The sequence below is a fragment of the Citrobacter sp. BDA59-3 genome (assembly GCF_015167655.1).
Taxonomy (GTDB): domain Bacteria; phylum Pseudomonadota; class Gammaproteobacteria; order Enterobacterales; family Enterobacteriaceae; genus Phytobacter; species Phytobacter diazotrophicus.
In genome coordinates this window covers 3,334,906-3,446,131 of record NZ_CP063427.1, presented here as the reverse complement: position 1 = coordinate 3,446,131, position 111,226 = coordinate 3,334,906, and the positions used below count along the sequence as shown (strand labels likewise).

Annotated in this window: 121 protein-coding genes, 8 tRNA genes and 1 pseudogene (2 of these 130 running past the window's edge); 61 read left to right on the top strand and 69 right to left on the bottom strand. The window is 51.4% G+C overall.

Features of this window, described 5'->3' with window-relative positions:
- Together IP582_RS16320 and IP582_RS16315 are read left to right on the top strand one after the other, a co-directional pair.
- A protein-coding gene (locus IP582_RS16320) for an HAD family phosphatase (protein WP_107224101.1) crosses the window boundary here: on the top strand, nt 1–430 show its 3' portion. The gene continues 194 nt to the left of window position 1, outside the view; 430 of the gene's 624 nt are visible here — the last part of the coding sequence; its start codon lies off the left edge, out of view; its stop codon occupies nt 428–430.
- A 147-nt stretch (nt 431–577) separates the two neighbouring features.
- A complete protein-coding gene (locus IP582_RS16315; RefSeq protein WP_193793819.1) occupies nt 578–1,390 on the top strand; it encodes a DeoR/GlpR family DNA-binding transcription regulator in 813 nt (270 codons plus the stop codon).
- Between the two features lie 3 nt (nt 1,391–1,393).
- Here IP582_RS16315 and IP582_RS16310 read toward each other — a convergent pair whose 3' ends face one another.
- The 6 genes and pseudogenes from IP582_RS16310 to IP582_RS16285 all read right to left on the bottom strand — a co-directional run bounded on the left by IP582_RS16310 (nt 1,394) and on the right by IP582_RS16285 (nt 8,306).
- The gene (locus tag IP582_RS16310; RefSeq protein WP_193793818.1) at nt 1,394–2,173 is read right to left on the bottom strand and encodes an EAL domain-containing protein; all 780 of its coding nucleotides are present in this window, start codon (nt 2,171–2,173) and stop codon (nt 1,394–1,396) included.
- Nucleotides 2,174–2,193: 20 nt separating this feature from the next.
- The gene (locus IP582_RS16305; protein ID WP_169039143.1) at nt 2,194–2,817 is read right to left on the bottom strand and encodes a LuxR C-terminal-related transcriptional regulator; all 624 of its coding nucleotides are present in this window, start codon (nt 2,815–2,817) and stop codon (nt 2,194–2,196) included.
- Between the two features lie 364 nt (nt 2,818–3,181).
- Complete coding sequence (locus IP582_RS16300; RefSeq protein WP_193793817.1) at nt 3,182–4,960, bottom strand: aminopeptidase P family protein; 1,779 nt, start codon at nt 4,958–4,960, stop codon at nt 3,182–3,184.
- Nucleotides 4,961–4,978: 18 nt separating this feature from the next.
- Entirely contained in the window at nt 4,979–6,433 is a 1,455-nt protein-coding gene (locus IP582_RS16295) for an AMP nucleosidase (RefSeq protein WP_193796295.1), read from the bottom strand.
- Between the two features lie 193 nt (nt 6,434–6,626).
- On the bottom strand, nt 6,627–7,604 hold the full coding sequence (locus IP582_RS16290; RefSeq protein ID WP_041851858.1) for an MDR family oxidoreductase: 978 nt from the start codon (nt 7,602–7,604) through the stop codon (nt 6,627–6,629).
- A pseudogene (locus IP582_RS16285) lies at nt 7,601–8,306 on the bottom strand (TetR family transcriptional regulator C-terminal domain-containing protein). The gene IP582_RS16290 and the pseudogene IP582_RS16285 overlap by 4 nt, the downstream one beginning before the upstream one ends.
- Nucleotides 8,307–8,608: 302 nt before the next feature.
- Between IP582_RS16285 and IP582_RS16280 the strand changes: the two are divergent.
- The gene (locus tag IP582_RS16280; protein WP_193793816.1) at nt 8,609–8,911 is read left to right on the top strand and encodes a helix-turn-helix domain-containing protein; all 303 of its coding nucleotides are present in this window, start codon (nt 8,609–8,611) and stop codon (nt 8,909–8,911) included.
- 76 nt (nt 8,912–8,987) lie between these two features.
- Entirely contained in the window at nt 8,988–9,938 is a 951-nt protein-coding gene (gene ldtA, locus IP582_RS16275; protein WP_041851855.1) for a L,D-transpeptidase, read from the top strand.
- A 92-nt stretch (nt 9,939–10,030) separates the two neighbouring features.
- Here the strand turns inward: ldtA and IP582_RS16270 are convergent, their stop codons facing one another.
- Together IP582_RS16270 and IP582_RS16265 are read right to left on the bottom strand one after the other, a co-directional pair.
- Nucleotides 10,031–10,219, bottom strand: coding sequence for a YjfB family protein (locus IP582_RS16270; RefSeq protein WP_041851854.1), 189 nt, complete (start codon nt 10,217–10,219; stop codon nt 10,031–10,033).
- 189 nt (nt 10,220–10,408) lie between these two features.
- A tRNA-Asn gene (locus IP582_RS16265) sits at nt 10,409–10,484 on the bottom strand.
- Between the two features lie 332 nt (nt 10,485–10,816).
- Here IP582_RS16265 and nac point away from each other — a divergent pair.
- Together nac and cbl are read left to right on the top strand one after the other, a co-directional pair.
- Nucleotides 10,817–11,734, top strand: coding sequence for a nitrogen assimilation transcriptional regulator NAC (gene nac, locus IP582_RS16260; protein WP_041851853.1), 918 nt, complete (start codon nt 10,817–10,819; stop codon nt 11,732–11,734).
- Between the two features lie 101 nt (nt 11,735–11,835).
- Nucleotides 11,836–12,786, top strand: coding sequence for an HTH-type transcriptional regulator Cbl (gene cbl / locus IP582_RS16255; protein ID WP_041851852.1), 951 nt, complete (start codon nt 11,836–11,838; stop codon nt 12,784–12,786).
- A gap of 51 nt (nt 12,787–12,837) precedes the next feature.
- Here the strand turns inward: cbl and IP582_RS16250 are convergent, their stop codons facing one another.
- Nucleotides 12,838–13,314 carry a GNAT family N-acetyltransferase gene (locus IP582_RS16250; RefSeq protein WP_071196365.1) on the bottom strand — a complete coding sequence of 159 codons (477 nt, stop codon included), beginning with the start codon at nt 13,312–13,314 and terminating at the stop codon, nt 12,838–12,840.
- 91 nt (nt 13,315–13,405) lie between these two features.
- Here IP582_RS16250 and IP582_RS16245 point away from each other — a divergent pair, with 91 nt between their 5' ends.
- Nucleotides 13,406–14,329 carry a LysR family transcriptional regulator gene (locus IP582_RS16245; RefSeq protein WP_193793815.1) on the top strand — a complete coding sequence of 308 codons (924 nt, stop codon included), beginning with the start codon at nt 13,406–13,408 and terminating at the stop codon, nt 14,327–14,329.
- Nucleotides 14,330–14,381: 52 nt separating this feature from the next.
- Here IP582_RS16245 and IP582_RS16240 read toward each other — a convergent pair.
- Together IP582_RS16240 and mtfA are read right to left on the bottom strand one after the other, a co-directional pair.
- Nucleotides 14,382–14,457: transfer RNA gene (locus IP582_RS16240), tRNA-Asn, on the bottom strand.
- A 100-nt stretch (nt 14,458–14,557) separates the two neighbouring features.
- Nucleotides 14,558–15,355: a DgsA anti-repressor MtfA gene (gene mtfA, locus IP582_RS16235; protein ID WP_041851849.1), complete on the bottom strand. Its 798-nt coding sequence runs from the start codon at nt 15,353–15,355 to the stop codon at nt 14,558–14,560.
- A gap of 93 nt (nt 15,356–15,448) precedes the next feature.
- On the opposite strand from mtfA, the gene IP582_RS16230 reads away from it, so the two are divergent.
- A tRNA-Ser gene (locus IP582_RS16230) sits at nt 15,449–15,538 on the top strand.
- A gap of 160 nt (nt 15,539–15,698) precedes the next feature.
- Here IP582_RS16230 and IP582_RS16225 read toward each other — a convergent pair.
- Nucleotides 15,699–16,775 (bottom strand): porin, encoded by a 1,077-nt coding sequence (locus IP582_RS16225; RefSeq protein ID WP_193793814.1) that lies wholly within the window; start codon nt 16,773–16,775, stop codon nt 15,699–15,701.
- A gap of 771 nt (nt 16,776–17,546) precedes the next feature.
- Here IP582_RS16225 and IP582_RS16220 point away from each other — a divergent pair.
- Together IP582_RS16220 and IP582_RS16215 are read left to right on the top strand one after the other, a co-directional pair.
- Nucleotides 17,547–18,248, top strand: a complete 702-nt coding sequence (locus IP582_RS16220; RefSeq protein ID WP_193793813.1) for a phosphohydrolase — start codon at nt 17,547–17,549, stop codon at nt 18,246–18,248.
- Nucleotides 18,249–18,266: 18 nt separating this feature from the next.
- Nucleotides 18,267–18,731, top strand: coding sequence for a very short patch repair endonuclease (locus tag IP582_RS16215; protein WP_193793812.1), 465 nt, complete (start codon nt 18,267–18,269; stop codon nt 18,729–18,731).
- A 3-nt stretch (nt 18,732–18,734) separates the two neighbouring features.
- On the opposite strand, the gene yedA is transcribed toward IP582_RS16215, so the two are convergent.
- On the bottom strand, nt 18,735–19,646 hold the full coding sequence (gene yedA, locus IP582_RS16210) for a drug/metabolite exporter YedA (RefSeq protein ID WP_193793811.1): 912 nt from the start codon (nt 19,644–19,646) through the stop codon (nt 18,735–18,737).
- A gap of 192 nt (nt 19,647–19,838) precedes the next feature.
- Between yedA and IP582_RS16205 the strand changes: the two genes are divergently transcribed.
- The 3 genes from IP582_RS16205 (at nt 19,839) to dgcQ (ending at nt 22,829) form a co-directional block, all read left to right on the top strand.
- Complete coding sequence (locus IP582_RS16205; RefSeq protein ID WP_193793810.1) at nt 19,839–20,750, top strand: DUF808 domain-containing protein; 912 nt, start codon at nt 19,839–19,841, stop codon at nt 20,748–20,750.
- Between the two features lie 79 nt (nt 20,751–20,829).
- Nucleotides 20,830–21,012 (top strand): YodC family protein, encoded by a 183-nt coding sequence (locus tag IP582_RS16200; RefSeq protein WP_193793809.1) that lies wholly within the window; start codon nt 20,830–20,832, stop codon nt 21,010–21,012.
- Nucleotides 21,013–21,116: 104 nt separating this feature from the next.
- Nucleotides 21,117–22,829, top strand: a complete 1,713-nt coding sequence (dgcQ, locus tag IP582_RS16195; RefSeq protein WP_193793808.1) for a cellulose biosynthesis regulator diguanylate cyclase DgcQ — start codon at nt 21,117–21,119, stop codon at nt 22,827–22,829.
- Here dgcQ and IP582_RS16190 read toward each other — a convergent pair.
- A complete protein-coding gene (locus IP582_RS16190) occupies nt 22,784–23,623 on the bottom strand; it encodes a mannosyl-3-phosphoglycerate phosphatase-related protein (RefSeq protein WP_193793807.1) in 840 nt (279 codons plus the stop codon). The two genes, dgcQ and IP582_RS16190, sit on opposite strands and share 46 nt — an antisense overlap.
- 288 nt (nt 23,624–23,911) lie before the next feature.
- The gene (gene yodD, locus IP582_RS16185; protein ID WP_041851840.1) at nt 23,912–24,142 is read right to left on the bottom strand and encodes a YodD family peroxide/acid resistance protein; all 231 of its coding nucleotides are present in this window, start codon (nt 24,140–24,142) and stop codon (nt 23,912–23,914) included.
- Between the two features lie 128 nt (nt 24,143–24,270).
- Here yodD and dsrB point away from each other — a divergent pair, with 128 nt between their 5' ends.
- Complete coding sequence (dsrB, locus tag IP582_RS16180) at nt 24,271–24,459, top strand: protein DsrB (RefSeq protein WP_041851839.1); 189 nt, start codon at nt 24,271–24,273, stop codon at nt 24,457–24,459.
- Between the two features lie 39 nt (nt 24,460–24,498).
- Here dsrB and rcsA read toward each other — a convergent pair whose 3' ends face one another.
- From rcsA to fliF, 14 genes are all read right to left on the bottom strand, one after another.
- Nucleotides 24,499–25,122 carry a transcriptional regulator RcsA gene (gene rcsA / locus IP582_RS16175; protein ID WP_041851838.1) on the bottom strand — a complete coding sequence of 208 codons (624 nt, stop codon included), beginning with the start codon at nt 25,120–25,122 and terminating at the stop codon, nt 24,499–24,501.
- Between the two features lie 281 nt (nt 25,123–25,403).
- Nucleotides 25,404–26,189, bottom strand: a complete 786-nt coding sequence (fliR, locus tag IP582_RS16170) for a flagellar biosynthetic protein FliR (RefSeq protein ID WP_041851837.1) — start codon at nt 26,187–26,189, stop codon at nt 25,404–25,406.
- Nucleotides 26,190–26,196: 7 nt separating this feature from the next.
- Entirely contained in the window at nt 26,197–26,466 is a 270-nt protein-coding gene (gene fliQ, locus IP582_RS16165) for a flagellar biosynthesis protein FliQ (RefSeq protein ID WP_041851836.1), read from the bottom strand.
- Between the two features lie 9 nt (nt 26,467–26,475).
- Entirely contained in the window at nt 26,476–27,213 is a 738-nt protein-coding gene (fliP, locus tag IP582_RS16160) for a flagellar type III secretion system pore protein FliP (RefSeq protein ID WP_041851835.1), read from the bottom strand.
- On the bottom strand, nt 27,213–27,587 hold the full coding sequence (fliO, locus tag IP582_RS16155; protein WP_041851834.1) for a flagellar biosynthetic protein FliO: 375 nt from the start codon (nt 27,585–27,587) through the stop codon (nt 27,213–27,215). The genes fliP and fliO overlap by 1 nt, the downstream gene beginning before the upstream one ends.
- A 9-nt stretch (nt 27,588–27,596) precedes the next feature.
- Nucleotides 27,597–28,010, bottom strand: a complete 414-nt coding sequence (gene fliN, locus IP582_RS16150; RefSeq protein WP_041851833.1) for a flagellar motor switch protein FliN — start codon at nt 28,008–28,010, stop codon at nt 27,597–27,599.
- Nucleotides 28,007–29,011: a flagellar motor switch protein FliM gene (fliM, locus tag IP582_RS16145; RefSeq protein WP_041851832.1), complete on the bottom strand. Its 1,005-nt coding sequence runs from the start codon at nt 29,009–29,011 to the stop codon at nt 28,007–28,009. Before fliM ends, fliN begins: the two co-directional genes overlap by 4 nt.
- 4 nt (nt 29,012–29,015) lie before the next feature.
- Nucleotides 29,016–29,495, bottom strand: coding sequence for a flagellar basal body-associated protein FliL (gene fliL / locus IP582_RS16140; RefSeq protein WP_041851831.1), 480 nt, complete (start codon nt 29,493–29,495; stop codon nt 29,016–29,018).
- 104 nt (nt 29,496–29,599) lie between these two features.
- The gene (gene fliK / locus IP582_RS16135; RefSeq protein WP_193793806.1) at nt 29,600–30,889 is read right to left on the bottom strand and encodes a flagellar hook length control protein FliK; all 1,290 of its coding nucleotides are present in this window, start codon (nt 30,887–30,889) and stop codon (nt 29,600–29,602) included.
- Nucleotides 30,886–31,329, bottom strand: coding sequence for a flagellar export protein FliJ (gene fliJ, locus IP582_RS16130; protein ID WP_041851829.1), 444 nt, complete (start codon nt 31,327–31,329; stop codon nt 30,886–30,888). The genes fliK and fliJ overlap by 4 nt, the downstream gene beginning before the upstream one ends.
- A gap of 21 nt (nt 31,330–31,350) precedes the next feature.
- A complete protein-coding gene (fliI, locus tag IP582_RS16125; protein ID WP_041851828.1) occupies nt 31,351–32,721 on the bottom strand; it encodes a flagellar protein export ATPase FliI in 1,371 nt (456 codons plus the stop codon).
- Nucleotides 32,721–33,425 (bottom strand): flagellar assembly protein FliH, encoded by a 705-nt coding sequence (gene fliH / locus IP582_RS16120; RefSeq protein WP_193793805.1) that lies wholly within the window; start codon nt 33,423–33,425, stop codon nt 32,721–32,723. Before fliH ends, fliI begins: the two co-directional genes overlap by 1 nt.
- On the bottom strand, nt 33,418–34,425 hold the full coding sequence (fliG, locus tag IP582_RS16115; protein ID WP_193793804.1) for a flagellar motor switch protein FliG: 1,008 nt from the start codon (nt 34,423–34,425) through the stop codon (nt 33,418–33,420). Before fliG ends, fliH begins: the two co-directional genes overlap by 8 nt.
- On the bottom strand, nt 34,415–36,106 hold the full coding sequence (fliF, locus tag IP582_RS16110; protein ID WP_193793803.1) for a flagellar basal-body MS-ring/collar protein FliF: 1,692 nt from the start codon (nt 36,104–36,106) through the stop codon (nt 34,415–34,417). The genes fliG and fliF overlap by 11 nt, the downstream gene beginning before the upstream one ends.
- Before the next feature lie 227 nt (nt 36,107–36,333).
- On the opposite strand from fliF, the gene fliE reads away from it, so the two are divergent.
- Entirely contained in the window at nt 36,334–36,654 is a 321-nt protein-coding gene (gene fliE, locus IP582_RS16105) for a flagellar hook-basal body complex protein FliE (RefSeq protein WP_193793802.1), read from the top strand.
- Nucleotides 36,655–36,736: 82 nt separating this feature from the next.
- Here fliE and yedF read toward each other — a convergent pair whose 3' ends face one another.
- Entirely contained in the window at nt 36,737–36,967 is a 231-nt protein-coding gene (yedF, locus tag IP582_RS16100; RefSeq protein WP_041851823.1) for a sulfurtransferase-like selenium metabolism protein YedF, read from the bottom strand.
- On the bottom strand, nt 36,964–38,169 hold the full coding sequence (yedE, locus tag IP582_RS16095) for a selenium metabolism membrane protein YedE/FdhT (RefSeq protein ID WP_193793801.1): 1,206 nt from the start codon (nt 38,167–38,169) through the stop codon (nt 36,964–36,966). The genes yedF and yedE overlap by 4 nt, the downstream gene beginning before the upstream one ends.
- 189 nt (nt 38,170–38,358) lie before the next feature.
- Between yedE and yedD the strand changes: the two genes are divergently transcribed.
- Nucleotides 38,359–38,772 carry a lipoprotein YedD gene (gene yedD / locus IP582_RS16090; RefSeq protein WP_193796294.1) on the top strand — a complete coding sequence of 138 codons (414 nt, stop codon included), beginning with the start codon at nt 38,359–38,361 and terminating at the stop codon, nt 38,770–38,772.
- A gap of 39 nt (nt 38,773–38,811) precedes the next feature.
- Here yedD and amyA read toward each other — a convergent pair whose 3' ends face one another.
- The 4 genes from amyA to fliD form a co-directional block, all read right to left on the bottom strand.
- Nucleotides 38,812–40,299, bottom strand: a complete 1,488-nt coding sequence (amyA, locus tag IP582_RS16085; RefSeq protein ID WP_193793800.1) for an alpha-amylase — start codon at nt 40,297–40,299, stop codon at nt 38,812–38,814.
- A gap of 66 nt (nt 40,300–40,365) precedes the next feature.
- The gene (fliT, locus tag IP582_RS16080; RefSeq protein ID WP_041851819.1) at nt 40,366–40,728 is read right to left on the bottom strand and encodes a flagella biosynthesis regulatory protein FliT; all 363 of its coding nucleotides are present in this window, start codon (nt 40,726–40,728) and stop codon (nt 40,366–40,368) included.
- Nucleotides 40,728–41,138, bottom strand: a complete 411-nt coding sequence (gene fliS, locus IP582_RS16075) for a flagellar export chaperone FliS (RefSeq protein ID WP_193793799.1) — start codon at nt 41,136–41,138, stop codon at nt 40,728–40,730. Before fliS ends, fliT begins: the two co-directional genes overlap by 1 nt.
- 9 nt (nt 41,139–41,147) lie before the next feature.
- Entirely contained in the window at nt 41,148–42,581 is a 1,434-nt protein-coding gene (gene fliD, locus IP582_RS16070) for a flagellar filament capping protein FliD (protein ID WP_193793798.1), read from the bottom strand.
- A gap of 334 nt (nt 42,582–42,915) precedes the next feature.
- Here fliD and IP582_RS16065 point away from each other — a divergent pair, with 334 nt between their 5' ends.
- The 3 genes from IP582_RS16065 (at nt 42,916) to IP582_RS16055 (ending at nt 48,631) form a co-directional block, all read left to right on the top strand.
- Complete coding sequence (locus IP582_RS16065; protein WP_304489329.1) at nt 42,916–43,776, top strand: flagellin; 861 nt, start codon at nt 42,916–42,918, stop codon at nt 43,774–43,776.
- Between the two features lie 285 nt (nt 43,777–44,061).
- Nucleotides 44,062–47,415, top strand: a complete 3,354-nt coding sequence (locus IP582_RS16060) for a methyltransferase domain-containing protein (RefSeq protein ID WP_228007995.1) — start codon at nt 44,062–44,064, stop codon at nt 47,413–47,415.
- Between the two features lie 70 nt (nt 47,416–47,485).
- Nucleotides 47,486–48,631 (top strand): DegT/DnrJ/EryC1/StrS aminotransferase family protein, encoded by a 1,146-nt coding sequence (locus tag IP582_RS16055; protein WP_193793796.1) that lies wholly within the window; start codon nt 47,486–47,488, stop codon nt 48,629–48,631.
- Nucleotides 48,632–48,873: 242 nt separating this feature from the next.
- On the opposite strand, the gene IP582_RS16050 is transcribed toward IP582_RS16055, so the two are convergent.
- The 10 genes from IP582_RS16050 to IP582_RS16005 all read right to left on the bottom strand — a co-directional run bounded on the left by IP582_RS16050 (nt 48,874) and on the right by IP582_RS16005 (nt 56,434).
- Nucleotides 48,874–49,470, bottom strand: a complete 597-nt coding sequence (locus tag IP582_RS16050) for an FkbM family methyltransferase (protein ID WP_193793795.1) — start codon at nt 49,468–49,470, stop codon at nt 48,874–48,876.
- Nucleotides 49,422–49,814 (bottom strand): hypothetical protein, encoded by a 393-nt coding sequence (locus IP582_RS16045; protein ID WP_193793794.1) that lies wholly within the window; start codon nt 49,812–49,814, stop codon nt 49,422–49,424. Before IP582_RS16045 ends, IP582_RS16050 begins: the two co-directional genes overlap by 49 nt.
- A 39-nt stretch (nt 49,815–49,853) precedes the next feature.
- Entirely contained in the window at nt 49,854–51,053 is a 1,200-nt protein-coding gene (locus IP582_RS16040; protein WP_193793793.1) for an acyl-CoA reductase, read from the bottom strand.
- The gene (locus IP582_RS16035) at nt 51,037–52,122 is read right to left on the bottom strand and encodes an acyl-protein synthetase (RefSeq protein ID WP_193793792.1); all 1,086 of its coding nucleotides are present in this window, start codon (nt 52,120–52,122) and stop codon (nt 51,037–51,039) included. The genes IP582_RS16040 and IP582_RS16035 overlap by 17 nt, the downstream gene beginning before the upstream one ends.
- On the bottom strand, nt 52,106–53,485 hold the full coding sequence (locus IP582_RS16030) for an AMP-binding protein (RefSeq protein WP_193793791.1): 1,380 nt from the start codon (nt 53,483–53,485) through the stop codon (nt 52,106–52,108). Before IP582_RS16030 ends, IP582_RS16035 begins: the two co-directional genes overlap by 17 nt.
- The gene (locus IP582_RS16025; RefSeq protein ID WP_193793790.1) at nt 53,485–53,958 is read right to left on the bottom strand and encodes a transketolase C-terminal domain-containing protein; all 474 of its coding nucleotides are present in this window, start codon (nt 53,956–53,958) and stop codon (nt 53,485–53,487) included. The genes IP582_RS16030 and IP582_RS16025 overlap by 1 nt, the downstream gene beginning before the upstream one ends.
- The gene (locus IP582_RS16020; RefSeq protein ID WP_193793789.1) at nt 53,955–54,698 is read right to left on the bottom strand and encodes an SDR family NAD(P)-dependent oxidoreductase; all 744 of its coding nucleotides are present in this window, start codon (nt 54,696–54,698) and stop codon (nt 53,955–53,957) included. The genes IP582_RS16025 and IP582_RS16020 overlap by 4 nt, the downstream gene beginning before the upstream one ends.
- Before the next feature lie 10 nt (nt 54,699–54,708).
- Nucleotides 54,709–55,452: an SDR family NAD(P)-dependent oxidoreductase gene (locus tag IP582_RS16015; RefSeq protein ID WP_193793788.1), complete on the bottom strand. Its 744-nt coding sequence runs from the start codon at nt 55,450–55,452 to the stop codon at nt 54,709–54,711.
- A 3-nt stretch (nt 55,453–55,455) separates the two neighbouring features.
- Nucleotides 55,456–55,698, bottom strand: a complete 243-nt coding sequence (locus IP582_RS16010; RefSeq protein WP_193793787.1) for an acyl carrier protein — start codon at nt 55,696–55,698, stop codon at nt 55,456–55,458.
- A gap of 91 nt (nt 55,699–55,789) precedes the next feature.
- Entirely contained in the window at nt 55,790–56,434 is a 645-nt protein-coding gene (locus tag IP582_RS16005; protein ID WP_193793786.1) for an acetyltransferase, read from the bottom strand.
- Nucleotides 56,435–56,916: 482 nt separating this feature from the next.
- Here IP582_RS16005 and IP582_RS16000 point away from each other — a divergent pair, with 482 nt between their 5' ends.
- From IP582_RS16000 to sdiA, 7 genes are all read left to right on the top strand, one after another.
- Nucleotides 56,917–57,636, top strand: coding sequence for an RNA polymerase sigma factor FliA (locus tag IP582_RS16000; RefSeq protein WP_041852034.1), 720 nt, complete (start codon nt 56,917–56,919; stop codon nt 57,634–57,636).
- A gap of 71 nt (nt 57,637–57,707) precedes the next feature.
- Complete coding sequence (gene fliZ / locus IP582_RS15995; RefSeq protein WP_041851809.1) at nt 57,708–58,259, top strand: flagella biosynthesis regulatory protein FliZ; 552 nt, start codon at nt 57,708–57,710, stop codon at nt 58,257–58,259.
- Nucleotides 58,260–58,343: 84 nt separating this feature from the next.
- Nucleotides 58,344–59,144: a cystine ABC transporter substrate-binding protein gene (gene tcyJ / locus IP582_RS15990; RefSeq protein ID WP_041851808.1), complete on the top strand. Its 801-nt coding sequence runs from the start codon at nt 58,344–58,346 to the stop codon at nt 59,142–59,144.
- Between the two features lie 101 nt (nt 59,145–59,245).
- The gene (gene dcyD / locus IP582_RS15985; RefSeq protein WP_193793785.1) at nt 59,246–60,232 is read left to right on the top strand and encodes a D-cysteine desulfhydrase; all 987 of its coding nucleotides are present in this window, start codon (nt 59,246–59,248) and stop codon (nt 60,230–60,232) included.
- A 21-nt stretch (nt 60,233–60,253) separates the two neighbouring features.
- A complete protein-coding gene (gene tcyL, locus IP582_RS15980; protein WP_193793784.1) occupies nt 60,254–60,922 on the top strand; it encodes a cystine ABC transporter permease in 669 nt (222 codons plus the stop codon).
- Complete coding sequence (gene tcyN, locus IP582_RS15975) at nt 60,919–61,671, top strand: L-cystine ABC transporter ATP-binding protein TcyN (RefSeq protein ID WP_041851805.1); 753 nt, start codon at nt 60,919–60,921, stop codon at nt 61,669–61,671. The genes tcyL and tcyN overlap by 4 nt, the downstream gene beginning before the upstream one ends.
- A 297-nt stretch (nt 61,672–61,968) precedes the next feature.
- Entirely contained in the window at nt 61,969–62,691 is a 723-nt protein-coding gene (gene sdiA / locus IP582_RS15970; protein WP_193796292.1) for a transcriptional regulator SdiA, read from the top strand.
- Nucleotides 62,692–62,761: 70 nt separating this feature from the next.
- On the opposite strand, the gene IP582_RS15965 is transcribed toward sdiA, so the two are convergent.
- Nucleotides 62,762–62,986, bottom strand: a complete 225-nt coding sequence (locus tag IP582_RS15965) for a DUF2594 family protein (RefSeq protein ID WP_071196383.1) — start codon at nt 62,984–62,986, stop codon at nt 62,762–62,764.
- A gap of 463 nt (nt 62,987–63,449) precedes the next feature.
- Here IP582_RS15965 and uvrY point away from each other — a divergent pair, with 463 nt between their 5' ends.
- The 6 genes from uvrY to IP582_RS15935 all read left to right on the top strand — a co-directional run bounded on the left by uvrY (nt 63,450) and on the right by IP582_RS15935 (nt 66,990).
- Nucleotides 63,450–64,106, top strand: a complete 657-nt coding sequence (gene uvrY, locus IP582_RS15960) for a UvrY/SirA/GacA family response regulator transcription factor (protein ID WP_041851802.1) — start codon at nt 63,450–63,452, stop codon at nt 64,104–64,106.
- Entirely contained in the window at nt 64,103–65,935 is a 1,833-nt protein-coding gene (gene uvrC / locus IP582_RS15955) for an excinuclease ABC subunit UvrC (RefSeq protein ID WP_193793783.1), read from the top strand. The genes uvrY and uvrC overlap by 4 nt, the downstream gene beginning before the upstream one ends.
- A 56-nt stretch (nt 65,936–65,991) precedes the next feature.
- Complete coding sequence (gene pgsA, locus IP582_RS15950; protein ID WP_041851800.1) at nt 65,992–66,540, top strand: CDP-diacylglycerol--glycerol-3-phosphate 3-phosphatidyltransferase; 549 nt, start codon at nt 65,992–65,994, stop codon at nt 66,538–66,540.
- 149 nt (nt 66,541–66,689) lie between these two features.
- Nucleotides 66,690–66,765, top strand: a tRNA-Gly gene (locus IP582_RS15945).
- A 52-nt stretch (nt 66,766–66,817) separates the two neighbouring features.
- Nucleotides 66,818–66,891 (top strand) — tRNA-Cys (locus IP582_RS15940).
- 12 nt (nt 66,892–66,903) lie between these two features.
- Nucleotides 66,904–66,990: transfer RNA gene (locus IP582_RS15935), tRNA-Leu, on the top strand.
- Nucleotides 66,991–67,515: 525 nt separating this feature from the next.
- Here the strand turns inward: IP582_RS15935 and IP582_RS15930 are convergent.
- Nucleotides 67,516–67,603 (bottom strand) — tRNA-Ser (locus IP582_RS15930).
- Between the two features lie 724 nt (nt 67,604–68,327).
- Nucleotides 68,328–68,415 (bottom strand) — tRNA-Ser (locus IP582_RS15925).
- Between the two features lie 271 nt (nt 68,416–68,686).
- Between IP582_RS15925 and ghrA the strand changes: the two genes are divergently transcribed.
- The 4 genes from ghrA (at nt 68,687) to IP582_RS15905 (ending at nt 71,608) form a co-directional block, all read left to right on the top strand.
- Entirely contained in the window at nt 68,687–69,625 is a 939-nt protein-coding gene (ghrA, locus tag IP582_RS15920) for a glyoxylate/hydroxypyruvate reductase GhrA (protein ID WP_193793782.1), read from the top strand.
- 85 nt (nt 69,626–69,710) lie between these two features.
- On the top strand, nt 69,711–70,448 hold the full coding sequence (locus IP582_RS15915) for a phosphatase (protein WP_193793781.1): 738 nt from the start codon (nt 69,711–69,713) through the stop codon (nt 70,446–70,448).
- A gap of 20 nt (nt 70,449–70,468) precedes the next feature.
- Entirely contained in the window at nt 70,469–71,023 is a 555-nt protein-coding gene (locus tag IP582_RS15910; RefSeq protein WP_193793780.1) for a molecular chaperone, read from the top strand.
- Between the two features lie 102 nt (nt 71,024–71,125).
- Nucleotides 71,126–71,608 carry a DUF1097 domain-containing protein gene (locus IP582_RS15905; RefSeq protein WP_193793779.1) on the top strand — a complete coding sequence of 161 codons (483 nt, stop codon included), beginning with the start codon at nt 71,126–71,128 and terminating at the stop codon, nt 71,606–71,608.
- Nucleotides 71,609–71,643: 35 nt separating this feature from the next.
- Here the strand turns inward: IP582_RS15905 and csgG are convergent, their stop codons facing one another.
- The 4 genes from csgG to csgD are packed head-to-tail and all read right to left on the bottom strand — an operon-like array spanning nt 71,644 to nt 73,991.
- Complete coding sequence (csgG, locus tag IP582_RS15900; RefSeq protein ID WP_193793778.1) at nt 71,644–72,480, bottom strand: curli production assembly/transport protein CsgG; 837 nt, start codon at nt 72,478–72,480, stop codon at nt 71,644–71,646.
- A gap of 26 nt (nt 72,481–72,506) precedes the next feature.
- Nucleotides 72,507–72,920, bottom strand: a complete 414-nt coding sequence (gene csgF, locus IP582_RS15895; protein ID WP_193793777.1) for a curli production assembly/transport protein CsgF — start codon at nt 72,918–72,920, stop codon at nt 72,507–72,509.
- A 26-nt stretch (nt 72,921–72,946) separates the two neighbouring features.
- The gene (gene csgE / locus IP582_RS15890; protein WP_193793776.1) at nt 72,947–73,336 is read right to left on the bottom strand and encodes a curli production assembly/transport protein CsgE; all 390 of its coding nucleotides are present in this window, start codon (nt 73,334–73,336) and stop codon (nt 72,947–72,949) included.
- 4 nt (nt 73,337–73,340) lie between these two features.
- The gene (gene csgD, locus IP582_RS15885) at nt 73,341–73,991 is read right to left on the bottom strand and encodes a biofilm master transcriptional regulator CsgD (RefSeq protein ID WP_041851775.1); all 651 of its coding nucleotides are present in this window, start codon (nt 73,989–73,991) and stop codon (nt 73,341–73,343) included.
- 765 nt (nt 73,992–74,756) lie between these two features.
- Between csgD and csgB the strand changes: the two genes are divergently transcribed.
- From csgB to IP582_RS15855, 6 genes are all read left to right on the top strand, one after another.
- Entirely contained in the window at nt 74,757–75,212 is a 456-nt protein-coding gene (gene csgB / locus IP582_RS15880; RefSeq protein WP_193793775.1) for a curli minor subunit CsgB, read from the top strand.
- A gap of 40 nt (nt 75,213–75,252) precedes the next feature.
- Nucleotides 75,253–75,696, top strand: coding sequence for a curli major subunit CsgA (gene csgA / locus IP582_RS15875; RefSeq protein WP_041851773.1), 444 nt, complete (start codon nt 75,253–75,255; stop codon nt 75,694–75,696).
- Nucleotides 75,697–75,752: 56 nt separating this feature from the next.
- Nucleotides 75,753–76,082, top strand: coding sequence for a curli assembly chaperone CsgC (csgC, locus tag IP582_RS15870; protein WP_193793774.1), 330 nt, complete (start codon nt 75,753–75,755; stop codon nt 76,080–76,082).
- A 158-nt stretch (nt 76,083–76,240) separates the two neighbouring features.
- Complete coding sequence (locus IP582_RS15865; protein ID WP_193793773.1) at nt 76,241–76,552, top strand: type 1 fimbrial protein; 312 nt, start codon at nt 76,241–76,243, stop codon at nt 76,550–76,552.
- Between the two features lie 104 nt (nt 76,553–76,656).
- Nucleotides 76,657–77,205, top strand: a complete 549-nt coding sequence (gene ymdB, locus IP582_RS15860; protein WP_193793772.1) for an O-acetyl-ADP-ribose deacetylase — start codon at nt 76,657–76,659, stop codon at nt 77,203–77,205.
- A gap of 231 nt (nt 77,206–77,436) precedes the next feature.
- Complete coding sequence (locus IP582_RS15855) at nt 77,437–78,921, top strand: phospholipase D family protein (RefSeq protein WP_193793771.1); 1,485 nt, start codon at nt 77,437–77,439, stop codon at nt 78,919–78,921.
- A gap of 22 nt (nt 78,922–78,943) precedes the next feature.
- On the opposite strand, the gene mdoC is transcribed toward IP582_RS15855, so the two are convergent.
- Nucleotides 78,944–80,092: a glucans biosynthesis protein MdoC gene (gene mdoC, locus IP582_RS15850; protein WP_193793770.1), complete on the bottom strand. Its 1,149-nt coding sequence runs from the start codon at nt 80,090–80,092 to the stop codon at nt 78,944–78,946.
- Nucleotides 80,093–80,347: 255 nt separating this feature from the next.
- Here mdoC and mdoG point away from each other — a divergent pair, with 255 nt between their 5' ends.
- The 3 genes from mdoG (at nt 80,348) to IP582_RS15835 (ending at nt 84,721) form a co-directional block, all read left to right on the top strand.
- Nucleotides 80,348–81,901, top strand: coding sequence for a glucans biosynthesis protein MdoG (gene mdoG, locus IP582_RS15845; RefSeq protein ID WP_228007905.1), 1,554 nt, complete (start codon nt 80,348–80,350; stop codon nt 81,899–81,901).
- Nucleotides 81,894–84,422 carry a glucans biosynthesis glucosyltransferase MdoH gene (gene mdoH, locus IP582_RS15840; RefSeq protein WP_193793769.1) on the top strand — a complete coding sequence of 843 codons (2,529 nt, stop codon included), beginning with the start codon at nt 81,894–81,896 and terminating at the stop codon, nt 84,420–84,422. Before mdoG ends, mdoH begins: the two co-directional genes overlap by 8 nt.
- A 71-nt stretch (nt 84,423–84,493) precedes the next feature.
- Nucleotides 84,494–84,721: a YceK/YidQ family lipoprotein gene (locus tag IP582_RS15835; RefSeq protein WP_041851767.1), complete on the top strand. Its 228-nt coding sequence runs from the start codon at nt 84,494–84,496 to the stop codon at nt 84,719–84,721.
- On the opposite strand, the gene IP582_RS15830 is transcribed toward IP582_RS15835, so the two are convergent.
- The 3 genes from IP582_RS15830 to IP582_RS15820 all read right to left on the bottom strand — a co-directional run bounded on the left by IP582_RS15830 (nt 84,722) and on the right by IP582_RS15820 (nt 87,491).
- Nucleotides 84,722–85,096: a MysB family protein gene (locus IP582_RS15830; protein ID WP_041851766.1), complete on the bottom strand. Its 375-nt coding sequence runs from the start codon at nt 85,094–85,096 to the stop codon at nt 84,722–84,724.
- Nucleotides 85,097–85,190: 94 nt separating this feature from the next.
- A complete protein-coding gene (gene mdtG, locus IP582_RS15825) occupies nt 85,191–86,423 on the bottom strand; it encodes a multidrug efflux MFS transporter MdtG (RefSeq protein WP_193793768.1) in 1,233 nt (410 codons plus the stop codon).
- 147 nt (nt 86,424–86,570) lie between these two features.
- Nucleotides 86,571–87,491, bottom strand: coding sequence for a Kdo(2)-lipid IV(A) acyltransferase (locus tag IP582_RS15820; RefSeq protein WP_041851764.1), 921 nt, complete (start codon nt 87,489–87,491; stop codon nt 86,571–86,573).
- A gap of 217 nt (nt 87,492–87,708) precedes the next feature.
- Between IP582_RS15820 and IP582_RS15815 the strand changes: the two genes are divergently transcribed.
- Nucleotides 87,709–88,758, top strand: coding sequence for a rhodanese-related sulfurtransferase (locus tag IP582_RS15815; RefSeq protein ID WP_193793767.1), 1,050 nt, complete (start codon nt 87,709–87,711; stop codon nt 88,756–88,758).
- A gap of 90 nt (nt 88,759–88,848) precedes the next feature.
- On the opposite strand, the gene IP582_RS15810 is transcribed toward IP582_RS15815, so the two are convergent.
- The 10 genes from IP582_RS15810 to mdtH form a co-directional block, all read right to left on the bottom strand.
- Entirely contained in the window at nt 88,849–89,424 is a 576-nt protein-coding gene (locus tag IP582_RS15810) for a YceI family protein (RefSeq protein ID WP_193793766.1), read from the bottom strand.
- Between the two features lies 1 nt (nt 89,425).
- Nucleotides 89,426–89,992 carry a cytochrome b gene (locus tag IP582_RS15805; RefSeq protein WP_193793765.1) on the bottom strand — a complete coding sequence of 189 codons (567 nt, stop codon included), beginning with the start codon at nt 89,990–89,992 and terminating at the stop codon, nt 89,426–89,428.
- Between the two features lie 269 nt (nt 89,993–90,261).
- The gene (locus tag IP582_RS15800) at nt 90,262–90,378 is read right to left on the bottom strand and encodes a YceO family protein (RefSeq protein ID WP_064572418.1); all 117 of its coding nucleotides are present in this window, start codon (nt 90,376–90,378) and stop codon (nt 90,262–90,264) included.
- A 64-nt stretch (nt 90,379–90,442) separates the two neighbouring features.
- Entirely contained in the window at nt 90,443–91,561 is a 1,119-nt protein-coding gene (gene solA, locus IP582_RS15795) for an N-methyl-L-tryptophan oxidase (RefSeq protein ID WP_193793764.1), read from the bottom strand.
- Nucleotides 91,562–91,676: 115 nt separating this feature from the next.
- Nucleotides 91,677–91,931, bottom strand: a complete 255-nt coding sequence (gene bssS, locus IP582_RS15790) for a biofilm formation regulator BssS (RefSeq protein ID WP_041851759.1) — start codon at nt 91,929–91,931, stop codon at nt 91,677–91,679.
- A 270-nt stretch (nt 91,932–92,201) separates the two neighbouring features.
- Complete coding sequence (dinI, locus tag IP582_RS15785; RefSeq protein WP_041851758.1) at nt 92,202–92,447, bottom strand: DNA damage-inducible protein I; 246 nt, start codon at nt 92,445–92,447, stop codon at nt 92,202–92,204.
- A gap of 74 nt (nt 92,448–92,521) precedes the next feature.
- The gene (gene pyrC, locus IP582_RS15780) at nt 92,522–93,568 is read right to left on the bottom strand and encodes a dihydroorotase (RefSeq protein ID WP_193793763.1); all 1,047 of its coding nucleotides are present in this window, start codon (nt 93,566–93,568) and stop codon (nt 92,522–92,524) included.
- Between the two features lie 237 nt (nt 93,569–93,805).
- A complete protein-coding gene (locus IP582_RS15775; RefSeq protein ID WP_193793762.1) occupies nt 93,806–94,366 on the bottom strand; it encodes a lipoprotein in 561 nt (186 codons plus the stop codon).
- Nucleotides 94,367–94,481: 115 nt separating this feature from the next.
- On the bottom strand, nt 94,482–95,129 hold the full coding sequence (grxB, locus tag IP582_RS15770; protein WP_193793761.1) for a glutaredoxin 2: 648 nt from the start codon (nt 95,127–95,129) through the stop codon (nt 94,482–94,484).
- A 64-nt stretch (nt 95,130–95,193) separates the two neighbouring features.
- Complete coding sequence (gene mdtH, locus IP582_RS15765; RefSeq protein WP_193793760.1) at nt 95,194–96,402, bottom strand: multidrug efflux MFS transporter MdtH; 1,209 nt, start codon at nt 96,400–96,402, stop codon at nt 95,194–95,196.
- 232 nt (nt 96,403–96,634) lie between these two features.
- Here mdtH and rimJ point away from each other — a divergent pair, with 232 nt between their 5' ends.
- The 4 genes from rimJ (at nt 96,635) to murJ (ending at nt 100,450) form a co-directional block, all read left to right on the top strand.
- The gene (gene rimJ, locus IP582_RS15760; protein WP_193793759.1) at nt 96,635–97,219 is read left to right on the top strand and encodes a ribosomal protein S5-alanine N-acetyltransferase; all 585 of its coding nucleotides are present in this window, start codon (nt 96,635–96,637) and stop codon (nt 97,217–97,219) included.
- A 9-nt stretch (nt 97,220–97,228) separates the two neighbouring features.
- Nucleotides 97,229–97,882, top strand: a complete 654-nt coding sequence (locus IP582_RS15755; protein WP_193793758.1) for a YceH family protein — start codon at nt 97,229–97,231, stop codon at nt 97,880–97,882.
- A 2-nt stretch (nt 97,883–97,884) separates the two neighbouring features.
- Entirely contained in the window at nt 97,885–98,808 is a 924-nt protein-coding gene (locus IP582_RS15750; RefSeq protein ID WP_193793757.1) for a Gfo/Idh/MocA family protein, read from the top strand.
- Between the two features lie 106 nt (nt 98,809–98,914).
- Nucleotides 98,915–100,450 (top strand): murein biosynthesis integral membrane protein MurJ, encoded by a 1,536-nt coding sequence (gene murJ / locus IP582_RS15745; RefSeq protein ID WP_193793756.1) that lies wholly within the window; start codon nt 98,915–98,917, stop codon nt 100,448–100,450.
- 60 nt (nt 100,451–100,510) lie between these two features.
- Here murJ and flgN read toward each other — a convergent pair whose 3' ends face one another.
- From flgN to flgA, 3 genes are all read right to left on the bottom strand, one after another.
- Entirely contained in the window at nt 100,511–100,933 is a 423-nt protein-coding gene (gene flgN / locus IP582_RS15740) for a flagella biosynthesis chaperone FlgN (RefSeq protein ID WP_193793755.1), read from the bottom strand.
- 3 nt (nt 100,934–100,936) lie between these two features.
- Nucleotides 100,937–101,227: a flagellar biosynthesis anti-sigma factor FlgM gene (gene flgM, locus IP582_RS15735; RefSeq protein WP_041851748.1), complete on the bottom strand. Its 291-nt coding sequence runs from the start codon at nt 101,225–101,227 to the stop codon at nt 100,937–100,939.
- Between the two features lie 96 nt (nt 101,228–101,323).
- Nucleotides 101,324–101,989 carry a flagellar basal body P-ring formation chaperone FlgA gene (gene flgA / locus IP582_RS15730; protein WP_193793754.1) on the bottom strand — a complete coding sequence of 222 codons (666 nt, stop codon included), beginning with the start codon at nt 101,987–101,989 and terminating at the stop codon, nt 101,324–101,326.
- 165 nt (nt 101,990–102,154) lie between these two features.
- On the opposite strand from flgA, the gene flgB reads away from it, so the two are divergent.
- The 11 genes from flgB to flgL all read left to right on the top strand — a co-directional run.
- The gene (gene flgB, locus IP582_RS15725; RefSeq protein ID WP_041851746.1) at nt 102,155–102,571 is read left to right on the top strand and encodes a flagellar basal body rod protein FlgB; all 417 of its coding nucleotides are present in this window, start codon (nt 102,155–102,157) and stop codon (nt 102,569–102,571) included.
- 2 nt (nt 102,572–102,573) lie between these two features.
- Nucleotides 102,574–102,978, top strand: coding sequence for a flagellar basal body rod protein FlgC (gene flgC, locus IP582_RS15720; RefSeq protein WP_041851745.1), 405 nt, complete (start codon nt 102,574–102,576; stop codon nt 102,976–102,978).
- A gap of 12 nt (nt 102,979–102,990) precedes the next feature.
- Nucleotides 102,991–103,677 (top strand): flagellar hook assembly protein FlgD, encoded by a 687-nt coding sequence (gene flgD / locus IP582_RS15715; RefSeq protein ID WP_193793753.1) that lies wholly within the window; start codon nt 102,991–102,993, stop codon nt 103,675–103,677.
- A gap of 26 nt (nt 103,678–103,703) precedes the next feature.
- The gene (flgE, locus tag IP582_RS15710) at nt 103,704–104,975 is read left to right on the top strand and encodes a flagellar hook protein FlgE (protein WP_193793752.1); all 1,272 of its coding nucleotides are present in this window, start codon (nt 103,704–103,706) and stop codon (nt 104,973–104,975) included.
- A 20-nt stretch (nt 104,976–104,995) separates the two neighbouring features.
- Nucleotides 104,996–105,751 carry a flagellar basal body rod protein FlgF gene (locus tag IP582_RS15705; protein WP_193793751.1) on the top strand — a complete coding sequence of 252 codons (756 nt, stop codon included), beginning with the start codon at nt 104,996–104,998 and terminating at the stop codon, nt 105,749–105,751.
- A 15-nt stretch (nt 105,752–105,766) separates the two neighbouring features.
- Nucleotides 105,767–106,549, top strand: coding sequence for a flagellar basal-body rod protein FlgG (gene flgG / locus IP582_RS15700; RefSeq protein WP_041851741.1), 783 nt, complete (start codon nt 105,767–105,769; stop codon nt 106,547–106,549).
- Nucleotides 106,550–106,606: 57 nt separating this feature from the next.
- Complete coding sequence (locus IP582_RS15695; protein WP_193793750.1) at nt 106,607–107,305, top strand: flagellar basal body L-ring protein FlgH; 699 nt, start codon at nt 106,607–106,609, stop codon at nt 107,303–107,305.
- Nucleotides 107,306–107,317: 12 nt separating this feature from the next.
- Entirely contained in the window at nt 107,318–108,412 is a 1,095-nt protein-coding gene (locus IP582_RS15690) for a flagellar basal body P-ring protein FlgI (RefSeq protein WP_041851739.1), read from the top strand.
- Entirely contained in the window at nt 108,412–109,368 is a 957-nt protein-coding gene (gene flgJ / locus IP582_RS15685; protein WP_193793749.1) for a flagellar assembly peptidoglycan hydrolase FlgJ, read from the top strand. Before IP582_RS15690 ends, flgJ begins: the two co-directional genes overlap by 1 nt.
- A gap of 75 nt (nt 109,369–109,443) precedes the next feature.
- The gene (gene flgK, locus IP582_RS15680) at nt 109,444–111,084 is read left to right on the top strand and encodes a flagellar hook-associated protein FlgK (RefSeq protein WP_193793748.1); all 1,641 of its coding nucleotides are present in this window, start codon (nt 109,444–109,446) and stop codon (nt 111,082–111,084) included.
- A 14-nt stretch (nt 111,085–111,098) separates the two neighbouring features.
- A protein-coding gene (gene flgL, locus IP582_RS15675) for a flagellar hook-associated protein FlgL (RefSeq protein WP_110296055.1) crosses the window boundary here: on the top strand, nt 111,099–111,226 show its start. The gene runs 823 nt beyond the window's last position; only the first 128 of its 951 coding nucleotides appear in the window; it begins with the start codon at nt 111,099–111,101; its stop codon lies beyond the right edge, outside the window.

The following is a 111,226-nucleotide window of genomic DNA, read 5'->3' as shown; positions in this document are numbered from 1 at the left end:
CCAGACCGTGTGGCTGGCGGCGATTGAAGACTACTATCATGACCACCGCCACGAACTGGTTGCTATTCCCGGCAGCCGCGAAACCATTCGCAAGCTGGCGGCGAAAGGTATCAAACAGGCCTGCGTGTCGAATTCATGCCGACGGATCGTCGAAGCGAATCTTGAGGCGCTGGGTGTGCGTGAGTTTATTGATGTGGTGGTGACGCTGGATGATGTACACCATGGCAAACCGGCGCCCGAACCTTATCAACATGCGCTGGGGGCGTTTGGATTGCCTGCGGCGGCGGTACTGGCGGTTGAAGACAGCACGACCGGGATGCGTTCGGCGCAGGCCGCCGGAATGCACGTCGCGTTTTATGGCGCGTCACCCGCCTCTGAGCAGGGGGTAACAGAAATCACCTCGCTGACGCGGATCCTCGACTGGTTTTGATTCGCACAGTTTCGCGCGGGAAAGGGATGTTCCGCGCAAAGAAATGAACACATTCGAACAAATTGGGTTTTAAATCACACCACTTCCCCTTAATATTGTGAGCTATATCGTTTAAGCCCCTCCACCCGAAACAGAGTATTTATCGTTATGTCAGCTAAACCCGAGATTCAGGCCCGTTATCTTCCTCAGGAACGCAAAAAGCGGATCCTTAACATGCTGGTCGAGCAGGGGCGCGTGACAGTGGTAGATATCTCAGCGGAGCTGGCGGTCTCGGAGATGACAGTACGCCGCGATCTCGCCGAACTGGAAACCGAGGGTAAACTCAGCCGGGTACACGGTGGTGCGGTACTGACCGAAACGGTCAGCCAGCCGATTATGGACCCGCTTCCGGCGCATTTTGACGCACGTCTTTCCCTTCATCGGGAGAGCAAAATGCGCATTGCCCGCATGGCTGCTGAGGTGGCCGGGCGTTACCAGAGCGTGGCGCTTGATATCGGCACCACAACCCTGTTTATGGTCGACGAGTTGGTGAAGCATGAGCGTCTGAAAATCTTCACCAACAGTGTGCGCATTGCCCATGCGCTGGGCCGGTATGCGCAGGCACCGGAAGTCTATCTGGCAGGGGGGATGATGCGTGATGACGAGATGGCGATTGTCGGGCCGTCTGCCATTGAGCAGTTCCAGCAGTTCTGGTTTGATATTGCGTTTATTGGCGCATCGGGCATTACCAGCCAGGGCATTTACGATAGCGCACTGGATGAGACGGAAATGAAACGGGTATTGATTCGCCGTTCCGGCTTTAAAGTGCTGCTCTGCGACTCTGCAAAATTCCAGCATATGTCGCTGGTGCAGGTGGCGCAGTGGCAGGATATCGATCTGCTAATAACAGATAGCGCACCGCCTGCGGTACTGGCGACCGCCTTTGAACTGGCGAATGTGCAGGTGATGATTGCACCCTGACTGTCAGGCCAGGCGTTGTATGACGGCCTCGGGTGAGGCTTCGTTCAGTAACGCCCGCACGCCCTCTATGGGCAGCGCTTTTGAGAAATACCAGCCCTGCGCACGGGCGCCGGGAAACTCTCGGGTGATACAGGCCAGTTGTTCCGCGAACTCAATCCCTTCAAAGATTAACCGGTAAGGTCGTTCATACAGCGCCCTGCACATACGTAGGGTTTTTTCTCCGTGTAGAGTCTTAGCGCACAGTGCCTGAGTCAGGGATTTATCTATTTTGACATCCGTTACGGGAAGGCTGAGCAGCCTTTCATGATTCGAACAACCTTTACCAAAATCATCCAGCGCCAGGTGGAAGCCGTGCTGTCTGAACTGTGTCGCGTTAGTCATGAGCGCCTGGGTATCGTTGCAACTGACCTCGGTTATCTCCAGCACGATGGACGAGGCATTGAGCTGATGACGCGCAAGTTCATTAAGCAGCGTGTTCTTAAATGAGATTGAATTCAGATCGCCAGGTGTGATGTTCAGGTTTAATAACAGTCCGTGCCGGGCTAATAATGTCGCCATTTCGGCAATGGCTTTTTTAATTACGTAGAGCGAAACGGTACTCATCAGGCCATTTTCAACGGCGAGCCCGATCAACGTTTCCGGGCAGACTCGTCCGAATCGCGAATCACGCCATCGCAATAACGCTTCAAACCCGACAATCTTTTTTGTGCAGGCTGAGTAAATAGGTTGGTAGTAAAGGTTGATATTATTGGCAAGTAAGGCATGCTTTAATCGGCAAAGCATCGTTAGCTCCATATTAAGCACTAATGCTTCTTTTTGTGATAACAGGCAATAAATTCATACAGTTCCAGTTTACTGTTCAGGTCGAATTTATTCATAATATTCTTTTTGTGACTAATGGCCGTTTTGTAGGTAATACCAATACGATCCGCGATATCGTTCATGCCCATGCAGGCATGTAAGCCATAGGCAATTTTCTCCTGGGTAAAAGAGAGGGCTCTATAGTTACAGTTAATACAGGAATAGGCGCATTTCCCCGCACTTTTGGCGCGTTCTTTTGCCGCAGGGTTGCCATGAATCGCTTTGACGATGGCGTCGTAAACCACAGCCGAACGCTCTTTGCGGAGAAAGAATTGTGCGTCTTTAATGCAGTCAGGCAGGATATGTCTCGCTGGAATCGTATCGCCGGCGACAAAGATAAAAATCTTCCCTGACTTTTTCCTGTTAATTAAGTCTCTAAAACATAAGTAATATTCTCCCGCACATACGGTCATGAAAATAAAATCTGCTTTATGAATATTCTCAACGCTAAAATCCCAGGAAAGAGAAGGCGAAGAGACATTGCATTCTTTAATAGCGTCACGAATTAAACCGACGATGCCAGTAGAGAATAATGTGTCATTATCAATATTTATTAAAAATTTCATTCCCTTGCAACCTCTGGGCATCCTGGTATTGGCTGGTTTATTCTATATACCTGAATAAAACAAAAGCAATAACTCTCTCATAATCTTAAGGAAAATGAGAATTTGTCAATTTGACTTAGGAAAAATCCTAATGAATATTTAAATATCAGTCGAGGTGTTAATGCGGAAACACAATACCATGCTATTAGTAAGGCTATGTCAAGAAAGGTATGTGATTGATGTATTTTATCCGCAGTATTAAATGGTGGCGGTAAAGGAGACGTGCAAATAACCTTTGAATAAAAATAAGGATAATTCTTAAAACGGTTAAACCTGGCCATTACCTTAAAGCCTGCATATTAAACATATGCAGGCTTTATATTGTTTAACCCATATATGTGCACACGGGGGCCGTCGCTGCATCCAGCCATGCTCGCGCATCACTGTCGACCAGCGGTGAAAGCGTGTCGCGAACCTGCTGATGGTAGGTATCAAGCCACTGTTTTTCTTGCTCCGAGAGTAGCGACCACTCCACCTGGTTAAGATCCACAGGCACCAGCGTCAGCGATGAGAAGCGGCAGAATCCGGGCTGGCTTTCTACGACCTCCACCTGGTTTTCAATGCGAATGCCGTAGCGATCGGCCAGGTAATAGCCCGGTTCGATGGTCATGATATTCCCGGCGACCAGCGGCCATGGGTTGACCTTTTTGGCAATGCGATGTGGCTGTTCGTGAATCAACAATTGGTGTCCCACACCATGCCCGGTACCGTGGTCGAAATCGAGGCCTAATTCCCAGAGGGCGCGGCGGGCAAAGGCATCGATCTGGTGCCCCTGCGTGCCGCTTGGGAACTGCAGCGTCAGCATCGACAAAAAGCCTTTCAGTACGGCGGTATAGTGCAAACGCTGTTCATCAGACAGGGGGCCAAACGACAGTGTGCGCGTGGTATCGGTTGTGCCATTGCGATACTGGCCGCCTGAGTCATTCAGGTAGAAATTACTGCGGGTAATGGCGGCGTTGGTGGCTTCGCTGGCGTGATAGTGGCACATGGCGGCGTTGCTGGCAGAAGCGGAAATGGTACTAAAGCTCTGCTCAATGAAACCGGCCTGTTGCTGGCGGAAAGTGAGCTGTTTTGCCTGCGCTTCCAGTTCGGTCAGTGGGTTGCCTGCGGCTTCACGTGCCGGAACTTCACGCGCCAGCCATGCCAGGAAGTTAACCCACGCCGCGCCATCCTGACGGTGGCTGTCGCGATAACCTTCCAGCTCAACGGGGTTTTTGTGCGCTTTGATAAGCGTAATAGGGTCCGCGTGCCAGACCACGTCGCCGCCATTGCGCTCGATAGCAAAACGCAGGGCGACCGGGGCGTAATCGGCGTCCAGCATCACTTTCTTGCCAGCGGCCGCCTGTTGGCAGTGGGGCAGAAAATCGGTCCATGCGGAGATCCGCAGGGAAGATTTCAGGTCATCCGATAAGGCATGCGTTTTCGCCGCATCGATAAACCACTCCATCTCTCCGTCACGGCTGAGCAGGGCGAATGAGTGAGCAACCGGGTTCATCGCCACATCCGAACCCCGAATATTTAAAAGCCAGGCGATGTTATCCGGCTGGGTGATAGCCAGCAGATCGACACCTTCTTTAGCCAGCACCTGAGCAATGCGTGCACGTTTCGCCTCGCTGCTTTCACCGCTGATTTCCGGTGGCATTTCGCGGATTGCTCCGCAGGGGGCCGGCGGGCGGTCGTGCCAGATGGCGTCAAAGGGATCATTATTCAGCGCCACCAGTTCACAGTGGGTCGCCTCCAGTGCGGTAAATTGGCTGTTGACCATCAGCAACGGTTCAAAGGCGATACGACTGCCAGCGGGCAGCGAGTCGTTAAGCCACTGCGACAGCGGCTCATTGTGCAGATGGTGGATCTCAAATGCGTTGAGATCGACCTCCTGGCGAACCTGCACCTGGTAGCGTCCGTCGACAAACATCAGCGCCCGGTCACGGAGGATCAGCGCCAGGCCCGCCGAGCCGCTAAAGCCGGTCAGCCAGGCCAGTTTATTATCGTGCGGCGCGCAGTCTTCACTCTGGTAGGCATCAGCGCGTGGCACAATCATGCCGTCGACATCCATGGCCGCCAGCTGTGTACGCAGCGCTGCCAGCGGTGTTGGGGTTTGCATAAGAATCCTTCCTTATTGTTAGCGGAACGGGGGTTCGTTAAAGGTGCGCAGTTTACGTGAATGTAACCGATCACCTTCTGCCCGCAGCAGGTCAATGGCGCGAATACCAATCTGCAGATGTTCGGAAATCGCCCCTTCATAAAAACGGTTGGCCTGGCCCGGCAGCTTGATTTCGCCGTGCAGCGGTTTATCAGAGACACACAGCAGTGTGCCGTACGGCACGCGAAAGCGGTAGCCCTGGGCGGCAATGGTGGCGCTTTCCATGTCGATAGCCACCGCGCGACTCAGGTTAAAACGCAGCGCCGACGCGGAATAACGCAGCTCCCAGTTACGGTCATCAGTAGTGACCACGGTGCCGGTACGCAGGCGCTGTTTGACTTCTTCGCCGGGCATGCCGCTCACCTCTTTGGTGGCATCGTACAGCGCGCGCTGCACCTCGGCGATACTCGGAATGGGGATATCCGGGGGCAGTACGGCATCCAGTACGTGATCATCTCGCAGATAAGCATGCGCCAGCACATAGTCGCCAATCGACTGGCTTTCACGCAGGCCGCCGCAGTGGCCAATCATCATCCATACATCCGGGCGCAACACCGCAAGGTGGTCACAAATGGTTTTCGCGTTTGACGGACCGACGCCGATGTTAATCAGGGTGATGCCCTGACCGTCGGCGGTGATGAGATGCCAGGCCGGCATCTGGTGTTTTTTCCACGCCAGATCGGAGATGGCCTCTTCCGGGGCATCGGTATCAGCGGTGACCCAGTGGCCACCCGCACAGGAGAGGGCAACATAGGGGCTTTCCGGGTCCAGAATCTGGCTGCATCCCCAACGGACAAACTCGTCTACGTAGCGGGTGTAGTTGGTGAACAGCACGAACGGCTGGAAGTGCTCCACCGGAGTACCGGTGTAGTGGCGCAGACGGGCCAGTGAGAAATCCACGCGGCGGGCATCGAAATGCGACAGCGGATAGAACTCGGTAGGATGGAACAGACCGTCGGCGGTTTCATCGCCAATTTGCGCCAGTTCGGTGGTGGGGAAATGGCGGGTCAACCCGGCGCTCATTGAACGGTCCAGCGTCAGTTCCGAGCCGTCAATAACATACGGATACGGGATCTCATGTGCTGATAGCCCTACTTCAATATGTGCGCCATAGTCCTGGCACAGCAGCGTGAGTTGTTCGTGTAAATAGCTGCGAAACAGGGCGGGGCGGGTGACGGTGGTGGTGTAACAGCCAGAGTGGGTGAAACGGGCGTAAGCGCGGGTTTTCGGTGGGTTGGTGGCGCTGCCATCCCAACTTACCGACAGCTCAGGGTAGACGAAAAGGCCGTTGGCGCGTGCTTCATGCGTGGGTAGCGTGCCATCCTCGATATAACGGCTGATGGCTGCACGCAGGTTCGACACTGACTGCTCATACAGGGCTTCCAGTTGATCCAGTGCCTGTTCCGGGGTCAGATGTGCACCCTTTTTATTCATCATTAACTCCTTGTTTCACAGGTGTACGGCTGTAGACGATAGTATGTCACAGCTTTATGAAACAATAACTCCGGATGATGGGTTTCGGAGGATGCCTGCCTGCAACACCCTTGCCGCGCATTGAGTGCGCAAATCTAATGATAATGGGGCGTATGGCGAGAAGCCGGCGCGACAGGGCGCGCCGGGGTAACAGTTAGCCGTTGATTTTCACCAGCGTACGGCCCTGAATCTTGTTACTCAGGAAATCGGCGGCAAACGCCGGAGCCTGCTCCAGACCGATTTCAGTGGACGCCTGCTGGTAGTAGCTCTCCGGCAACAGACTGGCCAGACGCGCCCAGACCGCAGCGCGTTCAGCGGTCGGTACCATCACGGAGTCCACACCCTGCAGGCGGACGTTACGCAGAATAAACGGCATCACGGTGGTGGGCAGATCGAAGCCACCCGCCAGGCCGCAGGCGGCAACGCAGCCACGGTAGTTTGTCTGTGCCAGTACTTTTGCCAGCACTTTACTGCCGACGGTATCGACGGCACCGGCCCATAGCTGTTTTTCCAGCGGACGGGTCTCTTCGAAATCGCTGCGCGGCAGAATTTCATCGGCACCTAACTGGCGCAGGAAGTTGTGGGTGGATTCACGGCCAGAGACCGCGACAACGGTGTAACCCAGCGCTTTCAATAGCACAACGGCGGTACTGCCAACGCCGCCGCTGGCCCCGGTGACCAGCACTTTACCGCTTTCCGGTTTCACGCCAGCTTCAACCAGCGCATCCACGCAGAGCATGGCGGTAAAACCTGCGGTACCGATAATCATTGCGTTGCGGGCGCTGAGCGCGTCTGGCAGAGAAACCAGCCAGTCGCCTTTTACACACGCCTGTGCGGCCAGACCGCCCCAGTGGTTTTCACCCACGCCCCAGCCGGTGAGGATCACCGACTGGCCGGGAACAAAGCGCGGATCGCGGCTTTCGCTGACGCGACCGGAGAAATCGATACCTGGTACCATCGGGAACTGACGAACGATCTTCCCTTTGCCGGTGATCGCCAGCGCGTCTTTGTAATTAAGGCTGGACCAGTCGATGTCGACCAGCACATCGCCATCGGCGAGGGCGGGCAGAGCGATATCTTTCACGGCTGCCAGGGTTTTGTTTTCAATCTGTTCCAGAACTAAAGCTTTCATGACTGAGTTTTCCTCGTCTGACTGTGGTTTTCGGCGCAGGGCCGTCCTGTGCAGGTGTTATTTTTGAGTAATGCTGTACAAAAAGAATTCCCAGTACTGATTGAGCGGGTCGGCAGACTGGAACAGTTTGGCGCGCATCACGGCGCCTTCCCAGCCGGACCAGAACACCCGCGCCAGTTTTTCCGGCGAAGCATCCTGCGGGATAACGCCTTGCGCTTGCGCCTCGGTAAAGCAACGGGCGACGCGCGTTTCCCACTCTTCGAGGATCGCTTTTAATCGTTGGGGGAACGCTTCGGGTAAGAGGGGGGACTCCTGTAGCAGGTTGCCAACAAGACAACCGCGGCGAAACTGATATTTCGCCATCCCCTGACCCGCATGAAGCACAAACGCGGCCATCCGCTCAAGCGGCGGCAGGGTGCCATCAAGCAGGAATTTGTCTAATTTATGGGCAAAAAAGGAACCGTAGGCTGCAAGCACCGCCATGCCAAATTCCTGTTTGCTCTTAAAGCAGTGGTAAAACGATCCCTTCGGTACGGCGATATTTTTAATGACCGCATCGATACCCGCCGACAAATATCCCGTCTCCGTCAGCACCGCCAGACCAGAACGAATCAATTCCTGGCGGGTGTCAGTAAAGGCGCGTTCGACCTTTGGAGGCCTGCCACGCCGGGGTTTTTGCGCAACGACCGTTTCGTTACTCATAATTTAGACCGATTGGTTTTAATTGTCGCAAGCCTACGCGCAATCGGAATGCTTAGCAAGCGAAGCGAGGGGAAGGGCTTTACGGTACATGAAGAAAGTCTGGAACCTTGCTTCCGGTTTTGGCTGCGATTAAGTGCGCTTCTCCTGATTTTCTTTCACATTGCAGATTATCACTTTGCGACTATTGTGCTGTGTGCAGGAAGTAAAGCTGGAAATGAAAAATGTTTCTACGCCGAGATGATTCCGCGAGCTGAGCAGGAATATGCAAACTATCTGAAAAAAACAGAGAAAGGGGAGTAAATATGGGCAGAACACTGGAACAACTGCTTGCGGATGAAAAACCAGAGGTTGTGGCGCAGGCTGAGTCGATGGCGACTGAGACTCTCCTGAACATTCACCTGGCCGAACTGCGTGAGAAAGTGCAAAAAACGCAGGTGGAAATGGCGCATGCACTGGGGATACGGCAGCCTACGGTGGCGGGAATGGAAAAGCCCGGTCGCGATGTAAAACTGTCGACGCTTAAACGCTACGTTGAAGCCACTGGCAGTAAGCTCCGTCTTGATATCGAACTGCCTGATGGGTCATATTACGCGTTTGTTGTATAACCCGTGAGCATTAGCGAGACAGGGACAAAAAAGACTATGATTAGGCTACGCCTGTCGCGTCTGAGGAAAGGAAATCATGCGTCGTATTAAATTGTTTTATGGCCTTTTTATTTTACTCGCCAGTCAGAGCGTGCTGGCGGTGAGTTACCCATTGCCGCCGGAGGGAAGCCGCCTGGTCGGCAGCGTGCAGGTCGTCACCGTGCCGCAGGGTAATACGCTGCCGCTGGAGGCCTTTGCCGCGCAGTACGGCCAGGGGTTGAGCAATATGCTGGAGGCCAATCCCGGTGTTGATCCTTTCCTGCCAAAAGCGGGTTCCGAACTGATTGTGCCGCAGCAGATCATTTTGCCCGACACGGTGCGTCAGGGCATCGTAGTGAATGTCGCTGAAATGCGCCTTTACTACTATCCCAAAGACAGCAATACCGTTGAGATCCTGCCTATTGGCATTGGTCAGGCCGGACGCGAAACGCCACGTAACTGGGTTACTGCTGTTGAACGTAAGCAGGAAGGCCCCACCTGGTCTCCTACGCCGAACACCCGTCGCGAATATGCCAAAGAGGGGAAAACCCTGCCGGCGATGGTGCCTGCCGGGCCGGATAATCCGATGGGGCTGTATGCTATTTATATCGGCAAGCTGTATGCCATCCACGGGACCAACGCCAATTTCGGTATCGGGCTGCGCGTCAGCCAGGGCTGCATTCGCCTGCGGAATGATGACATCAAATATCTCTTCGATAATGTGCCGGTGGGCACCCGTGTGCAGTTGATTGACCAGCCGGTGAAAGCGACCGTAGAGCCGGATGGCAGCCGCTGGGTTGAAGTCCACGAACCGCTATCGCGCAATCGCGCCGAGTTTGAATCCACCAATAAAGTGCCGTTGCCTCTGACGCCAGCGTTACATGCCGTCATTAAAGGCGAGGGCGTGGATGCGTTGAGGGCGGCTGAGGTGCTTGAACGCCGCTCCGGGATGCCAGTGAACATCAGCGAGTCCGCGCACAGCGCTGGTTTGAGTAAAGAACGGTTGTAAATCGCAGATAAAAAAGCCCGCATCTGGGCGGGCCTGGCAGCATAGGTACTCAGGAATGCCCAATAAACGCAAGCGTAATTGGGCAAACTTGCTTATGCGGTGGTATTCACGTGACGACCAATTGACGGATTTGCCGGCACCTGAGGTATCTGATTAATGATACCGGTTGCCGTTGCCTCCTGGTTATCCAGCGCTTTTCTCAGGACAATGGTGCTGACCTGGTTCTGGAGGTTATAAGCACTGAGACTGGTCGATAATGATGCGATTTGCAATGTATCCATTTCGATCATCCTATTGTTAACAAACAAAAAATCTAACAGTGCGAGGACAAAGCCTCACAGTATCATCGGCATGTTCCGGTAAAACCTTAGAAAAGAATAAGTGCCCACTGCGGATTTGTCGAATGAACGGCGTGCGCTGCGCTGGAAAGCAAAAACCCGCTTAAGTTGCCTTAAGCGGGTTTTCAAATTTGGCTCCTCTGACTGGACTCGAACCAGTGACATACGGATTAACAGTCCGCCGTTCTACCGACTGAACTACAGAGGAATCGTGTGAACGGGGCGCATATTAACGATGCCTGATCGCCTTGTCAAAGGCTGCAATACCTTTCTCGTTCTGTTTGTCGACTATTTCGACAATGCGCCTGTAAGATAGTCAGTCTGCTGCTTGTTTGCACCATCATGAGGCAGAGGAGTCTCTTATGGGGCATCGGGCAAACCACTGTTTCAGTAATCATATCCCCCCTGGTTATCAGAATCTCTTATTATCCAGCCTGTTAGCGATGGTCAGATGACTTATCTAAAACTGGCAAGCATATTGCAACTCCTCCGACAACATGACTGCCGGCGTTGGCACTGGTATTCCGAACAGGAGGCAAAATGAACTTAAGACGCCTGAAATACTTCGTAAAAATCGTCGATATCGGCAGCCTGACTCAGGCCGCTGAGGTACTTCATATCGCGCAGCCCGCGCTGAGCCAGCAGGTGGCTACGCTGGAGGGCGAACTGGATCAGCAGTTGCTGATTCGCACTAAGCGCGGCGTGACGCCGACCGAAGCGGGCAAGATCCTCTATGCCCATGCGCGGACTATCCTGCGTCAGTGCGAACAGGCACAACTGGCGGTGAACAACGTGGGGCAATGCCTGCGTGGACAGGTCTCCATCGGTCTTGCGCCGGGCACGGCAGCCTCTTCTGTAACGATGCCGCTGTTGCAGGCGGTGCGCTCAGAGTTACCGGAAGTGACCGTATATTTGCATGAAAATAGCGGTACGGTACTGAACGACAAGCTCCTGAGTGGTCAACTCGATATGGCCGTGCTGTATGAGCGCGCACCCGGTTCCGGCATCAACAGCTTACCGCTGCTGAAAGAAGATCTGTATCTGGTCGGTACGCGCGATTGCCCAGGACAAAGCGTTGATTTGACAGCCGTTGCAGAGATGAACCTGTTCCTGCCACGTGACTACAGCGCGGTGCGTTTGCGGGTTGACGAAGCGTTCTCATTGCGTCGCCTGACGGCAAAAATCATCGGCGAAATCGAATCGATCGCCACCCTCACGGCGGCGATTGCCAGTGGTATGGGCGTAACGGTGCTGCCGGAATCCGCCGCGCGCTCGTTGAGCAGTGCGGCGAATGGCTGGATGGCACGTATTACCACGCCGTCGATGAATTTACCGCTCTCTCTGAACGTTTCTGCCCGCGGTACGCTCTCGCCGCAGGCACAGGCGGTAAAAGATATTCTTATGTCTCTGGTAAGCCGCCCGGCGATGGACAGCCAGGAGTTGCAGTTGGTAAGTTAAGCGTTATTCCATTACGGAATAACATGCTGGTTTTTATTATTTGTTCTGCCAGGCCTCAGACTTTAACAATAGCGTCATGTCTGATGGCCCTGGAGGGAAGGGTGAATTTCCAGCAACTGAAAATTATCCGGGAAGCGGCGCGCCGGGATTATAATCTGACCGAAGTCGCCAACATGCTCTATACATCGCAATCCGGGGTGAGTCGTCATATCCGCGAGCTTGAAGAAGAGCTGGGGATTGAGATTTTCATCCGTCGGGGCAAACGGCTGCTGGGGATGACCGAGCCGGGTAAAGCGCTGTTGGTGATAGCCGAACGTATTCTCAATGAGGCGAGCAATGTGCGCCGCCTCGCTGACCTTTTCACGAATGACACATCCGGCGTGCTGACGATTGCGACAACGCATACACAGGCCCGCTACAGCCTGCCTACGGTGATTAAATCGTTCCGCGCGCTGTTCCCCGAAGTTCGTCTTGAGCTGATTCAGGGGACGCCGCAGGAGATTGAGACGCTGTTGCACAATGGCGGCGCGGATATTGGCATCGCCAGTGAGCGACTCAGCAACGACAGCACTCTCGCTGCTTTCCCCTGGTTCCGCTGGCACCACAGCCTGCTGGTTCCTAAAGATCATCCCTTATTGCAAACCTCTCCTCTTACGCTTGAAGAGATCAGCCGTTGGCCGCTTATCACCTATCGGCAGGGGATCACCGGACGTTCGCGTATTGATGAGGCGTTTGGTCGCAAGGGGCTGCTGCCGGATATTGTGCTCAGCGCGCAGGATTCGGATGTCATCAAAACCTACGTTGAATTGGGGCTGGGGGTTGGGCTGGTGGCCGAGCAGTCGAGCGGGGAGAACGAAGAGGGCAAGCTGGTGCGGCTGGATACGCGTCATCTGTTCGATGCCAATACCGTCTGGCTTGGGCTTAAACGCGGTCAACTGCAGCGCAATTATGTCTGGCGCTTTATCGAACTCTGTAATGCAGGGCTATCGGTTGAGGATATCAAACGTCAGGTGATGGAGCCGGACGAAGAGGTGATTGATTACCAGATTTGAAAACAGCGTCCCCCGCATACGGATGCCGTCGGGGGATACGCGTGTTGCAGGTTACTCCGCAAATTTCAGCAGCGCATCGCCATCAAGACGATAGCGTACCCACTCGCTTTGTGGCAGTGCGCCGATGCTCAGGTAGAAATCAATTGCGGGTTTGTTCCAGTCGAGCACGCTCCATTCCAGACGACCACATTTACGCTGTACCGCGCACTGCGCAATGTATTTCAGTAAGGCTTTGCCTGCCCCTGCGCCGCGATAGTCCGGGGAAATGTACAAATCTTCCATATAGATACCGTTGCGTCCGAGCCAGGTAGAGTAGCTGGTGAAGAAGACCGCATAACCCGCCACGTTACCGTCGATCTCACAGATTAACGCTTCAGTTTTACTGTCGGCACCAAAGAGAGTGGCCTTAATTTCGTCCGGGGTGGTCACCACTTCTTCCGGGGCTTTTTCGTACACCGCCAGTTCATAAATCATGTCATAAATTGCATTTGCGTCTGTTGGGCGTGCCTGGCGAATCGTGATGCTCATTTCTCTTCCTGTCTGTTATGCGTGGGTTCAAATTGCTGGCGTTAAGCATAAGGGGTATTGTTAAAAGAATTAAGTGCAATGAAATCACTGGTTGATGAATATTATGCATCATGCTTTGCGACGTCTTGATCTAAACCTTTTGCCCGTTTTTGACGCTATCTACCGGCATCGTTCCGTCAGAGCGGCCGCCGAGGAGCTGGCGATGAGTACGTCTGCCCTCAGTCATGCGCTGTCGCGGCTGCGCGTCACATTGAACGATCCACTTTTCTACCGCGAAGGTCACCGGATGTGCCCCAGCGTGTATGCGACCCAGCTCGCACCCGCGATCGCCCCGGCGTTGAAGTCCCTTAATCAGGAATTGACGCCACAACCTGCGTTTGACGCGGTCAGTAGTACCGATTGTTTTCAGATTGCTATTACGGATTTCACCGCATTTTGTATCTTTCCGGCCTTAATGAATCGGTTACAGGAGACTGCGCCAGGAGTACGTTTTGAGTTGCGTTATTTACCGCATAGCCCGGCGTTGACGGAATTGCTTGCAGGTGAGATTGATCTGGCGCTGGGGTTCAGTGCGCCGGATGACGTGGCGCATCCAGAACTGGATGAGATTGTCTGGTTTGAAGATGAGTATGTCGTCATCAGTAACAGCCAGCGCACGCGGCTCACGCTCGAAGATTATCTTGCGGCCAGGCATCTGGTTGTCACCCCCTGGAACGAGAAGCAGGGTATTTTGGATCTGCAACTGGAACGGATGGGGTATACGCGGCAGGTGACGATAAAAACACCCTCGATGCTCAGCGCGCCGTTCATTATTGAGCAGAGCGACCTGCTGCTCGCTATTCCGCGTTTTGCCGCCGGGAAGATGAAGCTGGCGGCGCAATTAGCGCTTTTTGATCTCCCCTTTGCCGTGCCGCCGTTTGAGGTAAAAATTTATTCGCATAAGCGCAGTGGTAAGCGTGCGGCAACGGACTGGCTGAAAGGCGAATTGCAGGCGCTGGCAGAGAAGGGGATGTGAGGCCAGAAAAGCAAAAAACCGCGTAAGTTGCCTTAAGCGGGTTTTCTAAATTTGGCTCCTCTGACTGGACTCGAACCAGTGACATACGGATTAACAGTCCGCCGTTCTACCGACTGAACTACAGAGGAATCGTGTGAACGGGGCGCATACTACTTGCCACGTTCATATGTGTCAATACCTAATTTAACCTGCTGATTCAATTGCTGAATTAAAGTGCAAATCGCCTTTTTAGTGCACACGGCTTACGGGATCATTTGCTGAATAAGGCCGATCGCGCAGACGCGATAACGGATCCTGACCATAGAAATGACAGAAACGTTGCCATAGCGCCGGGAAACGTGGGGCGAACAGTTCAGGTGCGCTGAAAAAATACTCCGACAGCACGGCAAAACACTCAGCAGGATCGGTTGCCGCATAGGCATCGATACTTGCAGCGCTTTCCCCTACCAGGTCGATTTCATCCTGAATATTGTCCATCGCAGCGTGCAGATCGTGCTCCCAGCCAGCCACTTCACGCATAGGGATAAGTGGAATACCGCTTGCCCTGTCGCCATTGCGGGCGTCCAGTTTGTGTGCGACTTCGTGGATGATCAGATTGAATCCTGACGCATCGAACGAATCCTGGATGTCGAGCCAGTTCAGGACAATGGGACCCTGCTGCCAGCTTTGCCCCGACTGAACGAGACGCTGGCTATGCACAAGGCCAATACCGTCTTCCCATTCATCGTCAACGACAAACGGGGCAGGGTAGATGAGCACTTCATGGAAACCATCCAGCCATTCAAGGCCGAGTTCCAGCACCGGCAGGCAAAAGAGCAGGCCGATACGCGCGCTCTTTAGCGCGTCCAGCTCGAAACCTTGCAAGGCAACCAACCGCTTTTGTTGCAAAAAACGGTCTGCAAGGTGAACCAGTTTCTCTTGTTCATCTAAAGAAAGGCTCGCTAATACGGGGATGCTTAACGCTTCTTCCCATGGGAATTCCGCACCGTGAGAAGCTTCCTTTGTTTTCCAGGGCCACTTAATCATCGCTTTGCTCGCAAACTCGCCACTTGAACCAAATTAACGGGACAGGGTCTGTTAAAATGCCAAATTACCTGGCATCATGGCAACCATTGAAACGGAGAGATGCCGGAGCGGCTGAACGGACCGGTCTCGAAAACCGGAGTAGGGGCAACTCTACCGGGGGTTCAAATCCCCCTCTCTCCGCCACTATTCAAACAGTTACGCGCTTTGCTTTCAACGACTCTTGTCACAGATGTTTTTCTCATTACTCCCGTAAATTTTATCACTGCATGCGATATCATGCGGTCGGCCTGTGCTTTTGCCACAAAAAAGCCCGCTCGCGGCGGGCTTTGAAAGAAAAGTATGCTTAGAACTGGTAAACAATACCCAGTGCGAACTGGTCGTTTTTATTGGTGCCTGTTTCACGAACGTAGCGCGTGTCATCCAGCAAGTTGAACTGGTATGCCGCGTAAACGTTCATGTTTTTGTTGAAGTAGTACCAGGTACCGAGTTCGATGTAGTTTACGCGCGCAGCGTCGCCGCCTTTAAAGCTACCGCGACGGCTCAGGTCATCGCCTTTAGAGTAGACATAACCGAGAGAAGGGCGCAAACCGAAATCAAACTGGTACTGGATAACGGCTTCGAAGTTCTGCGTTTTATTAGCAAACTGGCCGTCTTTTTCGACGGTCATGTTACGGGTTTCGCCGTACATCATTGCAGCGTAAACATTGTTTGCATCGTATTTTGCCGCGATGGACCAGACCTCAGCATTATCGCCTTTACGGTCAGCAGCCTGCTCGTCAGTACGGTCTGCTTTACCGTAGGTTGCGGCAAAACCAAACCCATCGAACTGATAAGAGGCTGACATGCTGTAGCCGTCGCCGTTTTGTTTTCTTACGATACGGTTGTCGTTTTTGCCCTGATATTGCAGCGCCAGATTCAGGCCTTCAACTTCACCGAAGAAATCAGTGACACGGTAAGTGGCAACGCCATTGGTACGGCCATTCATAAAGTTGTCGGCGGAAGCCCAGGAATCACCACCCCATTCAACCAGCATATCGGTGTATGCCGCTACATCGTAAGCGACGCCATAATTACGGCCATAATCGAAAGAACCAAAGTTGCCAAATTTCAGGCCAGCGAAGGCGAGACGTGTACTCTCATCCTGGCCGCCTTCAGGATGGCTCGCATCCATATTGTATTCCCACTGACCAAAGCCGGTGAGTTCGCTGTTGATCTGGGTTTCGCCCTTAATACCGATACGGGCGTAAGAGGTATCTTGGTTTTCGCTGTTGTGTTTATCGGTGTCAGACCAGATGCGTTCGCCGACCATTTTCCCGTAGAAATCGACTTTATTACCGTTCTTGTTATAAATTTCCGCCGCATTTGCTGCGCCTGCAAATAATAACGCAGGCACTAAAATCGCCAGTACTTTTCTTTTCATAATCTATTCCCTTGAGATCATAATTTATATGAATATTTGCAATTTCATCCGAAATTACAAACTGAATACTATTCTATTAAGTTCATTAATTTTTACGTCAAATATGTAAGCGAATTATTTAAAATATTGCAAAATGTTTCTTTGGGTGGCGGTATTTTTTCTGTGAATTGAAAGTGGTTTGATATATTCATTTGATTGATTTTATTGCATTTACCATTTTTATTAATGGGGTAAAAATATAATTGAAGTGTATTTCATTTTGCGTTTTTATGTTTAAGTGGATTGTATTTTATCGGTGAATATAAAAGCCAAAAAAAAGCCCGGGGTATTCCCCCGGGCACATCCCTGAAAACAAGGATGATAGATAAAATTGAGCAACTCAATGCTGATAGCCGTTAAATACTATCATAGAAGTGAGATTAATATACTGGCCTTTTAAATGAATTTTATTGCGTACGTTGTATAAGAGTGTGATTAATTATTTTTAAAATGAATCGAAGTGAACAAAAAAAGTGCAAAAAACAATTTTTCAATATAAACATAGGCTGTGGTTGGTATTTGATACGGCATAAAGTCTTTTGAAACGGTTGCTCAGCCAGTGTAATACGATGGTTTCGCATTTTTGGTGAAATGATATGTGTTATTGCAGTGGTGATGATCGTGCAACGGTGCTGATATTGGCGCATTGCAGGGTCTGCTCTCCCATTAAAGGAAGGACGCCTAAGAAATGAAATAGTGCTATGGTTACGGCTTTCCCTGGAAGGAGTGACGATGACCTTAACTGAATGGCAACAACGCTTTGACGCGTGGGTCGCGCAACATTATACCCAGGCGGACGCCGCTCATGATGTCGCCCATTTTCGCCGGGTCTGGCGTACCGCACAGCACCTTATGGCGAGCCAGGAGGTGGATGGGCTGGTGATTCTGACGGCCTGCTACTTTCACGATATTGTGAGCCTGGCAAAAAATGATCCGCAGCGGTCTTTAGCCTCACGCATGGCGGCGGAAAAAACGACAGCGATCCTGCGCACGGATTTTCCACTCTTCCCGGAAGATCGCTACCCTGCGGTACGCCACGCTATTGAGGCGCACAGCTATAGCGCCGGGATCGTGCCACAAACGCCGGAAGCGAAAATTGTCCAGGATGCCGACAGACTTGAAGCCCTCGGTGCGATTGGGCTGGCGCGCGTTTTTGCGGTGGCCGGTTCCCTGGGGGTGGCGCTATTTGATAGCAACGATCCCTTCGCTGACGGGCGCGAACTCAATGATAAACGTTATGCGCTTGACCATTTTCAGACCAAGCTGCTGACGTTGCCTGCCACCATGCAGACGGAAAAGGGGAGAGCGCTGGCGCAGCATAATGCCGATTATCTGGTGCAGTTTATGGCGAAAATCAGCGCCGAATTGCAGGGTGATTATCATGGGCTGGACAGAGATGTATTACATCGTTTTGGTCATCACCAACCAGATTGATAGCGTGAGGGGGAGCGAATGGCAGATGTCCACGATAAAGCGACGCGCAGCAAAAACATGCGTGCCATTGCCACCCGTGACACAGCAATTGAAAAACGTCTTGCTTCGCTGCTGGAAACACTAGGCCTGACGTATCGTGTCCAGGATGCCGCGTTACCGGGGCGCCCTGATTTTGTGCTGGATGAGTATCGCGCCGTCATTTTTACCCATGGCTGTTTCTGGCATCACCACGACTGCCATTTATTTAAAGTTCCCGCGACGCGAACTGAATTCTGGCTGGAAAAAATCGGCAAAAATGTCGTGCGTGACAAGCGCGATAGCGCACTATTGCATGAACAGGGGTGGCGGGTCTTAATTGTCTGGGAGTGTGCGTTACGCGGGCGGCTTAAATTAACGGACGATGCGCTAGGCGAGCGGCTTGAAGAGTGGATCTGCGGGGGCGGCGACACCGCGCAGATCGACACACGTGGCATTCATCAATGAACGCTACTTTTCCGCTTCACAAGGGGTCACGACAGTGCGGGCAGGGAAGAGGTATTTCCCCAGCGTCACCAGTACGACAGCCATAATAATAATCCCGAGCGCGAGCCACTCGATGCTGGAGAGATGCTCGCCGCCAAAACCGGTACCCAGCAAAACGGCCACAACCGGGTTAACGTAGGCATAGCTGGTTGCGATAGCGGGGCTGACATTGCGTATCAGATACATATAGGCATTGATGGCAATCACTGAACCGAAAATCGCCAGATAACCGACAGCCATAAAGCCCTGCACCGTTGGCAATGTGGTCATCCGCTCACCGCTGAGCGCCGAGGTGACTAACAGTACGATGCCTGCCGCCAGCATTTCGATTGCGCCAGCCATCATACCGGTGGGTAATTCAATGCGTGAACCGTATACGGAGCCGAATGCCCAGCTTAACGAGCCGATGAGGATCATCAGCGCGCCCCATGGATTTCCGCTCAGGTTGCCGCCGCTATTCAGCAGGATGATACCTGCGAGACCAATAGCAATACCCATCCATTCTAATTTGCGGGTCTGGATACCAAAAAAGTGGCTAAAGCAGAGTGTAAAGAGCGGAACAGTTGCGACAACGACGGCAGCGATGCCGGAAGGGACGTTCTGATGTTCCGCAACGGTAACAAAACCGTTACCAACGGCCAGCAGTAACACGCCAATCAGTGCCGCATTAAGCAGGGGACGTAAAGCGGGAAGTTTATGACCGGTAATGAGCAGGAACGCCATTAACAAAATGCCGGCAGACAGGAAGCGTACGCCAGCCATCATAAACGGTGGCCAGCTTTCAACCCCGATGCGAATAACAAAGTATGTGGAACCCCAAATAATATACAGCGCGAAAAGTGCACTAATAAGCGGTAAAAGCTGCCTGAAACGCATACTCCCTCACAGCGAAATAAAAAGGAAGCATATAGTAAACGTCAAAACTATCGCCCTGGCGAGCGGTTAATTGTATTTTATCTGTTAAATTTTTGTTGTATTGCTCTGGAGGATTTTCGCTGCCGCCTTTTTACATCATACTAAGAGAATGAATCGGTAAAAAATCACAGACAATCAATAAGGAAGACCATTTTGGCAGGCAGTAGCTTATTAACTTTACTTGATGACATAGCCACATTGCTGGATGACATTTCGGTGATGGGGAAACTGGCGGCGAAAAAGACCGCAGGCGTATTGGGAGACGATCTCTCCCTCAATGCCCAGCAGGTTACGGGCGTACGCGCAAACCGCGAATTACCTGTCGTCTGGAGCGTGGCGAAAGGGTCACTGCTCAATAAAGTAATTCTGGTGCCGCTGGCGCTGTTGATAAGCGCCTTTATACCCTGGGCTGTTACGCCGTTATTAATGATTGGCGGGGCATTTCTGTGCTTTGAAGGTGTCGAAAAAGTCTTGCACACCTTTGAGGCCCGTAAGCATAAAGAAACGCCGGAAGCGCGCGAGCAGCGATTGAACGCGATGGCCGCACAAGATCCGCGCGAATTTGAACGCAATAAAGTGAAAGGCGCAATCCGCACCGATTTTATTCTGTCGGCGGAAATTGTCGCCATCACCCTGGGCATTGTGGCCGAAGCGCCGCTGTTAAATCAGGTGCTGATTCTGTCCGGAATTGCGGTACTGGTCACGATTGGGGTGTATGGCCTGGTGGGCATTATCGTCAAGCTGGATGATATGGGTTACTGGCTGGCAGAAAAACGGGCAGCACTGGCGCAGGCGTTGGGTAAAAGCTTGTTATTTATTGCGCCCTGGCTGATGAAAATATTGTCAGTCGTCGGGACGCTGGCCATGTTCCTGGTCGGCGGTGGCATTGTGGTTCATGGTATCGCGCCGTTACACCACGCCATTGAACATATGGCGCAAGGCAGTAATACCGTCGTTGCGGCGTTGCTCCCTGTGCTGGCTAATCTGGTCCTGGGTTTTATCATCGGTGCGATAGTACTGTCGGCGGTGAAACTTATTGCACGGCTGCGTGGTACCCATGCCTGAATTCTCGATTTTGCCACTACGCAAAAGGTTGAAACTTCGTCTAAGGTGAAATCGTTTCACCCTGATACAGGAGGCAAAGATGGTCTTTTTGGTCAGTGATGAAGTAAAAGCAAAAAATGGTGGGCCGCGCATGATTGTCACCGGTTATTCCAGTGGAATGGTCGAGTGCCGCTGGTATGACGGTCACGTCGTGAAACGTGAAGCCTTTCGGGAAGATGAATTGATTCCTGGTGAAGGACAAAAGCTTTGCGAAGAGGCATAGCCATCTAAAACGCCCGGCATGTCCGGGCGTTTTTCTTCTTACAGATTTTTTTGCCATTGGCGATCGCATAACGCATCAGCGTTGCGTTTATTCAGGGAGTCTTTGTGGGGCAGGAAAAAGTCGTTAAAAGTCCTCCGCGACTTGCGTTTGTCAGAACCTGGTTTGTTCCCAGCCGGGTCGTGAATCTCTGTTTTGTTATTGTGCTGGTCTGTTCTACGGTTCTTACGTGGCGTGAAGTCATTGTGATGAGAGGCGCCTATGTCGTTAGTCAGCGAAACGCGCTGGATAACGTTGCCAACGTGCTGGACAGGCAGATGCAGGTAGGTATCGATCGTCTGCTCTTTTTCCGCAATGGTATGCAGTCTGCGGTACAAACTCCTCTGGCTTTCGATGTTTTGCGTAACATCCAGGCGGAGTTCGAAAAGGAGCGGATACTTCCTTACTGGCAAATAGGCCTGGATAACCGCCGGACGCTGCCGTTATATGGCGTGTCGGACTATTTTGTTGACCAAAGCGCCTTGCTAAGCCGTGACAACCCGTTGTTGCACAATGAGCTGACCGCAGCGATGGAGCTCGGTTATCTGTTCCGTTTTTCTTCCAGTGCCTCGATGTTTCCGCGCCGCGCGCTTTATGTCTCCCGGGCCGGTTTTTTTATCTCCACTCTGCCTGTCGGGAACAACAATGAAATCGTACAGCAGTACTACCAGCATCTGACCAGCCCCTGGTTTAGTGGGCAAAGTGAACGCGAAAACAAACTGCGCGGGGTACGCTGGTTTAGCGACGAAGCACACACACCGAATATTGCCGATTCGCTGGTGACCGCCAGTGTACCGTTGGATTTTCAAAACTACTGGTATGGCGTGCTATCCATGAGTTTTCCCGTGTCGTCAATGAAGGCATTGCTGACCGAAGCACGACAGAGTCAGGATAAAGGAGAATACCAGCTCTATGATGCGCAGTTTACGTTGCTAACCACTACCGCAGACGCCGGAACGACGAGCCAGCAATTTTCCCCTGATGAACATGCGCAACTGCAACGGGAGATGGCGAGAGACACAGCGGGCGGTCTTCGTTTGGGGACGCGGTTTGTAAGCTGGGAAAGAATGAAACATTTCGAAGGCAGCGTGCTGCGTATCCAGACCTTGAATGAGGGGTTGCGCAGTGATTTTGGAAGTATCAGTATCGCCCTGGCTTTATTGTGGCTGCTGTTTACCACCATGCTGCTGCTCTCCTGGGGGGTGATCCGCCGGATGGTCAGCAATATGTTCCAGCTCCAGCATACCTTGCAATGGCAGGCCTGGTATGACCCATTGACGCGGCTGAATAATCGCGGCGCGTTGTTTGAACGCGCCCAGGTGCTGACAACTGAGTGTGCGGCGCAAAATCTCCCGCTCTCGGTGATTCAAATCGACCTCGACCATTTCAAGCGGGTTAACGATCGGTTCGGTCATCAGGCGGGAGATTTGGTCTTGTCGTATGCCGCGGGCTTGATTGGTAAATCGATTCGCGAGCAGGATGTGGCCGGGCGCGTCGGGGGCGAAGAGTTTTGCGTCTTGCTCCCGGGGGCGACGCTTGCGGATGCAACCGCCGTTGCTGAAAAAATCCGCCAGCGTATCAGTAGCAAAGAAATTTTTGTGCAAAAGAGCAAAACCATTCGCGTTACCGCTTCACTCGGCGTGAGTAGCGCGCTGGAAAGCGGCAACTATGATTTCGAGTATCTCCAGTCTGTTGCCGACAGCCGGTTGTATCACGCAAAAAATAACGGCCGTAATCAGGTTTGTGCCGAAGACGGCGTGACACCGTTACCCAACACATAATCCATGCCTTCACGCCACCCCGCTGCGCCTTCAAGGGCGCAGTGGTATACCCGCTCTGGCGTATCATGTTGTAAATGGATCCCCTGACGGTTCAGCCCTTTTACCACAATCGCGAAATTGACGGTGTCCAACAGAGGGGCATCGTTAGGACCATCGCCCAAACCTATAGTGACGTGACTGCCCCCATCGTAATGGCGATACTGGCGCAGTAACCAGTTAACGGCCTGATCTTTCCCGCTACGCTCATCAAGGACATGCCAGAACCGCGCCCCCTGCACAAAACGTAAGCCGAGCTGGGCCAGTTCGGCGTCGAAAGTCTGCATGTGTTTATCGCTATCCCGCCAGATTAAGGTCTCAGACGCTTCCTGTAAGCGGGCCAGCGAGGCTTGTGCCGGGGTAAGACCGGTGACATCGGCCAGGACATGTTCATCCATTTCGCTAAAGATCGTGAACTTATAGCCATCACGGCTGCGCAATTCGATGAGCACTCTAGCAATCTCGTCGTGGGAGGAGCCGGTAATAATACGCGGATAGTTTTCGTGATCCTGCCAGCGTTCATCAAGATGAATGACAGCACCGTTTTCGGCGATAAAGGGCAGCCCTTCCAGGCCCACCATGCGTTGCACGGCAAGCATTTCGGCGGCAGTTTTACTGCTACAGAGGATCAGGGGGATACGATGTTCACGCAGGCGGGCAAGCCACTCAGCAGCGGGCTGCCAGTCGCCGGTGTGGCTATCCTGGAGTGTGCCGTCAACATCGGAAAACACCAGCAGAGGGTCGTCAAGTGTTGGCATGGTCTGCTCCTTGCAGTCAGGTAAGACAAATCTCATTTATTCGTAAGGCCACTTAGCGAAAAGTTCGCAACAAAAGCAGGTAAGCGGCATGGTGCGGGGGTTAGGGATGTGCCCGCGATGAAAATGTTACGCACCTAAATTATTCAGCAAAGAAATATTACCTTGTCATGCAATAAGTTTGAGGATATGGTGCCAGTTACATCAGATTCCCTGGTGTAACGAATTTTCAAGTGCTTCTTGCGAGAGCAAGCTTTATCCCGGCCACCCCATGACCGGGATTTTTTCTTTCTAGCGATTCACTTCTGTCACGCTAAAGTCGTGAATATCAAGCTCGAACGCCTCCGCCAGTTCACGCCAGGTATGGTAATCCCGTCCATCGACGCTAACGCGCTGACCCTCGCCGTCATCAACACGATGGATTTCACTCTCACAAATCTCGTTTATTGCAGCCAGCAGGGCATCAACGTCGACATTGACGTCCCGCTTTGCGGTGTCGCTGTACTCTTTAACTGTACTCATCCGTTTCACCTCATCGTCAGGCCCACGGATAAGTATAGTCGGTAGAAAAAATAGCCAGCCAAACGCCCGGGCGCTGCTAGTTATTGAGAATTGTTCTACACTGGCACAAATGAAACAGGAGGATGAATATGAAGGTAAACGATCGGGTTACGGTCAAGACGGACGGTGGTCCGCGCCGTCCGGGTGTTGTGCTGGCTATTGAAGAATTCAATGAAGGTACGATGTACCTGGTGTCACTTGATGATTACCCGCTCGGTATCTGGTTCTTTAATGAAAAAGGTCATCCGGACGGGGTTTTTGTTGAATTGCTTGATTAGTTTTTTCGCCCTCCGTTCCGGAGGGTGATCCCTCAATTTTTATCGCATATTCACAAAGATACCGCTGGTCACATTGTCGGTCAGACGCACGACATGATAGATCACTTGCTTATTATGCGTTTTGATTTTCCTTTTTATATTACCTTTATGTGATGATACCGTTTTCGCTTTAATATTCATCTGATCGGATATTTGGATCGTATCCTGCCCCGACATCCACATTTTAAGCATGCTGGATTCCGTCCGGCTCAGTGATAGCGTGGGTAAATTAATATGCCCAATACTTTTTTTCTCTTTACTAAGATAGTCGGCCAAAATATCGTCCAGGGACTCAGGCTTTATTGACTTGGAACTGATCAATAAATTCTTGCGAACTAACAAATATTCATCGAAGTGAATATTGGCTATTGCCATAAATACAATAAATAACGTCCGGGGATGTTGAGTAATGATTTCTTTTATATGCTGACTGCTGACAGGATCGTGAATGAAGCAGTCCTCATTAATAAACACCACCGTTGGTTGTAACGCCACACATGCCGATTCGAGTTCATCAACCGTTGTTACGTCGTTGATTTCTCGTTTCTTTACCCCCCGGCTTGCCAGATACCCCGTTAGTCCCAACCGGGTATAACTGCATAAATCCATAATAATCGTTGACATGGCATACCCTCACTCAATGCGTAACGATAATTCACCCTCGCCAGAGGTCCCCGAACCACCAGGCAAAAAAGTAATAAACAATGAGCAGGACGACCTCAGGCGAAACCACTATCCCGTAAAGTTACGTATAATTTGCCAGGAATCATCTCAAAGTAAAGTAAATGTTGTGTTCTGTGAGAACCTTAAAAACAATTAACCCGCGCCAGGTATATCGTAGGGGGTGATTTCCTGAATTGATTTTAGGAATTTCCTTAGGAAGGTCATATAAAAAGTGTGGGTTGTTATTTCTTCGGTAGTTCACCGACTATATCGGCTAATAGATTGAAAACTTCACCAAATACTCGTTCGGTATAGGGCGCGATTAACGGCATCATGGCGACCATCAGCAAAATACCCACTGTCAATGTTATTGGGAAACCAATAACAAAAAGGGAGAATTGTGGAGACATGCGGTTCAATAACCCCATCGCCAGGTTAATGGTCAGCAGCAGGGTAATGATGGGTAATGCCAGCATAACACCATTGACGAAAATCATGCTCGCGGAGCGGGTAATGGCCATAAACGCGTCGCTGTTTACCGGGTCTGCGCCTATTGGCAGCGTATGAAAGGTGTCTACCAGCATTGAAATCAGCCATAGATGGCCATTGAGCACTAAAAACAGCAGCATCGCCAGCATGTCCATAAATCGGGCAAGGACAGGCATGTTGAGGTGGCTTGTAGGATCGACAAAGGTCGCGAACGACAGGCCCATCTGTAAGCCAATCAGCTCTCCGGCATAACGAATCGTCGCGAAGGCAAACTGCATCGTAAAACCAAGCGCAATGCCTATCAGAAGCTGTTGTATCGCCAGCCATAAGCCATTAGAGGAAAACATCGACGCGTCGACTGGCGGTAGAGTTGGGGCGACGATAAAGGTAATCACCAGACCCAGCCCCATTTTTACGCGCCGGGGGATTGAGCGCTCACTCAGGATAGGGGCCGTCATGATCAGCGCCATAATGCGCAACAAGGGCCAGAAATACATGCTGAGCCATTGAAGCCATTGATCGCTGGTGACATGAAACATGTGGGGCTTATCCAATCATATAAGGCAGGTTACTGTATAACGTGCGCATATAATCCAGTAGCAGATTGAGCATCCACGGCCCGGCAATGATGATAGTCACAAATACCGCAATGATTTTGGGAATGAACGAGAGCGTCATTTCGTTAATCTGCGTGGCGGCCTGCAGAATGCTGATAATCAGACCCGTCACCAGGGCTACCAGGAGCAACGGAGCGGCAAGCGCGAGGGCAACTTTCATCGCCTCGGTGCCAATCATCATGACCGATTCAGGTGTCATCTTTCACTCCTAACTGTAGAAACTCTGTGCCAGCGAACCGACCAGTAACTGCCAGCCATCCACCAGCACGAACAGCATTAGCTTGAACGGCAGGGCAATAGTGGCAGGTGGCACCATCATCATCCCCAGCGCCATCAGGACGCTGGCGATCACCAGATCGATAATCAAAAACGGAATGAATATCGTAAAACCAATCTGGAAGGCGGTTTTGAGTTCGCTGGTCACATAAGCTGGCAGCAGGATGCGCATGGAGACGGCTTCCGGCCCCTGAATTGGCGGGCTATTGGCCAGGCGGGCGAAGAGGGCGAGGTCGGCTTCGCGCGTCTGGCGCAGCATAAACTCACGCAGCGGTTGCGCACCGCGCTCCAGCGCCACATCGACGGAAATCTTGTTTTCGCTAAAAGGCTGATAGGCGTCGGCGTAAATCTTATCGATGACCGGCGACATAATAAAAAAGGTTAAAAACAACGCCAGTCCCAGCATAACCTGGTTCGGCGGCGCGGAAGGCGTACCCAGGGCATTACGCAGCAGGCCAAACACGATGATGATACGGGTGAAGCTGGTCATCATCAGCAGCACCGCAGGCAGGAAGGTCAGCGACGTGATAAAGACCAGCGTCTGTACCGGCAGAGACCAGCTTTGCCCGCCGTTGGCCAGCGGTTGACTCACCAGGCCCGGGAGTTGAGCAAATGCGGCAGGGGCAGCCAGCCATAATCCGGCCAGCGCGAAAGGTAACAAACGGCGCATCAGGTTCTCCCGGAACGCTTAAGCAAATTCTTCATCACGGACTGAAAGTCCGGGGTCTTCTCTTTCATTTCTTCATTTTCGGCGGGCGCCGGAGGAAGCGTGTGCAGTAAATTAATCTGCGAAGGGGTAACGCCCAGCACCAGACGTGCATCTTCCACGTCCACAATGACCACGCGTTCGCGTGGCCCTACAGAGGTGCTGGCGCTGACTTTTAGACCGCGGCTACCCGCAGATTTCCCGGCGAATCCCAGACGCTTCGCCAGCCAGGCGACAATAAAAATTATCGCCAGAATCAACACCAGTGCGCCACTGACTTGTAGCAGTGGCGAACCCGGTACATTTGACGGCTGGCTAACCGTGGCCTGGGTTTTCATTCATTGGCCTCAGCGGCTCAGGCGACGCATGCGCTCAGATGGGGTAATGATATCGGTAATACGGACGCCGTATTTATCCGCAACGACCACAACTTCGCCTTGCGCAATAAGGTAACCGTTGATCAGGATATCCAGCGGCTCACCGGCCAGGCCATCAAGGGCAACCACGGAACCCTGCGTCAGACGCAGCAGCTCTTTAATGGTCATACGCGTACGGCCCAGCTCTACGGTCAGTTTAACCGGGATATCCATAATCAGATCGATATCCTGCAGGCTACCACTGACATCACCGCCGCCCAGCTGTTGGAAGACAGCGTCAGCTGCACTTTTGCTGGTCGTGGTTTTTTGTTCGTTCAACGCGTCAGCCCACAGATCGTCCATTGCGCTACTGTTTTCATCGGACGGATTGTTCATATCACTCATTTGGGCTGTTCCTCATTCAGCGAATTCAAAATCGGGTTAATCAGATGCTCGACACGCAGGGCGTACTGACCATTTAGCGTGCCATACTGGCTGGTGAGTACAGGCACTCCGTCAACATGCGCAATGATGCGATCGGGTTTATCGATCGGCAGAACATCGCCGGGCTTAAGTTTAAGTATCTGCGACAGCCGCAGCGAAATATCAGCAAAGTTAGCAATCAGTTCCAGCTCGGAGTGCTGAACCTGGCGCACCAGGTTATCTCGCCAGTTCTGATCTTCCGAGCGGGAGTTCTCCAGCGGCGGGTTGACCAGCACTTCACGCAGCGGCTCTATCATGCTGAACGGCAAACAAATATTAAACTCACCCGTCAGGTTGCCAATTTCCACATGGAATGGCGTATTCACCACGATATCGTTAGGTGAGGTCGTAATATTGGTGAACTTAACCTGCATCTCCGAACGGACATACTCAACGTCCAGCGGATGGATAGCTTTCCATGCATCGCTGTAGCCCTCAAGCGCCAGCTTCAGCATGCGGTTAATGACACGCTGTTCAGTGTGCGTAAATTCGCGGCCTTCTACCTTCGTCGGGAAACGTCCATCACCACCAAATAAGTTATCTACGGCAATAAACACCAGGCTTGGGGAGAAGACAAATAATCCCGTGCCGCGCAGTGGCTTAAGGTGGATAAGGTTAAGGTTGGTCGGAACCGGTAAGTTGCGCGCAAACTCGTGATAGGGCTGAATGCGGATCGCGCCGACGGTAATATCCGGGCTACGACGCAACAGGTTAAACAACCCCATACGGAACTGGCGCGCGAAACGTTCATTAATAATCTCCAGCGCCTGCAGACGTTCACGTACAACGCGGCGCTGGGTATTCGGGTCATAGGGACGAATATCGCTATCGCCACTTGCACCTGGCTTCGGAGCATCGCTCGTATCGCTGTCTCCGTTGAGCAGCGCGTCGATTTCGGCCTGAGAAAGAATGCTATCGCCCATGTCTTTACCGCAGAATGAAAGCTGTATAAAGAACGTCAGTGACTTCTTGTTTCGGTTGCCCTGCCACTAACGGTGTTGCGATTGCTTCTTTAATCGCTGTAGCCAGTTGCTGCTTACCGTCGTCAGTGGCGAGCTTTGTGGCATCCTGACGTGAGAACAGCAACAGCAAACGGCTACGCACTTCTGGTAAATATTCGCTCAGTCTGGCACGCGTGGCGTCATCTTTCAGACGCAGCGTGATGCCGATATACAGCACACGATCCGCATCGCCCAGGTTTACCGTAAAGGTATCGAGTGCGAAAAATACAGGCGCCGGCGGCGGTGGCGGGGCTTCTGCCTCCGCTTTCGCTTCCGTAGACGGATGCTGTTGCATACGCCAGTAACTATAGCCAGCAGTCGCGCATGCAGCGAGGGTGATTAACACCAATAGCGGGATCCAGATTTTACGCTTACGTTTTTTTTTGTTGATAGCGGTGTCAGTCATCTGATACGTGCTTCCTGTTAGGTACTGCTCATAGTCTGATTATCCCGTGTCCTGTCCGCGTCAAAGCGCGGAAAAGACGGAGATAATCATGCTACCTCTGGCGTTTAGGCAAAGATATCGACCGCACTATTACCACGCGCCGCCGATTGCAGGCTTGCAGGCACGATCAGCGACTCATCCTCTTCAGCCGCCAGATTGCTGCCGCCACCGGTACGTGAAGACTGCTGTTGCTGAGAAAAAGACTGTTGCTGCCCGGCAAAACTTTCGCTACTGATGCTGCTTTGCCCCAACTGGATGCCGTTTTCAGCCAGCGATGTCCTGAGCGTAGGCAGCGCCGCTTCCAGCGCCTGACGGACGTGGCTGTGCGGTGACACCATCTGAATTTGCGCCAGATTGTCATCGAGTTTCAGGGAGATCTGTACCTGGCCAAGATCTTCCGGGTGCAGATGCAACTCAGCGCTTTGCTGACCCTGGCGGGTAAACATGGTGACATGCTGGCTGAGCGTCTGTTGCCATTCGCTGCTGCCTAGCGGCGCGCTCAGAACCGCAGAAGAGATCGGCGCGCTGGCTTGTGCTGATGACGCATTACTGATAACCGGTGCGATACTGGCCGTTGTGTTGATGGTCATAGTGGCGTTATCCGCATCTTGCTTCGCGGCGGGCGCCAGTGCGCTGCCAAAAATGCCTGCCTGCTGCTGCGCGGTATCATCGCTGGCAGAAGGGGTGGTCACATGCAGCGCGGTATTGGCGTTATCGCCTTTTTGTGCACCGGCTGTGAGGCTCGCCAGATCGACACCGCTACGTTTTGTCGCACCCAGTGCGCTGTTGGCTGCGGTAGAAACATCGGCGGTGGATTTCGTCGGCGCCAGTTGTGCGGTTTGCTGATGCGGCAGCATAGCCATCAGAGCGCTAAGCCCCGCCAGCTCTTCTTCGTTTAAATCACTGCTGTCATCGTCAGTGGCCGATTTAATAGTGGTGTCAGTGGTGGTGTTCGTTTTTCCGAGCGCAGCAAGAACACTGCTTTTGGTTTCCGGCGTCAGGCCAGATAACAGCGTTTGTACCTGGGTTTTACTGTCGGAGGTCAGTGTATCGGTATCGGTTTTCGCCGTCTGAGGGGCCAGTAAATCTGCCAGTTTCTGGGCAGGGCTCTGCGCATCGTCAGAAGACAATGCGCGAAGATTTTTCAGCGACTTACCGCTGGCAGCTTGCAGGTCAGCAAGGGTTATGGTTGTCTTACCCTCAGCGTCAGTACCGGTTAGCGTTTTTCCGCCAAGGGCGCCTGCCAGCAGGGCCAGAAAATCTTGCGCCGTATCGCCGCTGGTTTTACCGACACCCGTTTGCACACCGGAGGTTGCATCCACATCTATCGAAAGCAATTTCTGCAAGTTGATCATTCATGTTTCCTCTGGGATGCGCGTTGTGCAAATTCATCCATTTTCTTTTGATCGAGGCGGTTTTCCGCCTGTAGTGCGGCCGCGTTTTGTCTTTCCTGCAAAGTTTGCCATGCCTGCAGTCGTTGCTTTTTCTCTCGCCAGCAATTCAGTGCGGTATCAACCTTTTCATTCCACTGCATCAGTTGCTGTCGATGCTGCTCGATGGCTTTTTCCAGCGTTTGAATAAACTGCTGATAGTTTTGCCAGCGCTGGGCTCCAATGCCCTGGCTCATATCGTTATTCAGGTTGTTGCGGTATTCGTGCTGATAATCCATCAGCATCTTTAGTTGCTCTTCCGCTTGCTGGCAACCGCGGCGCATTTCACCCAATCTCAGGGCGGCGTCGTCAACTTCTTTCTCTGCCAAATCCTTTAGCGTCGTTAATGCGCTATTTTGCGTCATAGTCGTCGCTCTCCCACTGCGTTATGCGTTCGGGAAAATGAGTTCAAGGGCTTGTATTGAATCTTCCCACCCGGCACGTTCGAAAATGCCTTGTTGTAAAAAAGCCTCAAGCTGCGGCCACAATGCGATAGCTTTATCCAGCATCGGGTCGCTGCCTCGCGCATAGGCGCCAACGCTCACCAAATCGCGGTTACGCTGGAAGCTCGACAACAACTGTTTGAAATTTCTTACTCTGGCGTAATGCTTTTCCGTAATCAGGGCCGTCATCGCACGACTGATAGATGCTTCGATGTCGATGGCAGGGTAGTGCCCCGCCTCTGCCAGTCGGCGAGACAGTACGATGTGTCCATCCAGGATGGCGCGCGCGGAGTCGGCAATAGGATCCTGCTGGTCATCCCCTTCGGTCAGGACGGTATAAAATGCGGTAATAGAACCACCGCCGCTAATACCGTTGCCTGCGCGCTCCACCAGTGCCGGTAATTTGGCAAAGACGGAAGGCGGATAACCTTTGGTGGCTGGCGGCTCGCCGATAGCCAGCGCGATTTCACGCTGGGCCATCGCATAACGCGTCAGGGAATCCATAATCAGCAACACGTGCTGACCGCGATCGCGGAAATCTTCCGCAATGCGGGTGGCGTAGGCAGCACCCTGCATACGTAATAACGGCGAGACATCCGCAGGCGCGGCGATCACAACCGAACGTGCGCGGCCATCGGCGCCGAGGATATTTTCGATAAAATCTTTAACTTCACGACCACGCTCACCGATAAGCCCGACCACGATAACGTCAGCCTGGGTATAGCGGGCCATCATGCCTAACAAGACGCTTTTACCCACGCCGGAACCGGCAAACAGCCCCATACGCTGGCCGCGGCCAACCGTTAGCAGGGCGTTGATGGCACGCACGCCGGTATCCAGCACATGCTCGATAGCGGTACGTTGCAGCGGGTTAAACGGTTGGGTGATCAGCGCGCCGGTTTCACCGGTATCCGGTGCGGGCATGCCATCAAGTGGTTTGCCGCCGCCGTCCAGCACACGGCCGAGGAGGGCTGGGCCCAGTGGCAACTGTTTGCTGCTTTGCAAACCATCGCCAAGAATACTTTTCGCATACACGCGTGCGCCAGGCAGGATGCCTTCCACTTCTTCGAGCGGCATCAGGAACAGGCGCTGTCCGTTAAAACCGACAACTTCGCTTTCAACTTCACGGGTTTCGCCGTTTTCCTGACGTTCAATAACGCAGGTCGCACCCAGCGGCAGTTGCAGACCCGTCGCTTCCAGCACCAGACCGGTAGCGCGCGTCAAACGACCATAACGACGCACGGAGGGCAGTTGTGCCATTCGGGCTTCGAAATTGTCGAGCGAAGTCAGCCATCGGGTCAGACGTGCAGTCATCAGACGACTCCCGGTGCCGCAAGACGGCACAGTTCCTGCCAGCGCGTTGCCACGCTGGCGTCGAGATCGCCCTCATCCGCAGAGACTTTACAGCCACCGGGGTGCAGGGTCGGGTCACCGCGCAGCCGCCAGCCGTGCAGGCTGAGCGTTGCGCCAAGCATCTCTTCTACGCGCTGCAAATCATCCGGATGCACGCGCAGCTGCGGTTTACCGCTGAACAGGGGTTCCTGTTGCAACAGCATCTGAATCTGTTTAATCAAGGCGCCATTATCCACGCAGGCGGCCTGGCCAATCACCTGACGCGCGGCTTCAAGCGCCATCTGCATCAGACGGGAGGCAATCACGCTGTCCAGCGCATCCAGGGTGTACTGAAATTCGCTAACCAGTTGCTGCATACGGGCATGGATAGGTGCCTGCTGCTGGCGCGCCTGGTTCATACCATTTTCGTAGCCCTGAGAGAGACCTTCCTGGTAGCCTTGCTCGTGGCCTTTTTGTCTGCCTTCCGCCAGTCCTGCATTATAGCCTGCTTCATGCGCCTGCATTTGTATCTGCGCCAACTGCTGTTGACGCTTTTGCTCAGCAGATTGCTCGTCTTCGACCTCTACGCCTGGCTCATCGCTTGTGGACAGTGCCGCGATAAACTCAGGTACCGGCAAAGCAAGATCTTCTGGCGTCCAGATCTTCCACGGCAATTCATTAGACATAGGTATCCTCGCCGCTGCCAATTACCATCTCGCCGGTTTCGGCCAGACGACGAACAATAAGCAGGATGGCTTTCTGCTCGTTTTCCACCTGAGACAGACGGACCGGGCCACGGTTGGCAAGGTCGTCGCGCAGGATATCCGCCGCACGCTGGGACATGTTGCGCAGGAACTTGTCGCGCAACGGCGCTTCGGAGCCTTTGAGCGCGATAAGCAGGGATTCGGAATCCACTTCCTGCAGCAGGCGCTGGATACTGCGGTCGTCCACATCCACGAGGTTTTCGAACAGGAACATCTCGTCGATGATTTTCTGTGCCAGCTCGCCGTCGAATTCGCGAACCGCAGTAATAACCGCTTCTTCCTGCTGCGTTTTCATCAGGTTGATGATCTCTGCCGCCGTTCTCACGCCGCCCATTTTGCTGCGTTTGAGGTTCTGGCCGTCGAGCAGGTTGTTGAGTACCTCGGTCAGTTCCGCCAGTGCGGCTGGCTGTACGCCGCCGAACGTGGCGATACGCAGCATCACGTCATGGCGCAGACGCTCATCAAACAGGGCAAGAATATCGGCAGCCTGACCACGTTTGAGGTGGACGAGGATGGTGGCGATAATCTGCGGGTGCTCGTCGCGAATAAGGTCGGCGGCACTCTGCGGCTCCATAAAGTTGAGCGTTTCGATACCGCTGGTGGTATCGCGGGTTTCGAGAATATCCTCCAGCAGGCTGGCAGCGCGCTCTTCGCCGAGCGCTTTCACCAGTACCGTTCGCAGGTAGTCGTTGGCGTTGATGTTCAGCGCCGCGAATTGCTCTGCTTCGCTTTCAAATTCCTGCAGTACTTCCACTAGTTGCTTATTGGAAAACTGACGCATGCTGGCCATGGCGGTACTGAGATGCTGCACTTCCCGCTGGGACAGATGCTTGAACACTTCCGCTGCGCGGTCTTCTCCAATGGTCATCAGCAGAATGACGCTTTTATCGGTACCGGTAAGGCCGGTTGCATTATTGCTCATTTTCAGTACTCATCCACTGGCGAATGACCAGCGCCACAACGCGCGGATCGTTGTCTGACATTTCACGAATGCGTTGGCTCATCACCTCTGCACTCAGACGCTGATTATTACGACGCTGCTGGAGTTGCTCGTCTTTGCTCAGACGAACTTCCACGGATTCTTCAATTTCAGCACGGGCACGCTGCGCTTCCTGTATCGCCTTCGCTTCCTCCTGACGGCGAACCAGTTGCGGGCGAACCGCTTTACGCCACAGCAGCCAGGCGACAATAAGCACCAGTAGCCAGCGACCTGCATTCAACATCTGATCGATGAAGCTCTGCTGTTGCCAGAACGGAAGCTGACCACCCACATCGTCGGTTGCGTTGAACGGTGAGTTCACCACGTTCAGGGTATCGCCACGTTTTTCGGTGTAGCCCATGGCTTCGCGAGTCAGGTCTTCAATTTGCTTAAGCTGGTCTGCGCTCAGCGCTTCGGTCTTGCCATCCGGCAGGGTGCGATAGTTCACCACGACGGCAACAGAGAGACGCTCAATATCGCCGACATTCATCTTGGTATGACGAATGGTGCGATCGACTTCGTAGTTTGCCGTTTCGTTACGGGTGGTGTTGCGCGGCACCGCGTTGCTTGTGGCAGAAGAGGCCGTCTGCTGACCATTCTGATTTTGCTGGCCATTCTGTTGGTTCGCAGGCGGTGTGGTGATCGGTGCAGCATTAGCCGGGGCAGGCTGGTTAGACAGCGCACCCGGTACGCCGCCCGGATAGTTTCCACCAATCTGCTCGCTTTCGTTAGTCTGGCGAGAGCGCAGTACTGCCTGAGAAGCGTCGCCGTTTGGCTGGTATTGCTCTTCGGTTTGTTCTTTGTTCGCAAAATCAATCTGCGCGGTAACCTGAGCGTGGACGTTACCGTTACCCACGATTGGCGCGAGGATGGACTCAATACGACGCTGTACCCGGCCCTCAACATCTGCTGAGTATTTCAACTGCGCGTCGTTCAGGTCACGACCGGCGGTATTAGACTGGGTTAACAGACGACCGCTCTGATCAACAACGGTCACGTTACCCGGCGGCAGGCCGGCGACGGCGCTGGAAACCAGGTGAACAATCGCCGTGATTTGACCATCGTCCATGGCGCGACCCGGCGCCAGGTTGACTGTGATCGAGGCGGACGGTGATTTTTGTTCACGTACGAACAAAGACGGTTTCGGCATCGCGAGATGGACGCGTGCGGTTTTTACCGGACCGAGTGTTTCAATGGTACGAGCCAGTTCGCCTTCCAGCGCACGCTGATAGTTAACCTGCTCACTGAACTGGCTGATGCCGAATTTTTCCTGGTCCAGCAATTCGAAACCGACGGCGCCGCCTTTTGGCAGCCCCTGTTGTGCGAGGCGCAGACGCAGTTCATGAACTTTATCTGCCGGAACTTCAATAGCCCCACCGTTATCAGAAAAACGATAAGGGACGTTCATTTGGGTTAACTGGGTAACGATAGCCCCGCCGTCCTGGTCGGAGAGGTTGCTGTAAAGGGTGCGGTAGTCCGGGCTTTTTGCCCACAGTACCATGGCGACGACGATAGCAACGGCCGCTGCCGCCGCCACCATTAATGGGATTTTGGGGTTCGCGCGTAAGCGGTTGAGCCACTCCAGAGATTTATTCTGTGGTGCAGAAGTTGCAGTCGCACTCATTGCGCACCTCGTAACTCAGGGTGGATGTTGTTATTTGAGTAGTGAAACAAAACAGACTCCCGGATCGGCAAACTCGACATTTGTCCATTAATATGGCTATGCCATTATTTGATGATTCAGAATTTTCTATGCCTCAAATAACCTGGTTTTTTATCGTTATTTACCGCCATTATCTTATTGACGAACTGGTAACCTTGTCCGTGTATCAAACCATCCGGGGATAATCCATGGCAATTCAGGGTATAGAAAGCGTTATCAGCCAACTGCAGGCAACGGCAGGTCTGGCGAAAAATCAAAGCATTGATAACGCTGACAGCGTTCAGACGGTGAGTTTTGCCGGGCAGTTACATGCCGCGCTGGACCGAATCAGCGATACGCAGAATGCAGCGCGTACACAGGCTGAAAAATTCACCCTTGGCGAACCGGGCGTGGCGTTGAATGACGTAATGACCGACCTACAGAAATCATCCATTTCCCTGCAGATGGGTGTCCAGGTGCGTAACAAACTTGTGACGGCCTATCAGGACATCATGAATATGCAGGTTTAGTGTGTTTGATGACTGCCCCGTCCGGGGCAGTCACTTTTTTTATCAAACCTCTCCGCTGAGCCACTCCCAGGCCGCGTTTCCCTTATTTCTGAATCATATAGCGAATCGTTGGTCCATCCTGCTGGATATCCAGCACCGTATAGCCATGGTTTCGCGCATCGACGGGAATGTTATTGATTGACTGGGGGCAGTCACTGACGACTTCCAGAATCTCGCCTTTTTTTAGCTGAGGCAGTGCTTCCAGCGTCGCTACCGCCGGGTAAGGGCAGGGTTCACCGGTCATATCCAGACGGTAATCGGGTACGATATTCATGCGGTCTCCTTAATTGCCGCCCGCGATGCGCGGCGGAAAAACTGTTTTTCCCAACCAATAACAAAGAGCAGGGCGAGAAGCAGTAAGGCATACGTCACCAGCAGGCCACCGAGCGGACCAAAAGTTTTCAGCAGGTTCACTTTATCCCAGCTTGTGGCGAGTGCAGGGGAGATATCATCCCAGAAGTAAGCCAGCAGGGTTGAACCTATAACATTACCCAGACCGACCCACCAGTAGTGTACCTGACCTTCAACGGCACGGTACATCCAGCCAGTTTCACAGCCACCCGCCAGCACAATGCCAAAACCAAACAGCAAGCCACCGAGCACGGCGTTCGGGCCTGCCCACATGATTTTGGCTTCCACACCCAGTTGTATGTAACTGAAAATACCAATCGCGCTGGCCGCCATGCCGAAAATAATGGCTTTCGCCATCAGCGTACGGCCCGTTATCCACATATCGCGGAAGGCAGAGGTGAAGCAAATTTGCGCCCGTTCAATGAGCAAACCAAAACCGACGCCGAACAGCATGGCCAGCCCCAGCTTCGGCTGGTTCATGGCGGTCAGAAGAGCCCAGCCAATCATCCCGGCGAATATCAGCATACCCAGACGGAAGCGACGCCGCGCCTGGTCCGCGTTTTGGGTGAGTGGCGATGCCGCTGAGACTTTCTGCATTTTTACCGGAATGCGGAACATGGGAAGTAGTGTAAAGCGGGCGCCCATCCACGAACCGATGGCTGTGGCGACGGCAAAAAACCAGGCGTGCAGCGAGAACTGTGGGATGCCGGTAAAGAAGGCTGCCAGATTACAGCCCATTGCCAGACGCGCGCCAAACCCGGCGATAATCCCGCCGACGATAGCCTGGGCAATACGGATACGATGTTGCGGCAGGCGTAGCTTTACGTTGTTTGCCCATAAGGCTGCGGCGAAGCAACCGCCAAACATGCCGATAATCATCATGCCGTCTATTCGGGTCAGCGGCGTGCCATCAAGATGAATGAGTTTGAAGTAACCCCACTCCTCCGTATGCACGCCCGCCAGCTGCAGGAGCTGCCCGCCCCAGCGGGTAAATTCTCCCGTAACGGCCCAGAAGGTCCCGGTAATGCCGAAATAGTAGGTGGAAAGGATCCCGGCTGCGATAACCGCCGGAACAGGCGACCAGAATTTAATCAGGAAGGTCGTTTTAATGTGTTGCCATGACATGGTATTAGCCTCTGAACTCAGAAGGAGCCAACAAAACAGGAACCGGACGGTGCCCGGGACGCGCATATTACCTGTGTTTAATGAATGGAAACCTGTACTCAGTCAAAAATCGGGTCTGGTATGATGAAACCCTGGTGGCCGAGGACGTTTAGTGCCACACTCATTCTGTCGCGAAAAGCAGGAAAGATGATGAAAAAACAACTGATTATTGGCGCAATGCTGGCACTGAGTGGTTGCGTTCAGGTGGATGATTTTACCTCTGTGGTCAAGCACCCGGCCCCGGAAGGGCTGGCGGGTAACTGGGAGACGGTGGGACCGCAAAGCAGTCTGGTCAGTCCTGAGGCCATTGCCTCGCTGATCATTACGCCAGAAGGGGATACGCTGGATTGCCGCCAGTGGCAACGTGTGATTGCGGTACCGGGCAAGCTGATGCCCAGAGGAGATGACTGGTATAACGTGACGCAACAGCGCGATATCTATCGCCTTGAGCGCGACGCTAGTCAACTGGAGTATGACGGCATGACCTTGCGTCGGGTCGATAAGCCGACCGTTGAGTGCACGCAGGCGTTGGCAAAGAAAACGGTTATTGGCGTTAAACCCTGAACGAAGGCGCTGAGGGAGTCCTTTCGCTCAGCGCACTCATTACAGCACCTCTTCCAGTACCCAGACGCTGACACTCCCGCCATCACAGCAAAATGTGCCTTCACCGTTTTCATCGGTGGTGACACTCTCCTGGCGGTATCCCAGATAATCACGCCACACTTTATTGCCGTAGTTCGCACCGAGATTCAGCGTTTTCTCGCCATCGTCACCGTTTGACATAACGACCACACAGCCGGGATTGTCTTGCGTCCCGCTACGGCTAAAGGCGATACAGTTTGGGTGATCGAACCAGAGCGTCTGCATGCCATGGGCAAAGCGCTGGCGGGCGAGGATGAGCTGGTCCAGCTTTTCGATAACCGGCATATCGACATGGTGTTTTTCACCATCACCGCCGGTATCTTCGTAGCTTGCGCCGAACAGATCCGGGTAAAACACGGACGGCACGCCGTTTTCCCGTAGCAGGATAAGGGCATAGGCCAGGGGCTTAAACCAGGCTTCTACCGGCGCTTCCAGCGCCTGAAGTGGCTGGGTGTCATGATTGGCGACCAGCGTCACGGCATGAAACGGGTCGGCTTCTACCAGAGTACCGTTAAAAATCTGGCTCATATTGTAGTCGCGCCCCTGTTTTGAGGCCTCATGAAAATTCATCTGCAGCGGCGCGTCAAATAACAGGGTTTTGCCATCGACCTGGTCGATATACTGCTGCAGTTTGTCGACGTCGTGTGACCAGTATTCGGCGACGATAAATAACGGCTCAGGCGCCACATCCTGGACATGTTCTATCCATTCTTTGTAGAACCAGGCGGGAATATGTTTCACGGCATCAAGGCGGAAACCGTCACAGTGGGTCTGGTCCATCACCCAGCGCGCCCAGTATTTGATCTCTTCGGTCACAGCATGGTTACGAAAATCGATATTCGCCCCCATCAGATAATCGAAGTTACCCATCTCGTCATCCACCTGATCGTTCCAGCCTTCGCCGGTATAATCATTGATGATTTTAAATACACCGTCTTCTGCCGGATTTTCGATATGGTCGATGCCGCTAAAGCATTTGAAATCCCATATAAATTTCGAGTATTTGCCCTGGCGGGCAGGGAAGGTGTAGCGCGTCCAGGCTTCGCACTCCAGCACGGTGTCATCGATTTGTGTCCGGTCTTGCTCGTTCACACGATTGACGCGAATGGCCTCTTTTTCATCGGCGCCCATTTTATGGTTCACCACCACATCCAGAAGAACAGCAATGCCGTGGCTGTGCAGCGCGTCGATAGCGGCATGAAGCTGAGCCTTGTCGCCATATTTTGTGGCCACGGATCCTTTTTGATCAAATTCACCTAAATCAAAGAGATCATAGGTGTCATATCCCACAGAATAACCACCGGAAGCGCCTTTATACGCGGGCGGTAACCAGACCATGTTGATGCCAAGATCATTGAAGCTGGCAGCACGGGCCGCAATTTCGGGCCACAGTTTTCCCCCATCGGGGTAATACCAGTGAAAGGTCTGCAATAAAGTAGGGTTTTTCATCTTCCTTGCTCCAGAAGTCGCGTCATTGGACTTCTGGAGTATGGAAGAAAACCATAGGATTGGTGGTTACTGATTTAAATTATTTGGGAACAAGATTTTACCGGACAAATTGCCATAGGCTGAGGTCAGGGACTGTTGCTTACCCGTTTTATCAATCAGGTGGCGCAGCTCTTCCATGCGGTTATGCAACAGCACCTTGAGTTCAGCTTCGTTTGACAGCACCATACCCAGCAGCTCTTTAGCCTGCTGAGTTTGTACTTTATTGCCGGGTGAAATCGGGTTGCGGGCAATACTCTCTACAAGCTGTACGTAGTTGACTTCCTGTTCAATCAATTCATCCCATTTACCTGAATGGGCGAGATTTAGCATGGTGATGCTTAGAGCATGCAACGCATGCCAGTCGGTAAGAGATGGGATGAAGTTAGTCATCAACGCATGTCCTGATGAGTAGAAGCCGATGTGTTAATTTGTTTCCACGCATCGGCGATATTGTTCAGCAGTCCCTCTACCTCGATGATGCCTTCTACGTCGTTATGCAGGTTTGACTGTAACAAACGGCGCACCATATAGTCGTAAAGCGATGCCATATTTTGAGGGAGATCTCCCTCAACTTCCATGTCCAGCCCTGCCTTGAGACCATTATCTATAATACTGATAGCATGTGAAAGCGCCTGGCCTTTAGACACCAAATCCCCTTGTTCGAGGAACAGTCGTGCCCTGACAAGGGCACTGTGTGCCCCGTCAAAAAGCATGACAATAAGTTGATGTGGGCTTGCGCTCATTACCGCGCTTTCCAGCCCAACTTTTTGGTAAGAACTAGCACCACTTTGACTATACATATCAAATCCTTAACTGCGGGAACTAAACTGCTGCGTTAAGTAAGTTGCGGTACTGTTTAACTTACTGACCATTGTGTCAAGCGCAGTAAACTGCGCCTTGTAGCGCGCCATGGTTGCTTCGATGGTTGCTTCCATTTCGGTATAACGCTGATCAAGAGTCTTAATGGTCTTGTTAATACCGTCCTGCGCGTTTTGGATAACGCCCGTACTACCTGTCGCGGTGCTCAGCATCGTTGTCAGGGTATTGTTCATCTTGGTCGCTAAACCGGTCTTGGTACCGTCACCAATAAAATAGGCCTGAACGGCTTCCGGGTTATCCGTTAACGCTTTCGATAACTTCGTCGAGTCGACGGTTAATGTACCGGTTGAACCATCGGAACCGGTTATCGGGTTTTGGGTAATCCCAAGCTGAGCCAGTATCTTGTAATTTCCGCTTTGGCTTTGTACATCAGTCAGCAGCGAACGCAGTTGAGACTGAATCGATCGCACGTTCGAATCGCCCAATAGCGCGCCATTACTGGAGGACTGACTATCAGCGCCTTTATCCACTGTCACATATTTCGTTACGCTGGCGATGGTGGATTGCAGTGAGTTATAGGCGGTAACCCAGTTATTAATAGCCGTTGTGTTCGCATCTGTTGCACGGCCAACACTTAGCGTTTCATCTGCCGTACTTTTTGACTTAAGCGTCAGCGTCACGCCTGGCAATGCGTCAGTAATGGTGTTACTTGCACGTTCAATGGCAACATTGTTAATAGATACCTTCGCATTTTGCGAAGCAGTCTGCACGCCGAGAGCTGTCGTCGTGCTGTCATGACCAATCTTCTGCTGCAGGGTATCATCGCCTGTAACAGTGACCGTCATATCATAATCGGTACCGGTCGATTTTGAGGTCAGCATCAGACGATAGTCGCCATCCGTTGCTTTCATTACGGTCGCGCTGACGTTACCGCCCGCTTTGTTGATTGCATTCGCGATACCGGTCAATGAAGTGTCAGAATCTGCCAGTTTTACCGTCAGCGGCGTTTTTGTCCCTGCCTGGGTAATGGTAATGGTACGCGTATTACCAGCCGTCGTCCCACCAAGCTGCGCGGTATTACTGGCAATACTGGATGACATCAGTACTTGCGCTGTCGCCACCTGGCTTACGTTAACAGTATAATTCCCGACGGTTGCATCACTGGTCGTGGCCGCAGAGAATGAGGTGTTCGTACTATTAACGGTTGTTGAGTTCCATGTAGCTGCTTTACCCAGCGCCGCTGTCGCGGTTTGAAGGCTGGTTAAGGCACTTTGCAACTTACCATACGCACTTAATTGAGCGGTATATGTGGTCTTCTGGTTGGTAATCGTTGTCAGCTTGGTGTTTTCAGCTGTTTCCAGGTTGTTGTACAACGTGGTTAGATCCAGACCGGAACCTACACCAAGGTTACTAATAGAAGCCATGTCTGTTTTCCTTTGCGTCTTGTGTGTAACTTGACTCTCTATCGGCAACCCGAGAAAAAAGTTTACACATCGTATGAAAAAATAATCGCCAGAAAAGCGGGAGCAGTTAGTGGTAAATAAGAGGATTGTAGAAGACAAAACCCGCTATGAATAGGTGGTTTTTTAAGCAAAAAAGACGCTTTAAGAAATTTAAATCATTTAAAAACAATAAGATAAAAGTTTTTATCGATTATTTCTAAAGTCCTTCGAAGATGCGCCGATACCCTTGATGACGGTGAGAGACGCCGTAAGTGTTAGGCACCGACCCTAAATCAATTTTTGAAGGAAAGTAATTATGGCAGTTATCAATACTAACCTGTTGTCACTGACTACTCAGAACAACCTGAACAAATCTCAGTCTGCGCTGGGCACTGCTATTGAGCGTCTGTCCTCCGGTCTGCGTATCAACAGCGCCAAAGATGATGCCGCTGGTCAGGCAATTTCCAACCGTTTCACTGCAAACATCAAAGGCCTGACTCAGGCTGCTCGTAACGCGAACGACGGTATCTCTATTGCTCAGACTGCCGAAGGTTCTCTGAACGAAATCAACAACAACTTGCAGCGTATCCGTGAGCTGGCAGTTCAGGCCCAGAACGGTACTAACTCAGCTTCTGATATCGACTCTATTCAGTCTGAAGTTAACCAACGTCTGCAAGAGATCAACCGTGTTGCTGGTCAGACTCAGTTCAACGGCATCAACATCCTGGCTGGCACTACTGCAACTACTATTTCTATCCAGGTTGGTGCTAACGATGGTCAGACTATCGGTATCTCCATCAACGCCAACACCGGTTGGAACAAATTAACAACCGCTTCTGCTGGTGCAACTAACAGCACTGTTACCTCTCGTGGCGTTAGCACTTACGGCTTCGACGTTATGTCGAGCAGTGTCCTGGGTGATGTTGATGCCGCGCTGAAAGCAGTTGATAACCAACGTTCTGACCTGGGTGCGATTCAAAACCGCTTCCAGTCCACTATCTCTAACCTGAACAATACCGTGACTAACCTGTCCGCAGCGCAGTCCCGTATTCAGGATGCTGATTATGCGACAGAGGTTTCTAACATGTCTCGTGCGCAGATCCTGCAACAGGCTGGTACTTCTGTACTGGCTCAGGCGAACCAGGTTCCACAGACTGTTCTGTCTCTGCTGCGTTAATATTGAGCATCATTGATATACAAACTATCGCCTCCGGGCGATAGTTTTTTTATTTGTCAACCCGTCTTTCCATTCTCTTCAATCACACAAATAAGATACCAATCCACAGGGTTTTCACCTCATTAAGACGCCCGGGGACTGCTACGATGGCTAAAATCGTAATGTTCTCTTTTGAAAATGCAGTGATGTCATGCCCATGTGTACAGCCGCATTCGCATCGGTGATTTAGCGCAGTGACAGATTGTGCTCTGACCTCCCAATAATGGATCTTTTACAGTGAATGACATGTATATTTCTTCACGCCGGATAACGTCTCACATTGGTGCTATGTCGGCTGTTTATGGTGTTACGGGTGTTTTACCTGCAAATGCGCGAATTCTTGAACTGGGATGCGGGAACGCTCAACTGCTGCTGACTCATGCATTGGCATGGCCTGAAAGTGAATGTGTTGGTATTGATTTGGACGCGCAGACCATTGCCAATGCAGAAGAAAAACGTCAGCAACTGGGTATGAAAAACGTGTCCCTCTACGCATTGGGGCTTGATTCCCTTGTTAACATCGAGGCGGGAACGTTTGATTACATCATTATCAATGGCATTTTCAGTTTGCTTCCTGAAACGGAACGCGCTGTATTGCTGGCGTTTGCTTCTCGTAGTCTGACGCCAAACGGTATTGTCGCCATGCGCTGGAACAGTTTACCTGGCAGCCGTGACGCAAAATCTATACAGGATGCTATCGCACTGCATACAGCGGATGCTACCGATGATGAGATGACGCTGAATTCAGCGCGCGCCATGATCATCTACCTGGAAATGGCACAGCAGCCAGGGCGAATAAATAGTGTACTGAGTTCAGCTGCGGCCAGTAGCGATAACGAATTTTTGTTGCGTTATCTGCACAATTTTAATGATGCTGTCTACCTGGCTGATTTTAACCAGATGTTGGTTGAGTGCGAGTTTCATTATGTCGGGGATATTTTTCCGCAAAGTGAATGTGCCTCGTACTACGGTGAAAATGTTAACAAGGTTCACGAAACCATTGTGCCAGGTAAAGGGAAGGTACTGGCACAGCAATATCTTGATTTTGCTGTAAATCGCGCCGAGCGCTTTAGTATCATCATTCCAGCCAGCCGCAATCTTGCTGTGCGAGATGAACCCAATATTATCAATGTTGAGTCATTACACTGGGCTGGCTGCTTTAAGCGTTTTGTTTCAGAAGACGGCATCGTTGGTAATGCACACCTGAATCGCGGCGGGCATTGCGTCTCTTCCGAAGATACATTGCAGTTGAGTATCATGGACTTGCTGGGCGATGCCTGGCCTCTCAGCGTCTCTTTCGAGCAACTGGTAACGCAAACACTTTTACCCGAAACGCCTGAAAACCATCGTGAGAAGGTTGCTGAGGCGTTGAAATTACTTTTTGTACAAGGCCGCGATGGTCTTTTGTTCAGCTTCGGTCCTTCTGCTTATAACGTAAGCACTTCACCGGTGTTGCAACCTATCCCTGGATTGCCTCTTTGCGAAAATGGCGAGGAAGAAGTGAGTGTGTTTAACCTCTGGGGCGAAGCGATTACGCTTTCTGCTGATGAGTGCGAATTCCTTAACGGCGAAAGATCTATCAATGACGCTGACAGTGTCGATATGTTCCTGACTTTACGTGAGAAAGGAGTTCTATACGGAGCCCCTCGCGCGTGGAAGTACGCTTTTCAGTCCTGTTTACTACATGGTGATTCCGACATCCTTCGCCAGCTTTGCATGACCATAATACTGTTCTCAAGTCGTGCGGATATTGGTGGCTTTCTCAATGACAATGTGCTCGAAAAGCGCGAAGACGATCCAACCAGAGAAGAACTGGAAAAGATCCGCGTTTTTTTGAAGAAAGCTGACGGGATGCTGCGCGAAGGGCGCAATGAGGATGTTCGGGTTTTTATGAAGGAACTCATTGAAACTGAGGGCGACAATGTCCAGTTGCTCAATGGAATTTCCCGTTCATTTTTACTCACGGGCGCGTATTACGAAGCGCTGACTTATCTGTCGCGATTGCTGGCTAACCATGCTTCCAATTGGGAATTTTATTACGACCTCGCAAATGCTTTTTCTAAAACACGAGCCCCGTTCTACGCTGGGCGCATTATTCGTGCTTTGCTACGTAATGATCGGGAAAATGCTAGGGGTTGGGATTTATTGGGCTGCTTATACCGCGATCATAATAACGTTAACGATGCGCTAATTTGTGCACGCAAAGCCGTCAAACTCGAACCCAGGAATGCCCATTATCTGACCAACCTCGGTACATTATTAAGTGAAAAGCAGCTTATGGGGGAATCGCTCAAGTACCTGAAAAAAGCTGTCGACATCTCGGGTAACCATCTTGGCTATTACAGCAACTATCTGTTTGTTTTGACGCATGACCCTAAAACTTCGCCACAGGCAATGTACCACGCACACTTGAAATATGGTGAGGAAGTGGATGCATGGGCGAAGAGTGTCGGCATTAAAACCAGTTATAACGGTAGCCGTGATCCAGATAGAAAACTGCGGGTTGGTTTTGTCTCCGGGGATTTTGTGCGCCATCCGGTGAGTCACTTCTTTATTCCATTCTGGGATGCAATGGATCGTGATCGGTTCGATCTTATAGGCTACAACGCCTCACCTGTTCGTGATGATATAACTGATTATCTGGAATCGGGATCATCACTGTGGCGGGATATTTACGACATCAGTGATACCGAATTAGCCGATCAGATTTATAACGACAATATCGATATTCTGATTGACCTGTCCGGCCATACAACCTATTGCCGGCTGCCAATGTTTGGTCTGCGCCCGGCTCCGGTGCAGATGACCTGGATTGGGTATCCTGCCACAACGGGGATGAAAGCTATTGATTATCGAATTGTGCCTGGCACTTTTCTCAATGTGCCCAAAATGCAGGATCAATTCAGTGAGCACCTTCTGTATGTCCGGATGGAAAAAACTTTTGAGCCCAATGAGCAAAGTCCGGATGTCAGTGAATTGCCAGCAATTAAAAATGGTTATATCACCTTCTGCAGTTTTAACCGCCCTAAAAAAATCAATAATGACGTGCTAAATGTCTGGGCATCGATATTGCTGCGTTTACCCAACGCCAAACTTATGATTGGTTTTATGGACGATCTGGATGTTATCAACTCTATTTCCCAGTTTATGGAGAAGAAAGGCGTCAGTAATTCACAGCTTATTTTCAAAGGGAAAATGACTATGCTGGATTACCTGTCAGCGCATGGCCAGGTCGATATAATGCTTGATGCCTTCCCTTACACTGGGGGTACAACGACCAACAACGCGGCGTGGATGGGTGTGCCAACCTTGACTTTGCGCGGAGAGACTTTAGCTGGTTGTCAGGGACTGGATATAATGTATACCTATGGGCTTGAGAATTTTGTTGCATTTAGCAAAGACGATTATGTCAGTAAAGCAATTCACTGGGCTGCACATATTGATGAATTGAGCAAAATTCGTCGTGATATGCGCAGTAAAATACCCACCAAACAAGGTTCTGGCTTCAATATTGCGGCGACTTTTGAACATGCTTTACGTACAGCGTGGGAAATGTATTGCCGTGGTGAAAAACCACGTTCATTTGTTGTAGATAAATAAATACGCCATGCGCTGCGAATAATATATTCGTAGCGTTTACCCGGCGAATGGTGTACAGAAGAGGTGCGTCATGAAAGATATTTTTGTTACCAGTCCGTTGCTTCCGCCCCTTGAAGAGTTTGTCCCTTACCTGGAAAAAATATGGGACAATAAATACCTGACAAACGGCGGGCAGTTTCACCAGCAGCTGGAAAAAGCGCTGGCGGAATATCTGGGTGTGAAGCACCTTTGTCTGTTTGCCAATGGTACCCTGGCATTGTTGACTGCAATGCAGGCGCTGCGTATTACCGGAGAGGTGATTACCACTCCGTATTCCTTCGTTGCCACATCGCATACATTGCTTTGGAACGGACTGACCCCGGTTTTTGCCGACATTGATCCAGTGACTTGCAACATCGACCCGACAAAAATAGAGGCGCTGATTACACCAGCCACTACCGCTATTTTACCAGTACATTGCTACGGCATTCCATGCGACGTGGATAAGATTCAGTCTATTGCCGATGGTTGGGGACTGAAAGTTATTTATGATGCGGCACATGCTTTTGGTGTAAAAAAAGACGGTAAGAGTGTGCTCGGCTTTGGCGATCTCTCTATTCTGAGTTTTCATGCGACCAAAGTATTCAATACCTTCGAAGGCGGTGCAATTATTTGCCATGATTCGAAAATGAAGCAGCGCATTGATAATCTGAAAAACTTCGGGTTTATTGATGAAACAACGGTAGTTGCACCGGGTATTAACGCAAAAATGAATGAAGTGCAGGCGGCGTTTGGCCTGTTACAAATGAAGTATATTGATGATGCGTTGGCGAAGCGTGCAGCGATTTATGAACGTTACTGCGAAGCACTAAAAGATATACCCGGCATCAGCGTATTTACGGCACCGGAAAATGTTGACTGGAACTATTCTTATTACCCGGTAATGGTTGATGAAAACTACCCGGTCAGTCGTGACGATCTTTATAATCTTTTTAAAACAGAGAATATTTACACGCGTCGATATTTCTATCCATTAATCAGCTCTTTCTCAATGTATCGCCATCTTGCTTCTGCAAAAGTTGAGAATTTATCAACGGCAGATGTGGTTTCGAAAAAGATTCTCTGCCTACCTATTTTTCCGGATTTAACTGAGGAAGAGCAGCAACGGGTGATCGATGTTATTCATAAACATGCGCAGCAACCGATGCAAGGTAAGAACGAACGTCACGTTGCCTGATATTTAATTATTGAAAAAGACCAGCAAAGTGTCTCTTGGCTGGCCTTTTAATTTTAGATTGTTATTGTGCAATCACTTTTTCAGGCGAGATGGCATACAAAACCATATCGCATGAAAGCCGTGGGTGATATGCGCGTAACCAGAATTTGTAATCGGGATGTATAGATTTTAAAAAACGTGGGATGTTAATTATATCTTCCGGCTTGTGATAAATGCTCAAAGCCAATGTGGGTTTATTCATTCTAATATTTTTTTTCCGCCCCATGTAGAGCAGCCATTTCAGCACCTTCAATGTCCATTTTTAGGAAAGTCACTTTTTCATTTGCAGTAACTTCATCTATTGTCAGCAGGCTTACAGCATCACCATTACATGTAAGGGATGAAGTTTGCTCATTCGAGGAATTGAAATATAATTTGGTCGCTTCATGCCAGACTCCTGCTTGTAAACACACGCATTGCTTTAAATTTGAGGTCGATGCCACTAAATGAGCAAAATTTTTAACATCAGGTTCAAATGCAATAATTTTAGATGGCTCTCCGTCTTGGCTGCTTTTAAGCGCATTGACGAAAGCATCTATGCTGTCACCTGTATATTCACCACAGTCGACGAATACTTCATTTTTGCCAAACTTGATTATCTCTTGTGGGAAATATTGTTGGGGATGATATTCCTGATGAAAACATCCTTCCTGAGCACTGAATCGTTGATTCGAAAAAGCTGTAAGTGTTCTACGTGATTTGTCATCACCCAAATTTTGGTAAGAATCATCTAGTATTGGTTCATGCGCATTTAGCCATTCAGGAGTGTAAATTTCATCTGCATTAATGCCGATAAACATGCAATCATAAAAAAGCATTTCATTTGCGGTAAAGCGTAACCGGCAATAAATACTACAGTATAGAACTGTATTGCTACAATGTAATTGTAGCGTTTCCCTTGCGCTTCAAGCTTTTCTAGTGAAGTAACAGGATGGCAGTTAATTTCGCTTCCTGGAAGTAGATGTTCACTGTTGACGGCCACATAGTCGATTGGCATGTTCTGACGTTGCATGAACTCTGCTGTTATACGTGCAATAAAACCAGCGCCAAAAAGCATAATTTCGTCGCCATTTTTAATCATATTCTCGATAGTGTCGATGAAATGATTTTTACTGACTTGTATTGAGTTAAATAATGTTTTCATTTTGCGCTCTGTTTCTGAGTAGAAATATTATCTGCTCGCTTAGAAAATAACTGATATTTTTCGCGTCAGCATGGCAATAAGATCATAGCCATCCCATTGCAGACTGAAATCAAGCGTACGGCCGATCGGTACAATACGATCGATCCCTTTAGGTCGTGCTCTGCTAAGCCAGGCAGAGAAGGCATCACTGGAAATACCAAAGCTCGCCAGCGTTTGGCAACGTTCCCCACAAACTGCATTTATCTCATCAAGGTTGTTTGCAACATATTCCATGAAAAAGCCGCAGTTGCCGCGCAATGCCAGAACAGAGGCGTCCAGAGTGGGTAACTCGACGCGCACAAGCATATTGCTTTCACCTGAAACTTTCTTCACTCCTGGATATTGTGTACTTATGACACAGAGACGGGCGCGTTTTTCAACTGCCATGACAGGCTCCAGCGGATAGCGTTTTTCTGCCAGTATCTGAAAATGCTGCCAGAAAAGTGAGCGTGCCGTATCGGTATCCCGCCCGGTCCATACCACCAGCGAAGGCGATGAGCAGGCATTTTGATCGTTGAGCAGGGTATCGTTATAGAAGGCCTGGGCTAACTGCTTTTTTTCTGGATGAATCAGATAGCTATCTGCATCGATAACAGCAATGGAATAACGATCGGAAAATGCAATATCTAATGCGCGGGCGTGTAGCGGGGAGCGGCGAATCTGCGCAATTGTCTCATCCCCTCCCCAGATTATACGGGTGTCACAACATGCGGAGAGTGTATCGTTAATCGCCTGCTGGCGATCGTAGCGTACCAGACAAATATAAGAGGCCAGCGAAGGTTCAAGGTGGAGAGTTTCATCAAGTAAGCGGGTAATCACTGACACCTGAGGGTGATCGCGACCCGGCAGGCGCACGATATTGGCATTACCACTCAGTAAGCCTGTAAAAAGTGAGTAAGCGAAGTTGGCCGCGACGTTTCCCGGAGCAATGTGGAATGCCACCCCACGCCCGATGCGGTTAGAGAGGTCACCATTGTTTGCACGCATTTTTTCAATCGATGCCCGGCGGCACCAGAAACCAAGGCTGATGACGTCAGGCCAGCTTTTGGCTTCGCCATCATGCATGACCCGTCGTGAGAACGCGTCCAAAAATGCAATCACTGGATCGGAGAAAGGGGGCAGTGGTGGAAGTTCTTTCATCAATGTCAGGGCAGACAATTCGCCCAGCACCATATTCAATCCATCAAAATTGTACGGCATAGGTATCGCTACATCCCCGTAGTTCAGCTTTCTTTAGGCGGCCTAAGATCTTGAAATATTTACCTTTACGTCCACATGGACAATCATCTTCACCAAGGAGTACACCCTCATCTTCGGTAAGAAGTGAATGACCGGGGTAAGATTCGGGCAGGAGTGAAAGCACCTGGATAATTCCGCTGATGCCCACCGGCGCACTGGAGAAATCATGTGGCTGGCGAATAATCACATCGGAGAAAATACTCGTATGCAGATGTCCTTGTTCGCACTGCATATAAATGCATCCTGTCTGTTCCACCATGCCATAATAATCGTGCACGGCTGGTAGCCCACAGACGCTTTTCAGACGGGCAGCAAAATCCTCAGGTGAAACTGCTTCGCTTTGTAATTTTTTCCAGCCACCACCATGGATGAGCAACGCATTGGTGAGATCCAGGGTTTTGCCGCTGGCTGCCAGCGCTTTATAGAAATGCTGCCAGACCATAAAAGTAAAGCCGAACAGTAAAATACGTTTACCCGCATGCCTGGACAAAAATGCCTCAATGGCATCGAAATCAAGATTCATCGCCTCGTCCAATGCCCATGCCCTGTCTGAACCAAACAGTGAAAACCCCAGAATGCCAGCCCCTCGGGCGGAAAACTGCAGCCTGTCTTTCAGCACGCCAGGGGTATCCAGAATCAGTAATGGGAGTCGCCCTGCGCCGGTAAATTGACTGACGATTTTAACCAGCGTTTTTTGCTGATATGCCGCGGTTGTTTTATCGAGAAAAATGCGTGATACCTGTTGGCCGGTGGTACCGGATGAGGTCATGGTCTTTACCACAGCCTCGTCTGTTATGCTTTTTAGCGTCAACGTCTTAAAAAGTGAAACAGGCAGAAAGGGAAAGTCTTCAATATTATTAATTGAATCGGGAATAATCGATTGCGCATCAAGCATGCGGTGATAAGGCCCACACTGGGCGTAGTGTAACGCCGTCAGTGCGCGTAAACGATCAAGTAAGAGCGCCCTTTTTTCTTCACGCGCCAGTGAGTAAGGCTCTATCGAGAGGATATCCTCAAACGGAAGGGACATAATTTTTTAGCCTGTGATAGAGCGTTTTTCCTGCGGCGTTGACAGGAATGGCATCCAATACAATGATACGAAATGCGGATGCGTGAAGCTTACTTAAGCTGGCCGCGTAGTGTTTCACTGTATCGGCGAGTGAGGCATCCGTAATGAAGATACACAAAAGATCATCGCGGCCATCGCAAGCGCATGTGATACCTGGGAACGCATTTTTTAGCAGCGATTCCATCTCATCCATGCCCACGCGGTTACCAAAAATCTTGAGAAAGCGTTTTTTACGTCCGATGATGCTGTAAAAACCATCGGCATCACAGGTTGCAATATCGCCTGTGTGTAATGTTCCGGCAAACTGATCGCCAAGCGTTAAATCTTCCCCTTTCTCAGCGTAACCTAGCGCAACATTTGCACCGCGATACACCAGCTCTCCGGCAACACCTGGTGTTGTTATAGGTTTGTCGTCACTGTCGAGCAGCATAAATTCACCGCCCGGGATCGGTTTGCCAATGGAGCCATAACGGGTAGATGCATCCTGTGGCGCAAGCCATGCCATACGCGAGGTCGCTTCTGCTGCTCCGTACATCACGATGAACTGCTTACCAGACTGCTCTGCATATTCGGTAAATTCTTGCTGTAATGCCGCCGACAATTTGCCTCCAGCCTGGGTCAGTGTGCGTAAGTCTGGTAAATCCATACGCATAAACCGCAGTTTTTTCAATATTTCATAGGTGTAAGGCACGCCTGCAAAGGAACTGGCGCGTTCTTCACGTACAAAATTCCACAGCTCACGTTGCATGACACTTTTTCCTGTAAGAAGAAGGGTTGCACCGACGCTGAGATGACTGTTAATAATCGACAGCCCGTAAACATAGTTTATCGGCAGACTGACCAGCCCGCGTTCTTCCGCAGTCAGCTCCAGGTACTGCGCAATGCTCGCTGCGTTGCTTTCGAGATTCTGTTTACTTAAACGCACCAGTTTCGGACTACCAGTGGATCCGGATGTCGTCATTAGAAGCGCCAGAGAATCATGTAAAGGCCACTGTGGTAATCCAGTGTTCAGCAATTGGTAACAGTCGTCTATTGGGCGCCAGAGCCATGAAGGTTTATAGGTCTGGATGAGGTGTTCAATTAGCGTGGCGTCCAGATTATCATCAAGTAAAAGTGCAACGGCATCCTTTTGCAGGCAGGCCAGGTAACCAACAACTGTTTCGACCTGGTTACGACAAAATATAAAAACCAACGTCCGTGAAGGGAGCGTTTCTGCGAGGGATTGCACCTGTTGCGCCAGTTCACCATAGCTTAGCGTCATGCCACGATCGTCGATAAGCGCCGTTTGTGATGCAGGTTGGGATAAATCATAAAATTTGGACATCACAGTGTACTCATGATGCGCGCGGTAACCTGCTTAGCAGTCAAACCGCTTTGTTCAAGCATCCAGGCGTAATCACCCGAGTGCGGATAGCCCTGCGGAATGCCCAGACGCAGTTGGCGAGGACTGTTTTCCGTTCCTGCCAGATATTCAGCGATGGCGCTGCCAAGCCCGCCAATAACGCTGTGCTCTTCGAGCGTAACCAGCAGCTTTTTATCAAGATGTTGTCCGAGTGTGGCTTCATCCAGCGGTTTAATGGTATGCATATCAATCACGGCAGCATTAATACCGTGATCGCTGAGCAAGTCAGCGGTTACCAGTGCCGTATGCACCATACTTCTGGTCGCGACAATAGCGATAATCGACTCAATAGAGGAGAGTTGAACACCATCGTTCTCTTTATGATGAGCCTCGGTCAGGGTAAGCCTGCGAATAGTGTTCGCCGAAACACTCATGCCCTGTGAGTTTTGCTTCATTTTAAACCACCATCCACACGGATTGTCTGACCAGTTATATAGCTGGAAAGGTCGCTGGCGAGGAATATTGCCGCCTGAGCGATTTCCGGCGGTTCACCGGTACGACGGAGATCTGTGGCTTTTTGGGTCTCTTCAATAATCTGCGCTGGCATGGTTAATAACATTTCCGTGTCGACAATACCTGGCGCGATGCAATTGGCGCGAATGCCTTTTTCACCAAGCTCTGCTGCAATGGATTTGGTCATCGCAATAAGCGCAGCTTTTGAGGCACCATAAGCAGATTTCCCGAGGGTTCCATCTTCACCAACGATAGATGAAATATTGATGATGCTGCCGCCTTGGTGACGAACCATCAGTTTGACGACATATTGTGTAAACAAATAAACAGAGAAAAAATTTACTTCAAATTGCTGACGAAGTTGGGCTTCGCTTGTCATCTGAAAAAGGTTATTAAGGATAATACCTGCGTTGTTTACCACAGCATCAAGTGGACGTTTGTCACCCATTACGCGTTTTATGGCCAACTTCATGGCATCGTAATCTGTTATGTCGAAACAGAGGGGCCAGATTTGAATATTGTAGTGTCTGGCAACCTCTGCCATATCATTGACAAAAGCGTCACTCGCTTCACGTGCATGCGCATAAATATTGGCACCGTTCGCAGCAAAGATCTCAACCATGGCTCTGCCCATCCCACGCCGGCAGCCAGTTATCAGAACGTTTTTTCCTTGCATCAACATAGTCTTTACCTTAACCCATACCGCCATCAATGCGGATAACTTGTCCTGTGACGTAGCTTGAGGCATCAGATGCGAGCCACATCAGCGCGTTAGCAACTTCTTCTGGTTGACCCGGACGTTTCAGTTCACAGCGTAACATTTGACGTGTCATCACCTCTTCCGGAAGAGAGGCTGTCATTGCGGTACTGATGACGCCCGGTGCGATGGCATTGACGCGTACACCCTGAGGTCCAAGCTCGGCGGACATTGTTTTCGTTGCTGCTATCCATGCCGCTTTTGCACTGGCATAGGCGAGCTGTCCCGGGTTGCCATCCAGGGCCGAGATGCTGGAGATATTGATGATGCTGCCTTTTTTCTGGCGTAACATTAACCGTGCAATATATTGCGTAAAGGCAATCTGCGAAAAGAAATTGATAGTGAAGGTCTTTTGCAACTGTTCAAGGGTCACCATCTGGAAATTGGCATCAAAATTGGCCCCTGCGATGTTCACAAGAATATCAACGGGTCTTTTGCTTTTCTGGATGAACATTGCCGCCTGTTTAATGGCATCGCTATCCGTCAGATCAAAATAAACCGGGATAATATCAACCTGGTATTTCGCGCTCAGTTGCCCAACGAATGCCGTAAATTCGGGATCTTCCGCCTGGCAACAAGCAAACACATTGGCGCCTGCTTTGGCGAAGGTTTCCAGCGTCGCTTTACCAATGCCTTGCAGACAACCGGTGATGACAGCCGTTTTCGCTTTCAGCAACATAAGTTAGTCCTGGAATTCCACGTCGTATTTTTTCAAGATCTCTTTACCTTTTTCCCAGGAGGCAAATTCGATGATGTCATCAGTGTCCATCATTATGTCGAATGCATCTTCCAGAGAGGTGATCATGGTCATATGGCCAACGGAATCCCAAGATGGTGTGTCCTGATATTTGTAGCCAGGGAGAGTTTCCTCAGGAACTTCAAAGGTTTCAACGAAAATACGGTTATAGGTTTCCAGGTTTGACATCTTTTTCTCCAGAGTAGCTTGGAAATTAGGTTAAATTCATTCAGTCCACATGCGGGCGGCGTAGTGCATGAGGTTTCGTGAGCACATCGGCTTAACGAAATACTTTCTTTTCATCATTTTTGCGGATGGCGCGTGCAGGATTGCCCATCGCGATCACACCGGAAGCGATATCATTAAAGACTGCAGAGCCCATGCTGATGATGGTTTCAGCGCCAATAGTGCTGGTTTCACGCACAACGGCATTCATACCAATAAACGTCAGATCGCCAACAATGCAATGGCCTGCAAGATTGGCATATGAGGAAATTACGCAATGATTACCGATATAACAATCGTGGCCAAGACTCGCATTGGGCTGTAAATGGACATTGTCTCCGATTACTGTATCGCAGGAAATGAAAGCGCCATAACATATGACCGAACCCACACCGATTGTTGTATCACTGCTAATATAGGCGTCGGGGTGGATCAGCGTAGCAAGGTTAAAGCCTGCGTCTTTAGCTTTCTCCGCGAGGTATTTGCGTAAACTGGGTTCACCCACCGCAACCACAACTTCGTACTCTTGTGGTGAGATAAGCGCAAGCGATAAAACGTCGTGACTTTTTAATTGCCTGTTAGCGTTGATGTCATCAATAAAACAAAGACTTGACCAGCGCGATTGCAACTTATTGATTTGCATCGCAAGCTCGAGAACCTCTCTGCCGAGCCCACCAGCCCCGTAGATTGCTAGTTTCATCGTATCCTCTAATTTAGCCGCAGTCTCTCAGTATTGGTATCTATGCGCAGAAGTTATCATCGCATTCTCGCTTGACGTTCGAGAAAAGAGGAGAGAATTGTCATTAATGCTCTAATCTAAACGACAGACATGTATTTCCAGTTAGTAAATAACCATCATTTTATCTCGCTAATTAGCGGATAGAATAAATTCACTGTTAATGCTTTGTAAAATCAAAGGATAACAAGCTGTTTATGTAATGAAATCGGTGACATCAGACAAAACCTTTTATCATAATGCATTAAAAATGAGCACAATTTCAGATGTCACAGCTTCGTCGTTATAGAGATCGTCATGAATTCTTTACAAAATTCATTTTCGACGATGTGTATTTTTTTATTAATGCAAATAACCCCCCATTTCACCCACTATTCATCCGATTAAAAGTGCTACAGAATCGGATAATCATGCCGATAACTCAAACTAACGCAGGGCTGTTTATCGTGAATTCACTCTATACCGCTGAAGGTGTAATGGATAAACACTCGCTGTGGCAGCGTTATGTACCTCTGGTGCGTCACGAAGCATTGCGCCTGCAGGTGCGTTTGCCGGCGAGTGTGGAACTGGACGATCTGCTACAGGCGGGCGGGATCGGGTTACTGAATGCAGTGGACCGATACGACGCTCTGCAAGGAACGGCATTTACCACTTACGCAGTGCAGCGCATTCGTGGGGCTATGCTGGATGAATTGCGCAGCCGTGATTGGGTACCGCGCAGTGTCCGGCGTAACGCTCGCGAAGTAGCACAGGCTATGGGGCAACTTGAGCAAGAGCTGGGACGTAATGCGACCGAAACAGAAGTTGCACAACGCCTCGGTGTTCCGGTTGAAGAATACCGTCAGATGCTGCTTGATACCAATAATAGCCAGCTTTTCTCCTATGACGAATGGCGAGAAGAGCATGGTGACAGTATCGAAGTGGTGACTGACGATCATCAACAGGAAAACCCGTTATTCCAGTTAATGGAAAGTAATTTGCGTCACCGTGTAATGGAAGCCATTGAATCCTTACCGGAGCGCGAACAACTGGTTCTGACGCTTTATTATCAGGAAGAGCTTAATCTCAAAGAGATTGGCGCTGTTCTTGACGTCGGAGAGTCTCGGGTTAGCCAATTGCATAGTCAGGCTATTAAGCGCTTACGTACAAAGCTGGGTAAGTTATAGGTTGGTGAGACTGTCTGTACTGGATCGCCCCTGAAAAATGCCGCACAACGCATTGACAACCAGGAGTTATCATGACGGTGCAGCAACCTAAAAGACGGCCACTAAGCCGCTATTTAAAAGACTTTAAACACAGCCAAACGCATTGCGCACATTGTCACAAATTACTCGACCGCATCACCCTGGTGCGTCGAGGCGAAATTGTGAACAAAATTGCAATCTCACGCCTGGATATGCTTCTGGATGAGGCAGCCTGGCAGCAAGAACAAAAAGAATGGGTGGCACTCTGCCGATTCTGCGGGGACCTGCATTGCAAAGAGCAAAGTGATTTCTTCGATATCATTGGATTTAAACAATTCCTGTTCGATCACACTGAAATGAGCCATGGCACGGTGCGTGAATACGTCGTTCGTCTTCGCCGCCTCGGAAATCATTTGAGTGAGCTTAATATCTCCCGTGATCTTCTTGACGAAGGGTACCCTGATGAGAATCTGGAACCCTGGTTACCTACCACCAGTACCAATAATTACCGTATCGCGTTGCGTAAGTACGCACAATTTAAAGCACAATCACGCTTTAACGTTGTGCAAAAGATCGCTGTCGGTGCTCGATCTGATATATATTAAAAATGAATAAAATGTGACGCACAGGTGCCTGAAAATGATTCAGGTACTGTGCGTTACGCTCTTCATTTTCTGGTCGGAGTCACTATGAAACTTGCACTTTTGGGTCGTCAGGCGCTGATGGGGGTTATGGCTGTCGCGCTGGTTGCGGGGATGAGCGTCAAAACGTTCGCCGCTGAAAATCTACTGAATAAAGTTAAAGAGCGTGGCACCTTGCTGGTTGGACTGGAAGGCACTTATCCGCCGTTCAGTTTCCAGGGGGATGATGGCAAGCTCACCGGGTTTGAAGTGGAGTTTGCCGATGCGCTGGCGAAACATTTGGGCGTGAAAGCGGACCTGAAGCCCACCAAATGGGATGGCATGCTGGCGTCGCTGGATTCAAAACGTATTGATGTGGTGATTAACCAGGTCACCATCTCTGACGAACGTAAGAAAAAATATGATTTCTCTACCCCCTACACCGTCTCCGGGATTCAGGCGCTGGTGAAAAAAGGCAATGAAGGAAGCATCAAATCCGCAGCCGATCTGAAAGGCAAAAAAGTGGGTGTGGGTCTGGGTACTAACTATGAAGAGTGGCTGCGTGCCAACGTGCAGGGTGTGGATATCCGCACCTATGATGATGACCCGACCAAATACCAGGATCTGCGTGTAGGCCGCATTGACGCCATTCTGGTGGACCGCCTGGCCGCCCTCGATCTGGTGAAAAAAACCAACAATACGCTGGCCGTTGCGGGTGATGCTTTCTCTCGTCAGGAATCCGGTATCGCATTGCGCAAAGGTAACGAAGACTTGCTGAAAGCCATTGATGCGGCGATTGCCGACATGCAGAAAGACGGCACGCTGAAAGCGCTATCGGAAAAATGGTTCGGCGCTGATGTAACGAAGTAATCTCTCCGTAAGAAAAAAGGCGCTACCTTCAGCGCCTTTTTTATTTACGCGCGGTATACGTGCATAATAAAAGCCATTCCTATCTTGCTACCGGAGGATCGATGTCCTTGCAAAATCTCACCCGTTTTCCCCGCCTGGAATTTATCGGCGCGCCGACGCCGCTTGAATACCTGCCGCGCTTTTCTGATTTCGTCGGTCGTGACATCTTTATTAAGCGCGATGATGTTACCCCCATGGCGATGGGGGGGAACAAGCTGCGTAAGCTGGAGTTTCTCGCCGCAGACGCGCTGCGCGAAGGGGCTGACACACTGATTACCGCAGGGGCTATTCAGTCTAACCACGTGCGCCAGACGGCAGCAGTGGCGGCAAAGCTCGGGCTGCACTGCGTGGCGCTGCTGGAAAACCCCATTGGCACGACCGCGGAAAACTATCTTACCAACGGTAACCGCCTGTTGCTGGACCTGTTTAATACGCAAATCGAAATGTGCGACGCGCTGACCGATCCCAAACGCCAACTGGATGAGCTGGCAACACGTATTGAAGCGCAGGGTTTTCGCCCTTACGTGATTCCGGTTGGCGGCTCAAACGCACTGGGGGCGCTGGGTTATGTCGAAAGTGCGTTAGAAATTGCCCAACAGTGTGAAGGTGCCGTGGGGCTCTCTTCGGTCGTGGTGGCGTCGGGCAGCGCCGGAACGCATGCCGGGCTGGCGATTGGTCTGGAACAACGGCTCCCGGATGTCGAGTTAATCGGCGTGACGGTATCGCGCAGTGTGGCCGACCAAAAACCCAAAGTAGTGACCCTGCAACAGGAGATCGCGCAACTGCTGGAGGTGAAGGCCAGCGCAGAGATTACCCTCTGGGATGACTATTTTGCGCCGGGATACGGTCAGCCGAATGATGAAGGCATGGAGGCGGTTAAACTGCTTGCGCGCCTGGAAGGTATTCTTCTCGATCCTGTCTATACCGGCAAGGCGATGGCAGGGCTGCTTGATGGGATTGAGCAAAAGCGTTTTAAAGATGACGGCCCGATTTTGTTTGTCCACACCGGTGGCGCTCCGGCGCTGTTTGCCTATCACCCACATGTTTAATTGCCGGGCAGAACAACCATAATGCAAGAAAGTCTACAACTGGTGATCGACTCTGCGCCGTACCTGCTTAAAGGGGCGGTATTTACGCTGCAACTGAGCATCGGCGGCATGTTCTTTGGCTTGCTGCTGGGGTTTGTGCTGGCGTTAATGCGCCTCTCCCCGCTGCTCCCTGTGCGCTGGCTGGCGCGCATCTATATCTCGATTTTCCGTGGTACGCCGCTCATCGCCCAGCTTTTTATGATCTACTACGGGTTGCCGCAATTTGGCATTGAGCTGGACCCGATCCCGGCGGCGATGATCGGTTTATCGCTTAATACGGCTGCCTACGCCTCGGAAACCTTTCGTGCGGCTATCTCGTCTATCGATAAAGGGCAGTGGGAAGCCGCCGCCAGTATCGGGATGACACCCTGGCAAACGTTACGGCGCGCAATATTGCCACAGGCCGCGCGTGTGGCATTGCCGCCGCTCTCTAACAGCTTTATCAGCCTGGTGAAAGATACCTCGCTGGCGGCGACGATTCAGGTGCCGGAACTGTTCCGTCAGGCGCAACTGATCACCTCACGTACGCTGGAAGTGTTCACAATGTATCTGGCCGCTTCGCTCATTTACTGGGTTATGGCGACGGTACTCTCTGCGTTGCAGAACTATTTTGAAAACCAGTTGAACCGGCAGGAGCGCGATCCGAAATGAGTGCCATCGAAGTGAAAAACCTGGTGAAACAATTCCACGGCCAGACGGTGCTGCACGGCATCGATCTGGACGTGGCGCAAGGGGAAGTGGTGGCTATCATTGGGCCCAGCGGATCCGGTAAAACCACGCTATTGCGCAGTATCAATCTCCTGGAGCAGCCTGAAAGCGGTACGATTCGGGTGGGTGACATAACCATCGATACGGCAAGACCGATAGGACAACAGAAAAACCTGATTCGCCAGTTGCGCCAGCATGTAGGCTTTGTCTTCCAGAACTTCAATCTCTTCCCGCATCGTACGGTGCTGGAAAACATTATTGAAGGCCCGGTCATTGTGAAAGGCGAACCGAAAGAGGAAGCGACAGCACGGGCACGAGAGTTGCTGGCTAAAGTCGGGTTAAGTGGTAAAGAGACCAGCTATCCGCGGCGTTTATCCGGCGGACAACAGCAGCGTGTGGCGATTGCGCGCGCACTGGCAATGCGCCCGGATGTCATTCTGTTCGATGAACCGACCTCGGCGTTGGATCCTGAACTGGTAGGGGAGGTGCTCAATACCATCAGGCAACTGGCGCAGGAAAAAAGGACGATGGTGATTGTCACCCATGAAATGAGCTTTGCGCGCGATGTGGCGGACCGGGCCATCTTTATGGACCAGGGACGCATTGTCGAACAGGGCGCTGCAAAGTCGCTATTCGCCAATCCGCAGCAGCCACGCACACAGCAGTTTCTGGAAAAATTCCTGATGCAGTAATGATTCACCGATTCGGCAGCAACTCGCTTTCCGAATCGGTGATTAATGCTAGCTTAAGCTAAATTTATTCGTGCGCTTTTAATCATATGCATTGCCAATAAAGGTATTTGACCACACTTTGCCGTCGCGTTTTCCCACAAAAAACAGTGTTTTCTGCCTTATCTGCTCGCCATAACCTGCGAAAATTTTTACTGATTTTCGCTGATACCGATATTTCACACTTATAAAAAAGATTTATGTGTTAATTTAATGTATCCATAATAATGATTATTATTGTCAGGGGTGATATTGGTCAGTATGCAGGATAATGACTTTTTCTCGTGGCGCAGGGAGATGCTGCTACGTTTTCAGGAGATAACGGACAAGGAAGAGGTATATTCAACATTAGAGCAGCAAACGCAGCTGCTTGAATTTGATTTTTTTGCACTGTGTGTCCGACATCCGGTGCCGTTCACGCGCCCGAAAATCAATGTACACACCACGTATCCGGATGCCTGGATGGCGCATTATCAGTCCGAAAATTATTTCGCTGTCGACCCGGTACTCAAACCAGAGAATTTCCTGCACGGGCATTTGCCGTGGAATGACAAATTATTTCACGAGACGCCGGAATTATGGAATGGTGCGCGGGATTTTGGATTACGCAAAGGGATTACGCAGTGTTTGATGCTGCCAAATCACGCAATGGGATTCCTGTCCGTGTCCCGCACAAGTATTATCCATCATCCACAGCATGATGAAGAGATTGAGTTGCGCCTGCAAACGCTGGTTCAGCAAAGCCTGATCACGCTTTCCCGGCTGGGTGACAATATGGTCATTGCGCCAGAAATGAAATTCAGTAAGCGCGAGAAAGAAATTCTGAAATGGACAGCGGAAGGGAAGACATCGGCCGAAATCGCTATGATTTTGTCCATATCTGAGAATACGGTGAATTTTCACCAGAAGAACATGCAGAAAAAATTCAACGCACCGAATAAAACGCAGATTGCCTGTTATGCGGCTGCGACGGGAATTATCTGACCTGAACCTTCGTTCTGCGTGCCAGACGTATACCGGCTGCCAGCTTTTGTAGGCTGCCAGCCGGATTCACTTACTGGCGATAAGCCTGTTTGATCTGCTTCACCGTATTGGTGAACACCGCCGCCTGGGTTTCATCTTCCAGCGCTGCGATCTGTTTTTCCATTTTAAGGATGACGCGACCTGCATCGGCCTGTCCCATAGCCTGCAACATCAGCGTGATCATCATTTTCAGGCATGAGACTTCCTGAGCCAGTTCCTGGTTATTATCAGCAGTGGAAAAATCAGGTGTGCTCATTTATTTACCTCGTTAAGTTACCGTGCTTAGCGTGACGGTGAATGTCAAAGCGGCGGAGTATACCACAAGCCAGGGGAAAAATAGCAGTGGTTGTTTTTTGCACGTACTCGCTGTCTGGTTTATTAAATTAAACATTAGCCCTATATTTAATTTGAATAGTGTAGGCAAAATATATGTTTAATAGAGGTAGAATGACGGTTAATTATTGTTACAAAGTGCCGCTTTAAATTCCCTATCAGAATAAAACTGTGCGTTCAGGCAGCTTTCCGAAAAGTACTTTTAAACACGCAAACCTGATATGGCGCGGGGTGTGAAAGTTTCCACAAAATGTACAGGTTAATTTCCAAAAACGAGACCGAAATCGAATGAGTGGCATTTTTTAACTTTCATTAACGCAGCAAAAACCGTTAGTATGTGAAGAATTAGCTTGCAGCAGCGTCATCCCTTTTCTGGAGATATTCCATTGATCAACGTACTTCTTGTTGATGACCACGAACTGGTGCGCGCAGGGATACGACGCATTCTCGAAGATATTAAAGGCATAAAAATTTCTGGCGAAGTTTGTTGCGGCGAGGATGCCGTAAAATGGTGCCGGGCGCATTCCGTTGACGTTGTGTTGATGGATATGAACATGCCGGGCATCGGTGGCCTTGAAGCCACACGCAAGATTGCGCGCGCTAATATCGACACCAAAGTCATCATGCTTACCATTCACACAGAAAACCCGCTTCCGGCGAAAGTAATGCAAGCTGGCGCGTCAGGTTATCTCAGCAAAGGCGCTGCACCGCAGGAAGTCGTCAATGCGATTCGCTCCGTCCATTCCGGGCAGCGATACATTGCGTCCGACATTGCTCAGCAGATGGCTCTCAGTCAGATTGAACCGGAAAAAACCGACTCACCGTTTGAGAGTTTGTCTGAACGCGAATTGCAGATTATGCTGATGATCACTAAAGGTCAGAAGGTCAATGAGATCTCTGAGCAACTGAATCTCAGCCCCAAAACGGTGAACAGCTATCGCTATCGTATGTTCAGTAAATTGAACATTCATGGTGACGTGGAGCTGACTCACCTGGCGATTCGCCATGGTCTGTGCAATGCGGAGACGTTAGCAAGTCAGTGAATGAAGTTTTCGATTCAAAAGCCTTTCTCAAGACAGTAACCAGCAAGCCGGGTGTCTACCGAATGTATGACACCGGCGGCACCGTTATCTATGTAGGCAAAGCAAAAGATCTTAAAAAGCGCCTCTCCAGTTATTTTCGCAGCAATCTCGCCTCGCGAAAGACAGAAGCGCTGGTTGCACAGATCCAGCAGATTGACGTCACGGTAACCCATACCGAGACGGAAGCGTTATTGCTGGAACACAACTACATCAAGCTTTATCAGCCGCGCTACAACGTGCTGCTGCGCGATGATAAATCCTATCCTTTTATTTTCCTTAGCGGTGATACCCATCCACGCCTGGCGATGCACCGTGGTGCGAAGCACGCGAAAGGGGAGTACTTTGGCCCGTTTCCTAATGGTTATGCTGTGCGGGAAACCCTGGCGCTCTTGCAGAAAATATTCCCGGTCCGCCAGTGCGAAAATAGTGTCTATCGCAACCGCTCTCGTCCGTGCCTGCAATACCAGATTGGCCGTTGTCTTGGTCCCTGCGTGGCGGGGCTGGTGAGCGAAGAGGAGTACGCACAGCAGGTGGACTATGTGCGGCTGTTCCTTGCCGGTAAAGATGATCAGGTGCTCACGAAACTGATTGCCAGGATGGAAAAAGCCAGTCAGTCACTGGAATTTGAAGAGGCGGCGCGTATTCGCGATCAAATTCAGGCCGTACGCCGGGTCACCGAAAAACAGTTTGTCTCCAATACCGGGGACGATCTGGATGTGATCGGCGTGGCGTTCGATGCTGGCATGGCCTGCGTGCATGTGCTCTTTATTCGTCAGGGCAAGGTGCTGGGTAGCCGGAGTTATTTCCCGAAAGTGCCGAATGGCACTGAACTTGGCGAGGTGGTGGAAACCTTTGTCGGGCAGTTTTACCTGCAGGGAAGCCAGATGCGCACGCTGCCAGGTGAGATCCTGCTTGATTTCAACCTCAATGACAAAACGCTGCTGGCGGATTCGTTGTCTGAGCTTGCCGGACGCAAAGTTAACGTGCAGACCAAACCACGCGGCGATCGGGCGCGTTATCTGAAGCTGGCACGTACGAATGCCGCGACGGCGCTCAGTACGAAATTGTCGCAGCAGTCGACCGTCCATCAACGCCTGACCGCGCTGGCGACCTTGCTCAAATTGCCGGAAGTGAAGCGTATGGAGTGTTTCGATATTAGCCATACGATGGGTGAGCAGACGGTGGCGTCCTGTGTGGTGTTTGATGCCAACGGGCCGGTACGTGCGGAATACCGGCGATATAACATTACGGGCATCACGCCTGGTGATGATTACGCCGCCATGAATCAGGTGTTGCGTCGTCGTTACGGGAAAGCGATTGAAGAGAACAAAATTCCGGATGTGATTCTGATTGATGGTGGGAAAGGGCAGTTAGGGCAGGCCAAAACGGTGTTTGCCGAACTCGACGTCCCATGGGATAAACATCATCCGTTGCTGTTGGGCGTGGCGAAAGGAACAGACCGTAAAGCAGGGCTCGAGACCTTATTCTTTGAACCTGAAGGCGAAGGGTTTAGTCTTCAGCCAGATTCCCCGGCGCTGCATGTGATTCAGCATATTCGCGATGAGTCGCACGATCATGCCATCAGCGGCCACCGTAAAAAGCGGGCAAAGGTGAAGAGTACCAGTACGCTGGAAACCATCGAAGGCGTTGGTCCAAAACGCCGTCAGATGCTGTTAAAGTACATGGGGGGTCTGCAGGGTTTGCTGAATGCGAGCATTGAAGAAATTGCAAAAGTGCCGGGCATCTCGCAAGGTCTGGCAGAAAAGATCTACTACTCGTTGAAACATTAAGGGCTCTGTAGCAACATAGGGTCAAAATTTACTGACAACAGATAGTTACCGTCATTATGCGATTTAATATCCCTACGTTGCTTACCCTGTTTCGCGTCATTCTTATCCCGTTTTTTGTTTTGGCATTTTACCTGCCTTTTCAATGGGCTTCGTTCGCATGCGCGCTGATTTTTCTGGTGGCCGCCGTAACCGACTGGTTTGACGGCTTCCTTGCGCGTCGCTGGAACCAGAGCACGCGCTTTGGCGCATTCCTGGACCCGGTAGCGGACAAAGTGATGGTCGCAATCGCAATGGTGCTGGTAGCAGAGCATTACCACACCTGGTGGGTGACGTTGCCGGCGGCTACCATGATTGCCCGTGAGATCATTATTTCAGCCCTGCGTGAATGGATGGCGGAGCTGGGGAAACGCAACAGTGTTGCCGTTTCCTGGATCGGGAAAGTGAAAACGACCGCGCAGATGACTGCACTGGTCTGGATGCTGTGGCGTCCAAACGAGTGGGTAGAGTGGGCGGGGATTGGTCTGTTTCTGGTGGCTGCGGTACTGACATTGTGGTCGATGTTGCAATATCTGAACGCGGCACGCGGAGATTTGCTTGAACAGTGATCGTTTCGCGTTAATTTTCAGCAAACGATCCGGGTTTTGAAAAATATCGTTGACTCAGTGCGTCAGGTAAGTAGAATGCATCGCATCAGACGGCAGCGTAGCTCGCCAGAAGATAACAAAATCAAGTGATTAGAACAAAACTTGATATTGCGGGAATAGCTCAGTTGGTAGAGCACGACCTTGCCAAGGTCGGGGTCGCGAGTTCGAGTCTCGTTTCCCGCTCCAGTTTACAAGCATCGGCATATTGCGGGTGCTGGTCGAAAGGCCTGAAGAATCTGGCGCGTTAGCAAAGCGGTTATGTAGCGGATTGCAAATCCGTCTAGTCCGGTTCGACTCCGGAACGCGCCTCCAATTTCTTCCCGAGCCCGGGTGGTGGAATCGGTAGACACAAGGGATTTAAAATCCCTCGGCGTTCGCGCTGTGCGGGTTCAAGTCCCGCCCCGGGTACCATGGGAAAGATAAGAATAATCAAAGCAATAAGCAGTGTCGTGAAACCACCTCCGGGTGGTTTTTTTGTTTTTATACACTCCTTTCCGAAGATGCGGCCTAAGGCGGTTTTCCCCTGACCGCGTAGCCATTCACGCTTTCTGAGCCCCGATAACAGTAACAGTTTTCACTTTTCGGTCTTCTATTGTTGCCTGATGTGTGTCCTATGGCCGCAGTTTAGCGGCCAGATGAAAGCGTCCATAGCTGACGACATCAACTCACTAAAAATGGGCAACGATGTGCTGCTGAGTTTTAGTTGCTTGCGAAGATTCAGATGGGCCGCTGGAGTTCTGCGGGTTCAGCATTCGCACTGCCATCAATTTCCGGAGAGTTAAGGATTGGAAAGGGCAGCTTCCTCGCAGGCTCGTCATCTGTCCACCCGGCTGGCGCCGGTTGTCGCCCCCCGGTCGGGGGTTCTCATCCCCCCTGGTATGGGTGATTATAAAAGAAAAAAGCCCGTACTTTCGTACAGGCTCTTATCTGAAATGATGGCGGTGAGGGGGGGATTCGAACCCCCGATACGTTGCCGTATACACACTTTCCAGGCGTGCTCCTTCAGCCACTCGGACACCTCACCACATTGTTTTGCTGCCACACCACTGGGGGGCAACGGGGCGCTACTATAGGGAGTTGCGCTAAAACGGTCAAGCATATTTTCGGTATTGATGATTGTTCGCTTAAGGTATGAGCAACGGCAGGGAAATGATGGCTGGCAATGCGCAGATTCGTCTTGCGGTATCAGGCCCGGTTGTCTGATTTCCCCCGGATGCGCTGGCGCTTATCCGGGCTACCGGATAACGGTGCGCACTGAATCGATCATATGGGGGAGGGGAAATAAAGGCGGATTGCTGGCAGTTGAACTTTCCATCCCCCCTGGTATGGGAGACTATAAAAGAAAAAAGCCCGTACTTTCGTACAGGCTCTTATCTGAAATGATGGCGGTGAGAGGGGATTGACTCGCTTCGCTCGCCCTGCGGGCAGCTTCCTCGCAGGCTCGTCATCTGTCCACCCGGCTGGCGCCGGTTGTCGACCCCCGGTCGGGGATTCTCATCCCCCTGGTATGGGAGACTATAAAAGAAAAAAGCCCGTACTTTCGTACAGGCTCTTATCTGAAATGATGGCGGTGAGGGGGGGATTGACTCGCTTCGCTCGCCCTGCGGGCAGCTTCCTCGCAGGCTCGTCATCTGTCCACCCGGCTGGCGCCGGTTGTCGACCCCCGGTCGGGGGTTCTCATCCCCCTGGTATGGGAGATTATAAAAGAAAAAAGCCCGCACTTTCGTACAGGCTCTTATCTGAAATGATGGCGGTGAGGGGGGGATTCGAACCCCCGATACGTTGCCGTATACACACTTTCCAGGCGTGCTCCTTCAGCCACTCGGACACCTCACCACATTGCCTTCCCGATGTTGTCGGGACGGGCGCTAATGTAGGGAAAACCGGGACTTCCGTCAATCTTCTTTTTCAATAAATTAGTGCGTTTAGACAAACTTCAATCAAGTTGCTTCTTAAATGCTCTGAAACTGGCTTTTTTCCCGGCGAAACACTTTTATGATGACTTTCAGTGATATTTGCTAAGGTGATGTGTGAACATAAGCATCTAACAAAACGGCAAGTAAACCCAACATTTACCGGGAAACAACACCATCAATCTGGAGCAGAAATGGAGATTATCTTTTATCACCCGACCTTCGATCCCGCCGCCTGGCTGCCAGCATTGCGCAAGGCATTACCCGGCGCGAACGTACGCGAATGGCGCAAGGGTGATGATAGCCCTGCCGATTATGCGCTGGTCTGGCATCCGCCTGTTGAGATGCTGCGTGGCCGTGAGCTAAAAGGCGTATTTGTGCTGGGGGCCGGTGTCGACTCTATTCTGAGTAAGCTAAAGGCGCATCCGGAAATGCTGGCACAACACATCCCGCTATTTCGCCTGGAAGATACTGGCATGGGGTTGCAGATGCAGGAATATGCGGTGAGCCAGGTACTGCACTGGTTCCGTCGGTTTGATGATTACCAGGCATTAAAACTGCAGGCAAGGTGGCTGGAGCTGGAAGAATATCGGCGCGAAGATTTTACCATTGGCATCCTTGGCGCCGGAATACTGGGGTCGAAAGTGGCCGCCAGCCTGAACGCCTGGGGTTTTCCGCTACGCTGCTGGAGTCGGTCACGTAAAGATCTGCCGGGCGTGGTCAGTTTTGCAGGGGCGGAAGAGTTTGGAGCGTTTCTGCACGGAACACGCGTATTGATCAATTTACTGCCTAATACCCCAGAAACAGTGGGGGTCATTAACCTGAGCGTGATAAACCAACTGGCGGACAATAGCTATATTATGAACCTGGCGCGCGGTGTCCACGTTGTTGAAGACGATCTTCTGCAGGCGCTTAATAGCGGCAAAGTGAAAGGGGCAATGCTGGATGTCTTTAGCCGCGAGCCGCTGCCAGCCGAGCATCCGCTCTGGGCGCATCCCCGTGTAGCCATGACGCCGCATATTGCGGCCACCACCCGTGCAGATGAGGCCATTGCTTTTATTGCTGCTGCGATCGATAAACTTGAACGTGGCGAAAGGGTGAAAGGTCGTGTCGATCGCCTTCGCGGTTATTAATGACACTTGCGCGTCAGACCGGGTTTTTCATTAAAAATGGCGGCGATAACTGCTATCCTTGCAGAAACAACTACAGGAGAGTTTCATGTATCCCGTTGACCTGCATATGCATACCGTCGCCAGCACCCACGCCTATAGCACCCTGCAAGACTACATTACCGAAGCAAAGCAAAAAGGGATTAAGCTTTTCGCTATTACCGATCATGGCCCTGACATGGAAGATGCGCCGCACCATTGGCACTTCATCAACATGCGTATCTGGCCACGTGTTGTGGATGGCGTAGGCATTCTGCGCGGCATTGAAGCCAACATCAAAAATATTGAAGGGGAAATCGATTGTAGCGGCCCTATGCTGACTTCGCTGGATCTGATCATTGCAGGCTTTCACGAACCGGTGTTTGCCCCACAGGATAAAGACACCAATACGCAGGCGATGATTGCGACAATGGCGAATGGCTATGCACATATCATCAGTCATCCGGGTAATCCAAAATATCCGGTCGATATCCCGGCGATTGCCGCTGCTGCTGCGAAGTACAACGTGGCCCTGGAAATCAACAACTCCTCTTTTCTTCATTCGCGGAAAGGCAGCGAAGCGAATTGCCGTGCGATTGCTGCCGCCGTGCGTGATGCGGGCGGCTGGGTTGCGCTGGGTTCCGACTCGCATACAGCATTTACGCTGGGTGAATTTGCGCAGTGCCGTGAAATCCTTGATGAGGTCGACTTCCCGGAAGATCGTATTCTGAATGTCACACCGCGCCGGATGCTGAGCTTCCTTGAAGCGCGCGGAATGACGCCTATTACTGAATTTGCCGACTTTTAATTAGTTACTGGAATCATTGCATGAACGAATTTTCCATCCTTTGCCGCGTACTGGGTTCACTGTTTTATCGTCAGCCACAGGATCCCTTACTCGTGCCGCTCTATACCCTCATACGTGAAGGGAAGCTGGCGCAAAACTGGCCGCTGGAGCAGGATGAAATGCTGGAGCGTCTGCAAAAGAATTGTGACGCGCAGGGGTTGGCCGCTGATTTCAACGCGCTGTTTGTCGGCAACGAGTGCCGCGTTTCCCCGTATCGTAGCGCATGGGTGGATGGTGCTACGGAGGCCGAAGTGCGGGCATTTCTCTCGACTCGCGGTATGCCGCTGACAGACGCACCTGCGGACCATTTTGGTACCTTGCTGCTGGCCGCCTCGTGGCTTGAAGATCAGTCGGCAGAAGATGAAAGTGAAGCGCTGGAAACGTTGTTTGCAGAATATCTGCTGCCATGGTGTGGCACTTTCCTCGGCAAAGTGGAATCGCATGCTACCACCCCGTTCTGGCGTACTATGGCACCGCTGACGCGTGATGCCCTCTCTGCCATGTGGGATGAGTTGCAGGAATCCGCAGAGGAATGAGTGTGACTTAAATCACAGTCATAATGCAACAAGGGATGTGATATTGCAGTTATTGTGTCTTCTGTCACATAAATAAGGCGCGTATCTGCTAAGATGCGCGCCATGAACATACTCCTCTCTATTGCATTAACAACAGGTATTCTCTCCGGTCTCTGGGGTTGGGTTGCCGTCTCTCTCGGTCTGATCGGCTGGGCCGGATTCCTTGGCTGTACCGCCTACTTTGCCTGTCCGCAAGGTGGTCTTAAAGGCCTGTTAATCTCTGCCTGCACGTTAATGAGCGGGGTAGCCTGGGCGCTGGTGATTATTCACGGTAGCGCGCTGGCTCCGCATCTGGAGATTGTAGGGTATGTCATGACCGGGCTGGTGGCGTTTCTGATGTGTGCCCAGGCGAAAAATCTGCTGCTTTCTTTCGTTCCGGGTACCTTCATTGGCGCGTGCGCCACTTTTGCGGGGCAGGGCGACTGGCGCATGATAGTGCCTTCGCTTGTGGTCGGGTTGTTGTTTGGTTATGCCATGAAAAACAGCGGCCTGTGGCTCGCAGCCCGTAACGCTGATGAGATGACAAAAGAACAAAAAAAAGCGTGACGATTTAACCCGTCACGCTTTTTCTGCGTTTGCCGTCAGGATTCCGGAGGCATCGCTGCCATCTCGCGATATTTAACCAGCACTTCGTTTTTGTTCTCTGCCTTGTTTTGCAGATCCCAAAGCCCACGGTCAATACCGTCGTTAATCAGCAGAATTACCCCTGTCTCAATCGCTGACATCAGGCAAAGCATGACCGGTTCGTTAGCCGTGTAGCCCACTTCGCCTTCCAAAAGACGCTGGTAGTCAATAAAGCGGAATACCCCGGCCTGCACTTCATAGGACAAAATAGTCTTGCTGGTATTCACCGACGAAAGCACTTCCCCGGTACTCACGTTGACCACACGCAGGTTAACGGCAATCTGGTCGAGCTGATATTGCGTGTCCGCACCTATACCAAAATATCGCGCGCCAACGCCCCCCGATTTCACGTTACTTTCATAACCGATAATCGAGCCCTCAATCATGACATTTGCTGCGGTCAATGACTGGAGCGGGAAGCGGTTATTAATTGCAACCGTGCCATTTTCCTGCGCCGCGCGAATGATTTTGCGCTCATTCAATAAATTCTGCAGTCCCTGGCGTTCCAGTGGAACAAACCAGCGTGAATCTTTTAGCGCCGTCACCAGCATGGAAGTCGCGCTCTGCGGAACGGCGGTCGAGAAGTTACTGGCCGGATAGGGTTTAAACTGCCCGGTTTCATCCTGAATGTTATACACCGACACATATATTTTACCGGAAGGCAGCGGCAAATGTGTCAAATCACTGTAGCTTTGTGCCCGAGGTAATAACGTAGGTTTGGCGGCTTGTTTTGGCGGCGCAGTTAAGCATCCGCTTAATAAACACACGGCCAGAAGTATTAATAAGCGCTGCATGATTATTGTCCTGTAATGGCGATGCTTTAAAAATCGGTTGAACCGTTTTGTAAACCTGAGACCTGAATAGTCGACGTTTTGCCTGTTTTTCTGTCAGTTACATTTAATTGTAACTGTCCATCTTTGTTGGCAATATCAACAATAAAGTCGCTGGTTACCATTCGACCTGGTTTACCGGAATTTATATTTGTTAATAACCCACCCAGTATTTGTGATTGAATAGCCTGAGTGAAATTATCAAGCGCTGATGGACTATCAACGCCAAGATCTTTATAGCTGGGATCTTTATAAGAATTTTGTGCCTGCGCGCTATTTAATAAAAATGCGCCATTATTAGGATTACCACCGAAATTAGGATTACGGAACTGAAATGTCATTTGTCCCGCCCAACTTAATGGTGTTATCAACATTAATGAAATGACGGCATATGCGATACGCATGTTACCCTCCGGATATTTATCGTGTTTTAGAATTCATCTGTCGCTAAATCGCGGGTGCTCAGTAGCGCCTGATCAATTTGGCGACGGTCGAGTGCTTCGTGTGTCTGTGCAAGTGCAATATCAACGTTTTTTTCAAAATCACGCCGCGTTGGGAACATAAATGTCTGATAAACAACACTTTGATTAATCGTGATGGTTATCCAACTTCCCCAGCGAGCACTTGGTCTTTCATTGATAGTTAAATTCCCTGTCCAGGTACTTTCCCATTTATCACTAAAAGCACGATAAAAATCGTGTCCGATCGAAGAAACTGTATGGTCGGTTAATAAACCGGGAATCTCCACTTCGACAGCGTGCAGATTCCCGGCGGCGAGCAAGAATGTTGCTGCGGCAAGGTAATGCGATGCGCGTTTCATGGCGTTAACGCCTGAGATTATCGTTGGCCCAGGAGACTGCCTGAGTTCGGTTTTTAACCGCTATCTTTTTGAAAAGATTATAAAGATGCGTTTTTACCGTATTCTCGCTGATAAACAGAGAGCGGGCGATTTCAATGTTGGATGCGCCAATGCGCAACTTATTCAAAATCTCTTTTTCTCTGTGGGTCAGCAATGCCGACTCCGAACTGCTGTAACGATAATTTCCAGAGTGGGTAATTAAGTAGCTGGCAAGCTTTTGTGAAAAGTAACACTCGCCGCGCTGGATCCCTTGTAATCCCTCAACCATGCGGGATTCGTCTTCCGAGACGTAAAATACCCCATTGATATGTGGCCAGTTTTCGATTTCACGGAACGGATAGTCATCAGGCGTATTCATTAACAATAACTTTAGGTTATTGTTTTTTCTGGACAAAACGTCCTGCCAGTATTGAATGATTTTCTTATCCGCCTCCATCATATCGAATAACACCAGGCAATCACTGGGGATATCATCCAGAGAGCGTTGAATATTATGCAATTTTCCTGTCATCGACAGAGAATGTTTCAGATGCTGCAACAAGGCTGTTGCCTGCAGAGAGGGTTTGGTAATTAACAACAATGCATGATTGTACGAACTTTGGACTTCACTGAACATGATGAAACCCCGCGTTTAGGACATCCGCAGCTTCCCCACCCAAAAGGTGGGGAACCAGAGGTACTGACAGATGTTGTGTTGCTGTGTGTAGTAATAAATACTTAATCCCTAACAATTAAGGGAAATTAATAAATCTAAATGAGTGCTGCTAATTCCAATCTAGTCATTGCCATTCTTAAAGCAAGTGTTAAACATGTAACGTAATGTAAAAATAAATATTAAAATATTTCTTAATTGATTTTTTATTGTTTCTTTTTGATAGGTAAGTTGTACACGGAATCATACTTGCACAAATTTAAAAAATCATACAAATTATTGTATGTCATTGTATTTTAATTATATTTCTAGTAATTAAAAAGTAGCATTATTCATACCATAACAAAGATTTTGGTATGAGGGATGATGTCCAATTTGTGCATCGAAAAAAAGGAGGCATTGTGAAGGTCGAACGAAGAAATGTTATCTCCTTCGCAGAACATACTTACTGATTACTTCGTTACAACCAAATTGTTATAAGCAAACCCGCCAGTTTAAAATGGTTTAAATACGCTCTCTATATACGCCTGACTGTACCAATACGAATATTCATACTTTGGTATTAATTAGGGAGTAAAAAATACGAATCGCGGGTGAGATATTTTATTTTACGACCTGACCATACTGATTTCCGTAACGCAGCGTTAACAAATTAATTGAGTGTGTTATCGCCAGCGGAACAAATATTTAAACTGTTTTTTAATAAACGACCAGGTCCAGGGTGACAACATGAAAAACAAGTTGTTATTTATGATGTTAACAATGCTGGGTGCACCTGGGTTCGCCGCCGCTACAGGTTATGATTTGGCAAGTTCGGAATATAACCTGGCGGTGAATGAATTAAGTGCCGCTGCCTACAATAAAGCGGCCATTATTGGTCAATCCGGTGCAAATAATAACGCACAAATTAATCAAACTGGCTCGAAGTTATTGTCAGTTATTTCCCAAAACGGCGGGAGCAATTCGGCAAAAATTGACCAGTCAGGAGCATATAACCTTGCATATATCGATCAGTCGGGCAGTGCTAATGACGCGAATATTACGCAAGGCGCTTACGGCAACACCGCAATGATTATCCAAAAAGGGTCGGGTAACAGGGCGAGTATTACTCAGTACGGTACACAGAAAACAGCAGTCGTTGTCCAGAAACAGTCGCAAATGGACATACGCGTAATACAACGTTGATGTCATTGTGGCTTTAAAATCAATCCGATGGGGGTTAACCATGAAACTTTTCAAAGTGGCAGCAGTAGCAGCGATCGTCGTTTCAGCCAGTGCTTTTGCAGGCAGCGTCCCGCAGTTCTCAGGTCATGGCGGCCATAACTATGGCGGTCCGGACTCTGAACTGAGCATCTACCAGACCGGTAGCAGCAACTCCGCGCTGGCACTGCAATCCGATGCTCGCGATTCTACAACGACAATTCGCCAGAATGGCTCAAGCAACGGTGCTGATGTTGGTCAGGGTTCTGATGACAGCACCATCAGCCTGTCACAAAACGGTTTCCATAACAGCGCAACTATTGACCAGTGGAACAGCAGAGACTCTACAATTTCTGTCAGCCAGTATGGTGGCGGTAATGGTGCGTTGGTCAACCAGACTGCTTCTGGCTCTACCGTAAACGTTCATCAGGTTGGTTTCGGCAACAACGCCACTGCCAACCAGTACTAACAGACATATCGTTTGAAGAAACAGGGCTACGGCCCTGTTTCTTTTTGGGAGGCGTTATGAATACATTGTTATTACTTGCCGCGCTGTCCAGCCAGATTACCTTCGACACGACCCGCGTCGGCGATATGTACACGATTACCCCTCAGGTTTTACTCACTGAAAATTGCCTCTGTCAGGTGCAGATTCTGGCAACGCGACAGGGGGAGGGCGGCCAGAGCCGCACCCAGCAGCGTAAGACGGTTCAATTTATCGCGAATCAACCGACATCGTTGATGCGCTTAAGCATGAATATTGAAGCGCAGGATAGTGTCGACATCGTGGTTACCGTTACGGATGGCCAGTCAGTGAATGTGTCTCAGCGCTGGACATCACAGCAAACGCTGTAACCTATTCATTTAATGAATGTTTCTCTGAAAAATAATTTGTTTCATGGCTGTTAAATTTGATTAATTAATGTATAAATAAAGTTGACATCTTGTTTTAAAAGGTGTCTGCGCGGTGCCCCTCTCACCACCTGCAAAGACCACACATTATTGAGGTATATATGTCAACTTCACATATGCTGCTTCTTCCAGCAGCCCTTTTCTGTGCCGCCGTATGCAGCTCTGTTGCGATAGCGGCGACCGGTGGTGTTATCTATTTTGAAGGGGCCGTTGTCGAAACCCCGTGTGATGTCCGTGTCGACGCCCATCGTGCGACGGTAGCCTGTGACCGCCAGGGACAGGCGAAAACCCAACAATTCTCCCTGAAAAACCTTGCCCATGAGCAGAGTGGCTTCGACAACCTTGTGACGATGAAAATCAACTACCTCAACCCCGCGCATACGCTGGCTGTAATGGACATCACCTATAACTGATCTTTTTACAGGCTCAACGTGCGGAATAATGCAGACTGGGCCTGATCAATTTTCATACCTGGCTGCGCTACACTTGAGAGAAGAGAAAGCCACGAGGCAGAAACATGCAAGCGATAATGCAGGTTATTCAGGGGGATATCACCACCGTCAGCGTGGATGTTATCGTTAATGCGGCGAATTCATCACTGCTCGGCGGTGGTGGGGTGGATGGTGCCATTCATCGGGCGGCTGGTCCGGCATTGCTGGAGGCCTGTCGGCGCGTACGTCAGGAGCAAGGGGATTGTCCGCCTGGACATGCGGTGATCACCACCGCCGGAAAGTTACCCGCAAAAGCCGTAGTGCATACTGTCGGTCCGGTATGGCATGGCGGAGATGACCATGATGTTCACCTGTTGGAAGATGCCTATCGCAACAGCCTGATGCTGGCCGAAGCCAATAACTACGAATCCATTGCTTTCCCGGCGATCAGCACTGGCGTCTATGGTTATCCGAAAGCCGCCGCCGCAGAAATCGCCGTCAATACCGTCGAGGCATTTCTGGCTGACCATCCGCAAATACGTCGGGTGGTGTTTGTCTGCTTTGATGACGAAAACGCCGGGTTGTATCGGCGACTGCTTACACAGCGTGGAACGCAGACGAATGTCGGAGGATAAGATGCCGGCAGGTTGCTGATTATCGCCTTTACGAAAACCATTCTGGTCCTGACATGCGGCTTGGACAGCCGCACTTTATGGAAAACGGGATGGCCAGCGCATCGCTGCGATACTTTTCCTTTTACCTACCCATTTTCTTGTTAACGAACGCAGGCGTAGAACGCCTGCGGCGATGCGTTTCGGATAATCTACCCCACCAGACGCGGCGCGGGCAGATATACTTTGACAGCTATGACAATAAAAATATTCGATGAACCTGATTTCCCCTCGCAAGAGCCTGCGACCCCGCCGCCAGATACACGGCTGGGGCACGCTGTCACGCCATTGTGCGCGGCCCACCCAGGCCTGTGCGGGCTGGTGGCGCTTGATGACAGCCTGGATGCTTTTGTGGCGCGTTATCGCCTGGCGGAAATGGCCCAGCGAACCCTGGATGTGCAGTATTACATCTGGGAGGATGATATGTCCGGGCGGCTGCTGTTACTGGCGCTCGTGGAGGCTGCGGATCGCGGTGTTCACGTCCGGTTGCTGCTTGATGACAACAATACGCTTGGCATGGATGATGTTTTACGCCAGCTTGACGCCCATCCGCATATTGAGGTTCGCCTGTTCAATCCCTTCTCATTTCGCACGCTACGAGCACTGGGATATCTTACCGATTTCGCTCGCCTCAACCGTCGTATGCACAATAAAAGCTTTACTGCCGATGGTGTGGTGACGCTGGTCGGTGGCCGCAACGTCGGAGATGCCTATTTTGGCGCCGGGGAAGAGCCATTATTTACCGACCTTGATGTTATGGCGATAGGCCCGGTGGTACGGGATGTCAGCGAGGATTTTTCCCGCTACTGGCACTCTGAGTCCGTGTCGCCGCTGCATGCGGTACTGGATTTGCCACGCGAAGAGATCGCCGGGCGCATCCGTTTGCCGGAGGCCTGGTATCAGGATATCACCGCAGTGCGCTACCGGAACAAGCTGGAATCTACCCCTTTTGCCAGTCAGCTCGAGTCCGGGACGCTCCCCATAGTCTGGGCAAAAACCCGGCTACTGAGCGATGACCCGCGTAAAGGGCAGGGAAAAGCACGTACGCATACCTTGTTACCGGAGCGTCTGAATAATGTGATGGGTACACCGCAACGGCAGGTGGATATTATCTCGGCCTATTTTGTTCCAGGACGTCGGGGGGTTGCCCAGCTTATTCGTCTGGCGCGCAAAGGTGTAAGTATCGCTATTCTTACCAACTCTCTGGCGGCGAATGACGTCTCAGTGGTTCACGCGGGCTATGCGCGCTGGCGCAAGAAGCTGCTTCGCCACGGAATAGAACTGTATGAACTTAAGCCAACTCGTGATGAGGCACACCCGGTCCATGATCGTGGGCTGACCGGGAATTCCGGCTCCAGTTTGCATGCCAAGACATTCAGTATCGACGGTGAAAAGGTCTTTATCGGATCGTTTAATTTTGATCCGCGCTCGGCCATGCTGAACACCGAAATGGGTTTTGTGATTGACAGTGCCGATCTGGCGCAGCGGATTCACCACCGTTTTTTGCGCAGTCAGCGTGCGGCAGCCTGGCAGCTACGCCTTGATCGCTGGGGACGTATTAACTGGGTGGCGTTGCAAAACGGCAAGGAGACGGTATTGAAAAAAGAACCGCAGACGCGGTTCTGGCAACGGATGCTGGTACGGCTGGCGTCACGCCTGCCGGTTGAGTGGCTGCTCTGATTTTCAGGCAGCCACTCTTCGATTAACGCGCTGTCGCATGTGTGTTGCTGGTTTTACCTTCCGGCTTACCCGAGAAGAGGAAACGCAGCACCGGAATACGCAGGTGTGCTTCATAGAGCAGTAGCGCAGAACCAATGACAAACACCAGGCCGGTGGTAAATCCAAGCAAGTTAGAATGAATATGTGGGGTTATCCACGCACCGAACAGCAGCGTTAACGGATGATGTACCAGATAGATAAACAGCGATGCGTTAACGAAATAGCTCACGCGGGCAGACTGGAAATTCAGCATGCGATAACCCAGCGAAAAGACCACATTCACCATCCATAAACCCAGCAGCATGGTAATCACCGATTCGGTTTCATACATCCAGCCATCACCGCTGCCATAGTGTTGATTCAGCAGATAGGCGGCAAAGCCGATAATCGAAGCAACAAAACAGGCAGGGGAGGGGTTAATAAAGAGCGATTTGAGGCGCGGATTAATGAAGGTCAGGGCGCCCAGCAGGAAAAAGGGGATATAAAACAGCGATTGCATGACGGCGAAATTGAACAGCGCGTCGCGCAATATATCAGGATAAATAATGAATACGAGTCGGCGGAATGCCGCGTAAATGATGCCGAATGCCAGAAACGCCAGGGAGAGTTTGCCCAGCGTAATATTGTCGAGCAGACGGGCCGCATTGCTTTTAATTCTGCGGAACAACCACATGCTGACCGTCGTCAGAACGACCAGTACCAGCAAAAACCAGAGATGAGAAATCAATTCCCACACCAGGGTGTTAAATTTGTCGTACAGCGATAACGTATGCCAGTCCTGCGCGCGTCCGTTGACATATTGCAACATAATAAATTGCGGAAGGGTGAGCAGTGGAATGGCGGTCAGCATCGGGATACCAACGCGCTCGACGCGTACCGTCCACCAGCGTTGTAGCGGGTAGCGCAGATAAAGCATATAAGAGAAGTAGCCGGAAATGACGAAAAACACCTGCATACGGAAGGCGTGGATCGCGTCATTAAACAAAGTCAGCCACCATGAGGGGTGCGCGCTGTTCACGTGCCACATATGACTCGAATAAATCAGCGAAATGTGAAAAGGGATCCCAAGCAACATTAACCACGCGCGGATGGAATCAAGGAAATATTCACGTTGTGCGGGTATTCTGCTCATATGACTCCTTTAACTCTCAGACTTTTCGTCTTATCCATAAGACAAATAATGATTACATTCCTAATCAACCCTACACTATGACCGATAGACTGTCTCCAGGATAAGTACGCAAAACGATAAAGGGTTAGTTTCATTTGCTTATTCACTGAGCCAGCGCGCTGAACAAAGCGGGGATTCAGTTGTCGGAATGCCAAAGTTTCCATTAAAATGGATCGGATCGATTTAAGCACACAAAGGGGGAAGTGCTTAGTTATTATGAAACCTAAATTACGAATGATGAAAATGCGTTGGTTGGGTGCTGCGGTACTGTTGTCACTTTATACGTCATCAGGCTGGGCTTTTTCCATTGACGATGTCGCAAAACAGGCACAATCCTTAGCAGGCAAAGGTTACGAAGCGCCAAAGAGCAATCTGCCGTCCGTATTCCGTGAGATGAAATATGCGGATTATCAGCAGATTCAATTCAACCATGATAAGGCCTACTGGAACGCCATTAATACCCCATTTAAGCTTGAATTTTATCACCAGGGCATGTACTTCGACACGCCGGTTGCTATCAATGAAGTGACTGCCACCGCTGTTCGCAAAATTAAATACAGCCCGGATTATTTTAACTTTGGCAACGTGCAGCACGATAAAGACACAGTCAAAGATCTCGGATTTGCCGGTTTCAAAGTGCTCTACCCCATTAATAATAAAGATAAAAACGATGAAATTGTCAGTATGCTGGGTGCCAGCTACTTCCGTGTGATTGGCGCAGGCCAGGTATATGGTCTTTCCGCCCGTGGTCTGGCGATCGACACGGCTTTACCGTCCGGAGAGGAGTTCCCTCACTTTAAAGAGTTCTGGATCGAACGTCCAAAACCGACGGATAAACGCCTGACCATTTTTGCACTGCTGGATTCTCCGCGCGCGACGGGCGCCTATCGTTTTGTGATCATTCCAGGGCGCGATACTGTCGTTGACGTGCAGTCTAAAGTCTATCTGCGTGACAAAGTGGGCAAACTGGGCGTAGCGCCGCTCACCAGTATGTTCCTGTTCGGGCCGTCTCAGCCATCACCGGCAACCAACTACCGTCCGGAACTGCATGATTCCAACGGCCTGTCGATGCTGGCCGGAAACGGCGAGTGGATTTGGCGTCCGCTGAATAACCCGAAACACCTGGCGGTAAGCAGTTATGCCATGGAAAACCCGCAGGGCTTTGGTCTGCTGCAGCGTGGTCGCCAGTTCTCCCGTTTTGAAGATATCGATGACCGCTACGACCTGCGTCCGAGCGCCTGGATCACTCCGAAAGGCGACTGGGGTAAAGGAAAGGTCGAGCTGGTGGAAATTCCGACCAACGACGAGACCAACGATAATATCGTCACTTACTGGACGCCGGATCAACTGCCGGAACCGGGTAAAGAGATGAATTTCAAATACACCATCACATTTAGCCGCGATGAAGACAAACTGCACGCACCTGATAACGCATGGGTAATGCAGACCCGTCGCTCCACTGGCGATGTCAAACAATCCAACCTGATTCGTCAGCCGGATGGCACACAGGCTTTTGTGGTGGACTTCACCGGTCAGGATATGAAGCAACTGCCGAAAGACACCCCCGTCAGCGCGCAGGCCAGTATCGGTGATAATGGCGAAATCGTTGAAAACACCGTTCGCTATAATCCTGTCACGCAAGGCTGGCGTTTAATGCTGCGCGTCAAGGTTAAAGATCCGAAGAAAACCACCGATATGCGTGCCGCGCTGGTCAATGGTGACAAGACCCTGAGTGAAACCTGGAGCTATCAGCTACCTTCCAATGAATAAGACAACTGAGTATATCGACGCGCTGCCGCTTCCGGATGCGGAAAAGGCAGCGCTGCCGACAGAGAGTCTTCGTGCCGTGCACGAAGCCCTGGACGAGGAACGTCATAGCTGGACTCGTGATGATGATTCGCCGCTGGGTTCAGTGAAAGCGCGTCTTGAACACAGTTGGCCTGATTCCCTCGCGAAAGGTCAACTCGTTAAAGATGATGAAGGGCGTACACAACTGGAGGCGATGCCAAAAGCGAAGCGCTCTTCGATGTTCCCGGATCCCTGGAGAACCAACCCGATTGGGCGCTTCTGGGATCGGCTGCGCGGTCGCGATGTTCAGCCGCGCTATATGTCGCGTTTAACGAAAGAAGAGCAGGCCAGCGAGCAAAAATGGCGTACGGTGGGTTCTATTCGCCGTTACATCCTGTTGCTGCTGACTCTGTCGCAAACCGTGGTCGCTACCTGGTACATGAAGACCATCCTGCCTTACCAGGGCTGGGCGCTGATTAACCCGTCGGACATGGTGGGTCAGAATCTGTGGGTTTCCTTTATGCAGCTACTGCCGTATGTGCTGCAGTCCGGCATCCTTATTCTGTTCGCCGTCCTGTTCTGTTGGGTGTCGGCCGGTTTCTGGACCGCGCTTATGGGCTTCTTACAGTTGCTGATAGGGCGGGATAAATACAGTATCTCCGCTTCCACTGTCGGTGATGAGGCGCTCAACCCTGAGCACCGTACTGCGCTGATCATGCCTATCTGTAACGAAGACGTTGATCGCGTTTTTGCGGGCCTGCGTGCGACCTGGGAGTCGGTTAAGGCAACCGGTAACGGTGAGCATTTCGATGTTTACATCCTGAGTGATAGTTACAACCCGGACATCTGCGTTGCCGAGCAGAAAGCCTGGATGGAACTTATCGCCGAGGTGCAGGGCGAAGGGCAAATTTTCTACCGCCGTCGCCGCCGTCGCGTGAAACGTAAAAGCGGTAACATCGATGATTTCTGCCGTCGCTGGGGTAGCCAGTACAGTTACATGGTGGTACTGGACGCCGACTCCGTGATGACCGGTGATTGTCTGACCGGGCTGGTGCGTTTGATGGAAGCGAACCCGAACGCGGGTATCATTCAGTCATCGCCGAAAGCCTCCGGTATGGATACGCTCTACGCACGTTGTCAGCAGTTTGCGACACGCGTATATGGCCCACTGTTCACCGCGGGTCTGCACTTCTGGCAGTTGGGGGAATCGCACTACTGGGGTCACAACGCGATTATCCGCGTGAAGCCGTTTATCGAGCACTGTGCGCTGGCACCGCTGCCGGGTGAAGGCTCCTTTGCCGGTTCGATTCTTTCGCATGACTTCGTGGAAGCCGCGCTGATGCGTCGTGCGGGGTGGGGCGTCTGGATTGCCTATGACCTGCCTGGTTCTTACGAGGAACTGCCGCCGAACTTGCTTGATGAGCTTAAACGTGACCGCCGTTGGTGTCATGGCAACCTGATGAACTTCCGTCTGTTCCTCGTCAAGGGGATGCACCCGGTACACCGTGCGGTGTTCCTTACGGGGGTCATGTCCTACCTGTCCGCGCCGCTGTGGTTTATGTTCCTGGCCTTATCGACTGCGCTGCAGGTGGTCCATGCATTAACGGAGCCGCAGTACTTCCTGCAACCGCGTCAGCTCTTCCCGGTGTGGCCGCAGTGGCGCCCGGAACTGGCTATCGCGCTCTTTGCCTCAACAATGGTCCTGCTGTTTTTACCGAAACTGCTGAGTATCATTCTGGTGTGGTGCAAAGGGCCGAAAGAGTACGGTGGATTTGTGCGGGTGACGCTCTCCCTGCTGCTGGAAGTGCTGTTCTCTGTACTGCTGGCGCCGGTGCGTATGTTGTTCCACACGGTGTTCGTGGTCAGTGCATTCCTCGGCTGGGAAGTGGTCTGGAACTCACCGCAGCGTGACGATGATTCGACTCCGTGGGGCGAAGCTTTCATGCGCCACGGTTCTCAGCTGTTGCTGGGGCTGGTATGGGCAGTGGGTATGGCATGGCTGGATCTGCGTTTCCTGTTCTGGCTGGCGCCGATCGTTTTCTCGCTGATCCTCTCTCCGTTCGTGTCGGTCATTTCCAGTCGTTCAACGACGGGCCTGCGCACTAAGCGCTGGAAACTGTTCTTGATCCCGGAGGAGTACTCTCCGCCGCAGGTGCTGGTCGATACCGACAAGTATCTGGAACTGAACCGCGGCCGTTCACTGGAAGATGGCTTTATGCACGCGGTGTTCAACCCGTCGTTTAACGCGCTGGCAACGGCAATGGCAACGGCACGTCACCGTAGCGGGCATATTCTGGAGATCGCCCGTGAGCGTCACGTTGAGCAGGCGCTGAACGAGACCCCGGATAAGCTTACCCGTGACCGTCGTCTGGTGCTGCTGAGTGATCCGGTTACTATGGCGCGCATGCATTACCGCGTATGGGCATCGCCTGAGCGATATCTCTCCTGGGTTAACTTTTATCAGGATGTGAAGCTTAATCCGCTTGCCCTGAAAACAAAGTAAGCCGACATTAAGGAAAATACCGGCCCCAGGGCCGGTATTTTTTTACGTAAATAATGTTTGTGAGGTAGTCAGTGAGAATAGTCATTGTGGCGCTTATGGCATGTCTGCTGAGCGGATGTGGTAGCATCATCAGCCGGACGATCCCCGGTCAGGGGCATGGCAATCAGTACTACCCTGGTGTCAAATGGGATGTCCGCGACTCCGCATGGCGCTATGTCACCGTACTCGATCTGCCATTCTCGCTGGTGTTCGATACGCTCTTACTGCCCATTGACGCACATCATGGCCCATACGAATAATTAACGCTCGTCCCACTCATCCGCAGCAGCCTGGCCTTCTTCTGTATCAAGTGGAGGCTCAAGCTGGAATTCCCCTTCATCCCATTCGTGCAGCGTGTTCTCTTCCAGCCACTCCTGACGTAGCTCTATCTCATCAAAATCGCCGTCAAACACACTCTGTGCGGCTTCGCCCGATAACATTGGCAGACACTCGCCTTCCTCTTCGTCTGTGGCGAAGAATTCTGCCTGCCACATAATGTCTCCATCCTGGAGAACGTATTTCTGGACGTTGAATTGCTGCACATTCGCATCTTCTTCCTCAACGCCTGGATTATTGGCGAGGAACTCTTCGCGAGCAGCGTCAATTGCTTCTTCGAGCGTAGCGTACATAGTCATAAGTTTCTCCCTGTGGTTTGACGAGGTATTCAGGGAAAGAATAGTTGAATATGAGGTTTTGCAAGTACCCGAACAAAAAAATCAGTCATCGGTGTTAATCATCGATGACCCGGTCAGCGACCCTCTGGCGCGCAGGACGTTGTAAACTGATCCAGGAGTAAAAGGCGTTAAACAGGACAATGCCCGCCGTGACGCAAAATACCGCACGAAAACTGTAGTTTGCCGAGACCGCCGCGCCGAGCAACGGGCCGGTTACGTTACCGATATCGCGGAATGACTGGTTGTAGCTGAATACGCGGCCTGCAATTTGTTGGGTTGTGTTATAGACCAGCAGCGTTTGTACCGCAGGCAGTAGCGCGCCATCGGCAGCACCGAGTAAAAAACGCAGTAGCCCAAGCTGCCACGGCGTTTGTACGAAGGCCATCGGTACCAGCAGCAGGACGGAAATCAGCAGTGCGGCAACCAAAATTTTTTCCGGACCGATACGATCGCCCAGGCGGCCAAGTCGCGGCGCACTCATTAGTGCCGCCACGCCGGGAACCGAGGCTATCATGCCGCTGATAAACGCGATATTACCGACATTACCCGCCAGTTCACGGACATAGAGTGTCAGAATAGGCGCGATAGACCCGGTTGCGACCTGGATTATCATCGTTGTGACAAACAGGCTAAGCACCAGGCGCGGACTTTTCAGTGAAGCTAAAACCTCTTTGGCGTGAAGCATCTCTTTTTTCGCCACCGGAGTGAAATTTTCCCGAATGCAAAAGAGCGTCAACAAGAAGCAGATAAACAGAACCGAGGCGGTGATAAAAAAGACCATCCGCAGCCCATATACATCGGCCAGCAGACCGCCTGCCAGCGGTCCAAGCAGTGCTCCGGCTACACCGCCCGTCGATAATGTTCCCATCGCCCAACCACTGCGGTTTCGTGGCATCTGTGTCGCGATCAGCGCGTTGGCATTAGGTATAAAGCCGCCGAGTAAGCCGAGCAGCGCACGCAACACAAGGAATTGCCAGATATTTTGCGCAAAGCCCATCAGGGCCATGACAATCGCCATCCCGAGTGCAGAACGCAGGAGCATAATTTTACGCCCTTTACGGTCAGCGAGGCCGCCCCAGAAGGGGGAAGCCATGGCGGAAAAAAGAAAGGTAATACTAAAGACCAGACCGGACCACATGTTGAGCGCGCTATGCCCGGTAACGCCAAGTAGCTCAACGTAGAGAGGCAAAAAAGGCATGACCAGACTAAATGCCGCGCCAGTTAAAAAACAGCCGACCCAGGCCACGGTCAGATTACGTTTCCAGTTTATGGGAGCAGGAGATGACATTACCGTTCACGTTACGCGTTTCACACGCGAAGAATTAGCGATTGAAAATAATAAGCCTGCTAATTATGCGCCTGGGTGATGACACCTGCAACGGAAAGCATGTGTAGAAATGCAACAAACATAGCCCGGCGTACCGGGCTACGGGGATTAATAGCGCGAAGGGACACCGTCCGGGCGGGTTTTGAAGCGACGGTGCAGCCACATATATTGTTCCGGGGCCATCAGAATACAGCGTTCAACAACCTTATTCATCCAGGCGGCGGTCTCTTCTGCGGTCTCCAGCGGTGGGGTGGTTTCACCTTCCAGCATGATCAACTCATAACCTTTACCGTCCGGTTTACGACGCGGTACGAAAGGTACCAGGCAAGCTTTAGACATTTTCGCCAGCATCCAGGTACCGGTCGTGGTCGCGGTCTGCTCGACCGCGAAGAAGGGCACAAAGACGCTGGAACGCGGGCCGTAGTCGTGGTCTGGCGCGTACCAGACGACATCGCCGCTTTTCAGCGCACGTACCATTCCTTTCAGGTCTTTTCGATCTATCATCGTCTTGTTTGAGCGTAACCGTCCCCACGTTTGCAGCCAGTCCAGCAGCGGGTTGTCATTAGGACGGTACACGCCAATGCCCGGAATATGCATGCCAAAGACGCGAGCACCCAGTTCGAGCGTTAAAAAATGTACGCCAATCAGCAAAATCCCCTTACCTTCGGCGAAGTGCATTTTGGTATTGTCCATGCCCGTAACATCAACCCAGCGATTGATCCGGCTGTCCGGCCAGAACCACGCCATCCCGGTTTCCATCAACCCCATCCCAACCGACTCAAAGTTCTTTTTGACCATTTCCTGACGCTCTTGCTCAGGCATCTGCGGGAAACAAAGCTCCAGGTTGCGATGTGCGATACGGACGCGGCGTTTCATCAGGCGCATTGCCAGCCGCCCCATACCGCAACCCAGGCGATAGAGGACCGGATAAGGTAGTTGTACCACCAGCCACAACAGCCCAATCCCGCACCAGGTTAGCCAGTAACGCGGATGGAGCAGTGACGGGGAAAATTTTGGTAAATGCGTCATATCGTTCCTTACTCAGCAAAAATCTCCTGCATTGTCGCATTTTTATCGAATCAACCAAAATCTCTACCAGTTGAATGCGTAATTGCCAGGCTATTGTTATTGAAAGATGATTTTAATGAGGGAAATGTAGCGCAAATTGTGTGGATGTAAATTGCCACTAATTGCTTTATGATGCCGCCCGATTTTATTGACTACCGCATTGCAGGATACGTACACCATGCCAGTGTTACACAACCGCATCTCGAATGATGAACTGAAAGCGCGCATGCTCGCCGAAACCGAGCCGCGCAAGACCGTCTCATTCTATAAATATTTCTCCATCGTCAACCCGCAGGCCACCCGCGACGCACTCTATACCGCTTTAACAAAGCTGAATGTGTTCGGTCGCGTATATTTAGCTCATGAAGGGATCAACGCGCAAATCAGCGTGCCGGAAAGCCAGTTCGAAGCGCTGAAAGCCTATCTGTACAGTTTCGATCCTGCTCTGAATGGCCTGCGTATGAATACCGCCATTGACGATGATGGTAAATCATTCTGGGTACTGCGCATGAAAGTGCGCGATCGCATTGTCGCGGACGGGATTGAGGATGCCTCGTTTAATGCCAGTGACGTCGGTGAATACCTGAAAGCCGCCGAAGTGAACGCGATGCTGGACGATCCGGAAGCGGTCTTTATCGACATGCGCAACCACTATGAATACGAAGTGGGCCATTTTGATGGTGCGCTGGAAATTCCTGCCGATACCTTCCGCGAGCAGTTGCCAAAAGCGGTCGAAATGATGCAGGAACATAAAGACAAAAAGATTGTCATGTACTGCACCGGCGGGATCCGCTGCGAAAAAGCCAGCGCCTGGATGAAGCACAACGGTTTTAGCAAGGTCTGGCACATCGAAGGCGGGATCATTGAATATGCCCGTCGCGCCCGTGAGCAGGGGCTGCCGGTACGCTTTATAGGTAAGAACTTTGTGTTCGATGAGCGTATGGGGGAGCGTATCTCTGACGATGTGATTGCCCATTGCCATCAGTGCGGTGTGCCTTGTGACAGCCATACTAACTGTGTGAATGACGGCTGCCATTTGCTGTTTATTCAGTGCCCGTCGTGTGCTGAAAAGTTCAAAGGATGCTGTAGCGAAGCCTGCCTTGAAGAGAGCCAGTTGCCGGAAGAGGAACAGCGTAAGCGGCGAGCCGGGCGGGAAAACGGCAACAAGATTTTCAACAAATCACGCGGCCGTCTGAACACAAAGCTCGGTATCCCGGACCCTGAGTAAAAGATTTTCGCCTGCGTAAGCAACAGGCTCGCAGGCGAATCATCAGGAGCGGATAATTATGTATGATCCGCCCCTGCTGCGTGCGTGGTTTTACTTCTGCTGTACGCCTTCCACTGAGATGATCAAATCGACTTCCTGCGATGCAGGACCAAGGTCGGTAGTGATATTAAAGTCTTTAAGTTTAATTTTCCCTTCTGCTTCAAAACCGGCGCGTTTGCCACCCCACGGATCATCACCCTTGCCCATCAGTTTGGCTTCCAGTTTCACGGGTTTGGTTACGCCGTTTAAGGTCAGATTGCCGATGATATCCAGCTCATCACCGTCTTTTTTTACCTCAGTAGAGGTGAAGGTTGCCTGCGGGTGTTTCGTCACATTAAGGAATTCGCCACTGCGAAGGTGTTTGTCGCGTTCCGCATGGTTGGTATCGACACTGTTGGTATTGATGGTGACGTTGACTTTATCGGCAGCAGGATTTGCCTCATCAAAAGTAAAAGAGCCGTCAAAATCTTTAAATGTGCCGTACAACCAGCTGTAACCGAGGTGCTGGATGCGGAAGTTGATGAAGGCATGTTGGCCTTCTTTGTCGATTTTATATTCCGCTGCCATCGCGGAACCCGCAGAGAACAGTAACGAAGCGAGGGTGAAACCCAACAGGCTTTTCTTCATATCATACTCCAGAGTCAGATGACGACTTACCCAGCATGCGCTTTAGGGTGTCGTCTTTATCGATGAAATGGTGTTTAAAGGCGGCAAGGCCGTGTAAGACCGATAGGATAACGACCGTCCATGCCAGCCACAGGTGAATATCTCCGGCCAGGTCTGCCTGCGAGCCCGCATCAGCAAGGGTGGCAGGCACCTCAAACAGGCCAAAAACGCTGATGGGCTTGCCGTCAGCCGTGGAGATGAGGTAACCGCTGAACAGGATGCCGAACAGCAGCAAATAAAGTGCGATATGTGCAACAACCGCGCTGACGCGGGTCAGTCGCGAGTAGCTTGCGAGTGGCGCGGGCGGTGGAGAGAGACGACGCCAGATAAGGCGAACCACCAGGACCAGCATCAGGACAAAGCCAATGCTTTTATGCAATTCGGGCGCCTGGTGGTACCAGCCATCATAGTAGCTAAGCGTGACCATCCATAAACCCAGTACAAACATGCCATAGACTGTAATTGCGACCAGCCAGTGCAGGGCAACAGAAATTGCGCCATAGCGAAATGGAGAATTACGGAGTTGCATAATGTGAACCGCAAGAGTGTAAAAGTTAATTTAAAATGGCGTCAGAAAAATAATATTGCAACTTAAAAATAACAATTAATAATCTTATTTTTTTGTATATCAAAAATTTTGAATTACTTTTCAAAAATATGTTCAGTTCATTAGAGGGTATGGAAGTTATAGAAGCTTTGCAGGGCTAAGGGTAGAGGCGGTAAGGAGATTTTTTATTTCAAAAAATCTGTCTTAATTTTAAGTTTTTTTAAACAAATGTCAGTAAATGTCAATGTTCGTCATTCAGCCCAGACAACATAAATTAAGTCCACAAGAGCGATGAGTGACCATAAAGCGATATATACCATTAAATGCTCGCGGACGTTATTAACAAGAAAGAAGAACAAGCGGCGCATAATCTCTCCAGATATTCGGCCAAAAGAAAAGGCGACCCAAAAGGAAAAGGGTCGCGGGAAGGAATTATCCTGCAAAGCGCGCTAAAGAGAAGGGGGTTAAATCAAATTTACTGCTTTCACCCTGGGCGAACTGGGCCGCAATCTCCCCAAGCACTGGCGCAAATTTGAAACCATGTCCACTGAGCCCGGTGACCAGTAGCGCATGGGGGCAATCGGGAAGGGTATCGATGATGAAGTCTTCATCAGGCGAATTATCATAAGTGCAAGAGGCCCCGTACAGGCAACCACCGATGCCCGGTAAGATCTGGCGCAGGAAGGGAAAACATTCTGAACCATCTGAGGCTACTGCGCCAAACGGTACGCGTTCACTGGCCTCGTTGATACGTTGTCCGCCGTTATGCTTACCGATTTTTAACGCATTATCCTCAGCGGGGAAACCATAGTATTGAGATCCATCCGCCATTTCGCCGGTAAAGGCCGGGAAGCGATTCTTGGTGCTGTAACGACCATCAGCCTGGAACCAGGCAAAGACTTTTCGTACCGGCTGGACAGGTAAGCCGGGAATAAGGTTCGCAACCCATGTACCGCTACTGATGAGGATCTTTTTCGCGCTGAATGTTCCCTCAGATGTATCAATACTCACGCCATCATCGGTAGTATGCAGGGCTGTCACCGGGCAGTTAAACAGTTGGGCGCACCCGGCTTCTTGTGCCAGGCGAATCCAGGCCTTAATTGCCAGTTCGCTGCGAAGTATGCCGGAGTCCGCTTCGAACAAGCCGATGTAGTCATCCGGGACGGTGATTTCTGGCCAGCGTGCCATCAGTGACGGCGCATCAAGCTTTTCCACGGCCAGATTCCAGCGCAGCGCACTTTGCGCGACATTTGCCAGAAAAGAGGAATGTGCCGGGCCAAGATTAAGTACCCCGGTGCGCTCAAAGACGGCTTCGCCGCTGTCAGCAACCAGTTGATCCCACAACGCCTGGGCGCGCAATACCAGCGGAACGTACTTTTCCCCCTCCCCATATGCATGGCGGATTAAACGAGTATCGCCATGGTGGCTCCCTTCCTGATGTGGTGGCAGGTGCGCATCGGTCATCAGTACGTTGAGACCGGCGCGGGACGCATAATAGCCCGCCGCCGCACCGACAGAGCCGCTGCCAATGATGATCAAATCGTATTTCATGTCGTTCTCCATCAAGTCGTAATCGGGAGGGTAAATAACCGGGAGGCGTTATACAAGACGGGAAATAAATAAGGCACCACGTGGGTGCCTGTTGAGTGATTATTGAGCATTATCGCTAATGCCTACGATACTCATTTTCCTGGTACTCGCCTGATTCTATTTTGGCGATACCCGCTTCTAAAATCGAAATAAACTGGCGGGCAACTTCGGTCGTTAACCACAACGTCTGGCCTACTTCGGTGTCCTGAGAAGCGGCTCTGTTTGGGGTCTGGTAATGTAAGCGCAACATCAGTGCGTCGTAACTGTCCACTGTGCTGATATCCCATCCAACCAGAGGATGGGTCTGGATGACTTCATTATTCTTTTCCATCATAACCCCCTTATGGCGTGTTAACTGACAACGACTTTCGAGGTTCAATGCGTGTTTTTGTGAAGCCTTTTCAGTATACCAATATTTAACCTTGCTGATCGAATAAATAACACTCTGCAACATAATTTTATTTCAGTTGGATTTTTTTGAACAAGGAAACGCTAACTTACGCGTGATTTTTATGCAGGTTAGGAGAGAACTAAGATTTTTGCTTAAAAAACAAAAAAAGCCGGGGCGACCCGGCAAAAACATGCACAATACAAACTCTTTTTAATCGCGGATAAACCAGTCGTCGGCGCTTTCCCACGTTTCTTGCAGAATTTCACTGACGCGCTCTTTATCTTCTTTTGCTCCGCCCATCACCGATAAGTTATTCGCTGTCGCATAACGAACCGTAATTTTATTTTCGCTATCAGGATAATAATTATTCAGTCGGCGGGATAGCTCGCTCGCCAGGGCATCAATAGCACCTGGCGGGAGCGGTGTAGTTTTGGCAATAGTCACTTCGATGCGCATGGCAACCCCCTGTGTTATTTACTGTATGTTTATACAGTTACATTGCAAGATTTACAACAGGGGGGTGAAAAAAATCAGGATTTCACTGTCCAGCGGACTGTCTCACCCGCGAGGAATGGGATAATCGCGTCTTCCGGCAAAGCAATACTGTCGATGACCGTTGAATCTTCACGCACCAGTTCAATGAAGGATTCATTCACCGGCAGGCCATAAAAATGCGGACCGTTGAGTGAACAGAACGCTTCAAAATGCTGCAGGGCATTCATCTCTTCAAACACGGTGGCATAACTTGCCAGCGCAGTCGGCGCGTTGAAGCAGCCTGCACAGCCACAGCTTGCCTCTTTACGATGGCGGGCGTGTGGCGCAGAGTCCGTGCCGAGAAACGCGCGGGTAAAGCCGCTGGCGACCAGTTCACGCAGCGCCTGCTGATGCACGTTACGTTTCAGGATAGGCAGGCAATACAGATGCGGACGTACACCGCCGACCAGCATATGGTTACGGTTGAACATCAAATGCTGCGGTGTGATGGTGGCCGCTAACAGCTCATTGCCGTCACGGACATATTCCGCGGCATCTTTGGTGGTGATGTGCTCGAACACCACTTTCAACCCCGGCAGACGCTGGCGAAGTGGCTCCATGACCGTCTCGATAAAGCGGGCTTCGCGATCGAAGATATCGATCTCTGCCTGGGTCACTTCACCGTGAACCAGCAGTGGCATCCCCAGTTTTTCCATGCGCTCAAGTACCGGCATGATGGCATCAATACTGGTTACCCCATGGCTTGAATTGGTCGTGGCATTCGCCGGGTAGAGCTTGGCGGCGGTAAAGACATTCTCGCGAAAACCGCGTTCCACTTCGTCGGGATTGAGTGAATCAGTCAGGTAGCAGGTCATTAGCGGAGTAAAGTCATGTCCGGCAGGTACGGCATCAAGAATGCGCTGGCGATAAGCAATTGCCGCCTCAACGCTGGTCACCGGCGGGACAAGATTGGGCATGACGATGGCGCGAGCATAAATTTCGCTGGTCCAGGGCACGACGGTTTTTAACATATCGCCGTCACGTAAATGAACGTGCCAGTCATCAGGGCGGCGGATTTTTAAAACCTGGGAATGTGCTGTCATGGGAGTGCTCCGGCTGGGTGAGAATCAGTCAATATGGCTGGTTTTTTGCCGGGCACTAAGCATAAGCGTATACCCATCATACTTCAAGCTGCATCTGAGCCACTTCGCGCTTGTCCCGGTCACTAACGTGAATAAGCTCCCGGGGGTTCATGGCGTCTTCGCTTTCCCACAACGCGAATGATGGTGGGTATAAACGCTTCGGCTTGCTTGTTTTCCAGAGAAAAAGCCCTTACGGGCTTAATCGGTGAGCGGGATGATAATTTCACCCGGCTTCACTTCGATACCCCTGGCATATTTCTTCGCCAGCGCTTCGCCTTTACTGCTGTCTTCACGCAGAATGTAAGCGGGGCGCTGATTAAAGTAGTTACGCAGGGACTGATTCAGGTAGGGCAGAAGGGTTTGCAGAATGGACTGCATTTTCTCCGGTGTGACGGTTGCGTCAACCACTTCCATCTCCTGGAGATAAATTGCCCCTTTTTCTTTATCGAAGACCGGCAGCGCCTTCATTTTGAGTTTCATGGTCGCTTTCTGATTACCAAAAAGAGAGTTCATCTCCAGATTGGCATCGCCGGAAAGGGTAACCTTATTCGGTTCCTCACGGCCAATCTGACTGACCAGATTACTGAGGACGATGTGCGCGTCTGCCACGCCGGGCAGGCCGATGTCTTTGGCGAAATCGTTGCGTTTTTGCAGTGACTGGTTAATTTCCTGCTCGCTGATGCTGTACTGTGTTAACTGGTTACAACCCACCAAAACGCCGCTTAAAATCAGAGCCGCGGCGAAAATAATCTTTTTCATTATGTTCCTCAAGAGAGTGCCTGTGTATTCATCCTTGTCTGTAGCATCAGTCCAGGGCAGAGGATAAGCCAGCAGAAAAAGCTGAAAGCGGAAGCGTACGCTTCCGCCTGGGACATTATATCGCCATTGAGGAGAGCAGGTTAATCTGCGTTTGTTTCGCCATGTTATCGCGGTAGTCGGCCACGCGCGTCGGCCAGTTAATCCCCGCCACAATGGTCAGGTTACGCAGTAAGGGGAACAGGTGAATATCATCATCCGACAGCTCTCCGTTTACCGCATTTGGCTGAACGATAAGCTTATCCAGTGCGCGTAAATCATCGCTGATTTTTTTGATAAGCCCGGCTGAGTGGGCCATGTGCTCTTCAAAATTGCCGATCGCCGCCTCTTTCTTCGCCACAAAATAGGTTCTGGCTTCTGGCGTAGCGAACTCGTCGAAGGGGCTTTTGGCAAAACGCGGAATGAGCAGACGATTGACGTAGCCATTGACTTTTCTCAGCCAGGCGTCGAGGGCTGGATTCTGCTTTCCGGTCAGCAACGGCTTACCGTCAAGTTTGTCCACGTAATGGACGATATCCATGCTTTCAGGTAGATAGCGGCTGTCGTCTTTTTGAAGTATCGGCGCCATTTTTTGGCCGATCATTCGGGTCGGCGTTGCTTCGTCATCATTGAGCAACACGTTGAGTTCGACGGGGATATTCTTGAGGCCGAAAATCATGCGGGCCTTAACGCAGAACGGGCAGTGATCATAAATGTAGAGTTTCACGGTTCTCCTCCATACTGATTGTCCATCACAAAAAAGTATGGAAGAGATTAAAAGGGCTGGCAAATCATGCGCCCGGTTCGAGCAGGCGAGACGGGGTGCGTTTTAGCGCGAATTGCCACAGCAGGGCGAAAAAGGTGATAAGTCCAATCAGCGCCAGCATCATCCAGGGTAACGTCGGCTGACTCAGTGCTTTACCCACGTCAAACAGCCAGCCCCCGCCGGCATAACCCAACGCACCGCCAAATGCCAGCCCCAGACGACTGAATCCCATATAACTACCGCGGGCACGGGAATCTGCCAGCGCCGCGCTTAACGTTTCACGTGCCGGTTCAGCAATAATGGAGCCGATATAAAAGGTGCAAATCAGCGTAAACAGTTGCTGCAGGCTGTTGACCAGGCCTATCGGCAACAGACTGAATGACATAAACAGCAGCCCGGCCATCAGCCGATGTTCCAGGCGAAAACGTTTTTCACTCCAGCGGGCAATAGGGTACAGCAGCGTCAGCGACAGGCTGGCTTCAATGGCATACATCCATTTTACTGCCGCAGGCGAACCGGCGATATTATTCACCATGATTGGCAGCATCAACATTACCTGAACCGCCAGCATGTAATAGCCAGTAAGTGTCAGTACGTAGGTGACAAAACGTTTATCACGCAAAACGCGGCCCAGACCTTCACGCACCGGTGTTTTTACCGTCGATAATTTCCATGCAGGCAGCAGCCAGGCGTTAAAGCCTGCACAAAGAACAAACACGGCGGCACCGACGATACAGACCAGACGGAAATCGTATTGCAGCAACCAACTGCCAATCAGTGCGCCGATCACCGCCCCCGCGCTGTCCTGCATCATTAATAGCGAGAAGAAGCGGCCGCGCTGCGATGGGCGAATCAGTTTAACCACCAGCGCCGTGCGCGGCGGATCGAAGAGCGTACCGCCTAGTCCGGATAATATGCAGGAGCACCACAGCAGCCAGGGTTCATGGGCGATACCCATGGTGGCAAAACCGGCAGCACGCATTAGCATGCCGATGACGATCAGTGGCTTAGCACCAAAACGGTCCGCGATGGCACCGCCGAAAACGCCCAGCCCTTGCTGCACGAATTGCCTTAACCCAAGGGCAATACCAACCATCAAGGCAGCCCAACCGAGTTGATCAACAAAACGTATAGAAATAAGCGGGAAAACGACGAAAAAGCCCAGCACCACCAACATATTATCGACGAGCAGGAAATATTTACCCAGGCTCCTTGCCTGCGATACGCGTGACATTTCCCCTCCCGGGAAATAAAAGTAAGTACGTTAATATTCTGCCGGGTCGCCTGATTTTTTCCCATCGTTGGCGCGACAATATTTTTTTATCAAAAGCGGGCTTTAATTCAGACTTCTCATCGAAAAAGCTTATGTATTGCGAAAATGCAGGTTGTTGTTTTCACAGAGTGGCTGCGCAAATGTATAGTAAAGGGAAGGGGTTGAGAGTGGTAACCGGAAGGAGAAGGAATGAATGTTTGGCTATCGCAGTAATGTGCCGAAAGTACGCCTGGTCACAGACAGGCTGGTGGTTCGCTTAGTTCATGAGCGGGACGCCTGGCGGCTTGCGGACTATTACGCTGAGAACCGTCAATTTTTAAAGCCCTGGGAACCGGTTCGTGACGAGAGTCATTGCTATCCGTCTGGTTGGCAGGCTCGCCTGGGGATGATTAACGAATTCCATAAACAAGGAACCGCTTTTTATTTCGCATTACTCGATCCAGAAGAAAAAGAGATCATCGGTGTCGCGAATTTCTCCAATGTGGTACGCGGTTCTTTCCATGCCTGCTATCTGGGGTATTCCATCGGGCAAAAATGGCAGGGGCAGGGGTTAATGTTCGAAGCGCTGACGGCAGCCATTCGCTATATGCAACGAACGCAACATTTGCACCGCATTATGGCGAATTATATGCCGCACAATAAACGCAGCGGCGATTTACTGGCGCGCCTTGGTTTTGAAAAAGAGGGCTACGCAAAAGCGTATCTGCTGATTGACGGGCAATGGCGTGACCACGTGTTGACGGCGTTGACCACCAAAGAATGGACCCCGGGTCGTTAAGGAGAAAACATGAAGTACCAACTCAGCGCCACGGAAGCGCGCGTTATCGGATGCCTGCTGGAAAAACAGATCACTACCCCTGAACAATATCCATTGTCGGTCAATGCCGTGGTGACCGCCTGTAACCAAAAAACCAACCGTGAACCGGTAATGAACCTCAGCGAGCATGAGGTGCAGGAGATACTGGATACGCTAGTAAAGCGCCACTACCTGCGCACAGTCAGTGGTTTCGGTAACCGTGTCACTAAATATGAGCAGCGTTTCTGCAACTCCGAATTTGGCGACCTGAAACTCTCTCCGGCGGAAGTGGCCATTATTACCACGCTGTTGCTGCGTGGCGCACAAACGCCGGGTGAACTGCGCGGGCGCGCGGCGCGGATGCATGAATTTAACGATATGGGTGAAGTGGAAAGCGCGCTGGAGAATCTGGCGCAGCGCGAAGATGGCCCGTATGTTGTGCGTTTACCACGCGAGCCTGGCAAACGGGAAAGCCGCTATATGCATCTGTTCAGCGGTGATGTGGAGACGCTGATTAACGTTGTGGAGACAGTAAGCCCGCTGGATAGCGACAACGATCTGGCTTTGCGGGTTGAAGCGCTGGAAAACGACGTCGCCGAACTGAAACAGCGTCTGGCTTCACTACTCGAACATCTGGGGGATTAATCGTGGCGGCATTACGTATAGGGGTTGTGGGATTAGGCGGTATCGCGCAAAAAGCATGGTTACCGGTACTGGGGGCGGCAACTGACTGGACGCTGGCGGCAGCCTGGTCACCCACGCGAGAAAAAGCGCAGCGTGTGTGCGACACCTGGCGTATTCCTTATGTCGGCTCTTTAGGCGAGCTCGCCGCGCAGTGCGACGCGGTTTTTGTTCACACCTCTACCGCCTCGCATTATGCGGTGGTGAGCGAACTCCTCAATGCAGGTGTTCATGTTTGTGTCGACAAACCCCTGGCAGAAAATCTGTCGGATGCGGAAAAGCTCATTGAACTGGCGGCACGCAAAAAGCTGACGCTGATGGTGGGGTTCAACCGCCGTTTTGCTCCGCTGTACCGTCAGTTAAAAAGTCATTTGCCGCAGGCAGCATCACTGCGAATGGATAAACATCGCAGCAACAGCGTTGGTCCGCACGATCTGCGCTTCACCTTACTCGATGATTATCTGCATGTTGTGGATACCGCTCTCTGGCTGGCCGGTGGCAGTGTGTCGCTTGCCAGCGGCACATTGCTGACCAATGACCAGGGTGAAATGATTTATGCCGAGCACCATTTTGCGCAGGGCGCGTTGCAAATCACTACCAGTATGCATCGCCGTGCCGGTAGTCAACGCGAATGGGTGCAGGCGGTAACGGACGGCGGACTGTATGACGTTACCGACATGCGTGAATGGCGTGAAGAACAGGGGCAGGGGATTGTGACTCCGCCCATACCCGGCTGGCAGAGTACGCTGGAGCAACGAGGCTTCGCCGGATGCGCGCGCCATTTTATCGAATGCGTGCAAAATCAGACGGTTCCGGAAACGGCGGGCGAGCAGGCTATCCTGGCCCAGCGTATCGTTGAAAAACTCTGGCGCGAGGCGATGAGCGAATAACCCTCTGTAACATATGGCGGTAGAAATTCGCGTTATTCCAGGTAGACTAAGCGCTTCGCGATACCAACGCCTGCTTTGTGCAGGCGTTGTGTTTATGGAACCTTAAATGAACTTATTAAAATCGCTGGCGGCCGTCAGCTCAATGACCATGTTTTCTCGCGTGCTGGGCTTTGCGCGCGATGCCATTGTGGCGAGGGTATTTGGTGCAGGGATGGCGACCGATGCCTTCTTTGTGGCCTTTAAACTGCCAAATCTCTTACGACGCATTTTTGCCGAAGGGGCATTTTCTCAGGCCTTTGTGCCCATTCTTGCGGAATATAAAAGTAAACAGGGCGAAGAGGCGACGCGCGTTTTTGTCGCCTATGTATCGGGGCTGTTGACGCTGGCACTGGCGATTGTCACCGTTGCCGGCATGCTGGCGGCGCCCTGGGTGATTCTGGTGACGGCGCCGGGGTTTGCCGACACGGCTGATAAATTTGCCTTGACCTCTCAGCTTCTGCAGATAACTTTCCCCTACATTTTGCTGATTTCACTGGCGTCGCTCGCCGGGGCGATCCTCAATACCTGGAACCGTTTCTCCGTCCCGGCATTCGCGCCCACGTTCCTTAATATCAGCATGATCGGTTTTGCTCTGTTCGGTGCGCCGTATTTCCATCCGCCGGTGCTTGCGCTGGCATGGGCGGTGACGGTGGGCGGTATCCTGCAATTGGTTTATCAACTGCCGCATCTGAAAAAAATTGGCATGCTGGTGCTGCCGCGTATCAGTTTCCGCGATGCGGGCGCGATGCGGGTGATGAAACAGATGGGGCCGGCGATCCTTGGCGTATCGGTCAGTCAGATCTCCCTGATTATCAACACCATTTTTGCCTCCTTCCTGGTCTCCGGTTCGGTCTCCTGGATGTATTACGCTGACCGCCTGATGGAGTTTCCATCCGGGGTACTGGGTGTGGCGCTGGGGACGATTTTGCTGCCGTCGCTCTCGCGAAGTTTTGCCAGCGGTAATCATGATGAATATTGTCGCCTGATGGATTGGGGGTTGCGGTTATGCTTTTTGCTGGCGCTGCCCAGCGCGGTGGCGTTAGGCATTCTTGCGAAGCCGCTGACGGTTTCGCTTTTTCAGTATGGTAAGTTTACCCCGTTTGACGCCCAGATGACTCAGCGAGCGCTGATCGCCTATTCGGTTGGCCTGATGGGCCTTATTGTGGTGAAAGTATTGGCTCCAGGGTTCTATTCACGACAGGACATCAAAACGCCGGTCAGGATTGCCATTGTCACGCTGGTGATGACGCAGTTAATGAACCTGGCATTTATTGGCCCGCTAAGACATGCCGGTCTGTCACTCTCGATTGGCCTAGCGGCCTGTCTGAATGCCAGTCTGCTTTATTGGCAGTTGCGTAAGCAGAATATCTTTACCCCACAGGCCGGCTGGGGCCGTTTCCTGACACGTCTGTTTATTGCGGTGATCGTAATGGCTGCCGCACTGCTGGGCATGCTGTATGTGATGCCTGACTGGGCGCAGGGCAACATGGCGCATCGCCTGGTTCGGCTCATGGTCGTGGTGGTGGTAGGCGTTGTGGCTTACTTCGCGACGCTTGCGGTGTTGGGGTTCAGAGTTAAAGATTTTGCCCGCCGGATAGCGTAAGCGCAAAAGGGAGTCGACCATGACAGTCGACTCCCGCATAAAAGAATGTGAACGCGTTAGCTAAATGGAAATCTTTTTTCCGCCCCTGCTACCCGTAAAGGTCTGACCGTCCGCACCATAAAGCCCTGGCTCCTGGTGAGGTTTCAGTACCTCGAGCGCTTTTCGGTTAAGGGCAATTTGCCCTTCGAGCAACCAGCCGTTGTGTTGGTTCAGATCACGCAGGTGTTGCGTTTTTCGTGTGATTATCTGCCAGCGATTGGCGATATCGTCATTCGCGCTACTTTGCACCTTTTGCGCTTCGCGGCGTTGCTGCTCAAGATAATCCAGTGTGGCAAGCAATGAGCTTTTCTCTTCCGTAATGCGTTGCAACGTGCTGCTATGCACATGGCCCACAGAGAGTTGTTTTTGCTCAGCATCCATCACGTCTTTTAATGCGTTCAGGATAACTGTCATCTGATCAAGAATGTCTGACAGTTGATTCATACATTATTTACTCAAGTAACTCTGCACTTCGTTAATCAGGGCATCGGCGATTTTACCGGTGTCCATCTTTAGCTCACCATTACGGATTGCCGTTTTCAGTTGTTCAACGCGTTCCATATTGACGTCGCTGCTACCCGGCTGCATCAATTTGGATTGGGCATCACTGAGCGTAACGCTCGTGCTGTTGGCGGTTTTCGATTTTTCCAGACGTACTTTCGTTGCCTGGGTGTCGCTGGTTTCACGTGGTTGTACGGTGCTAACCGGCTTTAAAGGCGATGTACGATCAATGCTCATAGTGTGTTGTCCTCATAGAGGTTTTCCGGCGTTTTGGGTCTGCCATCTTCAGTCGTTGCTTATTTATCGGCAGATGCCGCGAATTCTTTAAAAAGATTATAGGTTAATCAGAATATTCCCATCAGCGCCGACAATTCCACTTACAATTTGTCCAGAAGACATGCGTACCCGGGCACTTTGCGACACCGCCGCATTGTTCAGCGCCTGGCCTTCACTATTGACACTAAAGCCTTCGCCATTGGCTACAACCATCACTCGCTGGCCGGCTTTTACTCGCCAGGCCTGGCGCAGCATTGAGATCTGAACCGGTTGATCGGGTGAGAGATCGCGCAGGCTTACGGCATCTTGTGCCTGAGAAATATCGAGCATTGTTTTCGGTGGTAATTGATCGAGCCTGCCGCGTTTGAGCTTTACGCTTTCCGGCGTCAGTACACTACCACGGGCAATCGCCTGAGCGGCGACAACATAATTACCCGTCGCCTGGACGTTTACCTGCAAATAGCGCTTTTCGTTACCGCAGTTTGTCAATACGTTGACGTTCCCCCAAAGCTGAGCGTAACCCGTCAAACTTAAAGCCGGTTGCTCACAGGTGGGATAAAGATTTTTCGGCGTACGTATTGTTACCACCACCTCGTCACTAAAGCCAGCCAGTCGTTGTGCAAAAAACGCGGTGAGCTGCGCCTTTAAGTCTTGCGCCAACACTTGCGGGCTTAAAATCAAAAACAGCAATGCCGCGGCTAAACCGCTTTTCAACGTGTTCATCGCAGACCCCTGCCTGTTGTTTGTTGAAGAGATGACAGGATTCTACCCGTCACGCAAATCTATCAACGCAATAAATAGCGACGCATTTTGCGCTTATTCCGTCGATAAGGCGCGCGTAAGGAGATTTAAGCTGTTGACTAAATAATTGTCATCAGCGGGGAAGCCATGCTCGATAAACTTGATGCCGCGTTACGGTTCCAGCAAGAAGCACTGAATCTGAGCGCGCAGCGCCAGGAAATCCTGGCCGCCAATATCGCGAACGCCGATACCCCGGGGTATCAGGCGCGTGATATGGATTTTTCCAGCGAACTGAAAAAGGTGATGGAACGTGGCCGTGCAGAGAACACAGGCGTCTCGCTGGCGTTAACTTCCAGTCGCCATATTCCGGCGCAAGCCATTTCCACCCCGTCTCCAGACCTGCTTTATCGTATCCCGGATCAGCCATCTGCCGATGGCAACACCGTGGATATGGATCGCGAGCGTACACAGTTTGCGGATAACAGCCTTAAGTATCAGACAGGGCTGACCGTGCTGGGCGGGCAGATTAAAAGCATGATGTCCGTGTTGCAGGGGAATAACTAACCATGGCATTGCTGAATATTTTTGATATCTCCGGCTCCGCGCTTGCCGCGCAGTCCAAACGTCTGAACGTGGCTGCCAGTAACCTGGCGAACGCCGACAGCGTCGCCGGACCGGACGGTCAACCTTATCGCGCTAAGCAAGTCGTTTTCCAGGTGGATGCTGCACCAGGCCAGGCAACGGGTGGCGTAAAAGTGGCTGGCGTTGTTGAAAGCCAGGCACCCGACAAGCTGGTTTATGAACCCGGCAACCCACTGGCGGATGCGAAGGGCTACGTCAAAATGCCTAACGTTGATGTTGTCGGGGAAATGGTGAACAGCATGTCCGCGTCTCGCAGCTATCAGGCGAACGTCGAAGTGCTCAACACCGTTAAAAATATGATGCTCAAAACGCTTACTCTCGGCCAGTAAAAGGAGACATAAATGTCTATCGCCGTAAATGTGAACGACACGTCCAGTAGTAGTGTCAGCTCCACCAGCAGCAGTAGCAGCTCGTCTCAACTGACTACGAGTAGCGCGTCAGACCTACAGAGCAGCTTCCTGACCCTGTTGGTCGCACAGTTAAAAAACCAGGACCCAACCAATCCGCTGCAGAACAACGAACTGACCTCGCAGCTTGCGCAGATCAGTACGCTAAACGGGATTGAAAAACTGAACACCACCCTGGGATCTATCTCCGGGCAGATCGATAACAGCCAGGCGCTGCAGGCCAGCAATCTGGTAGGTCACGGTGTAATGATTGAAGGTACGACGATTCTGGCTGGCAGCTCAACCACAACGCCGTTTGGTGTTGAACTGACCCAGGCCGCAGATAAAGCGACCGCGACCATCACCAGCAAAGACGGCACCGTGGTACAGACCGTCAACCTGGGGCCGCTGACCGCTGGCGTCCATACCTTCAGTTGGGATGGAAAGCTTTCGGACGGCACCACCGCCCCAGATGGCTCTTATAAAGTTTCTATCGCCGCCAGTTCAGGCACTACGCAACTGGTTGCTCAGCCGCTGCAATACGCTCTGGTTCAGGGGGTAACGCTGTCGGAATCAGGCAACAAGTTAGATTTAGGTACCTACGGCACCACTACGCTCAACGAAGTTCGGCAGATTATTTAAGCCTTAACACTTATCAGGAGTAAGTCATGGCCTTTTCACAAGCGGTCAGCGGTCTGAATGCTGCGGCCACCAACCTCGATCTTATTGGTAACAACATCGCCAACTCCGCTACGTATGGCTTTAAATCCAGTACTGCGTCCTTCGCTGACATGTTTGCGGGTTCTAAAGTAGGTCTGGGTGTTAAAGTCGCGGGCGTTACCCAGGACTTTAATGACGGTACCACCACCAATACGGGACGCGGCCTGGATGTCGCGATTAGCCAGAATGGTTTCTTCCGCCTCGTTGATACCAACGGTTCCGTTTATTACAGCCGTAACGGTCAGTTCACGCTGGATGAAAACCGCAACCTGGTAAACATGCAGGGTCTGCAAGTAACGGGTTTTCCTGCAAGCGGTACGCCTCCGACCATCCAGTCAGGCGCTAACCCAACGGGGATCAATATCCCAACGACGCTGATGTCAGCACAAATCACCACCACCGCAACGATGCCGGTTAACCTGAACTCGTCTTCTAAGACGCCGACAGTGACCACGTTCGACCCGACTAACGCTGACAGCTACAACTTAAAAGGGCCGATCACCGTTTACGACAGCCAGGGTAACGCTCACGACATGAACGTGTTTTATGTCAAAAGCGCAACAAGTAACAATACATGGGATGTCTACACGCAGGATTCCAGCGTAACGGGCTCTACGGCGACCAAAGCGGCGCAGATGGTCTTTAATCAGAACGGTAGCCTGCAAGGTGTATACAACTACACCTTTAATACCACGACTGGTAACTACGATCTGTCCACGACGGCGAATACGAACCCTGCCATTACGGTCACTTCCGGTACGCTTAACGGCGCTACAGCGGCGACATTCTCCCTGAGTTTCCTGAACTCCATGCAGCAGAACACCACCAGCACAGTCGTGAGCACCTCGCAGAACGGCTACAAGCCGGGTTCTATGGTGAGCTACACCATTAACGATGACGGTACCGTCGTGGGTTCCTACTCCAACGAACAGAAACAGGTGCTGGGTCAGATTGTCCTGGCGAACTTCGCCAACAACGAAGGCCTGAAATCTGAGGGTGATAACGTATGGTCTGCCACTAACAAATCTGGCGTGGCGCTGTTGGGTACGGCAGGTACGGGTAACTTCGGTTCGCTGACCAACGGCGCACTCGAAGCCTCTAACGTGGATCTGAGTAAAGAACTGGTCAATATGATCGTCGCGCAGCGTAACTATCAGTCGAATGCGCAGACTATCAAAACCCAGGATCAGATCCTTAACACGCTGGTTAACCTGCGTTAATCGGCTGACGGGATGGTCTAATGGATCACGCAATATACACAGCGATGGGTGCGGCAAGTCAGACGCTGAACCAGCAGTCTGTCACCGCCAGCAACCTGGCCAACGCTTCAACACCGGGCTTTCGTGCGCAGCTTAGTGCGCTGCGTGCGGTACCGGTAGAAGGGTTGTCGCTGCCGACCCGTACACTGGTCGCCGAGACCACACCTGGCGCTGATATGACGCCAGGCGATCTAAACTACACGTCACGTCCACTGGATGTTGCCCTGCAACAGGATGGCTGGCTGGCGGTGCAGAGCGCGGATGGTTCCGAAGGGTATACCCGTAACGGTAACATTCAGGTCACACCGACCGGGCAACTGACCATTCAGGGGCATCCGGTCATGGGTGAGAACGGGCCGATTGCTGTTCCGGAAGGTTCACAGGTCACCATTGCCGCGGATGGGACCATTTCCGCCCTGACCGCCGGTGATCCGCCGAACACGGTCTCCCCGGTTGGCAAACTGAAACTGGTGAAAGCGAACGGCAGTGAAGTGGTGCGTGGCGATGACGGTCTTTTCCGCGTCAGCCAAAGCGCGCAAGCCACGCGTGGCCAGACGTTACAGCCGGACCCGAATGTCCGCGTCATGTCAGGTGTGCTGGAAGGCAGTAACGTTAAACCTATGGCGGCAATGGCCGATATGATCGCCAGCGCGCGCCGCTTTGAAATGCAAATGAAAGTTATTGGTAACGTTGATGAGAATGAGCAGCGTGCCAACCAGTTACTTTCCATGAGCTAATAAACAGGATTTCCTATGATAGGTTCATTATGGATCGCTAAAACCGGCCTCGACGCCCAGCAAACCAATATGGACGTTATCGCCAACAACCTGGCGAACGTCAGTACCAATGGTTTCAAACGTCAGCGCGCGGTATTTGAAGATCTGCTTTACCAGACGATTCGTCAGCCTGGTGCGCAATCTTCTGAACAGACTACGCTGCCTTCTGGCCTGCAGATTGGTACCGGTGTTCGCCCGGTGGCCACCGAACGTCTGCACAGCCAGGGTAACCTCTCCCAGACGAACAACAGTAAAGATGTGGCTATCAAAGGCGAGGGCTTCTTCCAGGTCCTGCTGCCGGACGGCACCTCTGCTTATACCCGTGATGGTTCATTCCAGGTTGACCAGAATGGCCAGTTGGTAACGTCGGGCGGATTCCAGGTTCAGCCTGCCATTACCATTCCGGCTAACACCCTGAGTATCACCATTGGTCGTGACGGTGTGGTCAGCGCCACGCAGCAGGGGGCGACAGCGCCTGTGCAGGTGGGGCAGCTTAACCTGACAACCTTTATGAACGACACCGGTCTGGAAAGTATCGGTGAAAACCTGTACCTCGAAACACAGTCTTCCGGCACGCCGAACACCACCACGCCGGGGCTGAACGGAGCAGGCCTGCTGTATCAGGGGTATGTGGAAACCTCGAACGTAAACGTAGCGGAAGAACTGGTGAACATGATCCAGGTTCAGCGCGCTTATGAAATTAACAGCAAAGCGGTATCGACCACCGATCAGATGCTGCAGAAACTGTCGCAACTCTAAGGCGTTATCCGGTGCGGCGCAGGCTGCACCGGAACCCTGATTTCGAAGATGAATGTAATGCAAAAAAACGCCGCGGGCCGCTACCCCCTGTTAGCTTTACTGGCACTGATGTTGAACGGATGTGCCTGGGTTCCCTCAACACCGCTGGTGCAGGGCGCAACGACCGCTCAACCGCTGCCGGGACCCGTTCCGGTCGTCAATGGCTCTATTTACCAGACTGCGCAGCCTATCAACTATGGCTACCAGCCGCTGTTTGAAGACCGTCGCCCGCGTAACGTCGGGGATACATTGACGCTGGTGCTGCAAGAAAACGTGAGCGCCAGTAAGAGTTCATCAGCGAATGCCAGCCGCGATGGCAAAAGCAGTTTCTCAATGGATACTACGCCTCGCTATCTGGAAGGCTTGTTCGGCAATGCACGTGCAGACCTGACGAGCGCGGGTAGCAACTCGTTTAACGGCAAAGGCGGCGCTAACGCCAGCAATACATTTAGCGGCACGTTGACCGTTACGGTCGACCAGGTACTGATCAACGGCAATTTACACGTGGTGGGTGAAAAACAGATCGCCATCAACCAGGGCACTGAATTTATCCGCTTCTCAGGTGTTGTGAACCCACGCACCATCAGCGGCAGCAATACGGTTCCGTCCACACAGGTGGCGGACGCGCGCATCGAGTACGTCGGCAACGGCTACATTAACGAAGCGCAGAATATGGGCTGGCTGCAGCGTTTCTTCCTCAACTTATCGCCGATGTAACCGGGGTGAATTATGTTTAGATTTCTGGCTGGAATAGCGTTAGTGCTGGTGGCGTTTGTCGCCCAGGCCGACCGCATCCGGGACCTCACCAGTGTACAGGGCGTACGTGAAAACTCCTTAATTGGTTATGGCTTAGTGGTTGGCCTTGACGGAACGGGTGACCAGACCACCCAAACGCCATTCACTACTCAGAGCCTGAATAACATGTTGTCGCAGATGGGGATCACCGTCCCGGCTGGCACCAACATGCAGCTCAAAAACGTTGCGGCGGTCATGGTTACCGCCCAGCTTCCGGCGTTTGGCCGCCAGGGGCAGACCATTGACGTGGTGGTCTCCTCTATGGGTAACGCGAAAAGCCTGCGTGGCGGTACGCTGCTGATGACCCCGCTGAAAGGGGTGGATAGTCAGGTCTATGCCCTGGCGCAGGGAAATATTCTGGTCGGTGGCGCAGGCGCATCCGCCGGTGGCAGCAGCGTGGCGGTTAACCAGCTTAACGGTGGACGTATCACTGGCGGTGCCGTGATTGAACGCGAGTTACCTTCCCAGTTTGGCAATGGCAACACCATCAACCTGCAATTGAACCAGGACGACTTCACGATGGCGCAGCAGATTGCTGACACCATCAACCGTCGTGGCATGGGGGGCGCAACCGCGCTGGATGCCCGTACGGTTCAGGTCCGCGTGCCGCAAGGCGGTAGTTCGCAGGTTCGCATGCTGGCGGATATCCAGAACCTGGAAGTAGGTGTCGCGCCGCAGGACGCTAAAATTGTTATCAACTCCCGTACAGGTTCTGTTGTCATGAACCGCGAAGTAACGCTGGATAACTGCGCTGTGGCACAGGGGAACCTCTCGGTCACGGTCAACCAGTCAGCCAATGTCAGCCAGCCGAACACGCCGTTTGGCGGTGGTCAGACAGTGGTCACGCCGCAAACACAGATTGACCTGCGGCAGAGTGGCGGCTCCCTGCAAAGTATTCGTTCCAGCGCCAATCTGAATAGCGTGGTACGTGCACTGAACGCGCTGGGTGCAACACCTATTGACCTGATGTCCATTTTGCAATCAATGCAGAGCGCGGGTTGCCTGCGGGCTAAGCTGGAGATCATCTAATGCTGACTGACAGCCGCTTGATGGCGAGCGCAGCATGGGACGCGCAATCGCTTAACGAACTGAAAACCAAAGCCGGTCAGGATCCGCAGACTAACCTGCGGCCGGTGGCGCGTCAGGTTGAGGGGATGTTCGTGCAAATGATGCTGAAAAGCATGCGCGAAGCCCTGCCAAAAGACGGTATTTTCAGCAGCGATTCCACGCGGATGTACACCAGCTTATATGACCAACAAATTGCCCAGCAGATGACGGCAGGCAAGGGACTGGGACTGGCCGATATGATGGTCCAACAGATGTCCGGCGGGCAGGCGCCGGTTGCTCCGGATGACCAGATGCAGCAGGTGCCGATGAAATTCGATCCCGAAACCATCAACACCTATCAAAGCCAGGCTATTACGCAAATGGTGCGTAAGGCACTGCCGAAAGCGCCGGAAACGAGTGACGAGCCGCTGAGCGGTGACAGTAAAGACTTCCTGGCTCAACTTTCCCTGCCTGCTCGTCTTGCCAGTGAGCAAAGCGGGGTTCCTCACCATCTGATTCTGGCGCAGGCCGCGCTGGAATCGGGTTGGGGCCAGCGACAAATCACCCGTGAAAACGGTGCGCCGAGCTTTAACATTTTCGGCGTGAAGGCGACGCCTGGTTGGAAAGGGCCGACCACCGAAATCACCACCACTGAATATGAAAATGGCGAAGCCAAAAAGGTTAAAGCCAGGTTCCGTGTCTACAGCTCGTATCTGGAAGCGCTCTCTGATTATGTCAGCATGTTAAGTCGCAATCCGCGGTATGCGGCGGTGACGACAGCGGCAACGCCTGAACAAGGCGCACAGGCGTTGCAGAACGCGGGTTATGCCACCGATCCGAAATATGCGCAGAAACTGACAAGTATGATTCAGCAGCTTAAGTCGATGGGCGAGAAGGTCAGCAAGGCCTACAGCAATGATATTGAAAATCTGTTCTGAAACGACTCAAGTTCAGCTCAGGGTTGCCGATAATCGTTAGCAGGACTTATGTCTCAAAGTTTATAAGGAACCTCAATGGCCAACTTGATTAATACCGCGATGAGTGGGCTCAGTGCAGCCCAGGCGGCGCTTAATACCACCAGTAATAACATTTCAAGTTATAACGTGACGGGCTATACCCGCCAGACAACAGTCCTGACTGCGGCGAATAGCACTCTGGGTGCTGGTGGGTGGATTGGCAACGGTGCGTTTGTCTCTGGTGTGCAACGTGAATATGATTCGTTTATTACGAACCAGTTACGCGCAGCGAATACCCAGAGCAGCAGCCTGACGACCCGTTATAACCAGATGTCAAAAATTGACAACATGCTGTCGGGTTCAACCAATACGCTGGCCACTGCGCTGCAAGGTTTCTTCTCCAGTGTTCAGACGCTGGTCAGTAACGCCGAGGATTCGTCATCCCGCCAGAGTGTACTGGGTAAAGCCGATGGTCTGGTTAACCAGTTTAAAGTGGCTGACCAGTACCTGCGCGATCAGGACAAACAGGTTAACACCTCTATCTCATCAAGCGTTGATCAGATTAATAACTACACCAGCCAAATCGCTAATCTGAACGACCAAATTTCACGTCTGACGGCAGTAGGTGGCGGCGCATCGCCAAACGACCTGCTGGATCAGCGCGACCAACTGGTAAGTGAGCTAAACGGCATTGTGGGCGTTGAAGTCAGTGTCCAGGACAACAGCACGTTTAACATCACAATGGCGAATGGCTATACGCTGGTTCAGGGCAGTACTGCCCGTCAGCTGGCCGCGGTTGCATCCAGTGATGATCCTGCCCGTACGACGGTTGCTTATGTTGACCCGACCGCAGGGAACATTGAAATTCCGGAAAAACTGCTGACCACCGGTTCGCTGGGGGGCGTGTTGACTTTCCGCTCTCAGGATCTGGACAAAACCCGCAATACGCTGGGCCAGTTGGCTTATGTTTTCGCTGATAAGTTCAATGCACAGCATAAACAAGGCTATGACACCGATGGTGATCCGGGTACAGACTTCTTCACGATTGGCACGCCGTCTACCCTGAGCAATGCGAAAAACACCGGTACTGGTGCCCTGTCAACAATCATCAGTGACAGCACCAAAGTGCAGGCGACGGATTACAAACTGCTTAAAACAGATACTGGCTGGAATGTGACCCGACTGGCGGATAATACGGCGTTTGCCGTTACGCCGGATGCCAGCGGAAACCTCAGTTTTGACGGACTGACCGTCAGCGTTTCCGGTACAGCGAACAAAAACGACAGTTTCACGGTGAAACCGGTCGTGAACGCCATTACCAATATGAGCGTGGCGATCACCGATGAGTCGAAAATTGCCATGGCCGCCAGCGCGACTTCCGGTAAAAGCGACAATACCAATGGTCAGGCGCTGTTAAATCTGCAAAACAGCAAAGTCATCGGCAATACAAAAAGTTTTAACGATGCCTACGCGTCAATGATCAGCTATGTCGGTACAACAACTTCTACGCTGAAAACCAGCAGTACGACGCAGGCGAATGTGGTTACGCAACTTTCTGACCAGCAACAATCGATTTCTGGCGTCAACCTCGACGAAGAGTACGGTAACCTGCAGCGTTACCAGCAATATTATCTCGCAAACGCGCAGGTGTTGCAGACGGCAAACACGCTGTTCGATGCGATACTGAACGTACGCTAAGTAAGGGGTAAGAGATGCGTATTAGTACTCAGATGATGTATGACCAAAACATGCGTGGCATTACCAATTCACAGACTAAGTGGATGGATTATGGCTTGCAAATGTCGACAGGCCAGCGCGTGAACAAGCCTTCTGACGATCC

Excerpts from the sequence above, each read along its gene's own strand:
- IP582_RS16315 (WP_193793819.1), top strand. The coding sequence starts at position 578 with ATGTCAGCTAAACCCGAGATTCAGGCCCGTTATCTTCCTCAGGAACGC.
- IP582_RS16310 (WP_193793818.1), bottom strand. The coding sequence starts at position 2,173 with ATGCTTTGCCGATTAAAGCATGCCTTACTTGCCAATAATATCAACCTT.
- IP582_RS16305 (WP_169039143.1), bottom strand. The coding sequence starts at position 2,817 with ATGAAATTTTTAATAAATATTGATAATGACACATTATTCTCTACTGGC.
- IP582_RS16300 (WP_193793817.1), bottom strand. The coding sequence starts at position 4,960 with ATGCAAACCCCAACACCGCTGGCAGCGCTGCGTACACAGCTGGCGGCC.
- IP582_RS16295 (WP_193796295.1), bottom strand. The coding sequence starts at position 6,433 with ATGAATAAAAAGGGTGCACATCTGACCCCGGAACAGGCACTGGATCAA.
- IP582_RS16290 (WP_041851858.1), bottom strand. The coding sequence starts at position 7,604 with ATGAAAGCTTTAGTTCTGGAACAGATTGAAAACAAAACCCTGGCAGCC.
- IP582_RS16280 (WP_193793816.1), top strand. The coding sequence starts at position 8,609 with ATGGGCAGAACACTGGAACAACTGCTTGCGGATGAAAAACCAGAGGTT.
- ldtA (WP_041851855.1), top strand. The coding sequence starts at position 8,988 with ATGCGTCGTATTAAATTGTTTTATGGCCTTTTTATTTTACTCGCCAGT.
- IP582_RS16270 (WP_041851854.1), bottom strand. The coding sequence starts at position 10,219 with ATGGATACATTGCAAATCGCATCATTATCGACCAGTCTCAGTGCTTAT.
- nac (WP_041851853.1), top strand. The coding sequence starts at position 10,817 with ATGAACTTAAGACGCCTGAAATACTTCGTAAAAATCGTCGATATCGGC.
- IP582_RS16250 (WP_071196365.1), bottom strand. The coding sequence starts at position 13,314 with ATGAGCATCACGATTCGCCAGGCACGCCCAACAGACGCAAATGCAATT.
- mtfA (WP_041851849.1), bottom strand. The coding sequence starts at position 15,355 with ATGATTAAGTGGCCCTGGAAAACAAAGGAAGCTTCTCACGGTGCGGAA.
- IP582_RS16225 (WP_193793814.1), bottom strand. The coding sequence starts at position 16,775 with ATGAAAAGAAAAGTACTGGCGATTTTAGTGCCTGCGTTATTATTTGCA.
- IP582_RS16220 (WP_193793813.1), top strand. The coding sequence starts at position 17,547 with ATGACCTTAACTGAATGGCAACAACGCTTTGACGCGTGGGTCGCGCAA.
- IP582_RS16215 (WP_193793812.1), top strand. The coding sequence starts at position 18,267 with ATGGCAGATGTCCACGATAAAGCGACGCGCAGCAAAAACATGCGTGCC.
- yedA (WP_193793811.1), bottom strand. The coding sequence starts at position 19,646 with ATGCGTTTCAGGCAGCTTTTACCGCTTATTAGTGCACTTTTCGCGCTG.
- IP582_RS16200 (WP_193793809.1), top strand. The coding sequence starts at position 20,830 with ATGGTCTTTTTGGTCAGTGATGAAGTAAAAGCAAAAAATGGTGGGCCG.
- IP582_RS16190 (WP_193793807.1), bottom strand. The coding sequence starts at position 23,623 with ATGCCAACACTTGACGACCCTCTGCTGGTGTTTTCCGATGTTGACGGC.
- yodD (WP_041851840.1), bottom strand. The coding sequence starts at position 24,142 with ATGAGTACAGTTAAAGAGTACAGCGACACCGCAAAGCGGGACGTCAAT.
- dsrB (WP_041851839.1), top strand. The coding sequence starts at position 24,271 with ATGAAGGTAAACGATCGGGTTACGGTCAAGACGGACGGTGGTCCGCGC.
- rcsA (WP_041851838.1), bottom strand. The coding sequence starts at position 25,122 with ATGTCAACGATTATTATGGATTTATGCAGTTATACCCGGTTGGGACTA.
- fliR (WP_041851837.1), bottom strand. The coding sequence starts at position 26,189 with ATGTTTCATGTCACCAGCGATCAATGGCTTCAATGGCTCAGCATGTAT.
- fliQ (WP_041851836.1), bottom strand. The coding sequence starts at position 26,466 with ATGACACCTGAATCGGTCATGATGATTGGCACCGAGGCGATGAAAGTT.
- fliP (WP_041851835.1), bottom strand. The coding sequence starts at position 27,213 with ATGCGCCGTTTGTTACCTTTCGCGCTGGCCGGATTATGGCTGGCTGCC.
- fliO (WP_041851834.1), bottom strand. The coding sequence starts at position 27,587 with ATGAAAACCCAGGCCACGGTTAGCCAGCCGTCAAATGTACCGGGTTCG.
- fliN (WP_041851833.1), bottom strand. The coding sequence starts at position 28,010 with ATGAGTGATATGAACAATCCGTCCGATGAAAACAGTAGCGCAATGGAC.
- fliM (WP_041851832.1), bottom strand. The coding sequence starts at position 29,011 with ATGGGCGATAGCATTCTTTCTCAGGCCGAAATCGACGCGCTGCTCAAC.
- fliL (WP_041851831.1), bottom strand. The coding sequence starts at position 29,495 with ATGACTGACACCGCTATCAACAAAAAAAAACGTAAGCGTAAAATCTGG.
- fliK (WP_193793806.1), bottom strand. The coding sequence starts at position 30,889 with ATGATCAACTTGCAGAAATTGCTTTCGATAGATGTGGATGCAACCTCC.
- fliJ (WP_041851829.1), bottom strand. The coding sequence starts at position 31,329 with ATGACGCAAAATAGCGCATTAACGACGCTAAAGGATTTGGCAGAGAAA.
- fliI (WP_041851828.1), bottom strand. The coding sequence starts at position 32,721 with ATGACTGCACGTCTGACCCGATGGCTGACTTCGCTCGACAATTTCGAA.
- fliH (WP_193793805.1), bottom strand. The coding sequence starts at position 33,425 with ATGTCTAATGAATTGCCGTGGAAGATCTGGACGCCAGAAGATCTTGCT.
- fliG (WP_193793804.1), bottom strand. The coding sequence starts at position 34,425 with ATGAGCAATAATGCAACCGGCCTTACCGGTACCGATAAAAGCGTCATT.
- fliF (WP_193793803.1), bottom strand. The coding sequence starts at position 36,106 with ATGAGTGCGACTGCAACTTCTGCACCACAGAATAAATCTCTGGAGTGG.
- fliE (WP_193793802.1), top strand. The coding sequence starts at position 36,334 with ATGGCAATTCAGGGTATAGAAAGCGTTATCAGCCAACTGCAGGCAACG.
- yedF (WP_041851823.1), bottom strand. The coding sequence starts at position 36,967 with ATGAATATCGTACCCGATTACCGTCTGGATATGACCGGTGAACCCTGC.
- yedE (WP_193793801.1), bottom strand. The coding sequence starts at position 38,169 with ATGTCATGGCAACACATTAAAACGACCTTCCTGATTAAATTCTGGTCG.
- yedD (WP_193796294.1), top strand. The coding sequence starts at position 38,359 with ATGAAAAAACAACTGATTATTGGCGCAATGCTGGCACTGAGTGGTTGC.
- amyA (WP_193793800.1), bottom strand. The coding sequence starts at position 40,299 with ATGAAAAACCCTACTTTATTGCAGACCTTTCACTGGTATTACCCCGAT.
- fliT (WP_041851819.1), bottom strand. The coding sequence starts at position 40,728 with ATGACTAACTTCATCCCATCTCTTACCGACTGGCATGCGTTGCATGCT.
- fliS (WP_193793799.1), bottom strand. The coding sequence starts at position 41,138 with ATGTATAGTCAAAGTGGTGCTAGTTCTTACCAAAAAGTTGGGCTGGAA.
- fliD (WP_193793798.1), bottom strand. The coding sequence starts at position 42,581 with ATGGCTTCTATTAGTAACCTTGGTGTAGGTTCCGGTCTGGATCTAACC.
- IP582_RS16065 (WP_304489329.1), top strand. The coding sequence starts at position 42,916 with ATGGCAGTTATCAATACTAACCTGTTGTCACTGACTACTCAGAACAAC.
- IP582_RS16060 (WP_228007995.1), top strand. The coding sequence starts at position 44,062 with ATGTATATTTCTTCACGCCGGATAACGTCTCACATTGGTGCTATGTCG.
- IP582_RS16055 (WP_193793796.1), top strand. The coding sequence starts at position 47,486 with ATGAAAGATATTTTTGTTACCAGTCCGTTGCTTCCGCCCCTTGAAGAG.
- IP582_RS16050 (WP_193793795.1), bottom strand. The coding sequence starts at position 49,470 with ATGTTTATCGGCATTAATGCAGATGAAATTTACACTCCTGAATGGCTA.
- IP582_RS16045 (WP_193793794.1), bottom strand. The coding sequence starts at position 49,814 with ATGAAAACATTATTTAACTCAATACAAGTCAGTAAAAATCATTTCATC.
- IP582_RS16040 (WP_193793793.1), bottom strand. The coding sequence starts at position 51,053 with ATGCCGTACAATTTTGATGGATTGAATATGGTGCTGGGCGAATTGTCT.
- IP582_RS16035 (WP_193793792.1), bottom strand. The coding sequence starts at position 52,122 with ATGTCCCTTCCGTTTGAGGATATCCTCTCGATAGAGCCTTACTCACTG.
- IP582_RS16030 (WP_193793791.1), bottom strand. The coding sequence starts at position 53,485 with ATGTCCAAATTTTATGATTTATCCCAACCTGCATCACAAACGGCGCTT.
- IP582_RS16025 (WP_193793790.1), bottom strand. The coding sequence starts at position 53,958 with ATGAAGCAAAACTCACAGGGCATGAGTGTTTCGGCGAACACTATTCGC.
- IP582_RS16020 (WP_193793789.1), bottom strand. The coding sequence starts at position 54,698 with ATGTTGATGCAAGGAAAAAACGTTCTGATAACTGGCTGCCGGCGTGGG.
- IP582_RS16015 (WP_193793788.1), bottom strand. The coding sequence starts at position 55,452 with ATGTTGCTGAAAGCGAAAACGGCTGTCATCACCGGTTGTCTGCAAGGC.
- IP582_RS16010 (WP_193793787.1), bottom strand. The coding sequence starts at position 55,698 with ATGTCAAACCTGGAAACCTATAACCGTATTTTCGTTGAAACCTTTGAA.
- IP582_RS16005 (WP_193793786.1), bottom strand. The coding sequence starts at position 56,434 with ATGAAACTAGCAATCTACGGGGCTGGTGGGCTCGGCAGAGAGGTTCTC.
- fliZ (WP_041851809.1), top strand. The coding sequence starts at position 57,708 with ATGACGGTGCAGCAACCTAAAAGACGGCCACTAAGCCGCTATTTAAAA.
- tcyJ (WP_041851808.1), top strand. The coding sequence starts at position 58,344 with ATGAAACTTGCACTTTTGGGTCGTCAGGCGCTGATGGGGGTTATGGCT.
- dcyD (WP_193793785.1), top strand. The coding sequence starts at position 59,246 with ATGTCCTTGCAAAATCTCACCCGTTTTCCCCGCCTGGAATTTATCGGC.
- tcyL (WP_193793784.1), top strand. The coding sequence starts at position 60,254 with ATGCAAGAAAGTCTACAACTGGTGATCGACTCTGCGCCGTACCTGCTT.
- tcyN (WP_041851805.1), top strand. The coding sequence starts at position 60,919 with ATGAGTGCCATCGAAGTGAAAAACCTGGTGAAACAATTCCACGGCCAG.
- sdiA (WP_193796292.1), top strand. The coding sequence starts at position 61,969 with ATGCAGGATAATGACTTTTTCTCGTGGCGCAGGGAGATGCTGCTACGT.
- IP582_RS15965 (WP_071196383.1), bottom strand. The coding sequence starts at position 62,986 with ATGAGCACACCTGATTTTTCCACTGCTGATAATAACCAGGAACTGGCT.
- pgsA (WP_041851800.1), top strand. The coding sequence starts at position 65,992 with ATGCGATTTAATATCCCTACGTTGCTTACCCTGTTTCGCGTCATTCTT.
- ghrA (WP_193793782.1), top strand. The coding sequence starts at position 68,687 with ATGGAGATTATCTTTTATCACCCGACCTTCGATCCCGCCGCCTGGCTG.
- IP582_RS15915 (WP_193793781.1), top strand. The coding sequence starts at position 69,711 with ATGTATCCCGTTGACCTGCATATGCATACCGTCGCCAGCACCCACGCC.
- IP582_RS15910 (WP_193793780.1), top strand. The coding sequence starts at position 70,469 with ATGAACGAATTTTCCATCCTTTGCCGCGTACTGGGTTCACTGTTTTAT.
- IP582_RS15905 (WP_193793779.1), top strand. The coding sequence starts at position 71,126 with ATGAACATACTCCTCTCTATTGCATTAACAACAGGTATTCTCTCCGGT.
- csgG (WP_193793778.1), bottom strand. The coding sequence starts at position 72,480 with ATGCAGCGCTTATTAATACTTCTGGCCGTGTGTTTATTAAGCGGATGC.
- csgF (WP_193793777.1), bottom strand. The coding sequence starts at position 72,920 with ATGCGTATCGCATATGCCGTCATTTCATTAATGTTGATAACACCATTA.
- csgE (WP_193793776.1), bottom strand. The coding sequence starts at position 73,336 with ATGAAACGCGCATCGCATTACCTTGCCGCAGCAACATTCTTGCTCGCC.
- csgD (WP_041851775.1), bottom strand. The coding sequence starts at position 73,991 with ATGTTCAGTGAAGTCCAAAGTTCGTACAATCATGCATTGTTGTTAATT.
- csgB (WP_193793775.1), top strand. The coding sequence starts at position 74,757 with ATGAAAAACAAGTTGTTATTTATGATGTTAACAATGCTGGGTGCACCT.
- csgA (WP_041851773.1), top strand. The coding sequence starts at position 75,253 with ATGAAACTTTTCAAAGTGGCAGCAGTAGCAGCGATCGTCGTTTCAGCC.
- csgC (WP_193793774.1), top strand. The coding sequence starts at position 75,753 with ATGAATACATTGTTATTACTTGCCGCGCTGTCCAGCCAGATTACCTTC.
- IP582_RS15865 (WP_193793773.1), top strand. The coding sequence starts at position 76,241 with ATGTCAACTTCACATATGCTGCTTCTTCCAGCAGCCCTTTTCTGTGCC.
- ymdB (WP_193793772.1), top strand. The coding sequence starts at position 76,657 with ATGCAAGCGATAATGCAGGTTATTCAGGGGGATATCACCACCGTCAGC.
- IP582_RS15855 (WP_193793771.1), top strand. The coding sequence starts at position 77,437 with ATGACAATAAAAATATTCGATGAACCTGATTTCCCCTCGCAAGAGCCT.
- mdoC (WP_193793770.1), bottom strand. The coding sequence starts at position 80,092 with ATGAGCAGAATACCCGCACAACGTGAATATTTCCTTGATTCCATCCGC.
- mdoG (WP_228007905.1), top strand. The coding sequence starts at position 80,348 with ATGAAACCTAAATTACGAATGATGAAAATGCGTTGGTTGGGTGCTGCG.
- mdoH (WP_193793769.1), top strand. The coding sequence starts at position 81,894 with ATGAATAAGACAACTGAGTATATCGACGCGCTGCCGCTTCCGGATGCG.
- IP582_RS15830 (WP_041851766.1), bottom strand. The coding sequence starts at position 85,096 with ATGACTATGTACGCTACGCTCGAAGAAGCAATTGACGCTGCTCGCGAA.
- mdtG (WP_193793768.1), bottom strand. The coding sequence starts at position 86,423 with ATGTCATCTCCTGCTCCCATAAACTGGAAACGTAATCTGACCGTGGCC.
- IP582_RS15820 (WP_041851764.1), bottom strand. The coding sequence starts at position 87,491 with ATGACGCATTTACCAAAATTTTCCCCGTCACTGCTCCATCCGCGTTAC.
- IP582_RS15815 (WP_193793767.1), top strand. The coding sequence starts at position 87,709 with ATGCCAGTGTTACACAACCGCATCTCGAATGATGAACTGAAAGCGCGC.
- IP582_RS15810 (WP_193793766.1), bottom strand. The coding sequence starts at position 89,424 with ATGAAGAAAAGCCTGTTGGGTTTCACCCTCGCTTCGTTACTGTTCTCT.
- IP582_RS15805 (WP_193793765.1), bottom strand. The coding sequence starts at position 89,992 with ATGCAACTCCGTAATTCTCCATTTCGCTATGGCGCAATTTCTGTTGCC.
- IP582_RS15800 (WP_064572418.1), bottom strand. The coding sequence starts at position 90,378 with ATGCGCCGCTTGTTCTTCTTTCTTGTTAATAACGTCCGCGAGCATTTA.
- solA (WP_193793764.1), bottom strand. The coding sequence starts at position 91,561 with ATGAAATACGATTTGATCATCATTGGCAGCGGCTCTGTCGGTGCGGCG.
- bssS (WP_041851759.1), bottom strand. The coding sequence starts at position 91,931 with ATGGAAAAGAATAATGAAGTCATCCAGACCCATCCTCTGGTTGGATGG.
- dinI (WP_041851758.1), bottom strand. The coding sequence starts at position 92,447 with ATGCGCATCGAAGTGACTATTGCCAAAACTACACCGCTCCCGCCAGGT.
- pyrC (WP_193793763.1), bottom strand. The coding sequence starts at position 93,568 with ATGACAGCACATTCCCAGGTTTTAAAAATCCGCCGCCCTGATGACTGG.
- IP582_RS15775 (WP_193793762.1), bottom strand. The coding sequence starts at position 94,366 with ATGAAAAAGATTATTTTCGCCGCGGCTCTGATTTTAAGCGGCGTTTTG.
- mdtH (WP_193793760.1), bottom strand. The coding sequence starts at position 96,402 with ATGTCACGCGTATCGCAGGCAAGGAGCCTGGGTAAATATTTCCTGCTC.
- rimJ (WP_193793759.1), top strand. The coding sequence starts at position 96,635 with ATGTTTGGCTATCGCAGTAATGTGCCGAAAGTACGCCTGGTCACAGAC.
- IP582_RS15755 (WP_193793758.1), top strand. The coding sequence starts at position 97,229 with ATGAAGTACCAACTCAGCGCCACGGAAGCGCGCGTTATCGGATGCCTG.
- murJ (WP_193793756.1), top strand. The coding sequence starts at position 98,915 with ATGAACTTATTAAAATCGCTGGCGGCCGTCAGCTCAATGACCATGTTT.
- flgN (WP_193793755.1), bottom strand. The coding sequence starts at position 100,933 with ATGAATCAACTGTCAGACATTCTTGATCAGATGACAGTTATCCTGAAC.
- flgM (WP_041851748.1), bottom strand. The coding sequence starts at position 101,227 with ATGAGCATTGATCGTACATCGCCTTTAAAGCCGGTTAGCACCGTACAA.
- flgA (WP_193793754.1), bottom strand. The coding sequence starts at position 101,989 with ATGAACACGTTGAAAAGCGGTTTAGCCGCGGCATTGCTGTTTTTGATT.
- flgB (WP_041851746.1), top strand. The coding sequence starts at position 102,155 with ATGCTCGATAAACTTGATGCCGCGTTACGGTTCCAGCAAGAAGCACTG.
- flgC (WP_041851745.1), top strand. The coding sequence starts at position 102,574 with ATGGCATTGCTGAATATTTTTGATATCTCCGGCTCCGCGCTTGCCGCG.
- flgD (WP_193793753.1), top strand. The coding sequence starts at position 102,991 with ATGTCTATCGCCGTAAATGTGAACGACACGTCCAGTAGTAGTGTCAGC.
- flgE (WP_193793752.1), top strand. The coding sequence starts at position 103,704 with ATGGCCTTTTCACAAGCGGTCAGCGGTCTGAATGCTGCGGCCACCAAC.
- IP582_RS15705 (WP_193793751.1), top strand. The coding sequence starts at position 104,996 with ATGGATCACGCAATATACACAGCGATGGGTGCGGCAAGTCAGACGCTG.
- flgG (WP_041851741.1), top strand. The coding sequence starts at position 105,767 with ATGATAGGTTCATTATGGATCGCTAAAACCGGCCTCGACGCCCAGCAA.
- IP582_RS15695 (WP_193793750.1), top strand. The coding sequence starts at position 106,607 with ATGCAAAAAAACGCCGCGGGCCGCTACCCCCTGTTAGCTTTACTGGCA.
- IP582_RS15690 (WP_041851739.1), top strand. The coding sequence starts at position 107,318 with ATGTTTAGATTTCTGGCTGGAATAGCGTTAGTGCTGGTGGCGTTTGTC.
- flgJ (WP_193793749.1), top strand. The coding sequence starts at position 108,412 with ATGCTGACTGACAGCCGCTTGATGGCGAGCGCAGCATGGGACGCGCAA.
- flgK (WP_193793748.1), top strand. The coding sequence starts at position 109,444 with ATGGCCAACTTGATTAATACCGCGATGAGTGGGCTCAGTGCAGCCCAG.